Origin of the sequence: Pseudoxanthomonas sp. SGT-18 (genome assembly GCF_003931645.1) — a bacterium.
In the GTDB taxonomy this organism is placed as follows: domain Bacteria; phylum Pseudomonadota; class Gammaproteobacteria; order Xanthomonadales; family Xanthomonadaceae; genus Pseudoxanthomonas.
Genome location: NZ_RRYJ01000002.1, coordinates 1 through 109,911, shown reverse-complemented (window position 1 = coordinate 109,911; position 109,911 = coordinate 1). Strand labels below are relative to the sequence as shown.

The 109,911-nt window shown below is 71.7% G+C and carries 104 protein-coding genes, 8 tRNA genes, 1 other RNA gene and 1 pseudogene (1 of these 114 only partly in view); 55 read left to right on the top strand and 59 right to left on the bottom strand.

What is annotated here, in order from left to right; genetic code table 11:
• Positions 1–61, bottom strand: the 5' end (the start) of a protein-coding gene (locus tag EIM47_RS03560) for a YciI family protein (RefSeq protein ID WP_125076162.1). It extends 311 nt beyond the left edge of the window; 61 of the gene's 372 nt are visible here — the first part of the coding sequence; it begins with the start codon at positions 59–61; its stop codon lies off the left edge, out of view.
• A gap of 188 nt (positions 62–249) precedes the next feature.
• Between EIM47_RS03560 and EIM47_RS03555 the strand changes: the two genes are divergently transcribed.
• From EIM47_RS03555 to EIM47_RS03540, 4 genes are all read left to right on the top strand, one after another.
• Positions 250–1,215: a helix-turn-helix domain-containing protein gene (locus EIM47_RS03555; protein WP_125076161.1), complete on the top strand. Its 966-nt coding sequence runs from the start codon at positions 250–252 to the stop codon at positions 1,213–1,215.
• 185 nt (positions 1,216–1,400) lie between these two features.
• On the top strand, positions 1,401–1,598 hold the full coding sequence (locus EIM47_RS03550; RefSeq protein ID WP_125076160.1) for a hypothetical protein: 198 nt from the start codon (positions 1,401–1,403) through the stop codon (positions 1,596–1,598).
• Positions 1,595–2,134: a DMT family transporter gene (locus tag EIM47_RS03545; protein ID WP_125076159.1), complete on the top strand. Its 540-nt coding sequence runs from the start codon at positions 1,595–1,597 to the stop codon at positions 2,132–2,134. The genes EIM47_RS03550 and EIM47_RS03545 overlap by 4 nt, the downstream gene beginning before the upstream one ends.
• The gene (locus EIM47_RS03540; RefSeq protein WP_051403651.1) at positions 2,059–2,553 is read left to right on the top strand and encodes an EamA family transporter; all 495 of its coding nucleotides are present in this window, start codon (positions 2,059–2,061) and stop codon (positions 2,551–2,553) included. The genes EIM47_RS03545 and EIM47_RS03540 overlap by 76 nt, the downstream gene beginning before the upstream one ends.
• A 75-nt stretch (positions 2,554–2,628) precedes the next feature.
• On the opposite strand, the gene EIM47_RS15875 is transcribed toward EIM47_RS03540, so the two are convergent.
• Positions 2,629–3,513 (bottom strand): AraC family transcriptional regulator, encoded by an 885-nt coding sequence (locus tag EIM47_RS15875; RefSeq protein ID WP_240626147.1) that lies wholly within the window; start codon positions 3,511–3,513, stop codon positions 2,629–2,631.
• A gap of 24 nt (positions 3,514–3,537) precedes the next feature.
• Here EIM47_RS15875 and EIM47_RS03530 point away from each other — a divergent pair, with 24 nt between their 5' ends.
• From EIM47_RS03530 to EIM47_RS03520, 3 genes are all read left to right on the top strand, one after another.
• Positions 3,538–4,317 (top strand): MFS transporter, encoded by a 780-nt coding sequence (locus tag EIM47_RS03530; RefSeq protein ID WP_240626146.1) that lies wholly within the window; start codon positions 3,538–3,540, stop codon positions 4,315–4,317.
• An 11-nt stretch (positions 4,318–4,328) separates the two neighbouring features.
• Complete coding sequence (locus tag EIM47_RS03525) at positions 4,329–5,357, top strand: NADP-dependent oxidoreductase (protein ID WP_125076155.1); 1,029 nt, start codon at positions 4,329–4,331, stop codon at positions 5,355–5,357.
• Between the two features lie 116 nt (positions 5,358–5,473).
• Positions 5,474–5,953: a hypothetical protein gene (locus EIM47_RS03520; RefSeq protein WP_125076154.1), complete on the top strand. Its 480-nt coding sequence runs from the start codon at positions 5,474–5,476 to the stop codon at positions 5,951–5,953.
• A gap of 113 nt (positions 5,954–6,066) precedes the next feature.
• Here the strand turns inward: EIM47_RS03520 and ffs are convergent.
• The 8 genes from ffs to EIM47_RS03480 form a co-directional block, all read right to left on the bottom strand.
• An RNA gene (ffs, locus tag EIM47_RS03515) (signal recognition particle sRNA small type) lies at positions 6,067–6,157 on the bottom strand.
• Between the two features lie 163 nt (positions 6,158–6,320).
• The gene (locus EIM47_RS03510) at positions 6,321–7,391 is read right to left on the bottom strand and encodes a beta-propeller fold lactonase family protein (RefSeq protein WP_125076153.1); all 1,071 of its coding nucleotides are present in this window, start codon (positions 7,389–7,391) and stop codon (positions 6,321–6,323) included.
• A 21-nt stretch (positions 7,392–7,412) separates the two neighbouring features.
• Positions 7,413–7,877 carry a molybdenum cofactor biosynthesis protein MoaE gene (locus tag EIM47_RS03505; RefSeq protein WP_125076152.1) on the bottom strand — a complete coding sequence of 155 codons (465 nt, stop codon included), beginning with the start codon at positions 7,875–7,877 and terminating at the stop codon, positions 7,413–7,415.
• A 1-nt stretch (position 7,878) separates the two neighbouring features.
• Positions 7,879–8,124, bottom strand: coding sequence for a MoaD/ThiS family protein (locus EIM47_RS03500; RefSeq protein ID WP_028914816.1), 246 nt, complete (start codon positions 8,122–8,124; stop codon positions 7,879–7,881).
• Positions 8,121–8,630, bottom strand: coding sequence for a cyclic pyranopterin monophosphate synthase MoaC (moaC, locus tag EIM47_RS03495; RefSeq protein WP_026010627.1), 510 nt, complete (start codon positions 8,628–8,630; stop codon positions 8,121–8,123). Before moaC ends, EIM47_RS03500 begins: the two co-directional genes overlap by 4 nt.
• Positions 8,631–9,650, bottom strand: coding sequence for a GTP 3',8-cyclase MoaA (gene moaA, locus EIM47_RS03490; protein WP_125076151.1), 1,020 nt, complete (start codon positions 9,648–9,650; stop codon positions 8,631–8,633).
• A complete protein-coding gene (locus tag EIM47_RS03485) occupies positions 9,647–10,408 on the bottom strand; it encodes an MBL fold metallo-hydrolase (protein ID WP_019399121.1) in 762 nt (253 codons plus the stop codon). The genes moaA and EIM47_RS03485 overlap by 4 nt, the downstream gene beginning before the upstream one ends.
• A 1-nt stretch (position 10,409) precedes the next feature.
• Positions 10,410–11,159, bottom strand: a complete 750-nt coding sequence (locus EIM47_RS03480; RefSeq protein WP_028914817.1) for a 3-deoxy-D-manno-octulosonic acid kinase — start codon at positions 11,157–11,159, stop codon at positions 10,410–10,412.
• A gap of 30 nt (positions 11,160–11,189) precedes the next feature.
• On the opposite strand from EIM47_RS03480, the gene EIM47_RS03475 reads away from it, so the two are divergent.
• Positions 11,190–12,227 (top strand): glycosyltransferase family 9 protein, encoded by a 1,038-nt coding sequence (locus tag EIM47_RS03475; protein ID WP_019399119.1) that lies wholly within the window; start codon positions 11,190–11,192, stop codon positions 12,225–12,227.
• Between the two features lie 42 nt (positions 12,228–12,269).
• A complete protein-coding gene (locus tag EIM47_RS03470) occupies positions 12,270–15,317 on the top strand; it encodes a spermine synthase (protein WP_125076150.1) in 3,048 nt (1,015 codons plus the stop codon).
• Here EIM47_RS03470 and EIM47_RS03465 read toward each other — a convergent pair.
• Positions 15,293–15,700 carry a DUF6165 family protein gene (locus EIM47_RS03465; protein WP_019399117.1) on the bottom strand — a complete coding sequence of 136 codons (408 nt, stop codon included), beginning with the start codon at positions 15,698–15,700 and terminating at the stop codon, positions 15,293–15,295. The genes EIM47_RS03470 and EIM47_RS03465 overlap by 25 nt on opposite strands.
• A gap of 364 nt (positions 15,701–16,064) precedes the next feature.
• A tRNA-Ser gene (locus EIM47_RS03460) sits at positions 16,065–16,155 on the bottom strand.
• Positions 16,156–16,314: 159 nt separating this feature from the next.
• Between EIM47_RS03460 and EIM47_RS03455 the strand changes: the two genes are divergently transcribed.
• Positions 16,315–17,019 (top strand): protein phosphatase 2C domain-containing protein, encoded by a 705-nt coding sequence (locus tag EIM47_RS03455; RefSeq protein WP_125076149.1) that lies wholly within the window; start codon positions 16,315–16,317, stop codon positions 17,017–17,019.
• 9 nt (positions 17,020–17,028) lie between these two features.
• Here EIM47_RS03455 and dnaQ read toward each other — a convergent pair whose 3' ends face one another.
• Genes dnaQ through EIM47_RS03440 form a run of 3 tightly spaced genes read right to left on the bottom strand, consistent with a single transcriptional unit; the run spans position 17,029 to position 18,902 of the window.
• On the bottom strand, positions 17,029–17,772 hold the full coding sequence (gene dnaQ / locus EIM47_RS03450) for a DNA polymerase III subunit epsilon (RefSeq protein WP_125076148.1): 744 nt from the start codon (positions 17,770–17,772) through the stop codon (positions 17,029–17,031).
• Between the two features lie 10 nt (positions 17,773–17,782).
• The gene (rnhA, locus tag EIM47_RS03445) at positions 17,783–18,229 is read right to left on the bottom strand and encodes a ribonuclease HI (protein WP_125076147.1); all 447 of its coding nucleotides are present in this window, start codon (positions 18,227–18,229) and stop codon (positions 17,783–17,785) included.
• A 13-nt stretch (positions 18,230–18,242) separates the two neighbouring features.
• Positions 18,243–18,902, bottom strand: a complete 660-nt coding sequence (locus EIM47_RS03440) for a hypothetical protein (protein WP_125076146.1) — start codon at positions 18,900–18,902, stop codon at positions 18,243–18,245.
• Between the two features lie 12 nt (positions 18,903–18,914).
• On the opposite strand from EIM47_RS03440, the gene gloB reads away from it, so the two are divergent.
• Positions 18,915–19,673 carry a hydroxyacylglutathione hydrolase gene (gloB, locus tag EIM47_RS03435; RefSeq protein WP_125076145.1) on the top strand — a complete coding sequence of 253 codons (759 nt, stop codon included), beginning with the start codon at positions 18,915–18,917 and terminating at the stop codon, positions 19,671–19,673.
• Positions 19,670–20,824 (top strand): lytic transglycosylase domain-containing protein, encoded by a 1,155-nt coding sequence (locus EIM47_RS03430; RefSeq protein WP_125076144.1) that lies wholly within the window; start codon positions 19,670–19,672, stop codon positions 20,822–20,824. Before gloB ends, EIM47_RS03430 begins: the two co-directional genes overlap by 4 nt.
• 85 nt (positions 20,825–20,909) lie before the next feature.
• Here EIM47_RS03430 and EIM47_RS03425 read toward each other — a convergent pair whose 3' ends face one another.
• From EIM47_RS03425 to tig, 8 genes are all read right to left on the bottom strand, one after another.
• Complete coding sequence (locus EIM47_RS03425) at positions 20,910–22,874, bottom strand: peptidyl-prolyl cis-trans isomerase (RefSeq protein WP_125109044.1); 1,965 nt, start codon at positions 22,872–22,874, stop codon at positions 20,910–20,912.
• 271 nt (positions 22,875–23,145) lie between these two features.
• Positions 23,146–23,222, bottom strand: a tRNA-Asp gene (locus EIM47_RS03420).
• 76 nt (positions 23,223–23,298) lie between these two features.
• Positions 23,299–23,373, bottom strand: a tRNA-Val gene (locus EIM47_RS03415).
• A gap of 33 nt (positions 23,374–23,406) precedes the next feature.
• The gene (locus EIM47_RS03410) at positions 23,407–23,679 is read right to left on the bottom strand and encodes an HU family DNA-binding protein (RefSeq protein ID WP_019397794.1); all 273 of its coding nucleotides are present in this window, start codon (positions 23,677–23,679) and stop codon (positions 23,407–23,409) included.
• A 214-nt stretch (positions 23,680–23,893) separates the two neighbouring features.
• Positions 23,894–26,365, bottom strand: a complete 2,472-nt coding sequence (gene lon / locus EIM47_RS03405; RefSeq protein WP_125076142.1) for an endopeptidase La — start codon at positions 26,363–26,365, stop codon at positions 23,894–23,896.
• 177 nt (positions 26,366–26,542) lie between these two features.
• Positions 26,543–27,832 (bottom strand): ATP-dependent Clp protease ATP-binding subunit ClpX, encoded by a 1,290-nt coding sequence (gene clpX / locus EIM47_RS03400; RefSeq protein ID WP_019397796.1) that lies wholly within the window; start codon positions 27,830–27,832, stop codon positions 26,543–26,545.
• Positions 27,833–27,979: 147 nt separating this feature from the next.
• A complete protein-coding gene (gene clpP / locus EIM47_RS03395) occupies positions 27,980–28,609 on the bottom strand; it encodes an ATP-dependent Clp endopeptidase proteolytic subunit ClpP (protein ID WP_026010345.1) in 630 nt (209 codons plus the stop codon).
• Positions 28,610–28,703: 94 nt separating this feature from the next.
• Positions 28,704–29,999, bottom strand: coding sequence for a trigger factor (tig, locus tag EIM47_RS03390; RefSeq protein WP_019399632.1), 1,296 nt, complete (start codon positions 29,997–29,999; stop codon positions 28,704–28,706).
• Positions 30,000–30,244: 245 nt separating this feature from the next.
• Between tig and EIM47_RS03385 the strand changes: the two genes are divergently transcribed.
• The 6 genes from EIM47_RS03385 to EIM47_RS03360 all read left to right on the top strand — a co-directional run bounded on the left by EIM47_RS03385 (position 30,245) and on the right by EIM47_RS03360 (position 31,763).
• A tRNA-Pro gene (locus EIM47_RS03385) sits at positions 30,245–30,321 on the top strand.
• Between the two features lie 39 nt (positions 30,322–30,360).
• Positions 30,361–30,437 (top strand) — tRNA-Arg (locus tag EIM47_RS03380).
• A gap of 34 nt (positions 30,438–30,471) precedes the next feature.
• Positions 30,472–30,548 (top strand) — tRNA-His (locus EIM47_RS03375).
• A 78-nt stretch (positions 30,549–30,626) separates the two neighbouring features.
• Positions 30,627–30,702 (top strand) — tRNA-Lys (locus tag EIM47_RS03370).
• Between the two features lie 82 nt (positions 30,703–30,784).
• Positions 30,785–30,870 (top strand) — tRNA-Leu (locus EIM47_RS03365).
• Between the two features lie 137 nt (positions 30,871–31,007).
• On the top strand, positions 31,008–31,763 hold the full coding sequence (locus tag EIM47_RS03360) for a Bax inhibitor-1/YccA family protein (RefSeq protein WP_019399631.1): 756 nt from the start codon (positions 31,008–31,010) through the stop codon (positions 31,761–31,763).
• 143 nt (positions 31,764–31,906) lie between these two features.
• Here the strand turns inward: EIM47_RS03360 and EIM47_RS03355 are convergent, their stop codons facing one another.
• The 3 genes from EIM47_RS03355 to grxC form a co-directional block, all read right to left on the bottom strand.
• Positions 31,907–32,911 carry an isocitrate dehydrogenase gene (locus EIM47_RS03355; RefSeq protein WP_019399630.1) on the bottom strand — a complete coding sequence of 335 codons (1,005 nt, stop codon included), beginning with the start codon at positions 32,909–32,911 and terminating at the stop codon, positions 31,907–31,909.
• Positions 32,912–33,061: 150 nt separating this feature from the next.
• On the bottom strand, positions 33,062–33,445 hold the full coding sequence (locus tag EIM47_RS03350; protein WP_125076141.1) for a carboxymuconolactone decarboxylase family protein: 384 nt from the start codon (positions 33,443–33,445) through the stop codon (positions 33,062–33,064).
• The gene (grxC, locus tag EIM47_RS03345; protein WP_019399628.1) at positions 33,442–33,729 is read right to left on the bottom strand and encodes a glutaredoxin 3; all 288 of its coding nucleotides are present in this window, start codon (positions 33,727–33,729) and stop codon (positions 33,442–33,444) included. The genes EIM47_RS03350 and grxC overlap by 4 nt, the downstream gene beginning before the upstream one ends.
• Before the next feature lie 200 nt (positions 33,730–33,929).
• Between grxC and EIM47_RS03340 the strand changes: the two genes are divergently transcribed.
• The 6 genes from EIM47_RS03340 (at position 33,930) to EIM47_RS03315 (ending at position 43,288) form a co-directional block, all read left to right on the top strand.
• Positions 33,930–35,570: a M48 family metalloprotease gene (locus EIM47_RS03340; protein ID WP_164514544.1), complete on the top strand. Its 1,641-nt coding sequence runs from the start codon at positions 33,930–33,932 to the stop codon at positions 35,568–35,570.
• Between the two features lie 75 nt (positions 35,571–35,645).
• Positions 35,646–36,335, top strand: coding sequence for a phosphate regulon transcriptional regulator PhoB (gene phoB, locus EIM47_RS03335; protein ID WP_026010729.1), 690 nt, complete (start codon positions 35,646–35,648; stop codon positions 36,333–36,335).
• An 11-nt stretch (positions 36,336–36,346) separates the two neighbouring features.
• Positions 36,347–37,771 (top strand): phosphate regulon sensor histidine kinase PhoR, encoded by a 1,425-nt coding sequence (phoR, locus tag EIM47_RS03330; protein WP_240626144.1) that lies wholly within the window; start codon positions 36,347–36,349, stop codon positions 37,769–37,771.
• Positions 37,768–39,897 carry a polyphosphate kinase 1 gene (ppk1, locus tag EIM47_RS03325; RefSeq protein ID WP_240626142.1) on the top strand — a complete coding sequence of 710 codons (2,130 nt, stop codon included), beginning with the start codon at positions 37,768–37,770 and terminating at the stop codon, positions 39,895–39,897. Before phoR ends, ppk1 begins: the two co-directional genes overlap by 4 nt.
• Positions 39,898–39,943: 46 nt before the next feature.
• On the top strand, positions 39,944–41,470 hold the full coding sequence (ppx, locus tag EIM47_RS03320; protein WP_028914829.1) for an exopolyphosphatase: 1,527 nt from the start codon (positions 39,944–39,946) through the stop codon (positions 41,468–41,470).
• A gap of 336 nt (positions 41,471–41,806) precedes the next feature.
• Complete coding sequence (locus EIM47_RS03315; RefSeq protein WP_240626140.1) at positions 41,807–43,288, top strand: VWA domain-containing protein; 1,482 nt, start codon at positions 41,807–41,809, stop codon at positions 43,286–43,288.
• Between the two features lie 189 nt (positions 43,289–43,477).
• On the opposite strand, the gene EIM47_RS03310 is transcribed toward EIM47_RS03315, so the two are convergent.
• From EIM47_RS03310 to EIM47_RS03300, 3 genes are read right to left on the bottom strand one after another with little or no spacing between them, the layout of a single operon-like run.
• A complete protein-coding gene (locus tag EIM47_RS03310) occupies positions 43,478–44,422 on the bottom strand; it encodes an aspartate carbamoyltransferase catalytic subunit (RefSeq protein WP_019399621.1) in 945 nt (314 codons plus the stop codon).
• A 59-nt stretch (positions 44,423–44,481) separates the two neighbouring features.
• Positions 44,482–44,952, bottom strand: coding sequence for a Holliday junction resolvase RuvX (ruvX, locus tag EIM47_RS03305; protein WP_125076139.1), 471 nt, complete (start codon positions 44,950–44,952; stop codon positions 44,482–44,484).
• Positions 44,945–45,511 (bottom strand): YqgE/AlgH family protein, encoded by a 567-nt coding sequence (locus tag EIM47_RS03300; RefSeq protein ID WP_125076138.1) that lies wholly within the window; start codon positions 45,509–45,511, stop codon positions 44,945–44,947. The genes ruvX and EIM47_RS03300 overlap by 8 nt, the downstream gene beginning before the upstream one ends.
• Before the next feature lie 79 nt (positions 45,512–45,590).
• On the opposite strand from EIM47_RS03300, the gene EIM47_RS03295 reads away from it, so the two are divergent.
• Together EIM47_RS03295 and EIM47_RS03290 are read left to right on the top strand one after the other, a co-directional pair.
• Complete coding sequence (locus tag EIM47_RS03295; protein WP_125076137.1) at positions 45,591–46,136, top strand: DNA-3-methyladenine glycosylase I; 546 nt, start codon at positions 45,591–45,593, stop codon at positions 46,134–46,136.
• A 43-nt stretch (positions 46,137–46,179) separates the two neighbouring features.
• Positions 46,180–47,049: a DUF72 domain-containing protein gene (locus tag EIM47_RS03290; protein ID WP_125076136.1), complete on the top strand. Its 870-nt coding sequence runs from the start codon at positions 46,180–46,182 to the stop codon at positions 47,047–47,049.
• Between the two features lie 3 nt (positions 47,050–47,052).
• On the opposite strand, the gene EIM47_RS03285 is transcribed toward EIM47_RS03290, so the two are convergent.
• The 3 genes from EIM47_RS03285 to EIM47_RS03275 all read right to left on the bottom strand — a co-directional run bounded on the left by EIM47_RS03285 (position 47,053) and on the right by EIM47_RS03275 (position 50,255).
• Positions 47,053–47,727 (bottom strand): YitT family protein, encoded by a 675-nt coding sequence (locus EIM47_RS03285; RefSeq protein WP_026010725.1) that lies wholly within the window; start codon positions 47,725–47,727, stop codon positions 47,053–47,055.
• A gap of 214 nt (positions 47,728–47,941) precedes the next feature.
• On the bottom strand, positions 47,942–49,072 hold the full coding sequence (locus tag EIM47_RS03280) for a PilT/PilU family type 4a pilus ATPase (protein WP_026010724.1): 1,131 nt from the start codon (positions 49,070–49,072) through the stop codon (positions 47,942–47,944).
• A 145-nt stretch (positions 49,073–49,217) separates the two neighbouring features.
• A complete protein-coding gene (locus EIM47_RS03275) occupies positions 49,218–50,255 on the bottom strand; it encodes a type IV pilus twitching motility protein PilT (RefSeq protein ID WP_019399613.1) in 1,038 nt (345 codons plus the stop codon).
• Positions 50,256–50,362: 107 nt separating this feature from the next.
• On the opposite strand from EIM47_RS03275, the gene EIM47_RS03270 reads away from it, so the two are divergent.
• From EIM47_RS03270 to EIM47_RS03255, 4 genes are all read left to right on the top strand, one after another.
• A complete protein-coding gene (locus EIM47_RS03270) occupies positions 50,363–51,070 on the top strand; it encodes a YggS family pyridoxal phosphate-dependent enzyme (RefSeq protein WP_019399612.1) in 708 nt (235 codons plus the stop codon).
• A 52-nt stretch (positions 51,071–51,122) separates the two neighbouring features.
• The gene (gene proC, locus EIM47_RS03265; protein ID WP_028914836.1) at positions 51,123–51,959 is read left to right on the top strand and encodes a pyrroline-5-carboxylate reductase; all 837 of its coding nucleotides are present in this window, start codon (positions 51,123–51,125) and stop codon (positions 51,957–51,959) included.
• Position 51,960: 1 nt separating this feature from the next.
• Positions 51,961–52,431 carry a DUF4426 domain-containing protein gene (locus tag EIM47_RS03260; RefSeq protein WP_233581666.1) on the top strand — a complete coding sequence of 157 codons (471 nt, stop codon included), beginning with the start codon at positions 51,961–51,963 and terminating at the stop codon, positions 52,429–52,431.
• A 197-nt stretch (positions 52,432–52,628) separates the two neighbouring features.
• Entirely contained in the window at positions 52,629–53,048 is a 420-nt protein-coding gene (locus tag EIM47_RS03255; RefSeq protein ID WP_240626139.1) for a hypothetical protein, read from the top strand.
• 47 nt (positions 53,049–53,095) lie between these two features.
• Here EIM47_RS03255 and EIM47_RS03250 read toward each other — a convergent pair whose 3' ends face one another.
• The 9 genes from EIM47_RS03250 to EIM47_RS03210 all read right to left on the bottom strand — a co-directional run bounded on the left by EIM47_RS03250 (position 53,096) and on the right by EIM47_RS03210 (position 63,118).
• On the bottom strand, positions 53,096–53,956 hold the full coding sequence (locus tag EIM47_RS03250; RefSeq protein WP_125076133.1) for a pirin family protein: 861 nt from the start codon (positions 53,954–53,956) through the stop codon (positions 53,096–53,098).
• 120 nt (positions 53,957–54,076) lie between these two features.
• The gene (locus EIM47_RS03245; protein WP_019399607.1) at positions 54,077–54,922 is read right to left on the bottom strand and encodes an ABC transporter permease subunit; all 846 of its coding nucleotides are present in this window, start codon (positions 54,920–54,922) and stop codon (positions 54,077–54,079) included.
• The gene (locus tag EIM47_RS03240; RefSeq protein ID WP_125076327.1) at positions 54,919–55,824 is read right to left on the bottom strand and encodes an ABC transporter permease subunit; all 906 of its coding nucleotides are present in this window, start codon (positions 55,822–55,824) and stop codon (positions 54,919–54,921) included. The genes EIM47_RS03245 and EIM47_RS03240 overlap by 4 nt, the downstream gene beginning before the upstream one ends.
• A gap of 2 nt (positions 55,825–55,826) precedes the next feature.
• Positions 55,827–56,966 (bottom strand): polyamine ABC transporter ATP-binding protein, encoded by a 1,140-nt coding sequence (gene potA / locus EIM47_RS03235; RefSeq protein ID WP_026010722.1) that lies wholly within the window; start codon positions 56,964–56,966, stop codon positions 55,827–55,829.
• 66 nt (positions 56,967–57,032) lie between these two features.
• Positions 57,033–58,169: a polyamine ABC transporter substrate-binding protein gene (locus EIM47_RS03230; RefSeq protein WP_037034499.1), complete on the bottom strand. Its 1,137-nt coding sequence runs from the start codon at positions 58,167–58,169 to the stop codon at positions 57,033–57,035.
• A 154-nt stretch (positions 58,170–58,323) separates the two neighbouring features.
• The gene (locus tag EIM47_RS03225) at positions 58,324–59,448 is read right to left on the bottom strand and encodes a polyamine ABC transporter substrate-binding protein (protein WP_028914842.1); all 1,125 of its coding nucleotides are present in this window, start codon (positions 59,446–59,448) and stop codon (positions 58,324–58,326) included.
• Between the two features lie 73 nt (positions 59,449–59,521).
• Positions 59,522–60,886 carry an aspartate aminotransferase family protein gene (locus EIM47_RS03220; protein WP_019399601.1) on the bottom strand — a complete coding sequence of 455 codons (1,365 nt, stop codon included), beginning with the start codon at positions 60,884–60,886 and terminating at the stop codon, positions 59,522–59,524.
• 55 nt (positions 60,887–60,941) lie between these two features.
• A complete protein-coding gene (locus EIM47_RS03215) occupies positions 60,942–62,333 on the bottom strand; it encodes a glutamine synthetase family protein (RefSeq protein WP_125076132.1) in 1,392 nt (463 codons plus the stop codon).
• Entirely contained in the window at positions 62,330–63,118 is a 789-nt protein-coding gene (locus EIM47_RS03210; RefSeq protein ID WP_028914844.1) for a gamma-glutamyl-gamma-aminobutyrate hydrolase family protein, read from the bottom strand. Before EIM47_RS03210 ends, EIM47_RS03215 begins: the two co-directional genes overlap by 4 nt.
• A 168-nt stretch (positions 63,119–63,286) precedes the next feature.
• Between EIM47_RS03210 and EIM47_RS03205 the strand changes: the two genes are divergently transcribed.
• The 5 genes from EIM47_RS03205 to EIM47_RS03185 all read left to right on the top strand — a co-directional run bounded on the left by EIM47_RS03205 (position 63,287) and on the right by EIM47_RS03185 (position 68,469).
• Positions 63,287–64,669 (top strand): glutamine synthetase family protein, encoded by a 1,383-nt coding sequence (locus tag EIM47_RS03205; RefSeq protein ID WP_125076131.1) that lies wholly within the window; start codon positions 63,287–63,289, stop codon positions 64,667–64,669.
• A gap of 24 nt (positions 64,670–64,693) precedes the next feature.
• Positions 64,694–65,971, top strand: coding sequence for an FAD-binding oxidoreductase (locus EIM47_RS03200; RefSeq protein WP_125076130.1), 1,278 nt, complete (start codon positions 64,694–64,696; stop codon positions 65,969–65,971).
• Between the two features lie 90 nt (positions 65,972–66,061).
• A complete protein-coding gene (locus EIM47_RS03195) occupies positions 66,062–67,351 on the top strand; it encodes a diguanylate cyclase (RefSeq protein WP_125076129.1) in 1,290 nt (429 codons plus the stop codon).
• Between the two features lie 94 nt (positions 67,352–67,445).
• Positions 67,446–67,907 (top strand): bacteriohemerythrin, encoded by a 462-nt coding sequence (locus EIM47_RS03190; RefSeq protein ID WP_125076128.1) that lies wholly within the window; start codon positions 67,446–67,448, stop codon positions 67,905–67,907.
• A 70-nt stretch (positions 67,908–67,977) separates the two neighbouring features.
• Entirely contained in the window at positions 67,978–68,469 is a 492-nt protein-coding gene (locus EIM47_RS03185; protein WP_019399667.1) for a bacteriohemerythrin, read from the top strand.
• A 36-nt stretch (positions 68,470–68,505) separates the two neighbouring features.
• Here EIM47_RS03185 and EIM47_RS03180 read toward each other — a convergent pair whose 3' ends face one another.
• Positions 68,506–69,768 carry an MFS transporter gene (locus EIM47_RS03180; RefSeq protein ID WP_125076127.1) on the bottom strand — a complete coding sequence of 421 codons (1,263 nt, stop codon included), beginning with the start codon at positions 69,766–69,768 and terminating at the stop codon, positions 68,506–68,508.
• 232 nt (positions 69,769–70,000) lie between these two features.
• On the opposite strand from EIM47_RS03180, the gene EIM47_RS03175 reads away from it, so the two are divergent.
• Both EIM47_RS03175 and EIM47_RS03170 read left to right on the top strand, forming a co-directional pair.
• Complete coding sequence (locus EIM47_RS03175; RefSeq protein ID WP_125076126.1) at positions 70,001–71,197, top strand: efflux RND transporter periplasmic adaptor subunit; 1,197 nt, start codon at positions 70,001–70,003, stop codon at positions 71,195–71,197.
• Positions 71,198–71,276: 79 nt separating this feature from the next.
• Positions 71,277–74,441 (top strand): efflux RND transporter permease subunit, encoded by a 3,165-nt coding sequence (locus tag EIM47_RS03170; protein WP_125076125.1) that lies wholly within the window; start codon positions 71,277–71,279, stop codon positions 74,439–74,441.
• 48 nt (positions 74,442–74,489) lie between these two features.
• Here EIM47_RS03170 and EIM47_RS03165 read toward each other — a convergent pair whose 3' ends face one another.
• The gene (locus EIM47_RS03165) at positions 74,490–75,584 is read right to left on the bottom strand and encodes an aldo/keto reductase (RefSeq protein WP_125076124.1); all 1,095 of its coding nucleotides are present in this window, start codon (positions 75,582–75,584) and stop codon (positions 74,490–74,492) included.
• Between the two features lie 128 nt (positions 75,585–75,712).
• On the opposite strand from EIM47_RS03165, the gene EIM47_RS03160 reads away from it, so the two are divergent.
• The 3 genes from EIM47_RS03160 to EIM47_RS03150 all read left to right on the top strand — a co-directional run bounded on the left by EIM47_RS03160 (position 75,713) and on the right by EIM47_RS03150 (position 77,103).
• The gene (locus EIM47_RS03160; RefSeq protein ID WP_019397885.1) at positions 75,713–76,000 is read left to right on the top strand and encodes a DUF3247 family protein; all 288 of its coding nucleotides are present in this window, start codon (positions 75,713–75,715) and stop codon (positions 75,998–76,000) included.
• A 191-nt stretch (positions 76,001–76,191) separates the two neighbouring features.
• Entirely contained in the window at positions 76,192–76,695 is a 504-nt protein-coding gene (locus tag EIM47_RS03155; RefSeq protein WP_028914852.1) for a hypothetical protein, read from the top strand.
• Positions 76,696–76,821: 126 nt separating this feature from the next.
• Positions 76,822–77,103: a hypothetical protein gene (locus EIM47_RS03150; protein WP_019397883.1), complete on the top strand. Its 282-nt coding sequence runs from the start codon at positions 76,822–76,824 to the stop codon at positions 77,101–77,103.
• Here the strand turns inward: EIM47_RS03150 and EIM47_RS03145 are convergent.
• Positions 77,100–78,176 (bottom strand): MFS transporter, encoded by a 1,077-nt coding sequence (locus EIM47_RS03145; RefSeq protein WP_050992137.1) that lies wholly within the window; start codon positions 78,174–78,176, stop codon positions 77,100–77,102. The genes EIM47_RS03150 and EIM47_RS03145 overlap by 4 nt on opposite strands.
• A 193-nt stretch (positions 78,177–78,369) precedes the next feature.
• On the opposite strand from EIM47_RS03145, the gene EIM47_RS03140 reads away from it, so the two are divergent.
• From EIM47_RS03140 to EIM47_RS03130, 3 genes are all read left to right on the top strand, one after another.
• Positions 78,370–78,600, top strand: coding sequence for a DUF6522 family protein (locus EIM47_RS03140; protein ID WP_019397881.1), 231 nt, complete (start codon positions 78,370–78,372; stop codon positions 78,598–78,600).
• Positions 78,601–78,696: 96 nt separating this feature from the next.
• On the top strand, positions 78,697–78,963 hold the full coding sequence (locus EIM47_RS03135; protein WP_026010367.1) for a hypothetical protein: 267 nt from the start codon (positions 78,697–78,699) through the stop codon (positions 78,961–78,963).
• A gap of 66 nt (positions 78,964–79,029) precedes the next feature.
• The gene (locus EIM47_RS03130) at positions 79,030–79,695 is read left to right on the top strand and encodes an HAD hydrolase-like protein (protein WP_019397879.1); all 666 of its coding nucleotides are present in this window, start codon (positions 79,030–79,032) and stop codon (positions 79,693–79,695) included.
• Between the two features lies 1 nt (position 79,696).
• Here EIM47_RS03130 and EIM47_RS03125 read toward each other — a convergent pair whose 3' ends face one another.
• Together EIM47_RS03125 and xth are read right to left on the bottom strand one after the other, a co-directional pair.
• Positions 79,697–81,883 (bottom strand): hypothetical protein, encoded by a 2,187-nt coding sequence (locus tag EIM47_RS03125; protein ID WP_125076123.1) that lies wholly within the window; start codon positions 81,881–81,883, stop codon positions 79,697–79,699.
• Positions 81,884–81,985: 102 nt separating this feature from the next.
• Entirely contained in the window at positions 81,986–82,786 is an 801-nt protein-coding gene (xth, locus tag EIM47_RS03120) for an exodeoxyribonuclease III (protein WP_125076122.1), read from the bottom strand.
• A gap of 152 nt (positions 82,787–82,938) precedes the next feature.
• Here xth and EIM47_RS03115 point away from each other — a divergent pair, with 152 nt between their 5' ends.
• A complete protein-coding gene (locus EIM47_RS03115) occupies positions 82,939–83,553 on the top strand; it encodes a M23 family metallopeptidase (protein WP_019397876.1) in 615 nt (204 codons plus the stop codon).
• 248 nt (positions 83,554–83,801) lie between these two features.
• On the opposite strand, the gene EIM47_RS03110 is transcribed toward EIM47_RS03115, so the two are convergent.
• The 4 genes from EIM47_RS03110 to EIM47_RS03095 form a co-directional block, all read right to left on the bottom strand.
• Positions 83,802–84,563, bottom strand: a complete 762-nt coding sequence (locus tag EIM47_RS03110; RefSeq protein WP_125076121.1) for a DUF72 domain-containing protein — start codon at positions 84,561–84,563, stop codon at positions 83,802–83,804.
• A 61-nt stretch (positions 84,564–84,624) separates the two neighbouring features.
• Complete coding sequence (gene dapA / locus EIM47_RS03105; protein WP_125076120.1) at positions 84,625–85,527, bottom strand: 4-hydroxy-tetrahydrodipicolinate synthase; 903 nt, start codon at positions 85,525–85,527, stop codon at positions 84,625–84,627.
• 272 nt (positions 85,528–85,799) lie between these two features.
• Positions 85,800–86,300 (bottom strand): lipocalin family protein, encoded by a 501-nt coding sequence (locus tag EIM47_RS03100; RefSeq protein WP_125076119.1) that lies wholly within the window; start codon positions 86,298–86,300, stop codon positions 85,800–85,802.
• A 78-nt stretch (positions 86,301–86,378) separates the two neighbouring features.
• A complete protein-coding gene (locus tag EIM47_RS03095; RefSeq protein WP_240626137.1) occupies positions 86,379–86,582 on the bottom strand; it encodes a hypothetical protein in 204 nt (67 codons plus the stop codon).
• Between the two features lie 286 nt (positions 86,583–86,868).
• On the opposite strand from EIM47_RS03095, the gene EIM47_RS03090 reads away from it, so the two are divergent.
• Positions 86,869–87,663, top strand: coding sequence for an OBAP family protein (locus EIM47_RS03090; RefSeq protein WP_233581665.1), 795 nt, complete (start codon positions 86,869–86,871; stop codon positions 87,661–87,663).
• Positions 87,664–87,771: 108 nt separating this feature from the next.
• Here the strand turns inward: EIM47_RS03090 and EIM47_RS03085 are convergent, their stop codons facing one another.
• On the bottom strand, positions 87,772–87,984 hold the full coding sequence (locus tag EIM47_RS03085) for a hypothetical protein (protein WP_019397870.1): 213 nt from the start codon (positions 87,982–87,984) through the stop codon (positions 87,772–87,774).
• A 298-nt stretch (positions 87,985–88,282) separates the two neighbouring features.
• Between EIM47_RS03085 and EIM47_RS03080 the strand changes: the two genes are divergently transcribed.
• On the top strand, positions 88,283–88,711 hold the full coding sequence (locus EIM47_RS03080; RefSeq protein WP_019397869.1) for an organic hydroperoxide resistance protein: 429 nt from the start codon (positions 88,283–88,285) through the stop codon (positions 88,709–88,711).
• 218 nt (positions 88,712–88,929) lie between these two features.
• Here EIM47_RS03080 and EIM47_RS03075 read toward each other — a convergent pair whose 3' ends face one another.
• The 4 genes from EIM47_RS03075 to EIM47_RS03060 all read right to left on the bottom strand — a co-directional run bounded on the left by EIM47_RS03075 (position 88,930) and on the right by EIM47_RS03060 (position 95,448).
• On the bottom strand, positions 88,930–89,499 hold the full coding sequence (locus EIM47_RS03075) for a dihydrofolate reductase family protein (RefSeq protein ID WP_125076118.1): 570 nt from the start codon (positions 89,497–89,499) through the stop codon (positions 88,930–88,932).
• A 502-nt stretch (positions 89,500–90,001) separates the two neighbouring features.
• Entirely contained in the window at positions 90,002–92,590 is a 2,589-nt protein-coding gene (locus EIM47_RS03070; protein WP_125076117.1) for a GGDEF and EAL domain-containing protein, read from the bottom strand.
• Between the two features lie 456 nt (positions 92,591–93,046).
• Entirely contained in the window at positions 93,047–94,549 is a 1,503-nt protein-coding gene (locus EIM47_RS03065) for an aldehyde dehydrogenase (RefSeq protein WP_125076116.1), read from the bottom strand.
• A 350-nt stretch (positions 94,550–94,899) separates the two neighbouring features.
• Positions 94,900–95,448 (bottom strand): cupin domain-containing protein, encoded by a 549-nt coding sequence (locus tag EIM47_RS03060; protein ID WP_019397864.1) that lies wholly within the window; start codon positions 95,446–95,448, stop codon positions 94,900–94,902.
• 234 nt (positions 95,449–95,682) lie between these two features.
• Between EIM47_RS03060 and EIM47_RS03055 the strand changes: the two genes are divergently transcribed.
• From EIM47_RS03055 to EIM47_RS16080, 6 genes are all read left to right on the top strand, one after another.
• Complete coding sequence (locus EIM47_RS03055; protein ID WP_125076325.1) at positions 95,683–96,978, top strand: aspartate aminotransferase family protein; 1,296 nt, start codon at positions 95,683–95,685, stop codon at positions 96,976–96,978.
• Positions 96,979–97,011: 33 nt separating this feature from the next.
• Positions 97,012–98,130 (top strand): alanine dehydrogenase, encoded by a 1,119-nt coding sequence (gene ald / locus EIM47_RS03050; protein ID WP_125076115.1) that lies wholly within the window; start codon positions 97,012–97,014, stop codon positions 98,128–98,130.
• 31 nt (positions 98,131–98,161) lie between these two features.
• Positions 98,162–99,652, top strand: coding sequence for a CoA-acylating methylmalonate-semialdehyde dehydrogenase (locus tag EIM47_RS03045; protein WP_125076114.1), 1,491 nt, complete (start codon positions 98,162–98,164; stop codon positions 99,650–99,652).
• A gap of 184 nt (positions 99,653–99,836) precedes the next feature.
• Entirely contained in the window at positions 99,837–101,081 is a 1,245-nt protein-coding gene (locus tag EIM47_RS03040) for a DUF445 family protein (protein WP_125076324.1), read from the top strand.
• A gap of 191 nt (positions 101,082–101,272) precedes the next feature.
• The gene (locus EIM47_RS03035) at positions 101,273–101,644 is read left to right on the top strand and encodes a response regulator (protein ID WP_019397859.1); all 372 of its coding nucleotides are present in this window, start codon (positions 101,273–101,275) and stop codon (positions 101,642–101,644) included.
• Positions 101,645–101,673: 29 nt separating this feature from the next.
• Positions 101,674–102,519: a chemotaxis protein CheX gene (locus EIM47_RS16080; protein WP_125076113.1), complete on the top strand. Its 846-nt coding sequence runs from the start codon at positions 101,674–101,676 to the stop codon at positions 102,517–102,519.
• Between the two features lie 57 nt (positions 102,520–102,576).
• Here EIM47_RS16080 and rlmKL read toward each other — a convergent pair whose 3' ends face one another.
• The 4 genes and pseudogenes from rlmKL to EIM47_RS03010 form a co-directional block, all read right to left on the bottom strand.
• Positions 102,577–104,802, bottom strand: a complete 2,226-nt coding sequence (gene rlmKL / locus EIM47_RS03025) for a bifunctional 23S rRNA (guanine(2069)-N(7))-methyltransferase RlmK/23S rRNA (guanine(2445)-N(2))-methyltransferase RlmL (RefSeq protein WP_125076112.1) — start codon at positions 104,800–104,802, stop codon at positions 102,577–102,579.
• A gap of 118 nt (positions 104,803–104,920) precedes the next feature.
• A pseudogene (locus tag EIM47_RS03020) lies at positions 104,921–106,531 on the bottom strand (ATP-binding cassette domain-containing protein).
• Between the two features lie 194 nt (positions 106,532–106,725).
• Positions 106,726–107,256 (bottom strand): hypothetical protein, encoded by a 531-nt coding sequence (locus EIM47_RS03015; RefSeq protein ID WP_125076111.1) that lies wholly within the window; start codon positions 107,254–107,256, stop codon positions 106,726–106,728.
• The gene (locus EIM47_RS03010) at positions 107,253–107,771 is read right to left on the bottom strand and encodes an MOSC domain-containing protein (protein WP_125076110.1); all 519 of its coding nucleotides are present in this window, start codon (positions 107,769–107,771) and stop codon (positions 107,253–107,255) included. The genes EIM47_RS03015 and EIM47_RS03010 overlap by 4 nt, the downstream gene beginning before the upstream one ends.
• A gap of 24 nt (positions 107,772–107,795) precedes the next feature.
• Here EIM47_RS03010 and EIM47_RS03005 point away from each other — a divergent pair, with 24 nt between their 5' ends.
• The 3 genes from EIM47_RS03005 to EIM47_RS02995 all read left to right on the top strand — a co-directional run.
• On the top strand, positions 107,796–108,380 hold the full coding sequence (locus tag EIM47_RS03005) for an N-acetylmuramoyl-L-alanine amidase (protein WP_125076109.1): 585 nt from the start codon (positions 107,796–107,798) through the stop codon (positions 108,378–108,380).
• Between the two features lie 63 nt (positions 108,381–108,443).
• Positions 108,444–109,367, top strand: coding sequence for an acyl-CoA thioesterase II (gene tesB / locus EIM47_RS03000; protein WP_028914872.1), 924 nt, complete (start codon positions 108,444–108,446; stop codon positions 109,365–109,367).
• Positions 109,368–109,371: 4 nt separating this feature from the next.
• Positions 109,372–109,911: hypothetical protein (locus EIM47_RS02995; protein ID WP_125076108.1), on the top strand; the 540-nt coding region annotated here is incomplete at its 3' end.

The window sequence follows — 109,911 nt, the reverse complement described above, 5'->3', positions numbered from 1 at the left end:
CCTCCGGCGCCATCGCGGCGAAGGCTTCGGGGGAGTAATAGGCCAGGCCAAGGTATTTCATCGCGTTGCCTCCATGGGACTGCCCGCACGACGAGCCAGCGGACCGGATATCGACCGGCGGCGGTGCCGGCGATGATGCGGCCGGGCGGCACGGTCCTGGCCCGTTTCCAGCGCCGCGTGGCCCGGCCGGCGCTTGTTGGCCCGGATGCCCGGCCATAGCATCGATCGGGCCAACCAGGCCGCCTCCCCATGCCGCGCATCGCCGTCCTTGCCTCCGAAGGCATCAGCCTCTTCCACCTGTCCGTGCCCAGCCTGGTGTTCGGGCGCGACCGCCGCGATGCCGGCCTGCCGCGCCACGAGGTGGTGGTCTGCGCGCAACAGCCCGGTCCGGTGGCCACGGCCGATGGCCTGCCCGTCGAGGTGGCGCACGGGCTGGAGGCGCTGGAAACCGCCGACATCGTCATCGTCCCCTCCTGGGGCACGCCTGAGGTCCCGGCGCCGGAGGCGGTCACCTCGGCGCTGGCGGCCGCGCATGCGCGCGGGGCGACCATCGTCGGTTTCTGCGTGGGCGCGTTCGTGCTGGGTGATGCGGGCCTGCTGGACGGGCTGCCGGCCACCACCCACTGGGCCTGGCGCGAGCGCTTCTGCCAGCGCTTCCCCACCTCCTGCTTCCGGCCCGACGTGCTGTACGTGGATACCGGCCGCGTCGTCACCTCGGCCGGCACCGTCGCCGCGATCGACTGCTGCCTGCACCTGGTGCGCCGGCGCTACGGCGCGGAGGTAGCCAACCGGGTGGCGCGCCGGCTGGTCACGCCGCCACACCGCGACGGCGGGCAGGCGCAATACATCGAGCAGCCGGTGCCCGAGCGCGTGTCCGACGACCGCCTCGCCACGGTGGTCGAATGGGCGCGCGACCACCTGGACCAGCCACTGTCGATCGACACCCTTGCCGGCATGGCGCTGATGAGCCGGCGCAACTTCACCCGCCGCTTCCGCGAGGCGGTGGGTACTTCGGCCCAGCGCTGGATCGCGACCGAACGCCTGCGCCTGGCGCAGCGCCTGCTGGAAACCACCGACCTGGCCATCGACCAGGTCGCCGAGGCCGCCGGCTTCGGCACCTCGCTGTCGCTGCGCCAGCGCTTTGCCGAGGACGTGGGCATGTCGCCCTCGGCGTACCGGCGGGCATTCCGGCAATCGGCCGGGCGCGCGGCCTGACGCGGCACATCGCTGCCATCGTGCGCGGGCCGCGCCGGGCGCAGCCCGCCGGCACGCGCCGGCACGCCATACCGCCGGCTTGCGGAGATTGGCCCGATTCCATTGCCCGCTGTCGCAAAGGCCAATGTCGGGCTTCCCGGGCGGACAGGAAGATGCCTCCCCTGCTTCCCCCTGCGAGGTCCGCCATGCATTCCATCCGCCGCGCCCTGCCCGTGATCGACGTGCAGAACGCGTATTTCGACGGCCAGCTGCCCATCGGGTTTCCCGACCGCCGCCGCAGCCTGGCCAACATCATCGCCGCCATGGACGCCGCGCACGGCCACGTCGTCCCGGTGGTCGTGGCCCAGGACATCACCCGGGCCGCGGGAGGGAAGGCGGCATGAACGCGCTGCCCACCCCGCCGCCGGGCCGGAGCCTGGCCGGCACCTACCTGCGCATGCTGGGCGCCACCGCGATCTGGGCGGTGACCTTCCATGTCGGCCACTACACCGCCCAGCACGCCGATCCGCTGGGCGTGGCCTTCCTGCGCTTCCTGTTCGCCGGCCTGACCCTGGCCGGGATCGCGGTGCTGCGCGGGCAGTCGCTGCGGATCACCCGGGCGCAGCTGCCGCTGGTCCTGGCCCTGGCCATCCCCGGCGTGGTCGCCTACACCCTGTTCTTCCTGGCCAGCGTGCAGAGCATTTCCGGCACCCGCGCGGCGCTGATCACCGCCGGCAGCCCGGTGATGGTGGAACTGGCGTCGATCGTGCTGCTCGGCACCGCCACCAGCGCCTCGCGCTGGACCGGGATCGTGCTGCGCTGCTGGGCACGGCGGTGGTCCTCACCCGCGGCAACCTGCAGGACGTGGCCACCACCGTCGGCCGCGGCGAGCTGTTCGCGCTGGGCTGCATGCTGGCCTGGTCGGCGCATGTGTTCATGAGCCGGCGGATCGCCACGGTGGGCCTGAGCGCGCTGGTGGCCACCGCCTGGTCGGTGCTGGCGGGTGCGGCGCTGCTGGCGGTGCCACTGGCGCTGGGCGGCAATCCCCAGCGCGTGCTGCACTACCCGGCCGGGGTGTGGCTGTCGGTACTGCACATGGCCTGGCTGGCGACCGCGCTGGCCTTCATCTGGTTTGCCGACGGCGTGCGCGCGGTGGGCCCGACGCGTGCCTCGGTGTTCACCAACTTCGTGCCGGTGGTGGCGGTGCTGGTGGGCGTGCTGGCGCTGGGCGACCACCTGCACTGGTCGATGGCCGTCGGCGGCCTGCTGGCGGTGGCCGGAGTCTGGCTGGCCAACCGCCAGCCCGCGCCGGCCGTCGTCCGGGCCGAAGCCGCCGAACGTTCCTCCTGCCACGCCTAGGCTGCGTGCGGCCTGCCGCGGCGGTGCGCGCCTGCGGTTCCGGCAGGCCAGCCGCACCCGCCGGGCCTGCGGCGCTCAGGCGTTCCCGGCCCGCAGCGCGCTCGGCGGCACGCCCATGATCCGCTTGAACGCGCGGCTGAAGGACGCCTCTGAGTCGTAGCCCAGGCGCTCGGCCGCGACCGCCACGCGCATGCCTTCGCGCTGGATCCAGCGGCGGGCCTGGAACATCTTCACCTTGGCCACGTAGCGTGCCGGGGTCTCGCCGACGATGCGGGTGAAGGACCCGGCGAAACGCGAGCGCGAGGCCCCCATGATTGCCGCCAGCGAGGGCACGTCCCAGTTGCGCCCGGGATCGACGTGGATGGCGGCGATGACCTTGCCCAGCTTCGGGCGCCGTACCGCGGCGATCCAGCCGGTGGAGTCACTGCAGCCGCATTCGACCCAGGCACGGATGATGCTGGCGGCCAGCACGTCGGCCAGGCGTGCAAGGATGCCGCAGCTGCCGATGCGGTCCGCCTCGGCCTCGCGTTCCATGGCCTCCAGCAGCACCGGCACGGCCGGATCGCGGCTGACCAGGGCGCCGGCATGCATCACCTCCGGCATCATCGCCAGCAGCGGATGCAGCGGGTCGAGGTTGAAGCGCATCGCGCCGCAGAACATCACGCACTCCGGCGCGGCCTGCGCGCCGGCGCCCGACACGGCCGCCGCGGCGCTGCCGTTGCCCAGCAGGTAGAGGTTGTCGGCGACCGGCTGGCGCGCCAGCGCATGGATCTCGATGGCCGGGACGTCCGGCGCGCTGGCCAGCACGTGCATGCTTCCGCGCGGCAGCAGCACCGCGTCCCCGGCCCGCAGGTGCTTCCATTCCATGTGCGGCGTCCACAGCCAGGCCTCGCCGCGGGCGACGAAGTGGAAGCGCGCATCGCGCTGGGCGGGGAACGCCAGCGCCCACGGCTCGCGCATCTCGCAGCGTGGTTCGCGCGGGCGATGGCGCTGGTGCTGTCGGGCGTGTCGCTGGCCACCGTGTGCGCCGCGCCGGTTGGCGCGTGGATGGGCGATACCTGGGGCTGGCGCAGCGCGTTCATCGCCGCCGGCGTGCTCGGCCTGGTGACCCTGGCCACGCAGTGGCTCACCCTGCCGAAGCTGCCGGCGCGCGGTACCGCCGACCTGCACACCCTGGTCCGGCTGCTCGGGCGCCCGCCGGTGCGCGCGGTGCTGCTGGCGGTGCTGCTGGTGATCTCCGGGCACTTCGCCGGCTTCACCTACGTGCGGCCGCTGATGGAAAACGTCGCCGGCCTGCCGATCGGCGCGATCTCGGCGGTGCTGCTGGGTTACGGCATCGCGGGCTTCTTCGGCAACCTCGCCGGCGGCCACGTGGCCGGGCGCAGCGAGCGCATGGCGGTGGTCCTGGGCAGCGCCTCGATCGCGGTGCTGGCGGCGGCGATGCTGGTGGCCGGACACTGGGCCGCGCTGACTTCGGTGGCGATCGTCCTGTGGGGCTTCGCGTTCGCCGCGTTCCCGGTCGCGTTCCAGGTCTGGATCATGCGTGCCGCGCCGGACCAGGCCGAGGCCGCCAACGGCCTGGTGGTGGCCGCGTTCCAGGTCGCCATCGCCAGCGGCGCCATCGGTGGCGGCGTCCTGGTCGACAGCATCGGCGCGCTGGGCGGGCCGCTGTTCGCGCTGGTGGCGATGTCGCTGGGCGCGGCGCTCACGCTGAAGTTCGGGCCGCGCGGCGGTTCGCCGGTCGCGGTCGCGCCCGGACACTGAGGAGGCCAACCGTGGAAGCTCCCCTCCGCAATCGCCGCCTCGTCCTGGCCGCCCATCCGCGCGGCCTGCCAACCGAGGACGACTTCCGCCTGGAAACCGCGCCCGTTCCCGGACCCGGCGAGGGCCAGGTGCTGCTGCGCACGCTGTTCCTGTCGATCGATCCCTACATGCGCAACCTGATGGACCAGGCGGGCCCCGGCTATGCGCCACCGGTGCCGCTGGGCGGCACCATGCCCGGCGGCACGATCAGCCGGGTGGTGGCCTCGCGCCACCCGGGTTTCCAGTCCGGTGCGCTGGTGCAGGCCAACGCCGGCTGGCAGGACTACGCGCTGTCCGACGGCAGCGACCTGGTCCCGGTGGATGGTCTGGCGTGCCCCTCGCTGGCGCTGGGCGGCCTGGGCATGCCGGGATTCACCGCCTACGTGGGGCTGCTCGACATCGGCCAGCCGCGGGCCGGCGAAACCGTGGTCGTGGCCGCGGCCACCGGTGCGGTCGGCGCGGTGGCCGGGCAGCTGGCGCGCCTGCATGGCGCGCGCGTGGTCGGCATCGCCGGCGGCGCGGACAAGTGCCGGCATGCGGTGGAGGTGCTCGGCTTCGACGCGTGCATCGACCATCGCGCACCGGACTTCCGCACCCGCCTGGCGGCCGCCTGCGCGGACGGCATCGACGTGTACTTCGAGAACGTCGGCGGCGCCGTGCTGGATGCGGTGCTGCCGCTGCTGAACCCGCATGCGCGCATCCCGCTGTGCGGCTTCATCGCCCACTACAACCAGGATGGCCCTGCGGCCGGACGCGACCGGCGCCCCGCCCTGCTGGCCACCCTGCTATCCAAGCGCGTGCGCATGCAGGGTTTCATCATCCTCGACCACTACGCCAGCCGCTTCGCCGCGTTCCGGCGCGACATGGAGCCGTGGGTCGGCGAGGGCCGCATCGTGCTGGTGGAGGACGTGGTCGACGGCCTGGAGCAAGCCCCGGCGGCGCTGGCGGGCCTGCTGCAGGGACGCAACCTCGGCAAGCTGGTGGTGAAGGTGGCGGAGTAGCGCGTCACCCAGCGCCCCCGGTTCCAACCGGCCGCCCCGCCATTGGCTGGCCGCCCTCTTCCGCCACCGCTGCGGCCCTATGCTGTGGCCTTCCCGCGACCGCCACGGAGCCCGGAATGACCACCAGCCGCCAGGGAACGCGAGGCACCCGCGGGCGCATGGCCCGGCTTGCCCGCCAGGCCTGCCGCGCGATGGCCGCCGGCATCGCCCTGGTGCCCGCGGTGCAGGTGCCGGCAGCCACAGCGGCGCAGGTGCTCGAATGCGTGGTCGAAGGCGAGCCGCCGGAGCGCATGCGCGTCGGCGACGGGGTCTGGCAGGAGTGGGATGGCACCGCATTCTCGCCGCCGCTGTGCGGGCGTCGCGCCGGCGACCGCCGCCAGCGCGTGGCCTGGAGCTGCCGATGGCAGCCGCATGCGTGGACGCTCGAGTACGCCTCGGTCGACCGCCAGAGCCATGGCGTCTACCGCCGCGTGGAGACCCTGGATCCGCGTACCGGCGCCTACCACCGCCGCATCACCGACGACACCTTCGTGCTCGAAGGCGGCACGCGGCTGGAGTTCAACGCCTACGGGCAGTGCCGGGTGGTGGAGCACTGAGGCGCGCGCCCCGGTGCGATCCCGTGGCCGAGGCGGCCAGGACGCTCGCCACCGCGCGCGATGCCAGGGGCCGTTTCGCAGCTTTCCAGGGCCCCGGAAGGGTGGCGGCCCCGCCGGCTTGCCTCGGCGCCCGCGTCGATCGATACCGTTGCTGCCTTCCGGCCCTGGCGGGGTTTTCGACCTAGCGTCGCGAGGGGCCGACGGGGCCACCATAGACGCGGGCCGCGCAGCGCGCGGCCCGGTGAGGCGCGCATTCTAGCCCATCGCCGCGGCGCGGCGCCAATGGCGGTTCAGGAACGCGCGGGCCATGGTCCCGGCGTTCGCGGGGGACGCCGCGCGAACGCAAGGGCCTGGCGCGGGGCGCGGCTCAGGGCGCCGCGTGCGCGGGTGCGGCGGCCGGCGCCGGCGGCACGATGGCCAAGGCATCCGGCTCGTCGCCGGTGGACCAGCGCTCCACCACCTTCCAGCGCGCGGTATCGACCACCGCGACCTGGTTGCCGCCGCTGATGGCGACGTAGACGCGGCGGCCATCCGGGTCGGCGACGGCGCCAATCGGCAGGGCCGCGCGGCCAAGCATGGTCTGGCGGTACTCGGCGCCCGGCTCGGCCAGCGCCACCACCGCCAGCGGCCGGCGCTGCAACACCGAGAACACGCCCAGGGTCGCGGCGCGGGCGTTGGTCACCAGCGCATGCTGGCCGTCGGCGCTGAAGCCGACCCGGATCGGGAAGCCGGGGCTGTCCAGGGTGGCGATCACGTCCAGCGTTTCCGGATCGTGCACGGTGACGGTATCGGCCTCGCGGTTGCTCACCCACACCGAACCGTCGCGGGCCACGGCGATGCCTTCGGCGCCATCGCCGGCCGGCTTCTCCAGCACTTCGCCGGTGGCCAGCTCGACCCGGGCCACGGTCCCGGCCTCGACCTTGGCGACATAGGCGTGGCGGCCGTCCGGCGACAGCGCCAGCATGTGTCCCTTGCCGGGGCCGATGTCGAACACGCGCTCGATGCGGCCGTCCAGGCGGACCTGCAGCAGTGCGTCGCTGCCCTCGGTGGTGACCAGCAGGTGCCCGCCGTCGTGGGTGAAGCGCATCCCGTGCGGGCGGGTGTTGGCCCCCAGGTCGATCCGGCGCAGCAGCTGGCCGGCGTGGGCGTCGTACACGCCCAGGGTATGGCCAGGCTCGCGGTGGCCGTACTCGCTGACCACGGCGATGCGGCCGTCGCGGCTGACCACGATCTCGTGCGGCGCCGGCGCGGTCGGGGCCTCGCCCAGGCGCTGGCCGTCGGCCAGCGACAGCCGCCACAGGGTGTTGGCGGCCTTGTTGCCGACCAGCAGGGTGCCAAGCGGCGCCGGCAGTTCCGGGGTGCCGGCGACGGCGCTGCCGGCGACGGCGGCGATGGCGAACAGGGGGGCGGCCAGGCGCAGGGGGAATGCGATCGCCATGGGAAGGTCTCCGGTTGCCCGTCAGGACGGCTGCGGCGGGCTGCCGGGTCCGTCCGGGTGCAGCCATTGTGCCGGGCCGTCGGTATAGCGCTCGTGTTTCCAGATCGGCACCCGCGCCTTGACCTGGTCGATGACGTAGCGGCAGGCATCGAAGGCGGCGTCGCGGTGCGCGGCGCTGGCCCCCACCCACACCGCCAGCCCGCCCACCGGCAGCTCGCCGACCCGGTGCACGCAGTGCACGCCGGCGACGGCGAAGCGCGCCACGGCTTCCTCGACGATGCGCCGCCCCTCCTCCAGCGCCAGCGCGGCGTAGGCCTCGTAATACAGGCCGCCGACCGGGCGGCCGTCGTTGTGGTTGCGGATCCAGCCCTCGAAGCTGGCATAGGCGCCGGCCTCGTCGCGCAGCAGGCCCTCGCGCAGCGGGGCGATGTCGAACGGGGCATCGGCCAGTTCGAAGCGGGCCAGCGGGGTACGCGGATCGCCCATCTCAGCCTCCCGATACCGGCGGGATGAACACCACCTCGCTGCCCTCGCGCGGCGGATCGGACCAGGCGGCGAACGAGCCGTCCATCGCCACCCGCAGGCGTTCGCGCGGCCAGCGCAGGCCGTGGCGGGCCGCGACCTCGGCGTACAGCGCCGCCAGGTCCGCCGCGGCGGTCTCGACTTCCTCGCGCTCGCAGCCAGCCGCGTCGCGCAGCGAAGCGAAGTACAGCAGCGCCACCCTCGCCATCATCCCACCTGCCCGAAGTCGCGCTTGCCGCCGCGCTTGCCCAGCAGCTTCGCCGGGCCCAGCACGATGGCATGCGACAACGCCTTGGTCATGTCGTAGACCGTCAGCGCGGCCACGGTGGCGCCGGTCAGCGCCTCCATCTCCACCCCGGTGCGCGCGGTCGTGCGCGCGGTGCACTCGATCCGCAGCTCGCGTTCGCCGTGCCAGTCGATGGCGATGCGCACGCCTTCCAGCGGCAGTGCATGGCAGAACGGGATCAGCTCGTGGGTGCGCTTGGCGGCCATGGTGCCGGCGATCACCGCGGTGTCGATGATCCCGCCCTTGCTGGAGCGCATGCCGCTGGCGCGCAGCTGCGCCGCCACCGTCGCCGGGAACGCGACCCTGCACTGCGCGGTGGCGCTGCGCGCGGTCACGTCCTTGGCGGATACGTCGACCATGGCCGGTCGGCCTTCGGCATCGACATGGGTCAGCGCGGCGGGCGCGCGGCGGGAAGACGTGCGTGTGGCCACTCAACCTCCGATCAGGTACATCTCGATGGGCCGGCGCGCCGGCGCCTGGCCGCGGATTTCGCTGTAGCGGTCCTCGCGCGCCGACCACAGCCGCGCCACCGCTTCGGCCACGCCCTGCCCGCCGCCGGCCAGCGCCGGCCTGAGGTCGTGGCCGCGGTCTGCGAACAGGCAGGTGTAGAGGTGGCCATCGGCGGAAACGCGGGCGCGGTGGCAGTCGCCGCAGAACGGCGCGCTGACCGAGCTGATGAAGCCGACCTCGCCACCACCGTCGGCGAAGGCGTAGCGCCGCGCCACCTCGCCGGCGTAGCTGGCGGCCAGCGGGCGCAGCGGCCAGCGCGCGGCGATGCGCGCGCGCAGTTCCTCGGCGCGCACCACCTGGACCGGGTCCCAGCCGTTGCAGGTGCCCACGTCCATGTACTCGATGAAGCGCACCACGTGGCCGCTGCCGCGGAAGCGCTCCAGCAGCGGCAGCACCTGGTCCTCGTTGACCCCGCGCAGGACCACGCAGTTGAGCTTGATCCGGTCGAACCCGGCCGCTTCGGCGGCGGCGATGCCTTCCAGCACCGCGCCGACCTCGCCGCGTTGCCCGGACATGGCCCGGAACACGTCCGGATCCAGCGCATCCAGGCTCACCGTCAGCCGGCGCAGGCCCGCCTCGCGCAGCGCGCGCGCCTGCGCCGCCAGCAGCGCGCCATTGGTGGTCAGGGCCAGGTCCTCGATCCCGGGGATGCGCGCCAGGCGCGCGACCAGCCCGGGCAGGTTCCGGCGCAGCAGCGGCTCGCCCCCGGTCAGGCGCAACTTGCGCACGCCCACCTGGACGAAGCCGCGCACCAGGGTCTCGATCTGGTCGAAGGACAGCCGGTCGGCGGCATGGGTGCCGTGGTCGTCGGGCACGCGCTCGGCCGGCATGCAGTAGCCGCAGCGGAAGTTGCAGGCGTCGATCACCGACAGGCGCAGGTCGCGCAACGGCCGCCCGAGCCGGTCCCGGGGCAGCGGCGCGCGGGCCTGCACCGCGCTCATGAGGCCTCCGCCACCGGCGCGGTGGGCTCGGCCAGGGCCAGCACCTGGCCGGGGCGGCCCACGGCATAGCCGCGGGCGGCCAGCGCCTCGCCGTCGGCGGGGCTGGCGTAGTGGTAAAGCACCATGCGCTGGCGCAGCTCGGCCGGATACTCGCGTTCCAGGTCCTCGATCCCGGTGTGCGAGGGATTGCCGACCAGGCCGCAGTCATGGGCCACCAGCTCGCCGGCATCGGCGTAGCGCGCCAGCGTCTCCGGGATCGGACGGGTATCGCCGCTCCACACCAGGCTGCCGCGCAGGCGCAGGCCGAAGGCGGTCTCGGGCCAGTGGTGGCGCACCGGGAACACCTCCAGGCGCACGCCCTCGTGCCAGAAGGCATCGCCCACCGGCACCAGCTGGAACGCATCCCAGAAGTTGGCGCCGCCCTCGGCCAGGACGTTGGGGTAGTCGCCGATGCGCCGGTGCAGCAGCGGCACCACCGGCGCCGGCACGTACACGCGGATGCGGCCGCGCCGCGCCGGATCGAAATAGGCGGAAACGAACAGGCGCTCGAAGCCGGCCACGTGGTCCAGGTGGACGTGGGTGACGAACAACGCGTCCGGATGGCCGCCGTAGTGCTGCTCGAACGCGGTCAGGCCCTCGGCGCCACAATCGATGGTCAGCCAGGGACGGCCGTCGCGCTCGAGCGTGGCCATGGGCGAGCCCAGCGCCACCGCCGAGGCATTGCCCACGCCGTGCAGCCGCAGCGCCCAGGCGGCCATCTCAGCAGCCCCGGTTCCAGGACAGCTCGTAGGCGCGGCGCAGGCGCGAGAAGTCCTTCTCCACCTCCTCCACGCTGCGCTGGCCGCGCAGCTTCAGCAGCGAGCGCAGCAGCCGGCGCAGGTTGGCCTCGCGCCAGCCGGTGGCGGGGATGCGCATGCGCCCGCGGTCGAAGTCGATCAACCAGCCGCGGCCGTTGCCGTCGAAAAGGATGTTGTGCGCGTTGAGGTCGGCGTGCTCCAGGCCCTCGCGGTGGAAGCGCGCGATCAGGCGCCCGGTCTCCTCCCACGGCGCGCCGCTGCCGGCCACCTGGGCGCGGTCGGCCAGCGAGCGCACGCCCTCCAGCCGCTCCAGCAGGATCGCGGCGCGGTAGAACGCCCCCTGGCGCAGGTACGAGGCGGCCAGCGGGCGCGGCACCGGCAGGCCGCGCTTGAGCAGTTCGCGCATCAACCGGAACTCGGCGAAGCTGCGGGTACGGGCGGCGCCGCGCCACACGTAGCGGTCGCGGCTGACCGCGGCGGCCAGGCCGCCGCGCAGGTAGTGGCGCAGCACCGACGGGCCGAACGGCGCGTCCACGAACCAGGCGCCGCCGCGGCCGCCGGAACCCACCGGACGCGCGCGTTCGCCCCAGGCCGCGGGCGAGAACAGTTCCGGCCCGGCTTGCCGCAGCCGTTCGCGGTCGAACAGAATGGCGCCGTAACCGCTGCCGGCGCGGTAGGGCGACAAGGCTTCGTTTGCGTCGAACGCGACCATCCTCGCGAGTCTAACAACACCCCGAGACCGATGCGCCCCTCGATCTGCCTGCTGCGCCTGTCCGCCCTGGGCGACGTCACCCACGTGGTCCCGCTGGTACGGACGCTGCAGCGCGCCTGGCCGGGCCTCCACCTGCACTGGATCATCGATCCGGGCGGCCGGCGCCTGCTGGAAGGGCTGGAGGACGTCACCTTCCACGTCTACGACAAGCGCAGCGGCCTGGCCGGGATGCGCGCCTTGCGCCGGCAGCTGCCGGCGGAGCGGTTCGACGTGTTGCTGCAGCTGCAGGTGGCGGCGCGCGCCAACGTGCTGTCGGCCTTCGTGCCGGCGCGGCGCCGGGTCGGCTACGACCGTTCCCGCTCCAAGGACCTGCACGGCCTGTTCATCAACGAGCGCATCCCGGACCGCCCGGGCATCCACGTGCTGGACGCCATCGGCAGCTTCTGCGAGCCGCTGGGCCTGGTCCAGGACAAGGTCGAGTGGAACCTGCCGGTGCCGGCCGAGGCGCATGAATGGGCCGCGGCGCAATGGCCGGACGATGGCGCCCCGGTGCTGATGATCTCGCCCTGCTCCAGCCACCAGCGCCGCAACTGGTACCCGGACCGCTACGCCGCCCTGGCCGACCACGCCGCCGCGCGCGGCTGGCGGGTGGTGCTGTGCGGCGGCCGCAGCGGGCTGGAGCGCAGCACCGCCGATGCCATCGTCGCGGCCATGCGCGCCCCGGTGCTGGACCTGGTCGGCAAGGACACCCTCAAGCAGCTGCCGGCCCTGCTGGCGCGCGCCGACCTGCTGGTCACACCGGACTCCGGGCCGATGCACATCGCCAACGCCATGGGCACGAAGGTGCTGGGCCTGCATGCGGCCAGCAACCCGGCGCGCAGTGGCCCCTACTCGGACCGCCGCTACTGCGTGGACCGTTACGACGACGCGGCGCGCAAGTACCTCGGCAAGCCCGCCGCGGCCCTCAAATGGGGCACCAAGATCGAGCACGAAGGCGTGATGGAACTGGTCACCGTGCAGGATGCCATCGAGGCCTTCGAGCGCTACCGTGCCGACCATGGCCGCTGACGCCCAGATCCGGACCTGATGCGCCGGGCCGACGACGCAAGGTTGCCGGCCCCCGTCCTGCCCGCCGCCGCGGTGCTGGGCCTGTTCGTGGTTTCCGGCTTCGCCGGGCTGGTCTACCAGTCGCTGTGGTCGCATTACCTGGGCCTGGTGCTGGGACATGCGGCGTACGCGCAAAGCCTGGTGCTGGCGATCTTCATGGGCGGCATGGCCCTGGGCGCCTGGGGCGCGGCGCGGCTGGGCCTGCGCTGGCGCCGGCTGGTGCTGGCCTATGCGGCGGCCGAGGCCGCGATCGGCGTGCTGGGGCTGGCCTTCCACCCGGTGTTCGTTGGCTATACCCGGCTGTCGGAGGGCGTGCTCGCCGCCCTGGGCGACGGCCTGGCCGCACAGCTGTATCCGTGGCTTAGCGCGGCCCTGTTGATCCTGCCGGCCTGCATCCTGCTGGGGGCGACCTTCCCGCTGCTGAGCGCCGGCTGGATCCGCGCCCGCCAGGGCCAGGACGCGCGCGTGCTGGGCGGGCTGTACTTCGCCAACAGCCTGGGCGCGGCCGCCGGTGCGCTGGCCGCGACCTTCCTGCTGCTGCCACGGCTGGGCATGCCCGGGGCGCTGGCGGCGGCCGGCCTTGCCAACCTGCTGGTCGCGGCGGTGGCGGCGTGGCTGGCACGCGGCGACGGCGTGGCTGCAACGCGGGCAACAGCGGCCTCAGCGCCCGATGGCGCGTCCGCGCGGCACAGCCCGCTGCTGCGCGCGGTGCTGTGGGCCGGGCTGCTGTCGGGTGCCTGCTCGTTCGTCTACGAGATCGGCTGGATCCGCCTGCTCAACCAGGCCCTGGGCACCACCGTGCACAGCTTCGAGCTGATGCTGGCCGCGTTCCTGCTGGGCCTGGCCGGCGGTGGCGCCTGGGTCCATCGTCGCGGCGGCCGCCTGGACGATCCGCTGCGCACCGCGGCGATCGCCCAGGTCGCGATGGGCGTGGCGGCGTTGCTGTCGTTGCTGGCGTTCGCGCAGTCCTTCGACTGGGCCGCGGCGCTGGTGCAATCGCTATCGCGCACCGACGGCGGCTACCGCCTGTTCCTGCTCGGCAGCGCCGGGGTGGCGATGGCGGTGATGCTGCCGGCCGCGTTCTTCGCCGGCACCACCCTGCCGCTGTTCACCCTGGGCCTGCTGCGCGCCGGCGGTGGCGAGGCATCGATCGGACGGTTGTACGCGGCCAATACCGTCGGCGCGATTGCCGGCGTGCTGCTGATGACCCACGTGCTGGTGCCATTGCTGGGCGTGCGCCTGGGCCTGGTGCTGGCCGCGGTGGGCGACATCGCCATCGGTTTCTGGTTGCTGGCGCATGCGCGCGGCGAACTGCAGCCGGCGCGGCTGGCCGCGCTGTCGGGAAGCGCCGTGGCGGCGCTGCTGCTGGCCCTGGTGTGGGGCCGGGCGGATCCACGCACCCAGCTCTCCGGCGCGTTCCGCACCGGCCACGCGCGGCTGGACGCTTCGCTGGAGGTGCCGTTCCTGCGCGACGGCAAGACCGCCAGCATCGGCGTGGTCCGCTCCGGCACGTACGGGACCCTCTCGCTGCTGACCAATGGCAAGTCCGACGGTGCCATGGCACAGGACCTGGAGCGCCCGCCCGGCGGCGACGAGCTGACCATGGTGAGCCTGGGCGCGCTGCCGCTGGCGCTGCATCCGCAGCCGCGCCAGGTCGGGGTGATCGGCTGGGGCCTGGGCCTGTCCACGCATACCCTGCTGGGCAGCGACCGGGTGCAGCGGGTGGAGACGGTGGAGATCGAGCCACTGGTGCACCGCGCCGGCGCGCAGCTGTTCGCGCGGCGGATCGCGCGGGCGCTGCAGGATCCGCGTTCGCAGGTGCATTTCGACGACGCACGCCGGTTCTACGCCAGCGGCCGGCGCCGCTACGACGTGATCGTGTCCGAGCCCTCAAACCCCTGGGTCAGCGGCGTGGCCGGCCTTTTCACCACCGAGTTCTACCGCTTCCTGCACGGCCACCTGGCCGAGGACGGGTTGCTGGTGCAGTGGCTGCAGAGCTACGAAATCGACGATGCGCTGCTGGCTTCGATCCTGGCCGCGCTGCTGGAGAACTTCGCCGACGCGCGCCTGTACCTGGCCCAGGACAACGACCTGGTGGTGGTCGCCTGCCGCAGCACCTGCCCGGCGGCCGACGCGGCGCGCCTGCGGGTCACCGGCGAACTGGCCCGGGAGACCGCGCGGGTCGGGCTGGATGGCGATGCCGCCCTGGCCGTGCGCGAACTGGGCGGCCGCGCCCTGCTGCAAACCTACGTCCGCGCCCTGGGCGCCGCCCCGCACAGCGATTTCCATCCGCAGGTCTCGCTGCAGGGCCCGCGGACGCGCTTCCGCGCCGACCGTGCCGACACCCTGCAGCGCCTTGCCGACAACGGCCTGCCGGTGCTGGACCTGATGGAGGGACGGATCCTGCCGCCGGCCAGCGAGGCCGTCGCCGCCCTGCCCGGGCACAGCGTGCTGCAGGCGCGGCAGCGCGCGATCGCGCTGGCCGCGGCGCTGTCCGGGCAGCCGCGCGCCACGCCCCTGCCGGCACGCCAGCACGAACTGGCCGAGGCCGAACACGAGCTGCAGGCGCTGCTGGGGCTGTCGCAGGGTCCGGTCGCCGACCTGGCCACCTGGACCCGCGCCGCGGCCGCGGTGGCGGCGGCCACCCTGGGCCACCTGCCGCCGCAGGACCTGGAACGGGTCTGGATCGCGCCGGCGTGGATCCAGCGCGACGTCCAGCCGGCGGCCGTGCGCGCGGTGCTGGACCTGTACGCCGCCGCGGCCGCGCGCGATGCCGAAGCCATGCTGCACACCGGCGAGGCGCTGCTGCAGCGGCCGGAGGCCTATCCGCTGGAACTGCAGGAACAAGCGCTGGTGCTGGCCCAACTGGGCGCGCTGGGTTCAGGCCGCGCGGAGGAGGTCGAGCGCCTGCACCGGGGCTACGGCGTGGCCCTGCCCCATGGCGAGCGCCTGCGCATGGTCCGGCACCTGGTCCGGGTACGCGGCCTGGAACTGGCCGCGGCCGGGACAGCGGCCGGCGACGCGGCTCAGGGCGTAGCGCCGGTGCGGTAGTCCTGGTAGGACTTCTCCTCGACGTAGGCGGAGCCCAGCGCGAGGTTGATCTCCTTCTTCACCCGTGCGCGCTCGTCGTTCTCGAAGTACACGCTGCGGGCCAGGCGCACGAACTCCTCGTCGAACTCCTGCGCGCGTTCCTTGAGCCGGATCTCGTCCTCGATGTCCCACAGCCGCTCGTTGACCGCCTTCAGGCGGGCACGCAGCTGGGCAATGTCGCGGTTGGCCGCCGGATGCGCCATCCAGGTCTGCTCCAGCGCCGACAGCTCCTTGCGCACGTTGGCCAGCTTGGCCTCGTCGGTCATGCGCTCGGACTTGATCTGCAGGATCGCGATCTTGTCCAGCAGTTCGCCAAAGGACACGGGGACGAGGATTTCGGACATGGGGAACAGCCAGGGGATTGGAAAGGCGCAAGTCTAGCGCCTGCGGCGAGACCGAGGCTGAAAGGCATTCCCCCGCAGCCTTCTCCGGCGGGCCGGCAGCGCCCCTCCCGGGCGTGGAGCGGAGTCCGTCGGGGGCCTGCGGGGGCTTCGCCGGGCATGCCACGCTGAGCCCGGGGATTCACTCGGCCTGCGGGCCCGCCCTTCGGGCGGCTTCGCCGTGCAAACCGCTGCGCGGTTTGTGACGAGGCGCTGCGCGCCTCGCGCCACCCGCTTCGCGGGTGGTCGAACCAAGGGGTTCGAACCAGGCCACCCCTCACCGGATGCAAATAAAAAGGCCCCGCGAGGGGGCCTTTTTATTTGCATCTGGCGGAGAGGGGGGGATTCGAACCCCCGAGGCGCTATAAACGCCTGCCTGATTTCGAGTCAGGTACATTCAACCACTCTGCCACCTCTCCGGTGGCCCGGCCGCAGCCGGGGCGGGAATGATACGTGGCGCGGCGCGCGCGGACAAGCCAAGCGTGCCGGCGGGCCGCCCCCGCAAGCAAACCTTGCCCGCGGCACGGCCGGCCCGGATGATTGCACGCTACTCCAGCGCAGCCTCGCCCCGGGCCTTCATGATCGAATTCGGACACCTCACCCACCCCGGCCTGCGCCGGGCGCTGAACGAGGACACGTACTACGGCGACAGCGAGCTGGGGCTGTGGCTGGTGGCCGATGGCATGGGCGGGCACGCCTGCGGCGAGGTCGCCAGCGCGCTGGCGCGCGAGGCGATCGTGCGCGAGGTGCGCCAGGGCACGCCGCTGGCACAGGCGCTGCGGGTGGCCGACGAGGAGATCATCCGTGCCTCGCGCCGCCGCAACGACGCCCTGCCCATGGGCACCACGGCCGTGGTCCTGCGGGTCCAGGGCGAGCGCTTCGAGGTGGCCTGGATCGGCGACAGCCGCGCCTACCTGTGGCGCGACGGCCGCCTGGCCCAGCTCAGCCAGGACCACAGCTACGTGCAGGAACTGATCGCCCAAGGCGGCCTCACGCCCGAGGAGGCGCGCACCCACCCGCAGCGCAGCGCGGTCACCCAGGCCCTGGGCGTGACCGATCCGGCGCACCTGAAGGTGGCGACCATGTCCGGCGAACTGCGCCCGGGCATGCAGCTGCTGCTGTGCAGCGACGGGCTGACCGAGGAAGTGGACGACGCGCGTATCGCCGAGGTGCTGTCCTGGCAGGACTGCAGCGCGCAGGAATGCGTGGACATCCTGGTCGCGGCGGCGCTGGACGGCGGCGGTTCGGACAACGTCACCGCGGTGCTGGTGCGCTGCCACTGAGGCACCGGCTCAGGCCGGTTGCAGCTCGGCTTCCGGTTCCGGCAGCGGCTCGTACTGGTCCCAAAGCGCGCGCCCGGCCTTCTTGCGCAGGTGTGCCAGGCGGCGCGCATGCACTTCCAGCTCCTCCGGCGCGGCCGCGATGCGCGGGCGCTCGCCGGCCACCGGGGCGAAGCTGACCGTGGCCACCGCCGGGCCGGTGGACGGCGCCTCGACCTCGGCGAAGCCGATCTCCTCCTGGCCGGAGGTCAGGGCGATGTAGACGTCGGCCAGGATCTGCGCGTCCAGCAGCGCGCCGTGCAGCTGGCGGTGCGAGTTGTCCACGCCCAGGCGCTTGCACAGCGCGTCCAGCGAATTGCGCTGGCCGGGGAAGCGCTCGCGCGCCAGCAGCAGGGTGTCGACCACGGTGCAGCGGTCGGCGATGCGGCCGTAGTGCTCGCCGCAACGCGACAGCTCGTAGTCGAGGAAGCCGAGGTCGAACGCGGCGTTGTGGATGATCAGCTCAGCGCCGTCGATGTATTCGAGGAATTCGTCGACGATCTCCTCGAACGACGGCTTGTCGGCCAGGAACTCCAGGGTCAGGCCGGTGACTTCCTGGGCGCCGGCCTCGAACTCGCAGTCGGGCTTGAGGTAGCGGTGGAAGTTGCGCCCGCTCGGGCGCCGCTCCAGCAGCTCCACGCAGCCGATCTCGACCACGCGGTTGCCCTTCTTCCACTCCAGGCCGGTGGTTTCGGTATCGAGGATGATCTGGCGCATCGGCGCAAGTTTACCGCGCCGCGGCCCGGGCCTGCTGGGACGCGGCGCGGGCGATCGCGTCCACGCGCTCGTTGTCCGGGTCGCCGTTGTGGCCCTTGACCCAGCGCCACTCGATGCTGTGGCGCTGGCAGGCCGCGTGCAGGCGCTCCCACAGGTCGCGGTTCTTGACCGGGTCGCCGCCGGCGGTCTTCCAGCCGCGGCGCACCCAGCCGGGCATCCATTCGGTGATGCCCTGGCGCACGTACTGCGAGTCGGTGAACAGCACCACCTCGCAGGACTCGGTCAGCGCCTCCAGGGCGCTGATGGCGGCCATCAGTTCCATGCGGTTGTTGGTGGTGACCGGCTCGCCGCCGGACAGCTCGCGTTCGTGGGCCTTGTAGCGCAGCAGCGCGCCCCAGCCGCCCGGCCCGGGGTTGCCGGAGCAGGCGCCATCGGTGTGGATCTCGATCTTCTTCATCAGGTTTCCGTGTTCAGGCCGCCGGCGCGGCCCCGGGTCGCCGCCAGCCTGCCGGCACCGGTCCCACCGGCGCGAGCGCGCGCTTTTCGAACTCCAGCACGCACCCGGCGCGCAACGATGCCGCGCCCCCGCCGGGATTGCCAGCACTTTCGCGCGGACGCCAGCGCGGCCCGACGCAGCGCGGCGGCGCCACCGCCACCAGGCCGAGGGCGTGCAGGCGCTGGATCCAGGCGCCCAGCGGGCGCGCCGCGACCCCGGCCAGGCCGGCACGCAGGCGGTACGGGCTGTACGGGTTGAAGGTGCAAAGCCACAGCCGGCCGCCGTCCAGCAGCACCCGCTCGCACTCATCCAGCAGGGTCTGCAGTCCCCGCGACGGGGCGTGCTGCACCACCACGTGGGCGATGCAGCCGCTGGCCACCGGCAGGGGCAGGTCGCAGCGCACGCTGCCCTGGTAGCCGCCGGCGCCGCCGCCATGGTGCAGCAGCAGGCCCCGTGCGGGCGGCGGGACCCAGTCCTCCGGGGCCTCCGGGCACAGCCACAGCCACGGCTGCACCGGCCGTTCAGCCAGGCGCCGCAGCACCCATTGGCGCTCCGCCGCCAGCAGGATCCGGCCCTGCGGGGCGCTGAACCAGGCCGGGGCACCGGGTTGACGGCGGGTGGCGGGCGCAGGCATGGTCCCGATTCTATGCGACCGACCCCGCTGCCGGCATTGCAGGACAACTATGTCTGGGCCATGGGTGCAGGCAGGGCGCTGGTGGTGGACCCCGGGTCCGCCGAGCCGGTGCTGGCCGCCACCGGGCGCGGGATGGTGCCCGCCGCGATCCTGCTGACCCACCACCACGCCGACCACTGCGCCGGGGTGCCGGAGCTGCTCGAGCGCTGGCCGGGATTGCCGGTGGTCGCGCCGGAGGACCCGCGCATCCCGCACGCCACCGAGCGCGCCACCGACGGCGCACGGCTGCAGCTGGCCGGGCGCGAGATCCGGGTGATCGCCGTGCCGGGGCATACCCGCAGCCATGTGGCCTATCTGGTCGAAGGCGTGCTGTTCTGCGGCGACACCCTGTTCAGCCTGGGCTGTGGGCGCCTGTTCGAGGGCGATGCCGAGCAGATGCATGACTCCCTGCAGCGCCTGGCCGCCCTGCCCGACCAGACCCTGGTGTGCTGCGGGCATGAATACACCCTGGCCAATGCCGCCTTCGCCCTGGCGGTGGAGCCGGGCAATCCGGCCCTGGTCCGGCGCCACGCCGAGGCCCGCGCCCAGCGCGAGGCCGGCCAGCCCACCGTGCCGGTCACCCTGGCCACCGAGCGCGACACCAACCCGTTCCTGCGCTGCGCCGAACGGGCCGTGCGCGAGGCGGCGGCGCACCGCCTGGGCCATGCCCCGCGCAGCGACGCGGAGTGTTTCGGCGCCCTGCGCGCCTGGAAGGACGGATTCGGCGCATGAGGCGCGCCTGGCCCGCCGTGCTGGTGGTGTGCTCCTGTGCGGCCTTCGCCCAGGAGCCCCGCCCCGACCCGGCGGCCACCGAGCCACCCGCGCCGGCCAGCGAGCCGGCGGCGCCGGATGCGGACGCGCCGGCCGCTGACGCCTCCCCCGAGCTGCCGGAGGGCATGCGCAGCGGGCGCGAGATCTACCAGGCGTTCCTGGATGGCCTGGCCGAGCCTGGCTGCGACGCGGGCGCGACCCGCTACGAGCAACACTTCCGCCATGCGCCGGCGCGCCTGGCCGATCCGGACAGCGACGCCCTGCCCCTGTTCGGCCACGTGGTCGACGCCCTGCGCGCGGCGCACCTGCCGACCGAATACGCCCTGATTCCGTTCGTGGAAAGCGGTTACGCCCCCGGCGCGCGCAACGGCGGCGGCCCGGCGGGGCTGTGGCAGTTCGTCACCCATACCGCGCGCCACCACGGGGTGCCGGTCACCAAGCATTACGACGGCCGCCTGTCGCCGGCCGAGTCCACCCGCGCAGCGGTGCAGTACCTGCGCAAGCTCAACGGCATGCTCGGCGGCAACTGGCGCCTGACCGCGATGGCCTACAACGCCGGCGAGTCGCGCGTGCTGCGGGCGCTGCGCCATAGCGGCGAGCAGGCGCTGGAGGCCACGCCAGGCTCGCTGCAGGGCCTGTCCGGCGTCACCTATGCCTATGTCGACAAGCTCCACGCCCTGGCCTGCGTGCTGACCCGCGCCGGCGAGGAAGCGGAATGGATGGCGCGGCTGGACCGTCCGGTGCTGCACCTGGAGGCGCGCCCGCTGGAAGGCGCCGGCGGACTGGAGGCCTGGGCCCTGGGCAACGGCCAGGATCCAACGGTGCTGCGCCGCCTCAACCCTGCCCTGGGCCAGCGCTGGACCAGCCCGCCGCTGGCCCTGGTGCAGGCCATCGCACCGCCGGCGCCGGTGGCGCTGGCGCCGGTGCGTGCCACCGCGGAGGTGGAGGAAGCACCCGCGGTGGCGACCACCCGGGTGCACACCGTGCGCCGCGGCGAGTCGGCCTGGGTGATCGCCAGGCGCTATGGCGTGGCCGTGCGCCAGCTGCTGGAACTCAACAACCTCAACGCCAACAGCGTGCTGCGGCCGGGGATGCAGTTGCGCGTGGAGTGAGTGGGCCGGGCCACCCATCAAACAAACAGAAAAAAGGGGGCGCCAGGAGGCGCCCCCGTTCTTTTGGCCCCAATCGCCGCTCCCGTCAAAGCTGGGTTTCGTCGATGCGGACCTTGAACTGGCTGCGGATGCGGCGGATGTAGTCCTCGGCCGCGGCGGCGCCGTCGATCTGGGCGAACTGCTGGCGCAGCAGGGCGCGCTGCTCCTGCGGCAGTTCCTCCGGCTTGCCCGGATGCACGGCATTGACCGCGAACACCGCCTGGCGGCCATCCGGCAGGGCGAAGCGGCCGAACGCGGCCTTGCCCTCTTCCGGCGCGGCCACGGCGAAGATGGCGCGGTTGGCCTCGCGCGAAGGCACCGGCGCGCCACGCGGCAGGCCCGGCAGCGGCATGACGCCGTCCTCGGCAGTGGCCAGCGCGGCCAGCGCCTCGCCCTTGCGCAGGCGCTCCAGCGCGGCCTCGGCGGCGGCCACCGCGGCCTTGTTGCGGCGGTCGGCACGCACCGCGGCCTCGACCTGCCCACGCACCTCGGCCAGCGGCATGGCCTCGGCCGGCTCGTGCTCCACCACCCGGATCAGGACGCTGTGCTGCGGACCGATCTGGATCGGGTCGCTGGCGGTGCCGTCCTCGATCAGGGCCTCGGAGAACGCGGCACGCTTGACCTCGGGCGCCGCGGCGATGCCGACCGTGTCGTCGCGGCTGAACGGACCGAGCTTGCGCACTTCCAGCTTCAGCTCGCGCGCGGCCGGTTCCAGCGAGGACGGGTTCTCGTAGGCCAGGTCGGTCAGGCGGCCAACCAGTTCGCTGAAGGCGCGCTCGCGCTCGGCCTGCGCCAGCTCGCGCGCCAGCTCGTCGCGCACTTCCTCGAACGGGCGCGCGGCGCCTTCCTTGACCTCGCGCAGCTGCAGCACGTGCCAGCCGAAGTCGGTCTTCACCGGGCCGCGCACCTCGCCAGCCTGCATCGCGAACAGCGCTTCCTCGAACGGCGCCACCATGGTGCCGCGCTCGACCCAGCCCAGGTCGCCGCCGGCATCGCGCGAACCCGGGTCCTCGGAATGCTCGCGCGCCAGCGCGGCGAAATCGGCACCCGGCGCGGCGGCCTGCCTGGCCAGCTCGGCGGCCTTGCGCTCGGCCGCGGCGGCGTCGCCACCCTCCGGCACGCGCACCAGGATGTGCGAGGCCAGGCGGCGCTCCGGCTCGCCGAAGCGCAGCTTCTCTTCCTCGTAGCGCTGGCGCAGGGTGGCCTCGTCGGCCGGCGCCGGCTCCGGCACCTGCTGCGCGGTCACTTCCACGTACTCGATGCCCACCCGTTCCGGGCGCATGAAGTCGGCGGTGTGCGCCTCGTACCAGGCCTTGGCGTCGTCGTCGGTCACCGCCGCGGTGTCCTCCGGCGCCGGCGGCAGCACCACCAGTTCGACGTCGCGGGTCTCGCCGGACAGGCGCAGCAGGCGGTCCAGCTCGGCGTCGGTGACGAAGGCCGAGTTGCCCACCGCCATCGGCACCAGCGACTGCCGCAGCGACTGCCGTACCAGCTCGTCGAACTGGCTCGGGGTGCGCGGCGGGTACTGCGAGGACAGCGCCATGCGGTAGGCGTCCATGTTGAACTTGCCGTCCACCTGGAATGCCGGGATCGAGGCGATGTATTCGCGCACCGCGGCGTCGGAGACGACCACGCCCTCGCGGCTGGCGGCCAGCAGCAGCGCCTTCTCGTCGATCAGCTCGTCCAGCACGCGGCGCTTGTTCTCGATGCTCTCGAACTGGCGCGGGTCGAACGCCTCGCCCTGTTGCTGGCGGGCCAGCATCCGGGCCTGCTCGAAGCGCTGGCGGAACTCCTCGCCGCTGACCTCCTGGTGCTCCCACAGCAGCGAGACCGGCCAGAAGCCAGGCGCGCCCTTCCACCACGACGGCGGCGCCTTGACCTGGGCCACGTTGTTGGCGCCCATGCCACCGAGGTAGCTCTGGTCGACGACGAAGAGGAACGGAATCATCAGCAGGGCGATGATGACCGTGGCAACCCAGCCCGATGACCGATCGCGGAGTTTCTGCAGCATTGTTAGCCCGGTGTAGGTAAGCGGCGAATGTAAGCCGCGCAGTGTAACCCGGGCCGGCGCCGCGCGGACTGCCCGCCGGCTCCCCCGCAACCAGGCTTTTTGCGCTCCCCGGCCGGCGCGTTTCCGGGCATGGCCGTGTGGCGCACGCCCGGTCCGGCGCCTGCGCGGGAAGCCTGCCGTGGAGCAGGCAAGGCCGCTACGCATGCGCATTTGCCGCGCGAGGCGCGGACAAAAAGAAAGCCCCCGGTTTCCCGGGGGCTTTCCAGATAAGTGGCGGAGTGGACGGGACTCGAACCCGCGACCTCCGGCGTGACAGGCCAGCATTCTAACCGACTGAACTACCACTCCGCGCTGAGACAGCCATTGTAAGACAAGTTTTCAGGTTTGAGAAGACCGTCTTACAAATTTTTTTGCATTCCGAAGCTGGTGGGTGCTGAGGGTTTCGAACCCCCGACCCTCGCCTTGTAAGGGCGACGCTCTACCGCTGAGCTAAGCACCCGGGTCAGGCAAGCCCGCTTCGGAAGCGGGCCGGTTAGTTTACAGCGTCCTTCAGCGCCTTGCCAGCCTTGAACGCCGGATTCTTCGAGGCCTTGATCTTGATGGTCTCGCCGGTCTTCGGGTTGCGACCGGTGCGGGCAGCGCGCTTGCGCACCTGGAAGGTGCCGAAGCCGACCAGGGTGACGGCGTCGCCCTTCTTCAGCGCCTTGGTGACCGAGTTGATCACCGCGTCGACCGCGCGCGCGGCCTCGGCCTTGGTGATTTCGGCTTCGCTGGCGACGGCGTCGATCAGATCGGTTTTGTTCATTCGTATTTACTCCCTGTGCGGTCTTGCCGCGAGATGTGTGACCGGGTCGCGTCCGTGGAGCGTGCCGGCAGGTCTGGTTCCGCGGACTGGGCGTGGCCAGTGCGGGTGCGCCCGTTATACAGGGCGCCCCCAAGGGCCGCAAGCCGGAAATGCAGCACTGGCGGGCTTTTCATGCCCGCCTGTCGGATTCGCGCGGCGCGCGGCCGCGGACTTTTCAGTGCTTTACGTCGGTCCGGTCGGCCACCGGGCGCTGCCGGCGGCCACCGCTGCGGCCGCCGCCGCGCACGGCCACCTTCGCGCCGGCCGGGGCCAGCGGCCGCTCCAGGGCCAGGTCCAGGACCTCGTCGATCCACTTCACCGGCACGATCTTCAGCCCCTCGGTGACGTTGGCCGGGATGTCGGCCAGGTCCTTGCGGTTCTCCTCGGGGATGATCACCGTGCGGATGCCGCCGCGCAGCGCAGCCAGCAGCTTCTCCTTCAGGCCGCCGATCGCAGTGACCTTGCCGCGCAGGGTGATCTCGCCGGTCATGGCGATGTCCGCGCGCACCGGCACCTTGGTCAGGGTCGACACCAGCGCGGTGACCATGGCGATGCCGGCGCTGGGGCCGTCCTTCGGGGTGGCGCCGTCGGGCACGTGCAGGTGCACGTCGTGCTTCTGCAGGAAGTCGACCTCGATGCCCAGCCGCTCGGCGCGCGCGCGCACCACCGACAGGGCCGCCGAGGCGGATTCCTTCATGACGTCGCCCAGCTGGCCGGTGAGGATCAGCTGGCCCTTGCCCGGGACCAGGGTGGCCTCGATCTGCAGCAGGTCGCCGCCCACCTCGGTCCAGGCCAGGCCGGTGACCAGGCCGATCTCGTTCTGCTCCTCGGCGCGGCCGAAGTCGAAGCGGCGCACGCCCAGGTACTTGTCCAGGTTGGCCGCGGTGACCTGCACCAGCGCGCCCTTGCGCTTGCCGGCGGCCTTGCGCGCGGGCTTCTTCTTCGCCGGCTCCGGGCCCTTGAGCGCGATCTCCTTGACCACCTTGCGGCAGATCTTGGCGATCTCGCGCTCCAGGTTGCGCACGCCGGACTCGCGCGTGTAGTAGCGCACGATGTCGCGGATCGCGTCCTCGGCGATCGACAGCTCCTCGGGCTTGAGGCCGTTGGCCTTCTGCTGCTTCGGCACCAGGTAGCGGGTGGCGATGCTCAGCTTCTCGTCCTCGGTGTAGCCCGGGATGCGGATGACCTCCATGCGGTCGAGCAGCGGGCCGGGGATGTTCAGCGAATTGGAGGTCGCCACGAACATCACCTCGGACAGGTCCAGGTCGACCTCCAGGTAGTGGTCGTTGAAGCTGTGGTTCTGCTCCGGGTCCAGCACCTCCAGCAGCGCCGACGACGGGTCGCCGCGGAAGTCCATCGACATCTTGTCGATCTCGTCGAGCACGAACAGCGGATTCTTGGTGCCGACCTTGTTGAGGTTCTGCACGATGCGGCCCGGCATCGAACCGACGTAGGTGCGGCGGTGGCCGCGGATCTCGGCCTCGTCGCGCACGCCGCCCAGGCTCATGCGCACGAACTTGCGGTTGGTGGCCTTGGCGATGGACTGGCCCAGCGAGGTCTTGCCCACGCCCGGCGGGCCGACCAGGCACAGGATCGGGCCCTTCATCTGCTTGACCCGCGACTGCACCGCCAGGTACTCCAGGATCCGCTCCTTGACCTTCTCCAGGCCGTAGTGGTCGGCGTCCAGGGTGTCCTGCGCGGCCTTGAGGTCCTTGCGCACCTTGCTGCGCTTCTTCCACGGCACGCCCAGCAGCCAGTCGAGGTAGTTGCGCACCACCGCGGCCTCGGCCGACATCGGCGACATCTGCTTGAGCTTGTTCAGCTCGCTCTTGGCCTTGGCCTCGATGGCCTTGGGCATGCCGGCCTCGGCGATCTTGCGCGCCAGCTCCTCCATCTCCCCCGGCGAGTCGTCCAGGTCGCCCAGCTCCTTCTGGATCGCCTTCATCTGCTCGTTGAGGTAGTACTCGCGCTGGCTGCGCTCCATCTGCGACTTCACCCGGCCGCGGATGCGCTTCTCCATCTGCTGCACGTCGATCTCGCCCTCGACCAGGCCGACCAGCAGCTCCAGGCGGTCGCCGGTGTCAAAGGTCTCCAGCAGGCGCTGCTTGTCGGCCAGGCGCACGCCGATGTGGGCCGAGATGGTGTCGGCCAGGCGGCCGGGCTCCTCGATCCCGGACAGGGTCTGCAGCAGCTCCGGCGGCAGCTTGCGGTTGGTCTTGACGTACTGCTCGAACAGGCTGGTCAGGGTGCGCGCCACCGCCTCGATCTCGCGCGGGTCGCGGCTGGTGCCCGGCTCGACCACGGTGCCGCGCCCGTGCAGGGCGCCGTCGCGCTCGGCGATGTCGCCCACCTGCACGCGCGCGGTGCCCTCGACCAGGACCTTGATGGTGCCGTCGGGAAGCTTCAGCAGCTGCAGCACGGTGGCCAGGGTGCCGACGGTGTAGAGGTCGGCCGCCTGCGGGTCGTCGGTCTCGGCCGACTTCTGCGCGACCAGCAGGATCTGCTTGTCGCCTTCCATCGCCTGCTCAAGGGCGCGCATGGACTTGTCCCGGCCCACGAACAGCGGGATGACCATGTGCGGGAACACCACCACGTCGCGCAGCGGCAGGACGGGCAGTTCGAGGGCGTCGGATCGGGTGCGGGACATGGAAGCTCCGGGAAACATTGGCGGCGGCCGGCGGGCCGCCTGCCCCCGTTATGGGGGCAGGCCGGAAGCGATGCAAGATGCACGCAAGATCACCTTCCGGATCAAGCACTTGGGAAAACAAAGCCCCCGCCACGGGGTGGCGGGGGCCGGGTTGCCGCGGGCGCTGGAGGCCGGCCGTCAGTCGGCCGAGGCCACCTTCGGCGAGGCCGCCGGCGGGGTCTGGTAGATCAGGTACGGCTCGGTCTTGTGCTCGATCACCGACTCGTCCACCACCACCTTGCTGACGTTCTCCATGGACGGCAGCTCGTACATGGTGTCCAGCAGCACCGACTCGACGATGGTGCGCAGGCCACGGGCGCCGGTCTTGCGCTTGAGCGCCTTGCGCGCGATCGCGGTCAGGGCGTCCGGGCGGAACTCCAGCTCCACGCCTTCCATCTCGAACAGCTTCTTGAACTGCTTGGTGATGGCGTTCTTCGGCTCGGTCAGGATCTTGACCAGGGCGGCCTCGTCCAGCTCCTCCAGGGTCGCCACCACCGGCAGGCGGCCGACGAACTCGGGGATCAGGCCGAATTTGATCAGGTCCTCCGGCTCGACCTCGGCCAGCAGCTTGCCGGTGTCGGCCTTGACCTTGGTGCTCTTGACCTTGGCGCCGAAGCCGATGCCGCCAGCCTCGCTGCTGCGCTGCTGGATGATCTTGTCCAGGCCGGCGAACGCGCCGCCGACGATGAACAGGATGTTCTTGGTATCGACCTGCAGGAATTCCTGCTGCGGGTGCTTGCGCCCGCCCTGCGGCGGGACCGAGGCCACGGTGCCCTCGATCAGCTTCAGCAGCGCCTGCTGCACGCCTTCGCCGGACACGTCGCGGGTGATCGACGGGTTCTCGCTCTTGCGCGAGATCTTGTCGATCTCGTCGATGTAGACGATGCCCTGCTGCGCCTTCTCGACGTCGTAGTCGCACTTCTGCAGCAGCTTCTGGATGATGTTCTCCACGTCCTCGCCGACGTAGCCGGCCTCGGTGAGCGTGGTCGCGTCGGCGATCGTGAACGGCACGTTGAGCAGCCGCGCCAGGGTCTCGGCCAGCAGGGTCTTGCCCGAACCGGTCGGGCCGACCAGCAGGATGTTCGACTTGGCCAGCTCGACGTCCTCGTTGCGCTGGCGGCTCTCGATGCGCTTGTAGTGGTTGTAGACGGCCACCGCGAGGGTCTTCTTCGCCCGATGCTGGCCGATCACGTACTGGTCCAGCACCTCGAGGATCTCGCGCGGCTTGGGCAGCGAGCTGCGCGCCGACTGCGCCTTCTCCTCGAGTTCCTCGCGGATGATGTCGTTGCAGAGCTCCACGCATTCATCGCAGATGAACACGCTGGGGCCGGCGATCAGCTTGCGCACCTCGTGCTGGCTCTTCCCGCAGAAAGAGCAGTAGAGGATCTTGTTGCCATCGCCGGTACGGCCTTGCCGGTCTTCGCTCATGCTTGTGCTTTTCCAGTATTGCGTCCCGCCGGGGCGGGTTGGGGGCGAGAATAGCACAGGGCCGGAACCGCGCCAGAAGCGCGCCGGACCTGGGGTCTCGGGGGGAGCCCGGGGGCGTCGGGGGACGCGCCCGGGGCCCGGGGCCGGTCAGCCGGCCTGGATGGAGTCCTCGGGGCGGCGCTCCAGGACCTCGTCGACCAGGCCGTAGGCCTTGGCCTCGGCGGCGCCCTTGAAGTTGTCGCGCTCGGTGTCGCGGGCGATGGTCTCGATGCTCTGGCCGGTGTGGTGGGCGAGGATCTCGTTCAGCCTGGCGCGCATGCTCAGGATCTCGCGCGCGTGGATGTCGATGTCCGTGGCCTGGCCCTGGAAGCCGCCCAGGGGCTGGTGGATCATCACCCGCGAGTTGGGCAGCGCGTAGCGCTTGCCCGGGGCGCCGGCCGCCAGCAGCACCGCGCCCATGGAGGCGGCCTGGCCGACGCAGATGGTGCTCACGTCCGGCTTGATGTACTGCATGGTGTCGTAGATCGCCATGCCCGCGGTCACCAGGCCGCCGGGCGAGTTGATGTACAGGCTGATGTCCTTCTCGGGGTTCTCGGCCTCCAGGAACAGCATCTGGGCGATGATCACGTTGGCCACGTGGTCCTCGACCGGGCCGACCAGGAAGATCACCCGTTCCTTCAGCAGGCGCGAGTAGATATCGTAGGCGCGCTCACCGCGGCTGGTCTGCTCGACCACCATCGGGACCAGGTTCAGGGCTTTGGTCGGAATCATGCTCATGCTGCGGGCGCCTCTTGCGGGTAGTCGGGGGTGCTTGGCCGGACGGACCGGCCGGCTGCGGCGGCGGGCGGTTCGGCCCGCCGCCACGGCGCCATCATGCCCGGATCGCTTCCTGGAACGACAGCGCCTGCTCGGTGTGCTGGGCGCGCTCGGCGATCCAGTCGATCACCTGCTCTTCCATCACCCGGGCCTGCAGTCCCTGCATCAGCTGGGGGTCGTTGCGGTACATCTCAATGACCTGCTCCGGCTCCTCGTAGGTCGAGGCGATGAGACGCAGGGTTTCGTTCAGGCGCTTGGGATCCAGGCGCAGGTCGTTGCGGCGGGCGATCTCGCCCACCAGCAGGCCGGCCAGGACGCGCTTGCGCGCCGGCTCCAGGAACTGCTGCCAGGCGTCGGCCGGGACCTGGCCCGGGTCGCGGCCACTGCGGCGGACCTGCTCCAGCTGCTGGAACAGCATGCCGCGGGCTTCGTTCTCGACCGTGCGCGGCGGCAGCTCGACGTGGGCGTAGGCGGCGACCAGCTGCTCGCCGACCTCGCGGCGCAGGCGGTTCATCAGCGCGCCCTTGAGCTCGCGCTCCAGGTTGGTGCGGATGTCCTCGCGGAACTTGTCCATCTGTCCGCTCTTGACGCCGAAGCTCTTGATGAACGCGGCATCGACCTCCGGCAGCACCGGCTCGGAGACCTGCTGCAGGACCACGTGGACCTGGGCGGTCTTGCCGGCCAGTTCGGCCTGGCGCCAGGCCTCCGGGAAGGCCACGTCGAGCACGTGCTCGGTGCCCTGCTCCAGGCCGGCCAGGGCGTCTTCCAGCGCCGGCAGCAGCTGGGCCGAGCCGATGATGGTGGAGAAGCGCTCCTCGCCCTCGGCCGGCTGGCGGAAGTCGCCGGCCTCGGTCCACAGGGTGCCGACCACCAGGTCGCCCTTGGCCGCGGCGCGCTCGACCTTGCTCCAGGTGCGGCGCTGCAGGCGCAGGTTCTCGATCATCTGGTCGATGTCGGCCTCGGTGACCTCGGCGGTGTGGCGGATCACCTGGAGCTTGGTCACGTCGATCTCGCCGAAGTCCGGCACCACCTCGAAGGTGGCGACGAAGTCCAGGCTGTCCTCGGCGGCGCGGTCGATGCGCGGGGCGCCGGCCAGGCGCAGCTCGTGCTCGCGCACCGCGGCGTCGAAGGTCTGGCGCACCAGCGCGCCCAGGACCTCGGCGCGGACCTGGTCGCCGAAGCGCTGCTCGATCACCTTGGCCGGAACCTTGCCCGGGCGGAAGCCCTTGATGCGGGCGGTGCGGGCGATCTCGCGCAGGCGGCCGCTGACGCCGGCTTCCAGCTGCTCCGCCGGCAGGCTGAAGTTCAGGCGGCGCTCGAGGTTGCCCGTGGATTCGACGGAAACTTGCATGTGGTCTTGGCTCCTGCGCCGCGGCGGCTGGCCGCGGGTCGATCGGTTTGGGTGGACGGACAGCGCCGACATCCTGCCGGCGTGCGCGGGAAACGCGCTAGTTTGGCCGATCCCCGGCGGCCGCGCCAGTATTCGTCACGATGCCATTGACAGGCGCTCGGCGCATTCACGACAATAGCCGGCCTTACGGAGCGCGGACGCTCCGGGAGCCGGTTTCCGGCCTGCCGGAGCCGGAGCCAGAACGCCGGGGTATAGCGCAGTCTGGTAGCGCGCCTGCTTTGGGAGCAGGATGTCGGGGGTTCGAATCCCTCTACCCCGACCATCCTGCTGTCGGCAGCAGGGCGATGCGAAACCGTGTTGTGCGCCTGTAGCTCAACCGGATAGAGCACCGGCCTTCTAAGCCGGCGGTTGCAGGTTCGATTCCTGCCAGGCGCGCCATTACGGGCACTGGCCGGAAGTTGCTTCAAATGTGGTGGCTGTAGCTCAGTTGGTTAGAGTACTGGATTGTGATTCCAGTGGTCGTGGGTTCGAATCCCATCAGCCACCCCACCCTTCGGTGCAAATTTCCTGCAAAGGGGGCTTGCACAAGTCGCGAGGTGTCATTACACTGAGCGGCTCAGGTTTCAGGGGCCGTTAGCTCAGTTGGTAGAGCAGCTGACTCTTAATCAGTAGGTCCAAGGTTCGAATCCTTGACGGCCCACCACCCTGTAGGAAGCGCCCGGCAATGCCGGGCGTTTTTCGTTGGGCAACCCGGATTTGCGGCGCGCTAGAATGCGCCGGCACGCGCGAAAGTGGCGGAACTGGTAGACGCACTGGATTTAGGTTCCAGCGGGTAACCCCCGTGCGGGTTCGAGTCCCGCCTTTCGCACCATTCCCGGCGGAACCGCCGGCAAACGCGCATCGTCCCTGCAGTCGTCCGCAGGCCGCCGCCGGTCGGCCGGTCATGCCCCGCTCCGGTGGCTGCCTGTATGCTTCCGGCCAGTCCATCCTGATTCGACGGAGCGAACCATGCGCAGCGGAAATCCCGCCCTCAGGGAATCCACCTTCCTCGACCTCGGCAGCGGCACCGTCGTGTCGCGCGATGCCGGGGCAATGACCCTCAACGGCACCGTCAACAAGACCGGCCTGCTGTTGCTGCTGGCCGTGCTGACCGGCGCCTTCGCCTGGTCGCAGGTGCAGGTCACCGAATACGGCGTGACCGGCATGGGCTATGTCTGGGGCGGCATGATCGCGGGCTTCGTCCTGGCCCTGGCCACCATCTTCAAGAAGGAGTGGTCGCCGGTCACCGCGCCGCTGTACGCGCTGGCCGAAGGCCTGTTCCTGGGCGCCATCTCCTCGGTGTTCGAGGCCCGCTTCCCGGGCATCGTGATGCAGGCGGTGATGCTGACCTTCGGCACCCTGTTCGCCCTGCTGTTCGCCTACCGCAGCGGCCTGATCCGGGCCACCGAGAACTTCAAGCTGGGCGTGGTCGCGGCCACCGGCGGCATCGCCCTGGTGTACCTGGCCTCGATCGTGCTGGGCTTCTTCGACATCCGGATCCCCTTCATCCACGAGTCCGGGATCATCGGCATCGGCTTCAGCCTGTTCGTGGTGGTGATCGCGGCGCTGAACCTGGTGCTGGACTTCGACTTCATCGAGACCGGCGTCGAGCAGGGTGCGCCCAGGTACATGGAGTGGTACGGCGCCTTCGGCCTGATGGTCACCCTGGTGTGGCTGTACCTGGAAATCCTGCGCCTGCTGTCCAAGCTGCAGTCGCGCGACTGACCTCCCGCCCCGGCGGGACCCGCGGACGGGCGCCTTCGGGCGCCCGTTTGCGTTTGCGCGCTCCCCGCCGCTGCCACCGGCGCAAAAAAGAACGGGGCGCCGAAGCGCCCCGTCCAGGTACTGCGTGGCTGCCGCGCGGCCGCTCAGAGGCGGCTGGCGATGGCCTTGGCGAAGCCCATGGTGGTGCCGGTGCCGCCCAGGTCGCCGGTCAGCGCGTCCTTGGCCTCCAGGGTGGCGACGATCGCCTTGCGCAGGCGCTCGGCGTTGGCGCCCTGGCCGATGTGGTCCAGCATCTGCGCCGCCGCCAGCAGCAGCGCGCAGGGGTTGGCGATGCCCTTGCCGGCGATGTCCGGGGCGGTGCCGTGGACGGCCTCGAAGATCGCCGCCTTCTCGCCGATGTTGGCGCCCGGGGCCAGGCCCAGGCCGCCGACCAGGCCGGCGCACAGGTCGGAGATGATGTCGCCGAACAAATTGGTGGTGACCAGGATGTCGAACTGCTCGGGGCGCATCACCAGCTGCATGCAGGCGTTGTCCACGATCATTTCCTGGAACTCGATGTCCGGGTACTGCGCGGCCACCTCGCGGGCGACGTTCAGGAACAGGCCCGAGGTCGACTTGATGATGTTGGCCTTGTGCACCGCGGTGACCTTCTTGCGGCCGGTGCTGCGGGCCAGCTCGAAGGCGTAGCGGACGATGCGCTCGGAGCCCTTGCGGGTGACGCGGGTGCTGGAGACGGCGACCTCGCCGTCCGGGGAGACTTCCTGGCCCTCGGACAAGTAGGCGCCCTCGGTGTTCTCGCGCACCGTGATCATGTCGATGTTCTCGTACCGCGACTTGGTGTTCGGGAACGAGATCGCCGGGCGCACGTTGGCGTACAGGTCGAAGTGGCGGCGCAGGCTGACGTTGATCGAGGTGAAGCCGCCGCCCACCGGGGTGGTCAGCGGGCTCTTCAGGGCGACCTTGTTGCGCTCGATCGAGGCCAGGGTCTCCTTCGGCATCAGGTCGCCGTGCTTCTCCAGCGCCACGACGCCGGCGTCGGCGAACTCGTACTCCAGGCCCGCGCCAAGCTGGTCGAGGACGTGCAGGGTTGCATCCATGATCTCCGGGCCGATGCCGTCGCCGCGGATGACCGTGATCTTCTGGGTCATGAGGAATAGTTCCGGACAGGCGCGGCAGGTCCCGGGAGCGGGTCCGGCTGCGCAGGGAGGGGAAAGTTGGTGCTGAAATTATGCCCCATCCCGGCTGAATACAGGTTCCGACCTTGGGAGCATGCCCGGCCGCCCTCGCCGGGCCCGGGCTCAACCGTGCTCGTGGACCGGGGGCTGGCCGGCCTCCCCCGCCTCCAGGCTGTCGAGGAAGTCCACGGCCCGGCGCAGGTGGGGGATGACGATCGAGCCGCCCACCACCAGGCCGACCGAGAACGCCTCGAAGAACTCCTCGCGGCTGACCCCGGCCTGCCGGCACTGGGCCACGTGGTAGCTGATGCAGTCGTCGCAGCGCAGCACCAGCGAGGCCACCAGGCCCAGCAGCTCCTTGGTCTTCACGTCCAGGGCGCCGGCCTGGTAGGCCTGGGTGTCCAGGGCGAAGAACCGGCGCACGACCTGGTTGGGCTCGGCCAGGATCCGCTGGTTCATGCGCTGGCGGAACTCGGTGAACTCGCGGACGCGGTCGCCGCCGCTCATGCCGAACCCTCCGGCGCCTGGCCTTCCAGCAGCGGCAGCAGCTTGCCGGCCCGATGCAGGGCCATCATGTCGTCGTAGCCACCGACGTGGACCTCGCCGATGAAGATCTGCGGGACGCTGGTGCGGCGGGTCAGGTTGACCATCTTCTCGCGCTCGGCCGGGTCCAGATCGACCCGGATTTCGGTCCACTCCCGGCCCTGGCTCTTGAGGAAGTTCTTGGCCGCCACGCAGTACGGGCAGATGGCGGTGGAATAGATGCGGATGGCGGGGGTCGCTTCGGACACGGGAAACTCCAGCGGTATTACGGGGTCGAAGCGGCTATGGTATCGGGCTGCGGAGATCGCGCGCGTAACGCTCCGTCCCGCCACCGGATTAACTTTGGATTCACCCGTCGGCCCGGCGCGCGCGCAATGCTGGGCCGAACCACGGAGTAACGCGCTTGCCCGCTCCCCGCCCCCTCGCCGCCGCCCTGCTGCTGACGCTGATGCTGGCCCCGGCCGGGCCGGCTCCGGCGCAGGACAGCCTGCGCCTGCCGGACATCGGGTCCTCGGCCGGCGAACTGCTCACCCCCGCCAGGCAGGAGGAGTACGGCGGGATGATGCTGCGCGAGCTGCGCAACTACGGCTACCTGCTGGACGACCCGCTGATCGACGACTGGCTGCAGGCGCTGGGCGACCGCCTGGGCGCCTACAGCGACCGGCCCGAACAGCGCTACACGCTGTTCATGCTGCGCGACCGCCAGATCAACGCCTTCGCTACCCTCGGCGGCTACATCGGTGTCAATGCCGGCCTGGTACTGACCGCCGAGCGCGAGGACGAGGTGGCGGCGGTGCTGGCGCACGAGATGGCCCACGTCACCCAGCAGCACGTGCTGCGCGGGGTCGAGCGCGCCCAGCGCGACCAGATCCCGATCCTGCTGGGCATGCTGGCGGCGGTGGTCGCGGCCCAGGCCGCCGGCGGCTCGTCCTCCGGCGACGCCTCGCAGGCGGCCATCATCAGCGCCATGGGCCTGATGCAGCAGAACCAGATCAACTACACCCGCGCCAACGAGCACGAGGCCGACCGCCTCGGCATCCGCGCCCTGGCCCGCAGCGGCTACGACGTGGACGCGATGGCCGACTTCTTCGCGCGCATGTCGTTCGCCACCCGCGGCAACTCCGGCGGCTACAGCGTGCCCGAGTACCTGCGCACCCACCCGGTCAACACCACCCGCATCGCCGAGGCCAAGCAGCGCGCCGACCAGATGCGCGGGCGCAGCGTCACCGCCACCACCACCGTGGGCGAGGTGGACGGGGAAACCGTCTCGCGGGTGGAGCGGGTGGTCGCCGAGCCCCCGGCGCAGCCGCAGTTGCCGCCGCTGCTGGCCGGGCGCGGCAATCCCCTGCTCCCGGCCGGGCTGGAACTGGCCTCGCTGGGCGGCAGCGCGCGGCCCTCCGGGGCCACCGGCGACTTCGAGTGGGCGCGCGAGCGCCTGCGCGCGCTCAGCGCCACCACCACCGACGCGGCGGTGCGCGAGTACGAGGCCCTGCGCCGTGCCAGCCCCTCCGGGCTGAGCCCGGCGCAGCGCTATGGCCTGGCCGTGGTGCGCCTGTCCAGCGAACCGGCGGCGGTGGCGGGCGAGCTGCGCCAGCTGCTGGAGGAGGACCCGCAGAACCTGTGGGTGGCCCTGGCCCTGGCCGAGGCCGAGGCGCAGGCCGGGCGCACGGCCGAAGCCAATGCCCGCCTGGACCAGCTGCTGCAGCGCCACCCTGGCCACCGCGCGGTGGTGCTGACCTATGCCAGGGTGCTGGTCGCCCAGGGCAACGAAGCCGCCGGCAAGCGTGCCCAGGAAGTGCTGCGGCCACTGCTGGCGCGCTCCGGCAACGACCCGGTGTTCCAGCGCACCTTCGCCCGTGCCTGCGAGCTGGCCGGCGACAGCGCGCGCGCCGGCGAGGCTTATGCCGAGGCCGCCTTCCTCAACGGGCGGCCGGAGCAGGCGCTGATCCAGCTGGAGACGCTGAAGAAGCGCGGCGACCTGGACTACGTGGCGCGCGCGCGGATCGACGCGCGGATCGCCGCGATCACCCCCACGGTGCTGGAACTGCGCCGCCAGGGCGTGCGCGATCCGGACATGCAGCGGCGTTGAACGCCGCCGCCGGCCGTTGTCATGGAACTGTCATGCAACGGTAGTCTAATGACTGGCGATACCGGAGGAGCCGGCGTGCAGAAGCAGATCCTCATCGTCGACGACGAGCCCGCGATCCGCGACATGGTCGCCTTTGCCCTGCGCAAGGGCGAATACGTGCCGGTGCATGCGGGCGACGCGCGCGAGGCCCAGGCCGCCATCGCCGACCGCGTCCCGGACATGATCCTGCTGGACTGGATGCTGCCCGGCACCAGCGGCCTGGAGCTGGCCCGGCGCTGGCGCCGCGAGGCGCTGACCCGCGACATCCCGATCATCATGCTCACCGCCCGCGGCGAGGAGAACGACCGGGTCGGCGGCCTGGAGGCCGGGGTGGACGACTACGTGGTCAAGCCGTTCTCCTCGCGCGAGCTGCTGGCGCGGGTGCGGGCGGTGCTGCGGCGCGCGCGCGAGGACGACGAGGACGGCAGCGTCTCGGCCGGCGTCCTGCGCATCGACGGCGCGGCCCACCGCGTGTTCGCCGGCGAAGCCCCGGTGCCGATCGGCCCCACCGAGTACCGCCTGCTGCACTTCTTCATGACCCACCCGGACCGGGTGTACAGCCGTGCCCAGCTGCTGGACCACGTCTGGGGCGGCAGCGTGTACGTGGAGGAGCGCACGATCGACGTGCACATCCGCCGCCTGCGGCGGACCCTGGAGCCGTTCGGCGCCGAGGGCATGGTGCAGACGGTGCGCGGCGCCGGCTACCGTTTCTCGGCCTCGGCCTGATCCCCGCGCGGATGGACAGCCGGACCGGCCCCTTCCCGCCCGCGGGCGCACCACGCTTCCCCGACCCGGAGTCCGCCCTGCCCGCCGACGCCGGCGCGCGCGAGGACGCGGCCCGGCTACGCCAGGCCTGGCGCCGTACCCTGGCCGGCACGGTGCTGGTGCTGGCCGGCGCCGCCGTTGGCGGCTTCGCCAGCGGCCATCCCGGCGCGGTGCTGGCGGCGGTGGCACTGGCTCTGCTGGCCTGGCACGGCTGGCGCCTGCACCGGGTGCTGGCCGCGCTGGACCGGCGCCAGCACCGCGAACCGCCATCCGGCGGCGGCGCCTGGAACGCGCTGGACCGGCTCCTGCACCGCAACCAGGCCGGCATGCGCGCACGCAACCGCCGCCTGCTGGACATGCTGCAGGCCTACCGCGCCGCGGCCGCCGCGCTGCCGGACGCGGTGCTGGTGGTGGACCGCAACACCCAGCGCATCCTGTGGTTCAACCGCGCCGCCACCGCGCTGCTGGGCTTGCAGCACCCGCGCGACCTGGGCGCGCCGGTAGCCGCGCGCCTGCGGCCGCTGCCGATGGCACGCTGGATGGCGGCCGGGCGCAACGCCGAACCGATCCTCGACGCGCCCTCCCCGGTGGACCCGGGCCTGCGCCTGAACCTGCGCCTGATCCCCTATTCGGAGGACTACTGGCTGCTGCTGGCACGCGACGTCAGCAAGCTGCTGCACCTGGAGCAGATGCGCCGCGACTTCGTCGCCAACGTCTCCCACGAGTTGCGCACCCCGCTGACCGTGGTCCACGGCTACCTGGACATGCTCGACCCGGAGGACTTCCCCGGGTGGGGCCCGATGCTGGCGGAGATGCAGAAGCAGTCGCAGCGCATGACCCAGCTGGTCGAGGACCTGCTGGCACTGTCGCGGCTGGAGGCGCGCGACAGCCTGCCTGAGGAGGAAGTAGCCATGGGCCCGGTGCTGGCGAGCCTGCGACGCGAGGCCGAGGCCTGCAGCCAGGGCCGCCACGCCATCGAGGTGCGCGACACCGCCGGTTGCGACCTGCTCGGCTCGGCGCGCGAACTGCACAGCGCCTTCTCCAACCTGGTCGGCAACGCGGTGCGCTACACCCCCGCCGGCGGCACCATCGCGATCGAATTCCGCCGCGGCGAAGATGGCGGCGCGGTGCTGGCCGTGCGCGACACCGGGGTCGGCATCCCGCCCGAACACATCCCCCGCCTGACCGAACGCTTCTATCGGGTCTCCGGCAGCCGCTCGCGCGAGAGCGGCGGCACCGGGCTGGGCCTTTCCATCGTCAAGCACGTGCTGGGCCTGCACCAGGCCCGGCTGTCGATCGACAGCAACGTGGGCCAGGGCAGCACCTTCGCCTGCCACTTCGGCCCCGAACGCGTCCGTCCGAGGCATGATCAGCAGCTGCATGGGGTGCTGCCATGAACCGTCCGACCACCGACACGCGCACAGGCACCGAGGCACCGCAGCTGGTGCCCCTGCCCACCGGCCACGAGCCGGCCGACCCGCTGCGCGACCCTGCCCTGTACCTCAACCGCGAGCTTTCCCAGCTGGACTTCAACTTCCGGGTGCTGGCCCAGGCCCTGGACCCGCAGGTGCCGCTGCTGGAACGGCTGCGCTTCCTCTGCATCTCCTGCACCAACCTCGACGAGTTCTTCGAGATCCGCACCGCCACCGTGCGCCACGCCGCACAGCTCGGCCTGCCGCCGGCGTCCGACGGGATGGCCCCGGCGCAGCTGCTGGAATCGATCTACGCGCGTGCGACGGAGCTGGTGCAGGCCCAGTACGACTGCTGGAACCAGGTGCTGCGCCCGGCGCTGGCCGAGGCCGGCGTGCGCATCCTGCCGCGCCAGGCCTGGAGCCCGCGCCAGCGCCGCTGGCTGCGCGCCTACTTCCGCAACAAGGTCATGCCGGTGCTGTCGCCGCTGGGGCTGGATCCGTCGCACCCGTTCCCGCGCATCCTCAACAAGTCGCTCAACGTCGTCGTGATGCTCGAGGGCATGGATGCGTTCGGGCGACCGGGACACCTGGCGATCGTGCGCGCGCCGCGCTCGCTCAACCGCATCGTCGAGCTGCCGCGCCAGCTGCGCGGCAGCGACGAGCAGGCCTTCGTGCTGCTGTCCTCGATGCTCGCCGCCTTCGTCGACGAGCTGTTCCCCGGCATGACGGTCAAGGGCGCATACCAGTTCCGCGTCACCCGCAACTCGGAGCTGGTGGTCGACGAGGACGAGGTGGAGAACCTGGCCTCGGCCCTGCGCAGCGAGCTGGCCGGGCGCGGCTACCGCCCCGCGGTGCGCCTGGAGATCGCCCACGACTGCCCCCGCCCGATCGTGCGCACCTTGTTGCAGAACTTCGAGCTGGGCGAGAACGCGGTCTACTACATCGACGGCCCGGTCAACCTCAACCGCGTCATCCGGGTCCACGAGCTGGTGCAGCGCCCGGAGCTGAAGTACCCGGCCTTCACCCCGCGCACCCGGGTGGAGGAAGGCAGCGTGTTCGAGACCGTCTCGCGCGGCGACGTGCTGCTGCACCACCCGTTCGACTCGTTCGGCACGGTGCTGGAGCTGCTCAAGGAGGCGGCCACCGACCCGGACGTGCTGGCGATCAAGCAGACCCTGTACCGCACCGGCAAGGAATCGGCGATCGTCGACGCCCTGGTGCAGGCCGCGCGCAACGGCAAGGACGTGACCGTGGTGGTGGAGCTGCGCGCGCGCTTCGACGAGGACGCCAACCTCGGCGTGGCCGACCGCCTGCAGGAAGCCGGCGTGCAGGTGGTGTACGGCGTGGTCGGCTACAAGACCCACGCCAAGATGCTGCTGATCGTGCGCCGCGAGGGCCGGCGCCTGCGCCGCTACGTGCACCTGGGCACCGGCAACTACCACAGCGGCACCGCGCGCAGCTACACCGACCTGGGCCTGATCACCGCCGACCCGGAGATCGGCAACGACGTGCACCTGCTGTTCCAGCAGCTGTCCGGGCTGGCGCCGTCGATCCGCCTGCGGCGCCTGTTGCAATCGCCGTTCACCCTGCACCAGGGGCTGCTGAGCCGGATCGCGCGCGAGGCGCAGCTGGCCGCCTCCGGGCGCCCCGGGCGGATCGTGGCCAAGATGAACGCGCTCAACGAGCCGCAGGTGGTGCGCGCGCTGTACCAGGCCTCGCAGGCCGGGGTGCAGATCGACCTGATCGTGCGCGGCGCCTGCACCCTGCGCCCGGGCGTGCCGGGGGTCTCGGACAACATCCGCGTGCGCTCGATCGTCGGCCGCTTCCTCGAGCACAGCCGGGTGTACTGGTTCGGCAACGACGGCCGCCCGGAGATGTACTGCGCCAGCGCCGACTGGCTGGAGCGCAACCTGCTGCGGCGGGTGGAGATCTGCTTCCCGATCCTGGACCCGGCGCTGGCCGAGCGGATCGAGCGCGAGGTGCTGCAGAACTGCCTGGCCGACAACCTCAATGCTTGGGAGCTGGGCCCGGACGGCACGTACCGCAAATGCGTGCCCGCCGAGGGCGAGGCGCCGCACTCGGCGCAGCAGGCGCTGCTGGACGCGCTCTAGCCTCCCCGGTTACGGGCCGCGGGACGGCATCCGCTAAGATTCGCCGATGCCCCATTCCTCCCAATCCCGCCCGCAGGTCCAGGATGGCGATGCGCTGGCCGCGATCGATCTTGGTTCCAACAGTTTCCACATGGTGCTCGCCCGCTATTCGCTGGGCGAGCTGCGGGTGATCGACCGCCTGCGCGAGACCGTGCGCATGGCCGACGGCCTGGACGCCGACGGCGGCCTGGCACCGCAGTCGCGCGCGCGCGCGCTGGACTGCCTGGCCCGCTTCGGCCAGCGCCTGCGCGGGGTGGAGCGGCTGCACGTGCGCGCGCTGGCCACCAACACCGTGCGCCGGCTGCGCGATCCGCAGCCGTTCCTGGCCGAGGCAGAGGCCACCCTGGGCTTCCCGGTGGAAGTGGTGTCCGGCCGCGAGGAGGCGCGCCTGATCTACCTGGGCGTGGCCCACGCCCAGCCGCCCAAGCCCGGCCAGCAGCGGCTGGTGATCGACATCGGCGGCGGCTCGACCGAGTTCATCATCGGCCGCGGCTTCGAGCCGATCGAGCGCGAAAGCCGGCAGGCAGGCTGCATCGCATCGACCCGCCGTTTCTTCCCCGGCGGCAAGCTGTCGAAGAAGCGCTGGAAGGAAGCACTGGCGGTCATCACCGGCGAGTTCCGCCAGTTCGCCAGCCTTTACCGCGCGCGCGGCTGGGACGAGGTCCTCGGCTCCTCCGGCACGCACAAGTCGATCAGCGAGATCTGCGTGGCGATGGGCCTGACCAAGGGCGCAATTACCGCGCAGGCCTTGCCCCAGGTGCGCGAACGCCTGCTGCAGGCGCGCAGCATCGACGAGATCGACCTGCCCGGCCTGTCGTCCGAGCGCCGGCCGATCATCGCCGGCGGCATCCTGGTGCTGGAGGCGGCCTTCCAGTCGCTGGGCCTGGAAAAGCTGCTGGTCAGCAAGGCCGCCATGCGCGAGGGCATCCTCTACGACATGCTCGGCCGCGGCGGCGAGAACGATCCGCGCGACATCTCGGTGCAGGCGCTGATCCATCGCTACGGCATCGACCAGGAACAGGCCGGGCGCGTGCGGGACACGGCCCTGCAGCTGTTCGGCCTGGTGGCCGAGGCCTGGGCCCTGGACGAGGACGACGCGCGCATGCTCGGCTGGGCCGCCAGCGTGCACGAACTGGGCATGGCGATCGCACACACCCAGTACCACCTGCACGGCGCGTACGTCCTTGAGCATTCGGACATCTCCGGCTTCTCCCGCCAGGAGCAGCAGGTGCTGGCGGCGCTGGTGCGTACCCACCGCCGCGGCGTCCCGAAGTCGGCGTTCGACGCCCTGCCCGACCGCCTGCTGCTGTCTGCGCGGCGCAAGGCGGCACTGCTGCGCCTGGCGGTGCTGCTGCACCGCTCCCATGAGAGCGACGAACTGCCACCGCTGCAGCTGGAGGCGGGCCCGGCGTCGCTGCGCCTCGTCCTGCCCCAGGCCTGGGTCGAGGACCGGGCGCTGCTGCGTGCCGACCTGGCCGACGAGAAGAAGGGCATGGCGGGCCTGGGCATCGAGTTCGAGCACGCGCTGGCCTGAACGCCGGCACGGCGGCCCGGCACCCGCCGGGAACCCGTACAACCCCATCGGGGCGCGCCGTCCGTTTGCATGTCCGGACCCACCCGAGATCCGCCCATGCCCGCACCATCCGCGATCCGCAAGACCTCCGCCTGCGCAGCCCTCCTGGCCGTCCTGCTCGCAGCCTGCACCACTCCGTCCAAATCCCCGCCTGCGGCCGCCGAGGCGGAGGCACGCACCCAGGCCATGCAGGCCGCGCGGGCCGCGGCCGAACGGTCGCGCGCCAGGGAGGCCGCGACCAGGCACCCGGCCCCGCCCTTCGCCCCTGCACCGGTAGCGTCGCTGGCCCATGCGCCCATGCCCATGCCGATGCCGCAGCGCCCGCTGCCGCGGCCGGCGGAAAACACCGAGCATTACGACACCCGCGAGGACAACCCGGTGCGCCGCACCCGCGAAGCCCCGGTGTCCACCTTCTCGATCGACGTGGACACCGGCAGCTATGCCAACGTCCGCCGCATGCTGCGCGATGGCTACCGCCCGCCGGCCGACGCGGTGCGGGTGGAGGAAATGCTCAACTACTTCGACTACGGCCACCCCGCCCCGGCCTCGCGCGAGGTGCCGTTCAAGGTGACCACCGAGCTGGCGCCGGCGCCGTGGAACCCGCGGCGGCAGCTGCTGATGGTCGGGATCAAGGGCTACGACGTGGACAAGCGCGAGCTGCCGCCGGCCAACCTGGTGCTGCTGGTCGACACCTCCGGCTCGATGGACTACCCGGACAGGCTGCCGCTGCTCAAGCGCGCCTTCGCCCAGCTGGTGCCGCAGCTGCGCGCGCAGGACCGGGTCTCGATCGTGGCCTACGCCGGCACCGCCGGCCTGGTCCTGCCGCCCACGCCCGGCGACCGCCACGGCGAGATCCTGGCCGCGCTGGAAGGGCTGCGCGCCTACGGCAGCACCAACGGCGACGAAGGCCTGCGCATGGCCTACGCGATGGCGCGCCAGGCCTACATCGAGGGCGGGGTGAACCGGATCCTGCTGGCCACCGACGGCGACTTCAACGCCGGCATCACCGACCGCGGCGCGCTGCTGACCATGGTCGCCGACCAGCGCCGCGCCGGCATCGCCCTATCCACGCTCGGCTTCGGCATGGGCAACTACAACGACGCCATGGCCGAGCGCCTGGCCGATGCAGGCGACGGCCAGCACGCCTACATCGACACCCTGGAGGAAGCCCGGCGGGTGCTGGTGCAGCAGATGCAGGCCACCCTGCTGACCATCGCCAGGGACGTGAAGGTGCAGGTCGAGTTCAACCCGGCGGTGGTCGCCGAGTACCGCCTGGTGGGCTACGAGAACCGGCTGTTGCGCGAGGAGGACTTCGCCAACGACCGGGTGGACGCCGGCGACATCGGCGCCGGCCACGAGGTGACCGCGATGTACGAGCTGACCCTGGTCGGTTCCGGCGCCGAGCGGCTGCCGCCGCTGCGCTACGCCGATCCGGTCCCGGCCGCGGCCGCCGCCTCCGCCGAACTGGCCCACCTGCGCCTGCGCTACAAGCTGCCCGGGCAGGACGAGAGCCGGCTGCTCGAGACCCCAGTGCTGCGCTCGGCGCTGCGGGCGCAGGCGAGCGAGTCCCTGCGCTTCGCCGCCGCGGTGGCCGGCTATGCCGACCTGCTGCGCGGCGGCCGCTACGTGGACCAGTGGACCTGGGACGACGTCGCCGCCACCGCGCGCGGCGCGCTGGGCGAGGACCGCTTCGGCCTGCGCCACGAGTTCCTGCGCCTGGTCGATGTGGCGCGCGACGTCACCACGCCGCAAACCGGCAACGGCGGCTCCGCGGAATAAAGCGCCGGCACGCCCCTCTCCCGCCGGAGAGGGGCCCGACGCGCCGCCCGGGCAAGGCCCGCAGGCCGCGTCCGGGAAGCCGCCGGCCATGCAAGCACGCAGGATCCAGCGGCACGGTGTCCCGTTCCGGATGCGCTTGGCTATCCGGCGAACGCGGGCCCGTCACCCTCCCATCGGGAGGAATACCCGTCAGCCCAGCAGGTGCTCCAGTACCGCCATGCGCACGGCCACGCCGTTGCCGACCTGGCGCAGCACCCAGGACTGCGGGCCGTCGGCCACCTCGTCGGTGATCTCCACGCCGCGGTTGATCGGGCCCGGGTGCAGCACCGCCGCGTCCGGCGCGGCGCGGCGCAGGCGCTGCGCGGTCAGGCCGTACCGGGCGTGGTACTGGTCCAGCGAGGGCACCAGGCCTTCCTCCATGCGCTCGCGCTGCAGGCGCAACATCATCACCGCGTCGACACCCTCGAGCATCGCGTCGAAGTCCTCGCCCACGATGCAGCCGGAGGTGACCTCGGCTTCCGGCAGCAGCGCCGCCGGGCCGCAGACGCGGATCTCGCCCGCGCCCAGGGTGCGCAGCGCGTGCAGGTCCGAGCGGGCCACGCGCGAATGCTTCACGTCGCCGACGATCAGCACCTTCAGCCTGGAGAAGTCGCTGCCCTTGGCCTGGCGCAGGGTCAGCATGTCCAGCAGGCCCTGGGTCGGGTGGGCGTTGCGGCCGTCGCCGGCGTTGACCACCGCGGTGCCCTCGCCGGCGGCGTCGGCCAGGGCCTGCACCGCGCCGTCGTCGGGGTGGCGCACGACGAAGCCGCGCACGCCCATCGCCTCCAGGTTGCGCAGGGTGTCGCGCGCGGTCTCGCCCTTGCGGGTGGACGAGGTGGATGCGTCGAAGTTGAGCACGTCCGCGCCCAGCCGCTGCGCCGCCAGCTGGAACGAGCTGCGGGTGCGGGTCGAGGGCTCGAAGAACAGGGTGCACACCGCGGTGCCGGCCAGCACCGCGCGCTTGCCGACCCGGCCCACGGCCGCGTCGCGGATCTGGCCGGCGCGGTCCAGCAGCTGCAGCAGGGTCGAGCGCGGCAGTCCTTCCAGGGTCAGCAGGTGGCGCAGGCGTCCTTCGGAATCGAGTTGGGGCGTCATCGGTCGTGGTCCTGTGGGGCCGGCTGCGCCGGCGGCGTGCGACATGGGAAAGGGTGCGGCTACGGCGGGGAGGCTTCCCCGGGGGCGGCCAGCCAGCGTTCGACGATCACCGCGGCGGCCTCGGCGTCCAGGGCCTCGGCGTCGCGCCGGCGGCGGGCGCCGGCGGCGCGGGCCCGGGCGAAGCGGTGCGCAGCCTCGACCGAACTGGAGCGCTCGTCGACCATCGCCACCGGCAGCCCCCAACGCTGGCGCAGGGCATGGGCAAAGGCACGGGCGCGGCGCCGCGCCGGCTGGTCCTGGCCGTCCAGGGTCAGCGGATCGCCGACGACCAGGCCGCCCGGTCCCCACTGGCGGCGCAGCCGGTCCAGCGCGGCCCAGTCCGGGCCGGAGGCGTGCACGTCGACCACCGCCACCGCGCGCGCGCCGCCGACGGCGCTGCCCACGGCCACGCCGATCCGGCGCGAACCGACGTCGAACCCGAGCACGATGGCGTCGGGCGGTGGCAACGCGGGCACGCTCGCCTCAGGCATGCCCGCTGTAGCCGGCCAGCCGGAACAGGTCCACGCCGATGCGGTGGGCGGCGGTCTGCCAGCGGCTGTCCAGTGGGAGGCCGAACAGCAGTTCCTTGTCCGCCGGCACGGTCAGCCAGGTGTTCTCGGCCAGCTCGTGCTCCAGCTGGCCGGCGCCCCAGCCGGCGCAGCCGAGGGCGAGCACGGCGTTGGCCGGGCCTTCGCCGGCGGCCATCGCCTCCAGCACGTCGCGCGAGGTGGTCAGGTACAGGCCTTCGCCGACCTTGAGGCTGGAGTCCCAGCCGCGGTCGCCGTCGTGGATCACGAACCCGCGCTCCTGGTGCACCGGCCCGCCGTGCAGCACCGGGCGGGCACACAGCGCGGCGTCGGTGCTGTCGATGCCCATCTGCGCCAGGACCTGGCCCAGGGTGTACTCGGAGGGCCGGTTGACCACCACGCCCATGGCCCCGTCGTCGTCGTGCTGGCAGACCAGCGCGACGGTGCGGGAGAAGTTCGGGTCGGCCAGCGCGGGCAGCGCGACCAGCAGGTGGTTGGCCAGGTTGTCTTGGGGGGCGGACATGCGCCCATTCTAGCCGCCGGCGCGCATCCGCCGGCGCTTCCCTGCCACAATCGGCGGCATCGACAGCAGGTTCCCGCCCATGTCCGGATACTGCGACTTCGCCCGCGGCCATCCCCTGCACGGCCCCTACCACGACCACGAGTACGGCGTGCCGCAACGCGCGGAGGCGGTGCTGTTCGAGCGCCTGCTGCTGGAGATCAACCAGGCCGGACTGAGCTGGGAGACCATGCTGCGCAAGCGCGAGGGCTTCCGCCGCGCCTACGACGGCTTCGACGTGGAAAAGGTCGCCGCCTACGGCGCGGCCGACCGGGCCCGCCGGCTGGCCGATCCGGGCATCGTGCGCAACCGGCTCAAGATCGGGGCGGCGATCCACAACGCCGGGGTGATCCTGCGCATGCGCGACAGCCACGGTGGCTTCGCCGCCTGGCTGGACGCCCACCATCCGCTGGACAAGGCCGGCTGGGTGAAGCTGTTCAAGCGCACCTTCCGCTTCACCGGCGGCGAGATCACCGGTTCGTTCCTGGTCTCGCTGGGCTACCTGCCCGGCGCCCACCGCCCGGACTGCCCCGCACACCAGCGCCTGCTGGCGACCCAGGTCCCGCCCTGGATGGCGGCCGCCGGCTGAGCCTTCACCCGGCCGTGCCGACGGCGCGGGCGATGATCGGCCCATGGCCATCCGCATCGGCATTTCCGGCTGGCGCTACAAGCCCTGGCGTGGCGTGTTCTACCCGGCCGGACTGCCGCAGCGGCGGGAACTGGAATACGCCGCGCGCAGCTTCGCCAGCGTCGAGCTCAACGGCTCGTTCTATTCGCTGCAATCGCCGGAAAGCTGGGCGGCGTGGGCCGAGCAGGTACCGCGCGACTTCGTGTTCGCGGTGAAGGGCCCGCGCTACGTGACCCACATGCTGCGCCTGCGCGGGGCGGAGACGGCATTGGCGAACTTCTTCGCCTCCGGGGTGCTGCAGCTGGGCCGCCACCTCGGGCCATTGCTGTGGCAGCTGCCGCCGTCCATGGCCTACGACCGCCAGGTGCTGGATGCCTTCCTCGGCCTGCTGCCACGCGATACCAGGGCCGCTTTGGCCCTGGCCCGCCGCCACGAACCGGCGCGTATGCGCGGCCGCACTGCCCTCCCGGCCGGCCCGAACCGGCGCCTGCGCCATGCCCTGGAGATCCGCCACGACAGCTTCGACGACCCGGGCTTCGTGCACCTGCTGCGGCGCCACCGGGTCGCGCTGGTGGTCTCGGACACGCCCGGCCGCTTTCCCTACGCGGAGGACGTCACCGCCGGCTTCATGTACCTGCGCCTGCACGGCGACACCGAGCTGTACCGCAGCGGCTACGGCGACGCGGCGCTGGATCGCTGGGCCGCGCGCATCCGGCGCTGGGCCGACGGCGGCGAGCCACGGGACGCGCGCCGCTTCCTGGACGCGCCCGCGCCGGCGGCGAAGCGGCGCGACGTGTACTGCTACTTCGACAACGATGCCAAGGTCCATGCCCCGTTCGACGCCCAGGCGCTGTACGCGCGCCTGGCGCGCTGAGGCCTACACGCCCATGTAGCGGTTGGGCCGGTGGTTGAACGTCAGCACCAGGCTCAGCACCACCGCACCCAGCGCCGAGTACGCGACCTTGGCCGGAGACAGTACCGCCAGCGCCACCGCCATCAGCACCGCGTCGAACGCCAGCTGCACCTTGCCCGCGCTCCAGCCGCGCTCGCGCTGCAGGTACACGGCCAGGATGCCGAGGCCGCCGAGGCTGGCGCGGTGGCGGATGAAGAACAGGATGCCGAGCCCGCACAGCGCCCCGCCAACCAGCGCCGAGAACCAGGTATCCACGTGGGCGTAGCGGATCCAGCGCGGCAGCAGGTCGGTCAGCAGGCCGGTGGCGCCGACCGCGACGAAGGTCTTGAGGGTGAACTCCCAGCCCATGCGCCGCACCGCGATCCAGTAGAACGGCAGGTTGGAGAGCACGAACACCAGGCCGAAGTTCCAGCCCAGCGCGTAGTGCAGCAGCAGGGAGACCCCGGCCATGCCGCCGATCATCACCCCGCCCTGCGCGAACAATGACATGCCCAGCGCCGCCACCAGGCTGGCCAGGACCATGCCCTGCACGTCCTCGGCCACGCTGTGGTGGAAGGCCTTGTCGTCGGCAGGGGTGCCCGCCGAGTCGGGCGGCGGGGTCAGCGGGCCGGCGGTGACCACCGCCCCGTCGTCGGGCAGCGCGTCCTGGCCGGGCCGGAGGTCGGAATCGGGGAAGCTCACGGGAAGAGCGCCGCGTGGGGGCGCGTATTAGACACCAGGGCCACGCAGGTTTCATCTGAAACCTGATGCCCGGCCGGGCGTGGGGCCGGGCCGGGGGGCTGGCTTCACTACAGCAGCAGCCCGCGCCGGGCCCATGCCGGCCGGCCGCCCGCGGCCGCCGGAAGCGCCCGCCTCAGCGCACCTCGGCGATCTCCACGCCGTCCAGGCCCTGGGACAGGGTGCGGGCGTCGCCGCCCTGGGAGAGCTTGATGCGCAGGCGCACCTCGTTCTGCGAGTCGGCGTAGCGCAGCGCGTCCTCGTAGGAGATCTCGCCGGCCTGGTACAGCTCGAACAGGCTCTGGTCGAAGGTCTTCATGCCCAGGTTGGTCGATTCCTTCATGACCTCCTTGAGCTTGTGGATCTCGCCTTCGCGGATGTAGTCCTGGACCAGCGGCGTGCCCAGGAGGATCTCCATCGCCACCCGGCGGCCCTTGCCGTCCGGGGTCGGGATCAGCTGCTGCGCGACCACCGCCTTGAGGTTCAGCGACAGGTCCATCAGCAGCTGGTTGCGCCGGTCCTCGGGGAAGAAGTTGATGATGCGGTCCATCGCCTGGTTGGCGTTGTTCGCGTGCAGCGTGCACAGCACCAGGTGGCCGGTCTCGGCGAAGGCGATGGCGTGGTCCATGCCCTCGCGGGTGCGCACCTCGCCGATCATGATCACGTCCGGCGCCTGGCGCAGGGTGTTCTTCAGCGCGGCCTCCCAGCTGTCGGTGTCGATGCCGACCTCGCGCTGGGTGACGATGCAGCCCTCGTGCTTGTGCACGAACTCGATCGGGTCCTCGATGGTGATGATGTGCCCGGTCGAGTTCTGGTTGCGGTAGCCGATCATCGCCGCCAGCGAGGTCGACTTGCCGGTGCCGGTGGCGCCGACGAAGATGATGATGCCGCGCTTGGTCATCGCCAGGGTCTTGATGATCGGCGGCAGGTTCAGCTCCTCCACCGTCGGGATCCGGGTCTCGATCCGGCGCAGCACCATGCCCACCTGGTTGCGCTGGTAGAAGCAGGAGACGCGGAAGCGGCCGACGCCGGCCACGCCGATGGCGAAGTTGCACTCGTGGGTCTTCTCGAACTCCTCGCGCTGCGCCGGGGTCATCACGTTGAGGACCATGTCGCGGCTCTGCTGCGGGGTCAGCGGCGTCTGCGTGATCGGCGTGATCTTGCCGTGCACCTTCATCGCCGGCGGCATGCCCGCGGTGATGAACAGGTCCGACGCCTTCTGGTGCGCCATCAGCTTGAGGAACGAGGTGAAATCCATGGTGCTCATCGATGGCTCCTGCGGAGCCGGGATTCGTGATTGGTGATTGGTGGTTCGAAAAAGCGCGGCTGCGCCCCAACTCACCGATCCCGCGTCACGACCCCCGGCCTTGTCGAATCACGAATTACAAATCGCCAATCGCGCGCCTTTCCGGTCACTCGAACAGCCGCTTGTCCTTGGCGTACTCGCGCGCCTGCTGGCGGGTGACCAGGCCCCGCTTGACCAGGTCCTGCAGGTGCTGGTCGAGGGTCATCATTCCGTACTGCTGGCCGGTCTGGATCGCCGAGTACATCTGCGCGACCTTGTCCTCGCGGATCAGGTTGCGGATGGCCGGGGTACCGACCATGATCTCCCAGGCCGCGGTGCGGCCGCCGCCGACCTTCTTCAGCAGCGCCTGCGAGATCACCGCGCGCAGCGACTCGGACAGCATCGAACGCACCATCGGCTTCTCGCCGGCGGGGAACACGTCGATGATGCGGTCGATGGTCTTGGCCGCCGAGCTGGTGTGCAGGGTGCCGAACACCAGGTGGCCGGTCTCCGCGGCGGTCAGCGCCAGGCGGATGGTCTCCAGGTCGCGCATTTCGCCGACCAGGATGTAGTCCGGGTCCTCGCGCAGCGCCGAGCGCAGGGCCTCGTTGAAGCCGTGGGTGTCGCGGTGCACCTCGCGCTGGTTGATCAGGCACTTCTGCGAGGTGTGGACGAACTCGATCGGGTCCTCGACGGTGAGGATGTGCCCGTACTCGTTCTTGTTGATGTGGTCGATCATCGCCGCCAGCGTGGTCGACTTGCCCGAGCCGGTCGGGCCGGTGACCAGGATCAGGCCCTGCGGCTGGTTGATCAGCTGGCGGAACACCGGCGGGCAGCCCAGGTCCTCCAGGGTCAGGACCTCGGAGGGAATGGTGCGGAACACCGCGCCGGCGCCGCGGTTCTGGTTGAACGCGTTGACGCGGAAGCGGGCCAGCGAGGGGATCTCGAACGAGAAGTCGACCTCGAGGAACTCCTCGTAGTCCCGGCGCTGCTTGTCCGACATGATGTCGTACACCAGCGCGTGGACCTGCTTGTGGTCCAGGGCGGGAATGTTGATCCGGCGGACGTCGCCATCCACGCGGATCATCGGCGGCAGGCCGGCGGACAGGTGCAGGTCCGAAGCCTTGTTCTTGACCGAGAAGGCCAGCAGTTCGGCGATATCCATTGCGTGAGTTTTCCCCAGAATTCCCCGGCCGCCCGGCCCCTTGGCGGGCTGGCGTGCGATGTCCCCTTGGCGGCAGTATAGCGCCCCATTCCCCCCTGCCAATCCCGTTGCCGACCGTGTCCCAGCCCGCCCCTTCCGAACGCCTGCAGCAGGTCCTCGCGCGCATCGACGCCGCGGCCCGGGCCGCCGGCCGCCCGCGGCCGCGCCTGCTGGCGGTGTCCAAGCTGCAACCGGCCGAGGCGGTCGCCGCCCTGGCCGCTGCCGGGCAGCTGGCGTTCGGCGAGAACTACGTGCAGGAGGGCGCGGCCAAGCGCCAGGCCCTGGATCCGGCGCTGGACGCCCCCCTGGAGTGGCACCTGATCGGGCACCTGCAGTCGAACAAGGCGGCGCTGGCCGCGCGCACCTTCCACTGGGTGCACAGCATCGACCGCCGCAGCGTGGTCGACGCCCTGGCCGCCAGGCGCGACCCGGACGCGCCGCCGCTGAACGTGCTGCTGCAGGTCAACGTCGAAGGCGAGGCCGGCAAGGCCGGCTGCCGCCCGGACGAGGTGGCGGCGCTGGCCGCGGCGGTGGCCGCGCAGCCGCGCCTGGCACTGCGCGGACTGATGGCGATCCCGGTGCCGCACCCGGACCCTGAGGACCGCCGCCCCGCCTTCCGCGCGATGAAGCAGCTGTTCGACGAGCTGGCCGCGCGCCACCCGGCCGTGGACACGCTGTCGATGGGCATGAGCGACGACTTCGCCGTGGCCATCGCCGAGGGCGCCACCCTGGTGCGCATCGGCACCGCCCTGTTCGGGCCGCGCCCGCCGCGCTGAGGCGCCGCGCGCTGGCGCTAGACTGCGGCTTTTCCCATCGCAGGTGGCGTCGATGTCCTCCATCCCCGATCCGACCGAGCTTCCCACCATCGCCTTCATCGGCGGCGGCAACATGGCCCGCAGCCTGATCGGCGGCCTGGTCGCGCGCGGCGCCGATCCGGCGCGGATCCGCGTGGCCGAGCCGGTGCCGGCCCTGCGCGAGGCGCTGGCCGCGGACTTCGGGGTGCAGGCGTTCGCCGAGGCGTCCGCGGCGGTGCAAGGCGCCGGGCTGTGGCTGCTGGCGGTCAAGCCGCAGGTCATGCGCGCGGCATGCGCACCACTGGCCGCGACCGCGGCCGCGGCCAGCCCGCTGGTGGTCTCCATCGCCGCGGGCATCACCGTGGACCGGCTGCGCGAATGGCTCGGCGGCGATGCCGCGGTCGTGCGCTGCATGCCCAACACCCCTGCCCTGCTTGGCGCCGGTGTCACCGGCCTGTACGCCGGCCCCGGCGTGGACGCGCGCCGGCGCGCACAGGCCGAGGCGGTGCTGGCCGCCGCCGGCGCCACGGTGTGGATCGGCGAGGAAACGCTGATGGACGCGGTGACCGCGGTGTCCGGCAGCGGCCCGGCCTACGTGTTCCTGCTGGCCGAGGCGATGCAGGCGGCGGCGCGCGGCGAGGGCCTGGACCCGGAGCAGGCGCGCACCCTGGTCGTGCACACCCTGCTCGGCGCGGCGCGCATGCTGGCCGAGACCGGCGAGCCTGCCGATGAACTGCGCCGGCGCGTGACCTCGCCCGGCGGCACCACCCAGGCGGCGATCGAACGTTTCCAGGCCGACGGCTTCGAGGCCCTGGTCGCGCGCGCGATCCATGCGGCGCGGGTGCGCGGCGCGGAACTGGCGGGAGGCTGAGATGCACGCACGCGCGAGGAAGAGCTGGCTGCTCGCCGCCCTGCTGCCGCTGCTGGCCGGCTGCGGCGGCGAGGCGCCGCAGCCGGCGCAGTTCGTGCCGCCGGCGCCGGCGGTGGCGGAGCTGGATGGACCGCTGCTGGCCCGCTACACCCTGCTGCCAACCCTGGCGCTGGACCCGGCCATGGCGCGCGGCTACGGCATCGAACGCACGCCGGGCAAGGCGCTGCTGCTGGTGGCCCTGCGCCACGACGATGGCGACGGCGACGAACGCCCGGCCGCCGGCCAGGTGCGCGCGCAGGCGCGCGACCTGTCCGGCCGCGTACAGCAGGTGGCGATGCGCGAACTGCGCAGCGGCGGCTACGTCGACCACATCGGCCTGGTCGACATCGCCGCACACGACGTGGTCCGCGTCGACGTCGAGGTACTGGCTGGCGGGCGGCGCCACCGTTTCGATTTCCAGCGCAACTTCTAGTGCGTTTGCATCGTCTCGCTGCTGCACGTTAAGGTCGGCAGCGGGAGCGTCGGCGCGGCATCCGCCCGCGGCGACAAGGGGGGGAACAAGTTGCTGGCCGCATGGCGCCTTCGCGCCAGCGGGCCGCCGTCCGGCGTGCCCGTGCGGCCGGTTGGGGATCATGGGCCGCGCCTGCGGCCACCTTGGGGACGCTTTCAATGCAAAAGACGTTGATTCTGCCCGGCCTGCTGCTGGGCCTGGCCTTCGCCTCCAACGCCGTCGCAGCCGATTGCCCGACGCTGCCGCAAGGCGCCGGCGTGCAGTGGGAGGAAACCGAGGGGAAGAGCTACAAGGTCTGCCGCGCCATCGACCAGGACGGCACCCAGCTGCTGGGGGTGATGTTCACCGACAGCGAGCCGCTGAAGCTGCGCCGCCGCAACCGGGTCGAGGAAGGCTGGGTCGGCCAGCACGTGGTGGTGTGGTACCGCCCCGAGATCGCCGAGGCCGGCGCGGCCGAGAAGCGGATCACCGTGGTCGAGCTGGATAAGGACCGCTACGCCCAGATCTGGCTGGACGCCAACGACCCGAACCAGCTGCGGCGGGCGATGAACCTGGCGCAGCAGCTTTACCTGCACTGAGCCGTCCCTGGCGCCGGCCGCGGCCGGCGCCAGGCCTGCACCCGCGGCTAGAAGCGCCCTTCCTGGAAGTCGACGAAGGCCTGCATCAGCTCCTGGCGGGTGTTCATCACGAACGGGCCGTAGCGGGCCACCGGTTCGCGCAGCGGGCGGCCGGCGACCAGGATCAGCCGCGCCGGCGTCGCGCCGGCGCGCAGCACCAGGCGGGTGCCGCCGCCGAGCACGCCCAGCTCGCTGGTTTCCAGCAGGCGTGCGTCCCCGCCCTCGCCCACCGTGGCCTGTCCTTCGAACACGTAGGCGAAGGCGTTATGGCCCGCGGCCAGTTCGCATTCCCACGCGCTGCCGGCAGCCAGGATGATGTCCAGGTACAGGGGATCGGTGGCCGGCTGCCGGATCGGGCCTTCGACGCCGCCGGCCCGGCCGGCGATCACCCTGACCTCCACGCCCGCGGCCGGATGCGCCACCGGAATGCGCTCGGCGCCGAATTCCTGGTAGCGCGGATCGGTCATCTTCTCGCGCGCCGGCAGGTTCACCCACAGCTGGAAGCCGCGCATGCGCCCGGACTCCTGCTCGGGCATCTCCGAATGCACCAGGCCGCGGCCGGCGGTCATCCACTGCACGCCGCCGGAGGTCAGCAGGCCTTCGTTGCCGTGGTTGTCACGGTGGCGCATGCGCCCGTCGAGCATGTAGGTGACGGTCTCGAAGCCGCGGTGCGGATGGTCCGGGAAGCCGGCGATGTAGTCCTCGGCGCGGTCGGTGCCGAACTCGTCCAGCAGCAGGAACGGGTCCAGGTCCGGCAGCTCCGGGCCGCCGATGACGCGGGTCAGGCGCACGCCGGCGCCGTCGGAGGTGGGCAGGCCGCGGACCTTGCGCAGCACGCGGACGGATTCGACCTGCGGATGGATGCTCATGGTGTTCTCCGGGTTGGATTGCACGGGAGCATGGGGCCCGCGGCCGCGGCCCGAAACCGGGCCTGCGGCGAAGAACCGTTGCGAAAGTGGAACGATTACAGAAAAAGACCCGCCGTCGTTTCAGCTATTGTCCTGCAGCGCCAGCTGCATGTCGCGCTGGCGCCGCTTGTCCTCGCGGTACATCAGCCACCAGCCGACCACCGCCGCCAGCGACACGGCCATCATCAGCAGGGTGGCCAGGGCGTTGATCTTGGGACTCACGCCCAGCCGCACCGAGGAGAAGATCTTGATCGGCAGGGTGGTCGATTCCGGGCCGGAGACGAAGCTGGCGATCACCACGTCGTCCAGCGACAGGGTGAAGGCCAGCAGCCAGCCGGAGACCAAGGCCGGGGCGATGATCGGCAGGGTGATCAGGAAGAACACCTTCAGCCGGTTGGCGCCCAGGTCCATGGCCGCCTCCTCCAGCGAGCGGTCCAGCTCCTGCAGGCGCGAGGACACCACCACGGTCACGAAGGACACGGTGAGGGTCACGTGCGCGATCCAGATCGCGACCATGCCCTTGGACGGCAGGCCCAGCGCACCGCCCACCGAGACCAGCATCAGCAGGATCGACAGGCCGATGATCACCTCCGGCATCACCAGCGGCGCGGTGACCAGGGCGCCGAACAGGGTCTTGCCGGGGAAGCGGCGGAACCGGGTCATCACCATCGCGCCGAGGGTGCCGATCACGGTGGCCGCGGTCGCGGTCCAGAACGCGATGCGCAGGCTGACCCAGGCCGCGTCCAGCATCTGCCGGTCGCGCATCAGCTCGCCGTACCACTTCACCGAGAACCCGGCCCAGACCGTGGCCAGGCGCGAGGAATTGAAGGAGTACACCACCAGCAGCACGATCGGCAGGTACAGGAAGGCGAAGCCCAGCACGAGCACCGCCCAGCGCAGCATGCGCATGCCCAGGGAGTCGTTCATGCCAGCCGGCCCTCCAGGGTGCGCTGCTGGGAGCGGTTGAAGACCAGGATCGGCACCAGCAGCAGGAGCAGCATCACGATCGCCACCGCCGAGGCCGCCGGCCAGTCGCGGTTGTTGAAGAACTCGCCCCACAGCACCCGGCCGATCATCAGCGTGTCCGGGCCGCCGAGCATCTCCGGGATCACGAACTCGCCCACGGTCGGGATCATCACCAGCATGCAGCCGGCGATGATGCCCGAGCGCGACAGCGGCAGGGTGATGCGCACGAACGCCTTCCACGGCCGCGCACCGAGGTCGTAGGCGGCCTCCAGCAGGCGGTGGTCGAGCTTCACCAGGTTGGCGTACAGCGGCAGGATCATGAACGGCAGGTAGCAGTAGACGATGCCGATGTAGGCCGCCAGCGGGGTGTAGAGGATGCGCAGCGGCGCGTCGACCAGCCCGGTCCACAGCAGGAAGCGGTTGAGGATGCCGTTGGCGTCGAGGATGCCGATCCAGGCGTAGACCCGGATCAGGAACGAGGTCCACGACGGCAGCACCACCGCCATCAGCGCGATGTTGCGGGTGGCCGGCTTCATCCGCGCGATGAAGTAGGCCATCGGGTAGCCGATCAGCAGGCACAGCACGGTGGAGACCACCGCAATCCTGATCGAGCTGAGGTAGGCCAGGCCGTACTGCGGGTCGGTGAACAGCGCCGCGTAGTTGCCCAGGTTCAGGCGCAGGTGCAGCGCCTTGTCCACCACCTCCACGATGGGCGTGTACGGCGGCATGGCGATGGCCAGCCGCGAGAAGGAGATCTTCAGCACGATCAGGAACGGGATCGCGAAGAAGAACAGCAGCCACAGGAAGGGGATGGCGATCACCGCCCACCGCCCCGAGGGCAGGTACCTGGCCAGCGCGCGCATGTTCATGACAGCAGCACCACGCCGTCGCTGTCGCGCCACCACACCCAGACCTCGTCGTTCCAGGTCAGGTCGTCGCTGGCCCAGCGCTGCTGGTTGGCGAAGTTGACCAGCAGCTTGGAGCCGCTGGGCAGGCGCACGTGGAACACCGAGTGGCTGCCGAAGTAGGCGATGTCCTCGATGATGCCGCGGGCCTTGTTGTACTGCTGGTCCGGCTCGGACTTGCCGATGCCCAGCTTCTCCGGGCGCAGCGCGAACGACACCGGCTGGCCCTCGAAGCCGGTGATGCCGTGGCCGATGTAGATCGGGGCATCGAACGCCGGGGTGCGCAGGGTGACGTAGTCCGGCTGGTCGTCGTCGATCACCGCGTCCACCAGGTTGACCGAGCCGATGAATTCGGCGGCGAAGCGGTTGGCCGGCTGCTCGTAGATCTCGTCCGGCTTGCCGACCTGCTGGATCCAGCCCTGGTCCATCAGCGCGATGCGGCTGGCCATGGTCATCGCCTCCTCCTGGTCGTGGGTGACCATCACGCAGGTCACCCCGGAGGACTCGATGATGTTGACCAGCTCCAGCTGCATGCGCGAGCGCAGCTTCTTGTCCAGCGCGCCCATCGGCTCGTCCAGCAGCAGCAGCTTCGGCCCCTTGGCCAGCGAGCGGGCCAGGGCCACGCGCTGCTGCTGGCCGCCGGACAGCTGGTGCGGCTTGCGCTTGGCCAGCTTGCCCAGCTGCACCAGCTCCAGCATCTCCCCCACCCGCTTGCGGATGGCGTCGCGCGACAGGCCGTCCTGCTTGAGGCCGAAGGCGATGTTCTGCTCCACGGTCATGTGGGGGAACAGGGCGTAGGACTGGAACATCATGTTGATCGGCCGCTCGTACGGCGGCAGGTCGTTCATGACCTCCCCGTCCAGCACGATGCGGCCGCGGGTCGGGCGCTCGAACCCGGCCAGGCAGCGCAGCAGGGTGGACTTGCCGCTGCCCGAGCCGCCCAGCAGGGCGAAGATCTCGCCCTTGCGGATCTCCAGGCTGACGTCGTCCACGGCGACGAAGCCGTCGAATTCCTTGCGCACGTTCTCGATGCGCAGGTACCCGGCCGGGTCGCCACCGGGGGCGGGAGTCGGGTTAGCGCGTTCGGGGCTTGACGCCATGTTTACTCCATTGGCAGGCATGGGGGCGGGCCGCCGCGGCGGCCCGCACCTGCGGTTGCGTGCAGCCTAGCGGCCGCTCTTCAGTTCGGTCCAGATCCGGGTGTACAGGCGGTCCACTTCCGGCGGCACCACCGCCAGCATGAACAGCTTCCCGGCCACTTCCGGCGGCGGGTAGATGGTCGGGTCGTTGCGGATTTCCTCGTCCACCTGCTCCAGCGAGGCCGGCACCGGGTTGGGAAAGCTGACGTAGTTGGTGTTGCTGGCGGCCACGTCCGGGCGCAGCAGGTAGTCGATGAAGGCGTAGGCCTGGTCGATGTTCTTCGCGTCCCTGGGGATGGCCAGCATGTCGAAGAACAGCGGCGCGCCCTCCTTCGGGATCGCGTAGGCCACCTTGACCCCGTTGCCGGCCTCCTCGGCGCGGTCGCGGGCCTGCAGCACGTCGCCGGACCAGCCCATCACCAGGCAGGCGCTGCCGTTGGCCAGGGCGTCGATGTACTGGCTGGAGTGGAAGGTGCGGATGTAGGGCCGGATCTTCGCCAGCAGCGCCGCGCCCTTGCGGATCACCTCCGGGTCGTGGCTGTTCGGGTCCTCGCCCAGGTAGGCCAGCGCCGCCGGGATCGCCTCGCTCGGCGTGTCCAGCAGCATCACCCCGCAGTGCGCCAGCTTCGAGACCTTGTCCGGGTCGAACAGCAGGCTCCAGCTGTCGGCCACCTCGGCGCTGCCGAAGGCCTCCACCACCTTGTCGACGTTGTAGCCGATGCCGGTGGTGCCCCACAGGTAGGGCACGGCGTACTGGTTGCCGGGGTCCTGGATCGCGATGCGCTCCATCAGCGCCGGGTCCAGCCCGGAGTAGTTCTCCAGCCGCGACTTGTCCAGCGGCTGGAACACCCCGGCCTGGATCTGCCGGCCGAGGAACTGCAGCGAGGGCACGACCACGTCGAAGCCCGAGCCGCCGGCCAGCAGCTTGGCCTCCAGCAGCTCGTTGCTGTCGAACATCCCGTAGGTGACCTTGATCCCGGTCTCGCGCTCGAAGCCGGGGATGGTGTCCTCGGCGATGTAGTCGGACCAGTTGTAGACGTGCACCACCCCGGCCGCGGCGGGCCTGGCCCCGTCCCCGCCGGCTTCCTCCCCGGACCCGCCGCATCCGGCCAGCCCGAGCACCACTACCAGACAGCCCAGCAATCCAGACTTGCACGTACCCATCGCATCCCCTTTGCCCCGCAGGGCCTGTGGTGATCCCCGACTCCATGGCGGCGGACGGCGGCCGGATTGCTCCGGCTGCCGCCCGGCCAGGGCCGCGGCCTCCGACGGATGCGCGGGCCGGGCGCCACCCCGCGGGCGGCGCCGGCCGCAGGGCTTACTTGCCCTGCTTGATCTCCGTCCAGAGCCGCGTGTACAGCCTGTCCGTCTCCGGCGAGTTGATCGCGTAGGTGAACATCTTCGCGGCCACCTCCTCCGGCGGGTAGATCGTGGGATCGTTGCGGATCTCCTCGTCCACCAGCGGGGTCGCGGCGCTCACCGGGTTGGCGTAATGGATGTAATTGGTGTTGTTGGCGGCCACCTGCGGGTCGAGCAGGTAGTTGATGAACGCGTGCGCGTTCTGCGGGTGCTTCGCATCGGCCGGGATGGCCAGCATGTCGAACCACTGCGGGGCGCCTTCCTTCGGGATCGAGTAGGCGACGTTGACGCCGTTCTCGGCCTCCTCGGCGCGGTCGCGGGCCTGGATGATGTCGCCCGACCAGCCCACCGCCAGGCAGATGCTGCCGTTGGCCAGGGCGCTGACGTACTGGCTGGAATGGAAGTTCTGCACGTACGGGCGGATCGACTTGATCAGGTCGGCCGCCTTCTGCAGCTTCTCCGGGTCGCCGCTGTGCGGGTCCTCGCCCAGGTAGTGCAGCGCGATCGGGAGCATGTCCGCCGGGGTATCCAGCAGGGTCACGCCGCAGTCCTTCAGCTTGCTGATGTTCTCCGGCTTGAACACGATGTCCCAGCTGTTGGCGACCTCGGTGGAACCGAAGATCTCGGTGATCTTGTCCACGTTGTAGCCGATGCCGGTGGTGCCCATCATGTAGGGCACGCCGTACTCGTTGCCCGGATCCTGGCCGGCGATGCGCTCCAGGATCTTCGGGTCGATGTTGGCCAGGTTCGGGATCTTGCCCTTGTCGAGCTTCATGAACACGCCGGCCTGGATCTGGCGGCCGAAGAAGTTCAGGGTCGGGACCACCACGTCGTAGCCGCTGGAACCGGCCAGCAGCTTGGTCTCCAGCACCTCGTCGCTGTCGTAGACGTCGTAGGTGACGCGGATGCCGGTCTGCTCCTGGAAGCCGGGGATGGTCTCCTCGGCGATGTAGTCGGAGTAGTTGTAGACGTTGAGGACCTTCTCCTCGCCGCCATCGCCCGGCCCCTGCGCGGCATCGTCCTTGCCGCCACAGGCGGCAAGCAGGGTGGCGGCAATGCCCAGGGAGAGCAGGCGGAGCTTCATCGCAGGTTCCTCGGAGGAAGGGGAGTTCAGGTGGTTCAGGTTAGCGCTGGCGGGGGGCTTTGCCCATCCCTTTTCAGCGGCCGATCGCCTCGGCGGTCTCGTCCAGGGCCTTCCAGGCCTTGTCGAACAGTTCGTCGACCTGCCCGCGGTCCAGGACCAGGGGCGGCGACAGCAGCATGGAGTCGTAGGTGGCGCGCAGGATCAGGCCGTGGCGCAGGGCGATGTCCCGGCACAGGCCGCCGACCTTGCCGCGCTCCGGGAAGAACGCCCGCCGGCGCTTGTCCGGGACCAGCTCCAGGGCGCCCATGAAGCCCACGATCCGGGCCTCGCCCACCAGCCGGTGCTGGCCCAGCTCGGCCCAGCGCTGGGCCAGGTAGGGGGCGACCTCCTCGCGGGCGCGCTCGACGATTTGCTCGTCGCGCATGATCCGCAGGTTCTCCAGGGCCACCGCGGCGCACACCGGGTGGCCGGAATAGGTCGCGCCATGGGCCAGCTCGCCGCCGGCCTCCTTGAGCACCCCCGCCACCCGGTCGTTGAACAGGGCCGCGCCCAGCGGGATGTAGCCGGAGGTGATGCCCTTGGCGATGGTCATCACGTCCGGCTGGAAGCCGAAATGCTGGCAGCCGAACCACTGCCCGGTGCGGCCGAAGCCGCAGATCACCTCGTCGGCCACCAGCAGCACGTCGTACTGGCGGCAGATCCGCTCGACCTCCTTCCAGTAGCTCATCGGCGGGATGTAGACGCCGATGGCGCCCATGACCGGCTCGCCGATGAAGGCGGCCACCCGCTCCGGCCCCAGCTCCAGGATCTTCTGTTCCAGGCGGCGGGCGGCGGCGATGCCGTACTCCTCCTCCGACAGGTCGCCGCCATCGGCGAACCAGAACGGCGGGTCGATGTGGTGGATGTCCGGGATCGGCAGCCCGCCCTGCTCGTGCATGCCCTTCATCCCGCCCAGGCTGGCGCCGGCCACGGTGGTGCCGTGGTAGCCGTTGTGGCGGCCGATGAAGATGTTCTTCTGCGGCTGGTCCTGCACCGCCCAGAAGTGGCGCACCAGGCGCAGGATGGTGTCGTTGGCCTCCGAGCCGGAGTTGACGAAGAAGGCGTGGTTGACGTCCCCGGGGGCCAGCTCGGCCAGCTGCGCGGCCAGGCGGATGGTCGGCTCGGTGGTGCACTGGAAGAAGCTGTTGTAGTAGGCCAGCTGCTCCATCTGCCGGGCCGCGGCCTGGCCCAGCTCCTTGCGGCCGTAGCCGATGTTCACGCACCACAGGCCGGCGAAGGCGTCCAGCAGCCTGTTGCCCTCCGCGTCCCAGACGTAGCAGCCCTCGCCGCGCACCAGCACCCGGGTTCCGCGCTTGGCCAGGGCAGCGTTGTCGTTGAACGGGTGCAGGTGGTGGGCGGCGTCCAGGCGCTGCAGTTCGGGCAGGTCGATCGGGGCCATGCGGCGGGGTTCCTCGGGTTGTCGGGCCACGCGCCAGCCGGCGGCGCGCGGCGGGTCAGACGTTCAGCAGCAGGAACTCGCGTTCCCAGGAGCTGATCACGCGGAAGAAGGTCTCGTATTCCTTGCGCTTGACCGAGACGTAGGCGCGCACGAAGCGCGGCCCCAGCAGGGTCGCCAGCGGGGTACAGGTCTCCAGCTCGTCCAGCGCCTCGCCCAGCGAGCGCGGCAGGTCGTAGCCCAGCTCCTTGGCGCTGACCTCGGTCGGCCCGGTCGGGGTGAGCTTTTCGCGGATGCCCAGCAGGCCGCAGGCCAGGGTCGCGGCCATGGCCAGGTACGGATTGGCGTCGGAGCCGGCGAAGCGGCTCTCCACCCGCTGGTTTTCCGGGGTGTCCATCGGCACGCGCAGGCCGCAGGTGCGGTTGTCGTAGCCCCAGCGCACGTTGCTGGGCGAGACCTCGCCGAACATCAGCCGGCGGTAGGAGTTCACGTTCGGGGCGAAGAACGCCATCGCCATCGGCACGTACTTCTGCAGGCCGGCCAGGTAGTGGCCGAACACCTCGCTGAACTCGCCGGGTTTCTTCCCGGTGAACACGTTGCGGCCCCTGCGGTCCACCAGGCTCTGGTGGATGTGCATGGCGCTGCCCGGCTCGGTCTCCATCGGCTTGGCCAGGAAGGTGGCGTACACGCCGTGGCGCATCGCCGCCTCGCGCATGGTGCGCTTGAACAGGAACACCTGGTCGGCCAGCGACAGCGCGCCGGCGTGGGTGAAGTTGACCTCCAGCTGCGCCGCGCCGGACTCGTGGATCAGGGTGTCCACGTCCAGCTCCATCGCGTCGCAGTAGTCGTACATCAGGTCCAGGATCGGGTCGAACTCGTTGACCGCGTCGATCGAGTACGACTGCCGCGCCGTCTCCGGGCGGCCGGAACGGCCGGCCGGCGGCAGCAGCGGGAAGTCCGGGTCGGTGTTCTTCTGCACCAGGAAGAACTCCAGCTCCGGCGCGACCACCGGCTGCAGCCCTTCCTTCTCGTACTCGGCCAGCACCCGGCGCAACACGTTGCGCGGGGCCAGCTCGTGCGGATGGCCGTCCTTGGTGTAGCAGTCGTGGATGATCTGGGCGGTCGGGTCGGTGGCCCAGGGCACCATCCGCACCGTGTCCGGATCCGGCCGCAGCAGCATGTCCGAATCCGAGGGCGAGGTCAGTTCGTAGTAGTCGTCCGGGTAGTCGCCGGTGACGGTGGTGGCGAAGATGCCTTCCGGCAGGCGGGTGCCGTAGTCGTGGCTGAACTTGTCGGCCGGGATGATCTTGCCGCGCGCGTTGCCGGTGATGTCCGGCACCAGGCACTCCACCTCGGTGATGTGCCGCTCCTTGAGCCAGCGCCGCAGCGAGTTCTCCTGCTGCTGCTCGGCGGTGGCCTCGGGTTTTCGGGTGCGTCTGCGTGTACTCATGCGGTTGTCCGGATGCGTTCGGGAGCCGGCGGGGCGGCGCGGCGTCCGGCCCAGGCCCGGCAGGCATCGCCGAACGCGCGGAAGATCGCCAGGTAGAAGGGATTGGACGCGACCTGCCACTCGGGATGCCACTGCACGCCCAGCAGGAAGCCGGGACCGGTGCCGCGGAAGGCCTCGACCAGGCCGTCCGGGGCGGTGGCTTCCACCACCAGGCCGTCGGCGAGCCGGGCGATGCCCTGCCCATGCAGCGAGTTCACCCGCACCCGCCCGGCGCCGGCCAGCGAGGCCAGCAGCCCGCCCGGGGCGAGGCTGATCTCGTGCGCGGGGCCGTACTGGACGTCCAGCGGGTCCTCCAGGTTCTCGCGGTGGTCCATCATGCCGGGCACCTCGTGCACCTTCTGGTGCAGGCGGCCGCCCAGGGCCACGTTGACCTCCTGCAGGCCGCGGCAGATCGCCAGCACCGGCAGGCCCATGGCAATCGCGCGCGGGGCCAGGGCCAGGGTGCTGGCGTCGCGGGCCGGGTCGTGCAGGTTGCCTTCCCAGCTGGGCTCGTCGCTGTAGTGGTGCGGCTCGATGTTGCTGACCGCGCCGGTCAGCAGCAGGCCGTCCAGGCGCGACAGCCAGGCATCCGGATCCAGCGGCGGATCCAGCGAGGGCATCAGGACCGGGGTCGCGCCGGCGCCTTCGACCACCGCGCGCACGTACTTCTCGCCGGCGGCGAGGAACGGGTGCGCTCCGATCAGTTTGCGGTCGGTGGGCAGTCCGACCAGCGGCGTCAGGGCCATGCGAGCAGCGTCCGATGGCGTTCCGGCAACTTACCCCGGGCGTTTTATTTTTACAACACGGCCCGGCCCGCATCCCGCACCACGGCGGTGCATGGACCCGGTGCGGCGTTGAGTATTCTTGACGACCGGACCGCTGTTACCCTCGTCCCGTCCCGCCGAGGTCCCGTCATGACCCCTCCGTCCGCCCCTGCCCTCCCCGCCGCCGACCTGGCCACCCTGCAGGCCAAGGAGGGCGCGGCCGACGCCCATGTCGACCTGCTGCTGCCGGACGCCAACGGCGTGCTGCGCGGCAAGCGGGTCCCGGCCTCGGCGCTTGGCAAGGTGTACGCCAATGGCGTGTGCCTGCCGATGTCGCTGGTGGCCGCCGACATCCGCGGCAACACCGTGGAGGAAACCGGGCTGGGCTACGACATCGGCGACGAGGACCGGATCTGCCGCCCGATCCCCGGCAGCCTGCGCCCGGTGCCGTGGTCGCCACGGCCGGCGCTGCAGCTGCTGCTGCAGATGGAGGACGGCAACGGCGGCTGGTTCGAGGCGCATCCGCGGCGGGTCCTGCAGCGGGTGCTGGAGCGCTTTGCCGCGGCCGGACTGACCCCGGTGCTGGCGGTGGAACTGGAGTTCTACCTGTTCGACCGCCTGCCCGATGCCAACGGCCGCCCGCAGCCCACGTCCAACCCCGCCAGCGGGCGCCGCAACGACAGCACCCAGGTCTACTCGATCGACGACCTGGACGAGAACGCCGACTTCATCCACGCCGTGGCCAGCGCCTGCCGCGCCCAGGGCATCCCCGCCGACACCGCGGTGGCCGAGTACGCGCCGGGCCAGTTCGAGATCAACCTCGGCCACCGCGCCGACGCCCTGGCCGCCTGCGACGACGCGGTGCTGCTCAAGCGCGTGATCAAGGCCATCGCCCAGCAGCACGGCGCGCTGGCCAGCTTCATGGCCAAGCCGCTGGCCGGGCAGGCCGGCAGCGGCATGCACCTGCACGTGAGCCTGCTGGACCGCGAGGGCCGCAACGTGTTCGCCTGCACCCCGGATGCGCCGGCCGATGCGCTGCGCCACGCCGTGGCCGGACTGCAGGCCAGCGCGCGCGACAACCTGCTGCTGTTCGCGCCGCACGCCAACAGCTACCGCCGCTTCGTCGCCAACGCCTTCGTCCCGCTCAACGACAGCTGGGGCTTCAACAACCGCACCGTGGCCCTGCGCATCCCGCACAGCGACCCGGCCAACACCCGCATCGAGCACCGCATCGCCGGCGCCGACGCCAATCCCTACCTGGTCGCCGCGGCGGTGCTGGCCGGGATCCTGCACGGGCTGGAAACCCGCCAGGATCCGGGCCCGCCGGTGGTCGGCAACGCCTACGAGCAGTTCGAGGCCGGTCAGCCGCACTGGCGCCAGGCGATCGAGGACTTCCTCGCCAGCGGCTTCGCCGCCGACTGGTACGGCGAATCCTTCCGGCACGTCTACGGCCAGCAGAAGCGGCGCGAGATGCTGGATTTCAACACCCTGGTCAGCGACGTCGACTATGCCTGGTACCTGCGCACGGTCTGAGCCCATGCGCGCCCGGAGCCGCCGGTGAACGCGCCCTACCCGCCCAGCTGGTACGCCGCCAGCGCCGCACCCCTGCCGGAACAGCCGGCGCTGGAAGGCGTGGTCGAGGCCGACGTGTGCATCCTTGGCGCCGGCTACACCGGCCTGACCGCGGCGCTGGAGCTGGCCGAGGCCGGTTACAAGGTGGTGGTGGTCGAAGCGCAGCGGGTCGGCTGGGGCGCCTCCGGGCGCAACGGCGGCCAGGCCATCGTTGGCTACGGCTGCGAGCAGTCCACCCTGGAGCGGTTGCTGGGCCCGGAGGAGGCGCGGCTGCTGTTCGACCTGTCGCGCGAGGCCATGGAGCGCCTGCGCGGGCGCATCGCCCGCCACCGCATCGCCTGCGACTGGCGCGACGGCCACGCCCACGTGCCGATCAAGCCGCGCCAGGAACGCGACCTGCGCGCCGGCCTGGTGGAGATGGCCGAGCGCTACGACTACCCGCTGGAGTGGTGGGACCGCGCCCGCCTGCGCCAGGAGCTGGCCAGCGACCGTTACCTCGGCGCGGTGTACGACCGCGCCTCCGGGCACCTGCACCCGCTGGAGTACTGCCTGGGCCTGGCCCGCGCCGCGCTGGCCGCCGGCGTGCGCATCTACGAGCGCTCGCCGGTGGTGCAGCTGGTGCAGGGCCCGAAGCCGGTGCTGCGCACCGCCCGCGGCGAGGCCCGCGGCGACTTCGCCGTGCTGTGCGGCAACGCCTGGCTGCGGGGCATCGCCCCGCAGCTGGAATCCCGGGTGATGCCGGTGGGCACCTACATCGCCGCCACCGCACCGCTGGGCGAGGACGGCGCGCGCGCCCTGATCCGCAACGACATGGCGGTGGCCGACGTGAACTGGGCGCTGGACTACTTCCGCCTGTCCCGCGACCACCGCCTGCTGTTCGGCGGGCGCGCCAGCTATTCCAGCTATCCGCCGCCGAACCTGCGCGGGGTGATGCGGCGGCGCATCCGCAAGGTGTTCCCGCAGCTGGCCGGGGTGCCGATCGAGTACCTGTGGGGCGGCTACGTGGACATCTCGCTCAACCGCGCCCCGCACTGGGGCCGGCTGGGCAGCAACGTGTACTTCGCCCAGGGCTTCTCCGGCCACGGCGTGGCCACCACCGGCCTGGCCGGGCGGCTGATCGCCGAGGCCATCGCCGGGCAGTCGCGGCGGCTGGACGCATTCGCGAAGATCCCGCACGCGCCCTTCCCCGGCGGCCGCCTGCTGCGCATGCCGCTGCTGGTGGCGGCCATGGCCTGGTACCGACTGCGCGACGCGCTGTGGTGAGACCCGGGCCCGGGAAAAACGTGACGCACCTCTAAAGTCCGCCCCGGCCTGGCCGCTAAGCACTGGGACGAACCGTGCAATGGCCGGGGCATGCCCGCGATAGCGCCCAATCCGCCTTCGCCTTCGCTTCCACAGCGTGTCCTGCTGGTGGAGAACTCGCGTGCGTTCGTGCAGGCCGTGGCCCAGGCGATCGAACAGCAGCTGGAACTGCCGGTGACGGTGGCCTCGACCCTGGCCGAGGCCCGCGCCGCGCTGGCCGCCCACGACGACTGGTTCCTGGTGCTGACCGGCCTGGTCCTGGCCGATGGCGACCACGAGGCCGTGGTCGACTGCTTCCTCGGCCGCGAGCTGCCCACCGTCGTGGTCAGCGGCGTGTACGACGAGGAGCTGCGCGAGCGCCTGCTGCGCCGGCAGATCATCGACTTCGTGCTCAAGAACACCCCCGGCAGCCTGGACTACATCGTCTGGCTGGTGCAGCGGCTGGAGCGCAACCGCCGCATCTCGGCCCTGGTGGTGGACGACTCGCCCAGCGCCCGCGCCCATGCCGGCCTGCTGCTGGAACTGTTTGGCTACCGCGTGGTGCAGGCGCCGGACGGCGACCGCGCCCTGGCCGCGGTGGAGGCCGACCCGACCATCCGCCTGGCGATCGTCGACCAGGAGATGCCGGGCATGCAGGGCATCGAGCTGACCCGCCGCCTGCGCGCCCTGCGTGCGCGCGACCGCATGGCGGTGATCGGCGTGTCCGGGCGCGACGACCCCGGCCTGGTCGCGCGCTTCCTCAAGAACGGCGCCAACGACTTCCTGCGCAAGCCGTACTCGCGCGAGGAGTTCTTCTGCCGGGTCTCGCAGAACGTGGACCAGCTGGAGCTGATCGGCAGCCTGCAGGACCTGGCCGCCCGCGACTTCCTCACCGGCCTGCCCAACCGCCGCCACTTCCTCGACCAGGCCGAGCGCCTGGTGCCGCGCATGCGCGACGTGCGCCAGCCGCTGGCGATGGTCATGCTCGACCTGGACCACTTCAAGCACGTCAACGACACCTGGGGCCACGAGACCGGAGACCGCGCCCTGCGCGCGGTGGCCTCGGCGATCTCCGCCCATGCCCGGCCGCAGGACCACATCGCCCGCTTCGGCGGCGAGGAGTTCTGCATGCTGCTGCCGGGCCTGGAAGGCCAGGCCCTGCACGACCACCTCGAGGACCTGCGGCTGCGGGTGGAGGACCTGCGCCTGCCGGTGGAGCACGGCGAGCTGCGCCTGTCGGTGAGCATCGGCGCCTGCAACGCGCGCATCGGCGACACCCTGCACAGCCTGCTGGCCGAGGCCGACCGCCGCCTGTACCTGGCCAAGGCCGGCGGCCGCAACCGGGTGGTCGACGCCGGCTGAGCCATCCGCGGCGGTTGATCAGGATCAAGGTCCGCCGCGCGCCCCTGCCCCTAGCCTTCGCCGGTCCATTCGGTCGCCTCAGGGGGGAGGCAGCATGGCCCGGACCATTACCTGGCAGGACGAACTCGACACCGGCATCGATGTCATCGACCAGCAGCACCGGCGCATCCTGGCGATGATCAACCAGCTGTCCGAACGCACGCCGCAGCGCGCCGGCGAGGTGCTCGCCGACCTGGTCGACTACGCGCAATCGCACTTCGCCTTCGAGGAAGAACTGATGGAGGCGGCCGGCTACCCGCTCGCCGACGCCCACCGCCGGGTGCACGAGCTGTTCGCGCGCAGGGTGGCGCGCTACCAGGAGCGCCACCAGGCCGGCGAGGACGTGATCGCCGAGCTGCGCGACATGCTCTCGGTGTGGCTGTTCAACCACATCCGCAACGACGACAAGGCCTACGCCGGGCAGGTGCGGCGCTACCTGGACGAGTTCGCGCGCAGCCAGGCCGGTGGCGGCTGGATCGCCGCGGCGCTCAAGCGCCTGTTCGGCGGGGGCGCTTGATCGCGATCAAGGCCGGCCGCCGGCCGCGCCCATAGCCTGCGCCCACCATCCACAGAGAGTGCATGACCGCATGTCCCTGATGATCTGGCAGGACGACCTCGATACCGGCATCGAGGTGATCGACGATCAGCATCGCCGCATCGTGTCGATGATCAACCAGCTGCACCAGGCGCAGACCGGGGCCTCGTCCCTGGCCGTGGGCGAGGTGCTGGACGAACTGGTGGACTACACCCTCTCCCACTTCGCCTTCGAGGAGGAGCTGATGGAGGAAGCCGGCTACCCGTTCTGCGCCGCGCACAAGCGGGTGCACGAGGTGTTCACCAAGCGGGTGGCCGAGTACCGCATGCGCTTCCAGGCCGGCGAGGACGTGGTCGACGAGCTGAAGGGGATGCTCTCGCGCTGGCTGTTCAACCACATCCGCAACGACGACAAGGCCTACTCCGAGCAGGTGCGCCGGCACCTGAACCGCTTCGCCCGCGAGCACCAGGAAGGCGGCTGGCTGGCGCGGACCATGGGCCGGCTGTTCCACCGCCACGGCCACAGCAGCCACGCCCGCCACTGAGCCGGGCGCGCCGGCGCGCGGGCAGCGCCGGCGCGCTCAGTCCACCGGCTGGCGCGGCACCAGCAGCAGCGCCAGCAGGGTCAGCGCGGCCATGCCGGCCAGGTAGGCGCCGACCGCGCCGATGCCGTGGCTGGCAGCCAGCCGCGTGGCGATGTACGGGGCCGGCGACGCACCCAGGATCCCGGCCAGGTTGAACGCCAGCGAAGCGCCGGTGTAGCGCACCGGGGTCGGGAACATCTCGGCCAGGATGGTGCCGCAGGGACCGTAGGTCAGTCCCATCAGCCCCAGGCCCACGCACAGGAACAGCAACACCTGCCAGGCGCTGCCGGCCTCGAACAGCGGCTTGAACAGCAGGCCGAACAGGATGATGCCGACGGTGGCCAGGATCATCGCCCGGCGCCGGCCGAAGCGGTCGGCGTACACCGCCGACAGCGGGATGGTCGCGGCGAAGCACAGCACGCCGGCCATCTGCAGCAGCAGGAACTGCTCGCGCCCGTAGCCCAGGCCGGAGGTGCCCCAGCTCAGCGCGAACACCGTCATCAGGTAGAACAGGACGAAGGTCGCCATCAGGGCCAGGGTGCCCACCACCAGGGTGCCGGGGTGGCGCAGCAGCACCGTGGCCATCGGCAGGCGCTCGCGCTCCTCGCGCTCCAGGGTCTTCCGGAACGCCGGGGTTTCGGTGATGCGCAGCCGTACCCACAGGCCCACCAGCACCAGCGCGGCGCTGGCCAGGAACGGCACGCGCCAGCCCCAGGCCATGAACTGGCCCTCGTCCAGGAAGTGCGCCAGCCCCAGGAACACCCCGGTCGAGCACAGGAAGCCCAGCGGCGCGCCCAGCTGCGGGAACATGCCGTACCAGGCACGCTTGCCCGGTGGCGCGTTCTCGGTGGCCAGCAGCACCGCCCCGCCCCATTCGCCGCCCAGGCCCAGGCCCTGGCCGAAGCGGCACAGCGCCAGCAACGCCGGCGCCAGCACCCCGACCTGGGCATAGGTCGGCAGCAGGCCGATCACCACGGTGGAGATGCCCATGGTCAGCAGCGCCGCCACCAGGGTCGCCTTGCGCCCGATGCGGTCGCCGTAGTGGCCGAACACCGCCGAGCCCAGCGGCCGCGCCAGGAAGGCCAGGGCGAAGGTCGCCAGCGACTGCAGGGTGGCCGCGGTCGGCTCCGAGGCCGGGAAGAACAGCTTCGGGAACACCAGCACCGCGGCGGTGGCGTAGATGTAGAAATCGAAGAACTCGATCGTCGTACCGATGAGGCTTGCGAACAGGATGCGGCGTGGCGAGGCGGGTGCACTCATCGGCAGTCTGCAAGGCATTGGAACGGGCGGCCGATTATGGCCCAGGATCCGGCCGGGCCCGGCAGCCGTTGCGCCGGCAACCGGCCTGCGGCCAGAATCGCGCTTTCCCTGCCGCCGCCGTCCCCCGCCGTGGCGCCGGCAATGCCGCATCTCATCGCAAGGACCGGGGCCGCCCGCGCGGCCGCCCCGTCGCGACCCGTCCCCCGTACGACCTGAAGCAATGGAACCCCACATGAGTGCCAGCAAGCCGCAACGCGCCGGGCGCCCGCCATCCACCGGCCGCCGCATGACCCTGATGCTGATCCTGTTCGTCGTCGTGTTCGGCGGCGTGTTCGGGCTGTGGTTCGCGTCGCAGCGCGCGCTCAACAGCTTCTTCGACAACATGCCGCAGCCGCCGGTGGAGGTCAGCACCTTCGAGGCGCGCGCCGAGACCTGGAGCGACACCGCCGAGGCGGTGGGCACCCTGGTCGCCGACAACGGCACCCAGGTCACCACCGAGGCCGGCGGCGTGGTCCAGCGCATCGCCTTCGAGTCCGGCCAGCGGGTGCGCAAGGGCGACCTGCTGGTGCAGCTGAACACCGCCAACGAGCTGGCCCAGCTCAACGCACTGGAGGCGGCCGCCGAGCTGGCCGCCACCCAGCGCGACCGCTGGCGCGAGCTGGGGGCGCAGAAGCTGGTGTCGCAGGCCGAGGTCGACGAGCGCGTCTCCGACGCCGCCCAGACCCGCGCCCAGGCCGAGGCGCAGCGCGCCCTGATCGCGCAGAAGACCATCCGCGCGCCGTTCGACGGGGTGCTGGGCATCCGCCGGATCAACCTGGGCCAGTACCTGAACCCGGGCGACCCGATCGTGGCCCTGCAGGCGCTGGACCCGATCCACGTCGACTTCACCCTGCCCGAGCAGCGCCTGAACCAGGTGGTGGTCGGCAGCAAGGTGCAGGTGAGCGTGGATGCCCTGCCCGAGCAGGCGTTCGAGGCCGAGATCACCGCGGTGGAGCCGGCTGTGGAGACCAACACCCGCAACTTCGGCGTGCGCGCCACCCTGGCCAACCCGGACGGGGTGCTGCGCCCGGGTACCTTCGCCCGGGTGCGCTTCGACCTCGGCCAGCCGCGCCAGGTCGTGGTGGTGCCGCAGACCGCGGTCAGCTTCAACCCGTACGGCAACTCGGTCTACGTGCTGGTCGATGCCCCGGACGAGGTGAAGAACGCCGAGGTCCAGGAAGGCCAGCAGGCACCGCAGCACGTGGTCAGGCAGCGCTTCGTGACCACCGGCCCGACCCGCGGCGACCTGGTCGGCATCACCGACGGCCTCGAGCCCGGCGAGGTGGTGGTCAGCAGCGGCCTGCTGCGCCTGCGCAACGACGCCCCGGTGCTCATCAACAACACGGTGACCCCGCAGGCCGACCCCGACCCGCGTCCCGAGAACCGCTGACCGGCGGCAACGCCGCCGCTCCCGGCCGCCCGCGCGGCGCCCACCACCCCGGCCGCCCCCGCGGCCGGAGGAGGACACGATGAAATTCACCGACATCTTCATCAACAAGCCGGTCCTGGCCCTGGTCGTCAGCCTGTTCATCCTGCTGCTGGGCCTGCGCTCGTTCTCCGAGCTCAACGTGCGCCAGTACCCGGAACTGCAGAACGCGGTGGTCACCGTCAGCACCGCCTACTACGGCGCCGACGCGGACCTGATGCAGGGCTTCATCACCACCCCGCTGGAACGCGAGGTGGCCTCGGCCGAGGGCATCGACTACCTGACCTCGACCAGCGCCGCCGGCATCTCCACCATCCAGGCCTACATCCGCCTGGACCACGACGCCAACGAGGCGCTCACCCAGATCGCGGCCAAGGTCAACAAGCTGCGCAGCCAGCTGCCGGCCGAGTCCGAGGATCCGGTGATCGACCTGCAACAGGGCCAGCAGATCGCGGCGATGTACGTCTCCTTCGCCAGCGACCGGCTCGACAACAACCAGATCACCGACTACCTGGTGCGCGCGGTGGAGCCGCGCATCGCCACCATCCCCGGCGTGCAGCGCGCCGAGATCCTCGGCGCGGGCACCTTCGCCATGCGCGTGTGGCTCAAGCCCGACCGCATGACCGCGCTGCGGGTCACCGCCAGCGACGTGCACCAGGCGCTGCAGGCCAATAACGTGCTCTCGGCGCTGGGCTCGACCAAGGGCCAGATGGTCGCCGTGGACCTGACCGCGCGCACCGACCTGCGCAGCCCGGAGGAGTTCCGCCGGCTGATCGTGCGGGAGGAGAACGGCGCGATCGTGCGCCTGGGCGACGTGGCCGACGTGGAACTGGGCTCGGAGAGCTACGGCACCTCGGTGCAGATCAACGGCGACGCCGCCACCTTCATGGGCATCTTCGTCTCCCCGGACGCCAACTCCCTGGACGTGATCGAGGAGGTGCGCCGGGTGTGGGACGAGGAGATCGTGCCGCAGCTGCCGGAGGGCATCGAGGCGTCCATCCCGTACGACAGCACCGAGGCGATCGAGGACGCGATCAACGAGGTGGTGCGCACGATCATCGAGGCGGTGGTCATCGTGATCGTGGTGATCTTCCTGTTCCTCGGCTCGCTGCGCAGCGTGCTGGTGCCGGCGGTGACCGTGCCGCTGTCGCTGGTCGGCGTGATGTTCCTGATGCTGCTGCTCGGCTACACCATCAACCTGCTGACCCTGCTGGCGATGGTGCTGGCGATCGGCATCGTGGTGGACGACGCGATCATCGTGCTGGAGAACATCCACCGCCACATCGAGGAGGGCATGAGCCCGCACGACGCGGCGATCAAGGGCGCGCGCGAGCTGGCCTGGCCGGTGGTGGCGATGACCACCACCCTGGTGGCGGTGTACCTGCCGATCGGCTTCCAGGGTGGCCTGACCGGCGTGCTGTTCACCGAGTTCGCCTTCACCCTGGCCGGCTCGGTCCTGCTTTCGGGCGTGATCGCCCTGACCCTGTCGCCGATGATGTGCGCGCGCATCCTCAAGCCGCACGCGAACGGCGCCGGCAAGGGCCGCCTGGAGGGCTGGCTGGACGCGCGCTTCGAGAAGCTGCGCAGCGGCTACCAGCGGCGCCTGCACGGCGCGCTGGAGACGCGCAGCGTGATCGCGGTGTTCGGCCTGCTGGTGCTGGTGTCCTGCGGGCTGCTGTACTGGACCGCGCCCAAGGAGCCGGCGCCGCTGGAGGACGAGGGCTTCATCTTCGCCATCGGCAGCGCCGACGCCTACACCACCCTGGACTACGTCGAGCGCTACACCGCGCAGATCAACGCGATGGCCGCGGAGATCCCCGAGGTCAACGACTTCTTCCTGTTCAACGGCGGCTTCGGCGGGGGCGGCGGCGCCAGCAACAGCGCCATGGCCGGCTTCGTGCTCAAGCCATGGAGCGAGCGCGAGCGCTCGACCAACCAGGTGCTGCAGCAGGAGCTGCAGCCGAAGCTGGCCCAGGTCACCGGCCTGAACACCTTCGCCCTGGTCCCGCCCTCGCTGCCCACCGCCGGCGGCGACGGCGGCGGCGAGTTCCTGGTGCTGGGCATCGGCTCGCTGCAGCAGCTCAACGAGCTGTCGGACGCGATCCTGCAGAAGGCGATGGAAAGCCGCCGCTTCATCTTCCTGGACAAGGACCTGAAGATCGACAAGCCACGGGTCGAGGTGCAGATCGACCGCGAGAAGGCGGCCTCGCTGGGCATCGACATGCGCACCCTGGCCGCGGACATGGCCGCCATGCTGTCCGGTGGCTACACCAACCGCTTCGCCATGGAGAACCGCTCGTACCGCGTCATCCCGCAGGTGCGCCGCAGCGACCGCCTCAACGCCGACCAGCTGCGCAACTACTACACCCGCACCCGCGACGGCGAGCTGGTGCCGCTGTCGACCCTGGTCACGCTGAAGGAGACCGCGCAGCCGCAGACGCTCAAGCGCTTCCAGCAGCTCAACGCGGTGGCGATCACCTTCGCCCCGCGCCCGGGCGTGTCCAAGGGCGAGGCGCTGCGGGTGCTGGAGGAGGCGGCGGCCGAGGTGCTGCCGCAGGGCTACAGCGTCGACTACGCCGGCGAGTCGCGCCAGTACAAGCAGGAGGGCGCGACCATGCTGGTCACCCTCGGCTTCGCCCTGGTGGCGATCTTCCTGGTGCTGGCCGCGCAGTTCGAGAGCTTCCGCGACGCGCTGATCATGCTGGTGACCGTGCCGATGGCGATCTCCGGCGCGCTGCTGGTGCTCAACTTCCTGGCCCTGGTGGCCGGCGCGCTGCAGATCGCCGGGATCGAGGCATTCCCGGGCATGAGCATCAACATCTACACCCAGGTTGGCCTGGTCACCCTGGTCGGCGTGATCTCCAAGCACGGCATCCTGATCGTGGAGTTCGCCAACAAGCTGCAGCTGCAAGGCCTGTCCAGGCGCGAGGCGATCGAGCAGGCCGCCGGCATCCGCCTGCGCCCGGTGCTGATGACCACCGCGGCGCTGGTGTTCGCGATGATCCCGCTGCTGCTCGCCAAGGGTCCCGGCGCCGCCGCGCGTTTCTCGCTGGGCATGGTGATCGCCTCGGGCATGACCATCGGCACCGCGTTCACCCTGTTCGTGCTGCCGGCGTTCTACCTGTACCTGGCGCGCGACCACAGCCATGACCGCGTGGCCGCGCGCGAGGCCGGCGCCACCGGCGAGCCGGAGCCGCAGGCCGGCTGAGCCGGCAGGGCCGCGGCGCCCCCGCTGGCGTCGCGGCCTCCCGGCGGCTCAGGCCGCCGGCACCGGGGCCTCGCGTTCGACCAGGCCCTCGTCCTTCAGTTCCGCCCACAGCGTCGGCGGCACGTCCACCGCCATCGAAGCCACGTTCGCCCGCACCTGCTCCGGCGTGCGCGCGCCCGGGATCACCGCCGCCACCACGTCCGGCGCCGCGGCGAACTGCAGGGCCACGGTGCGCAGGTCCACCCCGTGGCGATCGCAGGCCGCCTGCACCCGCGCGCGCTTGCCGGGTGCCCAGTCCGGCACCTCGCCTTCGTAGAGATAGCGGTCGCGCCCGGCCAGGTAGCCGGCCAGCAGGGGTGCACCCACCACCACCGAAGCGCCGCGCGCGGCGATCCTCGGGAAGGTCTCGTGCAGCGCCCGGGCGTGGTCCAGCAGCGAGTACTGGCAGGCCAGCAGGAAGATGTCCGGATCGGCTTCCTCCAGCGCAGCCAGCGCCGGCTCGGGGCGGTTGACCCCGAAACCCCAGGCCTTGATCAGGCCTTCCGCCCGCATCCGGGTCAGTTCGGGCATGGCACCCTTGGCCGCCTCGGTGAAGCGCCGCTCCCAGGGCATGCCCAGGTCCTGCTCGTTGTCCGGCGACAGGTCGTGGATGAACACCACGTCCAGCTGCGATACGCCCATCCGGTTGAGGCTGTCCTCCACCGAGCGCCTTGTCCCGGCGGCCGAATAGTCGTAGCGGTAGCGGAACGGCGCCGGCTCCACCCACATGGTCTCCTGCAGCGGGCCGCTGGTGCCGGTCAGCAGCCGGCCCACCTTGGAGGACAGCACGTATTCCTCCGCCGGATGCCGGTGCAGGACATGGCCGAAGCGCCGTTCCGACAGGCCCAGGCCATACCAGGGCGAGGTGTCGAAGTAGCGCACGCCGGCCTCCCAGGCCGCGGCCAGGGTCGCCTCGCACTGCGCGTCGCTGGCTGCGGCGAAGCCATTGCCGAACGCCACCCCGCCCAGGCCCAGCTTGGCCGGCGGGCGATAACGCTGCGAGGGCGGGTTGCGCGGCAGGGAACGGGTGGAAACATGGCCGCGTGTGGGCAGGACGCTGCCGGGCTCCGGCAGCGGGGGCGCGGTCCGGGTCGGATCGGTCATGGCCGCGTGCTCCGCAGGATGGCGCTCCAGACTGCGGCCGGCGCGGTCCACGCCACGTGCAGGCGCGGCCATGATCCGGCGGTCACTTGCCTCCGGCTAGCGTGTGCAGTCCCCGATGGAGGACGGCCATGAACAGCATAGCCATCGCACCGCGCGTGCATTCCGACCCGCAGGCGATCGAACGCCTCAAGGCCCTGCAGCTGGAGCTGGACGGCGAGCTGGAGGTGGAGGTGCACATGCGCGACGGCAGCATCCTGCGCGGCACCCTGCCCGAGCGCCCGGCGATCCAGCAGTTCCTCGATCCGGACGGCAACGAGGGCACCAACGGCCTGTTCCGGGTCGACGACGGCGACGGCGGCATGCACCTGTACTGGTTGGACGAGGTGGAACGCGTGGTGCGGGTCGGCTCCTCCTGAACCCGATCCGCGACCGCGGTCGCCATTGCACGCTTTGCATCGCGGCCACCGCGGCGATTCACGCGCAGGCCCCCCGCGACCGGACAGCGTGGCCGCGCGCCCCACCCCAACGACGGATCAATGCAAAGCCATCGCCACGCCTGTCGACCACGTTGCCTGCCCCCGGCATGCACCATCGCCGGGGGCAGGCCGTGAACGGACCCGCGCCCCACGCGGGCAAGCCCCGCCTCCGCATCCGTCGCAGCCTGACCTTCCAGGCCGGCGCCACGCGCATCCTCGATGCCTGGTGCGATCCGGCCGTGCAGGCACGGATCCTCGACGGCGCGGCCGAGCCCGTGGCCGGCGGGGATGCCGGATTGTGGCGGGTCAGGACGCCGCTGGGACCGTCGCCGCGGGTGCACCTGCGCCTGGATGCGCGCGACGCGGCGCGTGCCTGCCACCACGCCGAAGGCGAAGGCGGATTCCTGCTGTCCAGCGAACTCACCGCCCTGCCCGCCCGCGGTCGCCCGGGCACCGAAGTGGCACTGGAAGTCGCGTTCCACGCCGAAGGCTTCCCCACCGGACTGCTGGGCCGCCAGGCCGACCCGGCACCCCTGCTGCTGGCCGGCCAGGCCCTGCGCCGGCTGCGCGAATGGGTGGAAACCGGCCGCATCTCCCCGGCCTTGCCGGGTCCGCGCGCCGCCGATGATGCCTGAGGGCGGGAGCCTCACCCCGGTTTGACCCTCCGCGCGCGAAGCTGGGCCGCCTCCGGCCATTCCCGTGCAGACGATGACGCGCCCATCTTGCAGCCAGTCCAGCCACCGACGCCGCCGGAGCCGGCCATGAACCCGGACCTGATCGGCTGGGCCGCATCGGCGGTGCTGCTGGCCACCCTCGCGCGGCAGATCCTCAAGCAGGCCCGTAGCGGCGGCGAAGGCGTGTCGACCTGGCTGTTCGTCGGCCAGGCCACCGCCTCGGCCCTGTTCATCGTCTACTCGGTGCTGCTGGACAACACCGTGTTCATCGTCACCAACAGTTGCCTGCTGGCCACCGCCATCGTCGGCCAGGTCATGGCCTGGCGCACGAAGCGGCGCGGCGGCGATGCCAACGCCGCCGCCGGCTAGGCGCGCAACCAGCGCGTGGCCACCGCCACTCCCAGCACCGCCGCACCCAGGCACCAGAACGCGAACTGCAGCGAGGTGCCGTGGGCGACGAAGCCGACCAGCGCCGGCCCGGCCAGCACGCCGGCATAGCCGAGGGTACTGATCGCCGGCACCGCCAGGCTTTCCGGCATCGCGGCCTGGCGCCCGGCGGCGGAGAACATCACCGGCACGATGTTGGCGCAGCCGATCCCCACCAGCACGAACCCGCCCAGCGCCGGCCACGCCCCCGGCGCCAGCACGATCAGCGCGAAACCCGCGAACGCCACCAGTGCGCCGGCCACCACCGCGCGCAGCGGACCGATCGCCTGGACCACGCGGTCGCCGCTCAGGCGCGCCACGGTCATCGCCAGCGAGAAGGCCACGTAGCCCACGCCCGCGCGCGCCGGATCCATGTCCTTGGCCTGGTCGAGGAACACCGCACCCCAGTCGAGCATCGCGCCCTCGGCCAGGAACATCACGAAGCACACCGTGCCGATCAGCAGCACGCTGCCGCGCGGCCAGGCGAAGGCCGGCACGTCCGAATCCACCCGTTCAGCGCGCCAGTGGCGGCAGGCGGCGGCCACCAGCACCAGCACCACCGCCACCGCCGCCACGCACGCCGGCAAGGGCGCGGCGCCGGCACTCAGCAACGCGGTCATGGCGGCCGCGCCGGCGAACCCGCCAATGCTGTAGAACGCGTGGAAACCCGACATCAGCGCGCGCCCGCTCTCGCGCTCCACCGCCACCGCCTGCAGGTTCATGGTGCAGTCCATCGCGCCGATGGCCGCGCCGAACACGAACAGCGCCAGGCCGAGACCGACCGCGCCCGGGGCCACCGCCAGGGCCGGCAGCGCCAGGCTGGCGGCCAGCATCGCCGCGACCATCACCCGGCGGCACCCCTGGCGCGCGGCCAGGGCGCCGGCCAGCGGCATCGCCACCAGCGAGCCCGCGCCCAGGCACAGCAGGACGATGCCCAGCATCGCCTCGTCCAGCCCCGCGCGCGCCTTGGCGAACGGCACCAGCGGCGCCCAGGCGGCGATGGCGAAGCCGGGCATGAAGAAGGCCGCGCGGGTGGCGTGCTGCTCGAGGCGGGGCGTGGTTGGCACTCGGGGAACTCCTGGGTGGGCCGGGCGGCCATTATCCCCGCCGCCAGTGGGGGCCACCGCTTGTCCGCGCGTGGCGGCATGACCTGGATCAAGGACGCCATCCCGCCGCCCTGTGATGCTGGGAGGGCACAGGAGGCATGCGATGGCCAGCGGCAACCTTCCCGCCCTCGAGATCGACGGTGCCCGCGTGGCGGCGCGGGTCGGCCTGGAAGTGCCCGAGTTCCGCCGGCTGATGGACCAGGGCAGGATCGCCGTGCTGTGCGAGCGCGGCACCGGCGAGGACGCCGGCACCTGGCGCGCCACCTTCTACCACGGCCGCCGGCGCGCGCGGTTCCTGATCGACCGCTGCGGCCGGGTGGTGGACGTGGACTGAAGCGCTCGCCCGGAAGATCGTGCAGGCGCGTTGACCTCCCGGGCACGCGCCCGGGAGGAACCTGCAGCCATCCCCACAGCAGCGAGGTGCACCATGATCCGGGGCCTGTTCGTCGGCGGCGTGGTCGACAACACCGAGATCGACCTGGACCCGGGCAAGCCGCCCATGCACTACCCGCCCGACGGCGGCGGTGGCCAGTCCCGCTACCGCCTGCGCCAGGTGGGCACCGGGCAGGACGGCGAGGTCGCCTGCGCGGTCTACGGCGCCCCCGACACGCCCTACGCGGAGGTGGCGCGGGTCAGCGGGGAACGGGGCTACGCGCGCCGCTTCGAGGTGGCGCTGCAGGAAATCGAGGGTGAATGACGGCACGGGCACGGGCCGGGCGGGACCGGGCAGAATCGCGTCCTTCCCGCCACCCGCGCCCGCCGCATGCCTTCCATCACCGCCGCAACCACCGGTACCTGCCGCCGCTACGACCTGGCGGTGTTCGACCTCGACGGCACCCTGGCCGACTCCTTCGGTTTCTTCGTGGCCAACCACAACCGGCTGGCGCAGCGGCACCGCTTCGCCCCGATCGCCGCGCACGAGGTCGAGCACCTGCGCGGCATGAGCCCGCGCCAGGTCATGCGCCACACCCGCCTGCCGGCATGGCGGCTGCCGCTGGTGGCGCGGGATTTCCGCCGGCTGATGCAGGCCGAGGGCCATGCCATCGCCTGCTTCGACGGCGCACGCGAGGCCCTGCACGCCCTGCATGCGCGTGGCATGCGCCTGGCCCTGGTCACCAGCAACTCGGCGCAGAACAGCCGCCGCATCCTGGGCGAGGACTGCTGGGACCTGCTGGCCCACGTCGAATGCGGCGCCTCGCTGTTCGGCAAGGCGCGGCGCCTGCGGCGGGTGCTGGCCCGCACCGGCGTGCCCGCCGCGCGTGCCATCTACATCGGCGACCAGGCCTCCGATGCCGAGGCCGCGCGCCAGGCCGGGCTGGCCTTCGGCGCGGTGGCCTGGGGCTATGCCACGGCCGAGGCGCTGCAGGCCTGCAACCCGGAGGTATGGCTGCAGCAGGTGTCCGAGCTGCAGGCGCTCGGCGGCGCCTGAGCTACTCCGGCAGCAGCGCCGGCCTGGATTCGTACCACTCGCGCGCCCCGGCCAGGTGCAGCCTGCGCTGCCCCGGCTGCAGTTCCACGCCCATGCCCAGCACGCCCCAGCGCGCGTAGAGGTCGCCGTCGGGCTGGCCGCCGGCGATGCGCAGCCGCGCCTGCAGGCCGATGCGGTCGTTGCTGGCGTGGACATGGTCGAACACCAGTTCCTGGTCGCGGATGCGCAACCGCCCGCTGGCCTGGGCCCGTCCGGAATCGACCAGGTTGCCGATCCAGCGCGGGAACGCCTTGCGCTCGGCGAACAGGCCCACCAGCACGCTGGCGTCGCGCATTTCCACCGTGCCGCGGCCGTTGACCTCGAACGGCTCGCGCCAGTGCAGTTCGCCCTGTTCCAGGCGCATGCGCGCCCACCAGGGCGCCTGGCCGCCACGCTCCCGCTCCAGGCGCACGCCGTCCAGGCCCACGCTCAGCGCTTGGACCGCGTAGCGGCGTTCGCCCACCTGCAAGCGGCGCAGGCGGCTGTCCAGCTCCACGTTGCCCGACAGCCGCGAAGGCCCGAGCGCCAAACGCACGTCGCGCCCGCGCAGGCGCATGTGGCCGTCGACCATGCCGCCCTCGCGGTCCAGGTGCAGGTCGCCGCTGGCCAGGCCGCTGCCGCCCAGCAAGCGCGCACTGGCACCGGGCAGGTAGCGGTTGTAGCTGCGCAGGTCCGGCACCTCCGCGTCCTCGAAGCGCAGCCGCGCCCGTAGGTGCTGCTGGAATTCCGCCAACGGGCCGGCCGACACCAGCTCCAGGCGCAGGTCGCGCCCGCGCAGGTCCACCTGGCCCGGACGTGCCTCGGGTCCAAGCGCGAAGTGCCGCAGCCGGATGTCGGCTTCGGTGCGCGGGGCGCCGGCCTGCTCCAGCACGCGGACACGCGCCTGCGCCTGTCCCGCGAAGCGGTTGTCCAGGACGCGCGCGGCCAGCCCCAGGCGGTCCAGGTCCATGCGGCTGCCGGGCCGTGGCTGGCCGTCGGCCAGCACGATATCGGCGTCCAGGTCGCCGCGCCCGTCCACTTCCAGCCAGGCCAGGTCGTCCAGCAGGGTGTCGATCCAGCGCAGCGGCAGCTGCGGCCAGTGCGTGCGCAGGCGGCCGTTGAGCGCACGCACCGGGCGCAGCCAGTCGTCGGGCCCCAGGCGGCGGTCGTCCAGCCGCAGGTCGGCCTGCAGCCAGGGTGCACCGGGCCTGGTGCGCGGCATGCGGAGCGCCAGCTCGATCGCCTCGCGGCGCGTGCGCAGCGCCGCACCCAGCGGGTACCGCACCGGCCGCCCTTCCGCATCCAGCGCGTGCACCGGCGCCGACCAGTCCAGGCGGCTGCCGGGTCGCAACACGCCGCGGCTGAGCGCCAGGTCCGCGCGCAGGTGACCGGCCTGCCCGGGCGCGTCCAGCGGCAGCGCCTCGCCATGGCGCGCGGACAGGTCGATCGCCGGCGCGGCACCCTCGGCGCGCAGGTACGCGTCCAGGATCCCGAACTTCTCCCGGCCCTGCGCCCGTTCCCTGATATGCGCCGGGATCGCCAGGCCGAACTCCAGCCTGCCCCCGCGCAGCAGTTCCACCCCGGCCACCGACAGGGTGGCTTCGGGCATGCGCAGGGTGGATGCGCCCACCGCCATCGGTCCGCCCTGCAGCTGCTTGGTGAACACGAAGCGGGCGTCACCGCGGCCGCTGACCCGCGCCTGGTAGAAATCCAGGCGCAGCAGGCTGGGCGTGGTGATGGCCGGGAAATCCAGGGTCCAGCCACGGCCCTCGCGCTTCGATGGCAGCTTGTCCTCGGCGACCCTGGACACATGCACGGAAACGTCGTGCGCGCGGATGGTGCCGAAGGACACCGTGCGCCACAGCAGCGGCAGCACCCGGATGCGGCCGTCGGCGCGGGTCGCGGCGACCGCCCAGCGGTTGGTGCGCGCATGCCCGCCCATCACCACCCCGCTGGCGTGGATATGCCCCGGGTAGGCGCTCAGCGCCCAGTCCCAGCGCGCGTGGTAGCGGTCGGGCTTGCGGTTGGCCACGCGCTCGCCAATGGCGCTGTTGAGGAACAGGTTGGCGGCGAACAGGTACAGCAGGTACAGGCCCAGCAAGGTCCAGCCGGCCCGGCGCAGGCCGGTGCGATGGGCCTGCAGCCAGGCGCGGGGGGAAGGAATTGGCATGCGCACAGCATCGCCGGCGGCGGGTGATGGCGGCCTCCACGCGCCCGGGGTCCCGTTGCCCGGAGCTTGGCGATGCAGCGGCGCGTGGCGCTTCGCCTGCCCCTACCGCGGCAGCTTCACCGTTACCCAGGTCGGGGCATGGTCGCTGGGCTTCTCCAGCGCCCGCACCCAGCGGTCCACCCCGGCATCCTCCAGCCCGGCCGCCAGCACCGGATTGAGCAGCAGGTGGTCGATGCGCAGGCCGCGGTCGCGTTCGAAGTGCTGGCGGAAGTAGTCCCAGAACGTGTAGATCCGCGCCTGGCCGTGCACCTGGCGCAGGGCGTCGGTCCAGCCCTGGGCCAGCAGCTTCGCGTAGGCCTGGCGTACCTCCGGCTGGATCAGCGCGTCGCGCTTCCACGACTTCGGGTCGTACACGTCCTCGTCGCTGGGGATCACGTTGAAGTCGCCGAGCAGCGCCACCGGATGCGGCAGTTCGACCAGGGTCGCGGCGTGCCGCGCCAAGCGTGCCATCCACTTGAGCTTGTAGTCGAACTTCGGGCCCGGCTGCGGGTTGCCGTTGGGCAGGTACAGCGCGCCCACCACCATGCCATGCACCGCCGCCTCGATGTAGCGGCTCTGGTGGTCGTCGCGGTCGCCCGGCAGCCCGCGGCTTTCCACCGGCCTGGCCCCGCGCCCGAGCAGCGCCACGCCGTTCCAGCGGTGCTCGCCATGCCAGATGGCGCAGTAGCCAGCCGCTTCCAGCTCCGCCGCCGGGAACGCCTCGTCGCGCGCCTTCAACTCCTGCAACGCCACCACGTCCGGCTGCTCGCGCTCCAGCCAGGCCAGCAGGTGCGGCAGGCGCGGGCCGATGCCGTTGACGTTGTAGGTGGCCAGCTTGAGCACGCGTGGCTTGCGGCGGGGCATCATCGCTCCGTGGTCGTGGCGGGATCCTCCTCCGCGCGAAGCTAGGGCCAGTGGGGTCGGCAGGCAGTGAAAGCCCATGCGAACCCGGTCACGTTCGGCGCGCCTTGCGGCTTGCTAAGCTCGCCCGGCATCGACGCGCACGGGGAGGGTGCATGGAGTTCCGGAACATCCTGCAGTCGAAGTGGGCGCTGGCCCTGCTGGGCCTGGTGGTCGTGCCGGCCGCGTCGGCCCGGTCCTCGCGGACCGATCCCGAGCCGCCGCCGCAGTTCCTCGCCCACCCCCTGTACGCCACGCGCTACACCTGCACCGAGCACGCCGCGGGCGACCTCGGCTACCTGGGCGACGACCTTGGCCAGGACTGCCTGGTCCAGGAGTTCGTCGAGAGCGATGGCCGCGCCTTCACCCGCCTGTACCGCAACGACGGCTACAGCAACGCCGACTGGTACGGCTGGAACCAGCCGGTGCTCTCGCCCTGCGATTGCACGGTGCGCAGGATCTCGCTCAACCCGGTCACCAACGAGCCGGGCATCGCCGGCAAGCCGCCGGCTTCGATGATCCTGCTGGATGCCGCGGACGGCACCCAGGTGGTGCTGGGCCATATCCAGGACCCGGTGGTGCGCGAGGGCGAAGCCGTGCGCGCCGGGCAACAGTTGGCCCGGGTCGGCAACAATGGCTATTCGCGCAGCCCGCACATCCATATCGGCGCCTGGCGCGACGAGCAGCCGCTGCAGATCCGCTGGGACCAGCGCCGGATCGCGAGCCCCTGACGCCACCCGCACTGCCAGCCCGCCCTTGCCCGGACAGCGCCTGCAGGTCCCGGGCAGGCAGGCGCCTGGCCCTGCCCCCTGCCCACGCTCCGGGCCAGCGTCCGAGCTGCCGATGATGACCGCCTGCGAACCCACCGGCATGGCGCGTCCGCCATGGAGCGCCGTCGCACTTCGGCCAGCAAGCCGAACCAGGGATTGGGACCGGAAGCGATGCCGCCGGCGAGTCCGGGGTGGCCTCCCTGTGCAGGTCAACCGCGGGCCTGCTTCGGCACGTCCCCATGCAGCAACTCCTGCAGCCGCGCCGCGTCGGGGATCGCGAAGCCGTGGGCGGTGTTGTCGAACACCACCCAGCGCTGCCCCCTGCCCGTCGCCGCGCGCACCTGCGCGGCCAGTTCGCGCAAGGCCGGCTCTGCGTAGTCGCTGTAGTAGATCCGGGGCGAGCCATGCCAGCGCCAGTAGCGCCAGCGCGGCGCGGCCGCAGGCGCGTCGCCGCCGGGCACCCGCGGCGGATCGGCCGCCACCCGGGCCACGTCGTACCGCCGCAGCAGGTCCTCCGCGCGTGGCGTGAACCAGCCGGGATGGCGGGGCTCGCACGCCAGCGGCACGTCGCTGCGGCGGCGGAACATGGCGAAGAACGCCGATGCGCTGCGCGCGTCCAGTTCCAGTCCGGGCGGCAACTGCAACAGGAAGCCGCCAAGCTTCCGGCCCAGGCCATCGACCTGCTCCAGGAAGCGGTCCAGCGCCGGGCCGGCGCCGCGCAGCCCCAGTTCGTGCGAGATCTCCTGCGGCAGTTTCACCGAGAAGCGGAAGCCGCGCGGCACCGCGGCGGCCCAGCGCTGCCAGGTGGCGTGCTGGTGCGGGCGGTAGAACGAGGAATTGACCTCGACCACGTCGAAGCGCGTGGCATAACGCGCCAGTGCGCTGTCGCCCGCGCCGAACAGCGCTGCGTGGCGGCCCGGGATGGACCAGCCGGCGCAGCCGATGCGTACCCCGCCGGTTCCCGCGCCCATGGTCCCTCCCGCCAGACCGGGGGAGTGTCCGGCACGCGGCGTGAGTGTGCGGCGAAGCCCGTCAGCCTTCGAGCAGGCCGGCCTCGCGCAACGCGGCCTCGACCTTTGCCTGGTTGGCGGGCTCCAGCTCGGTCAGCGGCAGGCGCAAGTGGCCACCGATGCGGCCCAGGCGCTTGAGCGCCCACTTCACCGGGATCGGATTGGCCTCGCAGAACAACTGGCGGTGCAGCGGCAGCAGGCGCAGCTGGATGCGCATGGCTGCCTCCACGTCCTTCGCCAGCGCCGCGGCGCACAGTTCGCGCATCAGCCGCGGGGCGACGTTGGCGGTCACGCTGACATTGCCATGGCCGCCGCACAGCATCAGTGCCACCGCGGTGGCGTCGTCGCCGGAGAACACTGCGAACCCGTGGGGCGCCTCGCGCACCAGCCACTGGGCGCGCTCGATGTTGCCGGTGGCTTCCTTGATGCCGGCGATCCCCGGTACCTGGGCCAGGCGCAGTACGGTGTCGTGCTGCAGGTCGGCGCCGGTGCGGCCGGGCACGTTGTACAGCACCACCGGCAGGTCGCCGGTGGCCTCGGCAATGGCGCGGAAGTGGCGGTACTGCCCTTCCTGGCCGGGCTTGTTGTAGTACGGCACCACCTGCAACTGGCTGTGCGCCCCGACCTTGCGCGCGTATTCGGCGAGGGCGATCGCTTCGGCGGTGGAATTGCCGCCGCAGCCGGCCATTACCGACACCCGCCCGGCCGCCTGCTCGACCGCGACGCGGATGATCTCGCAATGCTCCTCGACGCTGACCGTGGGCGACTCGCCGGTGGTGCCGACCACGCCGATGCAGTCGGTGCCTTCGGCCACGTGCCAGTCCACGAGTTTGCGCAGCGCGTCGTAGTCGACGCTGCCGTCGTCGTGCATGGGCGTGACGAGCGCGACGATGCTGCCGCGCAGGAAGACATCCGGACCGGTCATGGCGTGGGGTGTTGTTGGCGTGGAAGCGCCGATTCTATCGGCCCCGGCGCGGCATGCACGGGTAGTCACCGCTGCAACAAAACCCGCCACCGCCACCGTGGCCGGGTAAGCCAAGCGCACCGGGGAGGCGGCGACAGGCCATCCAGGTTCCCGGCGGGAGCAGGGTGCTTCCTTTGCACGAGGCGCACACCGGGACGACGGCATGCGCCTTCCAGGCCCGGGACGGGCCGGCCCCCTGCCCTCGCCCAGGACAGGGTGGCCGGCCGGACTGCTCAACGCACCGGATTGCCCGTGTGCGGGGTGAGGATCAGGTCCTGCAGTTCGTAGCCCTGCGCCCGCGCCGTGTCCAGGAAATCCTGCTGCACCGGCGCCGGCAACACTGGCTCGCGCGCCAGCAGCCACAGGTACTTGTGGTCCGGCGAACCGACCAGGGCGGTGCGGTAGTCCGGGTCCAGGCGCAGGATCCAGTAGTCGCCCTTGGTGAACGGAATCCACTTCAGCCCGTCGGGCATGAAGCTCACTTCCAGCTTTGCGTTTCCGCTGCCCTCGACCACGGTGGCCTCGCCCTCGGACTCCTGCGGCTCGCCCTCGCCGTCGCGCGCGCGGTTGAGCACCCGCACGCTGCCGCCCGGGTTGAGCGAATAGGTCGCGGTGATGTCGGTGTAGTCCGCCGGCTCGTGGCGCATCGGCAGGCGCGCGATCTCGTACCAGGTGCCGAGGTAACGCTGCAGGTCGACGGCGGCGACGGTCACGGGCATGGAAGCATCGTTCATGGGCATGTCCGCTTGGGAAGGAGCCCGCATTGCAGACGCAGCAGCGTGAATCCGCCGTCGTCCGCGCCCGCCTGCGGTTCAGTCTTCGCCACTGTCGCGGATGCCATGCGGCGCGTCGCTGCGCACGTCGTCGGCGAACGAGCGGCCATAGGCATCGCGGTCGCCGGGCTCCTCGTCCAGCGCCACGTCGAGCAGGTCGGCCTGGTCGTCCACGCCGATGTTGTCGATCGCCGCGACCGAACGCGGGTCCTTCAGTTCAGGCCCCTGCTGTTGCAGCGGCACGCGTCCTCGCCCAGGCAGACCTCGTCCTCGGGCGCGTCGGGGGTGGTGGGATTGGACCTGGCCATGGCGGCCTCCTGCGATAAGGAAGCCCGACCGTAGCCCCGCGCGGGGAAGCATGGCGTCAATGCCTCGTGCCTGTCCGTTGACGTCGACGTTGCTTCCCGACCGCACGGCGGGAGTGCGTGCTTCCCGCGATCCGGTGCCTGCGCGGCGTGCCAGGCCGGCGCTTCACCGCATGACGATCACCTGCGTGCTATCCCGGCCTCCCCGATGGAGGCCCCCCGCCATGCACCGGACCCGCGCCGCATTGCCCCTGCTGGCCCTCGCCCTTGCCGCCTGCACCGGCGGCGACCGCGTCGATCCGGCGGTAACGCCGCCCGGCGCGGACGAATCCGCCCGTACCAGTGCCCTGGAGGCCGGCGCCGCCCTGCTGCAGGGCAATGGGCCGCTGGGAAAGATGGACATGTACGTGGTCGGCTTCCATCCGATGAAGGACCATCCGTTGCAGCAGATGGAGGCGCACCACTTCTGCCGCCAGGTCAACGAGGACTTCGCCCAGTGCACGCTGTTCGACGGCAACGGGGCCGAGGCCAACCTCACCGGCATCGAGTACATCATCTCCGAGACGCTTTACGAGTCGCTGCCGGAGGACGAACGCGGCTACTGGCATCCGCACAACGGCGAGATCCTGTCCGGCCAGCTGGTCGCGCCCAACCTGCCCGAGGCAGCGGAGAAGGAGCTGATGCGCTCCAAGATGAACAGCTATGGCAAGACCTGGCATACCTGGCACACGCGAGACGGCGTGCAGCCCGGCGACAGGATGCCGCTGGGCCCGGCGATGCTGGCCTGGTCGTTCAGCCGCGATGGCGAAGTGCGGCCGGAACTGGTCGACGAGCGCGACAAGCGCATGGACATCTCCACCGACGAACGCCGCCGCGACCGCGCCGACCTGGTCGAGCTGGCGCGGCCGCAGGACGGCGTGAACACCTTGCGCCGCCAGTTCCCACAGTCCCAGCCAATCCCGGGCGTGGTCGACAAGGCCGAGGCCGCTACGCCGGCTCCGGTGGCGATGTTCTATTGAGGCCGGGATCCGGGGATTGGTGATTGGTGGGGGTGGCGTGGCAGGGCCACGGAAGTGGGGCGACCGCAGGCGAAGCGCAGCACGTCGCTGCAAAGGCCGTACGCGGACTCAACGCTGGGCGCGGGGGCGCTGCTCGTCGGCTTCCGGGTCCTCGCCTACCCGGGTTTCCTGCGCGCCGGTGGCGTAGCGTGCATCGGCCTCCGGCTGGTGCGCTTCGGCGGTGGGCGCGGGATTGTCCCGCGCCGGGTCGGCCGGGTGTTCCTGGCGGCATGCCGGCAGGCAAAGCGCGGCGACCAGCGCCGGCAGTAGCAGTGTCCTCATCGATGCGTCCTCTTTCCTGGATGGCCAGGCGATGGTCGACGCCGGCAGGTGAACGCGGCGCATCCCCGGGGCGCACGAGCGCCTGAACACCGGCGTCACGAGCACGGAAACACCGTCCAGCCCTAATCACAGGCGCCATGCCCGTGCGGTGGACGCAACCTCGCACGCAAACCGGCACGCAGCCCTGCCCGGACGCCCGGCCAAGTTTTCCGGACGCCACGGCCGCCCGCGCCCGCGGGACGGCGGCACAGTAGGCCTCGCCGGATGCGCCGCTCCGGCCCCATCCAAGGAGCCCACCATGCCCCCCGAGAAGATCCTCTACACCGGCACCGCCACCTCCACCGGCGGCCGCGAAGGCCGTGCTTCCACTTCCGACGGCAGGCTCGACCTGGCCCTGTCCACCCCGCGCGAACTGGGCGGCCCGGGTGGCGACGGCACCAACCCGGAGCAGCTGTTCGCCGCAGGCTATTCGGCCTGTTTCCTCAGTGCGCTGAAGTTCGTCGCCGGCAAGCAGAAGATCGCCCTGCCGGCCTCGACCTCGGTGACCGCCGGTATCGGCATCGGCCCGCTGGGTGGTGGCTTCGGCCTGCAGGCCACGCTCACCATCTCCGCTCCGGAGATCGATCGCGACACCCTGCAGTCGCTGGTCGGGCAGGCCCACCAGGTCTGCCCGTACTCCAACGCCACCCGCGGCAACATCGAGGTGGAGCTGCGCCTCGCCAGCTGACTGAAGCCCCGATACATCGCGCCCCTCGCCGCTGCCCCCGCAGCGGCCGGCGCCCACCCAAGGACATCGCCATGAACACCCTGCTTCGCGCCCTACTGGCCACCGCCATCACCGCAGCCGCGCGCGAGGCCGGAAAGGCAAGGAAGTAGGCCATCTGCCGATGCCGGCACCGCGCAACCGGTGCCGGCATTCCCTTCGCCGGACATCCGGAAACGGAACTAACCTGCAGCTGCGGCGCCCCTGCGGATCTGGTAACGCAGCTCGACCATCTCGCCCCCCAGCTTCCGCACGGATGCCAGGTGCAGCGCCGGACTCAGGACCTGGCGCGGGAACAATGGCTTGCCGGCGCCAAGGGTCGCCGAACCGATCTGGACGATCAGCTCGTCAAGCAGCCCGGCATCGTGGAACTGCCCAGCGAGGTCTCCCCCGCCAACGACCCAGATGTTCTTGCCATCCGCCACCCTGCTCATCTCGCGGTGGACGGCGACGACGTCGCCCTGCACAAACCTGATGTCCGCATTTGGAACAGTTGGCAGGTTGCGCCGGGTGAATACCCAGGCGGGCTGCGTGTACGGCCAGGGAGACCCGGTTTCCCTGGCGACCGTTTCCGCGTTGTGCAGCATCCACTCGTACGTCGCCGCCCCCATGGCCAACGCACCGACATCGCGGATGAACTCTGGATAGCTGGACTCCTCCAGGCTGCCCAAGGGGAACAGCCAATCCAGCGAGTCGCCCTCCGTAGCAATGAATCCATCGAGGGTGGAAGCCACGTAATACTGCGTCTTCATCGAGCGAGCGTCCTCCGTGGGTGGTTCCCGGTTTCAGGCAACCGACGAACCGTAACCGGCTGCTGCCACGCCGGACAACCCGCGGACAGGGGCGGGTTCACGTGCAGGCAGGCCTGCCCGCCACGGCAGGAACGCCCGGGGCATGACGCTCACCCGTTCATGGCCCGCTTGCGCGAAAACCCCTCGCCCGGACACCCGGCCCGCAAGCTCCTCGAAACGGTGCCCGCGAACGCCACGGGACGGCAATGCCCGGGCAGGCTCCAGCTTTGGGGATATCGAACGCCAGCGTGCTCCCGTTGCATGCAGGTGGCCTCCCGGAGATTGCCGCGGCAGGTGGAGCCATGCAGGAACCCATTCCCCTGGCGATCGACATCCGCCAACGGTTCGCACGATTGCCTGCGCCGGGATTGGCCGCACTGGCCGCCCCTCCATCCTGCCGCTGCGCCGCGCGCGTTCGGCCGGGCGCTGCTCCACCAGGCCTGGCTGGCCAGCGCAGGCGGTATCAGGCGCCCGGAGCAGCGATGCCCTGCCCCGCGATCCAGCCCGGCAGGTCCTGCGGCGCCATCGGCCTGGCGAAGCGGTAGCCCTGCGCCAGCCGGTAGCCCTGGGCCTGCAGGATGTCCTTCTGCGCGGCGGTTTCCACGCCCTCGGCGACCACGGTCAGCCCCAGGCTGGTGCCGATGCCCAGGATCGCGGCGCTCAGCGCGCGCGCGGTGGGTTCGTGCTCCAGGTCGGCCACGAAACTGCGGTCCAGCTTGAGCTCGGTGATCGGCAGGCGGCGCAGGTAGCTCAGGCTGGAGTAGCCGGTGCCGAAGTCGTCCATGGACAGGCGCACCCCCTGGGCGTGCAGGCGACCGATGGTCTGCAAGGTGGAGCCGTCGCTGTCGAGCAGGGTGCTTTCGGTGAGTTCCACGATCAGGTCCCTGGGCTGCAGGCCATGGCGCTGCAGGGTCCGGGCCACGAGGGCGGGCAGTTCCAGGTCGCGGAAGTTGGAGGCCGAGAGATTGACCGCGACCACCGGAACGTCCAGCCCGTCGCGGCGCCACAGCGCCAGTTGCCGGCAGGCCTGGTCCAGCGCCCAGCGCCCCAGGGCGCCCACCAGGCCGCATTCTTCGGCCAGGGGGATGAAGCGGGCAGGCGAAACGGAACCCAGCTGCGGATGCTCCCAGCGCGCGAGCGCCTCCAAGCCATGCAGGCGCCCGGTGGCCAGGTCCACCTGCGGCTGGTAATGCAGCTGCAAGCCCCCTGCCTGCAGGGCCTCGCGCAGGGCCCTCTCCAGCGCAAGACGCTCTTCGGCAGCAAGGCTCAGCTCCGGGCTGAAGAAGCCGACGCGCCCCGTCCCGCCGCCCTTGGCCTGGTGCAGGGCCATCTCGGCCCGGTGCAGGAGGCTGGCCACGGCCGTACCGTCCTGCGGATACATGGCCACGCCCACGCTGACGCACAGGTCCACCCGGGCATCGGGCAGCTGCAGCATGCGCACCAGGTGCGCCTGCCAGCGCTCGACCAGGGCATTGACCTCCTCCCCGGCACGCAGGGACAGGGCCAGGACGAACTCATCGCCCGGCAGGCGCCCCGCCACGCCGCCCTGGTGCACCAGTTCCCTGGCGCGCACGGCCACTTCCCGCAGCAGTGCATCGCCGCTGGCATGCCCGAGGGAGTCGTTGATGCTCTTGAAGCGGTCCAGGTCCACGTGCAGGACGGCCACGCGCTGGTCGCTCTCCTGGGCCGCGTCCAGCAGCAGCGCCACCTGGGTTTCCAGCAGGCTGCGGTTGGGCAGGCCGGTGAGCGCGTCATGGAACGCCAGCTGCCGGATCCGCTGGCGCGCCGTCTCCCGTTCCATGGCCAGGGCGCAAAGGTCCGTACAGGCTTCCACCAGCTGCTGGTGGAAACTGGACGCCACCACCGGACTGTTCTGGCGGTAATAGAAGGCGAACGTCCCCCGCACCCTGCCATCCTTGCGCAGGATGGGCGTGGACCAGCAGACATTGAAGCCCAGCGGCAGGACCAGGTGGCGGAAATCCGCCCATAGCGGATCGGTGGCGATGTCGGTGACCAGCACCGGGCTCTTGCGCCACGCGGCGGCACCGCAGGAACCCACCTGCGGCCCGATCGGCACGCCGTCCAGCTGCGAGGAATAGCTGAACGGCAGGCTGGGACTGGCCAGCGGATGCAACAGGCCCTGCTCGTCCACCTGCAGGATCGACGCGCACACCTCCGGGGCCAGGCGCTCGACCTCCTCGCACACCACCTCCAGCACCTGCATCAGCGGCAGGTCGCTGGACATGGCCTGCAGGGCGCGGTGGTGCAGCACCTCGTGGATCTTGGTCTTGGTGATGTCCAGCAGCACCGAAACGGTGTAGGCCCACTGGCCCTGGGCATCCGTGACGGGGTTGCAGATGATCTTGCCCCAGTAGCGCCGCCCGCCCTTGCCGGTCACCACCTCTTCCATTTCCGCCGGATGCCCCTGGCGCAGGTCGCCGCGGATGCGCTCGAACAACTCGACCGGCGATTGCCGCGCCAGCAGTTCCAGCATCTTCTGGTCCTGCAGCTCGCGCAGGGTCCAGCCGAACATGCGGTGGAAGCCGTCGTTGCTGTAGACCACCCGCGAATTCGCATCGGTGATCACGATCGCCGCATCGGTGGTGTCGGCCACCAGCGACAGGCGCCACAGGTGGTCCCGCCTTGCCAGCTCCGTGCGCTTGCTCTGGGTGACATCGGTGGCGACCATCATGATGTGGTTGACCACGCCCTGCCTGTCGCGCATCGGGGCGTAGAGCGCTTCCAGCCAGCAGGAACTGCCGTCGCTGCACAGCCGCTCGACCACGCCCGAGAACTCGTGGCCGGCACACAGGGACTGCCACATCGCCTCGTAGGCCTGGCTTTGCGCCTGGCCCGCCGGGCACAGCTGGGCATGGTGCAACGTGCCCACGTGCTCCGGCGCCAGCCGCAGCAGGTCCAGGAACCTGGGATTGGCGGAGATGAGCCGGCCGTCGAGCGAGAACTCCGCCAGCGCCATGGCCTTGTCAAGCGCTTCCCACCGGTCTTCCAGCTGTGCGGCAGCTTTGGATTGGCTGGCGGCGGGTGACTGCATGCAGGGGACTCCAAACAGGCGGCAAGCGGAGGAATCGGTGGCGACGGGCCTGGGGCGGTCCAGCATGCATCGTGGAAGGGAACCTGGATATAAGCCCTAAGTCGCCCCGTCCCCTACATACGCCTGCGGCACAGGAGGCGGCGTGAACCGCCGGTGGCGCCGTCCCCCGCGGGGCCGGCGGCGGAAACGCTGGACCGCGGCGACGGCCACCACGGCATGGCGCGGGCAGACGTAGCCGAAGACCACCTGCGCGGCGAGCACGCAATCGCCCGGATGGCATGGGCCCGCGCGCCCTGGGCCTGCCTCCATCCGTTGCGCACGCTGCGCCTTGCGTACCCGGTGCATCGGCAGGACCGTCGCCACCAGCAGCACGATGGCCACGGCGAACGCGACCGGCACGCAGCAATGGCACGCAGGCGTGCCGCGCGGTGCCTCCGCGGGCGGTGGCACCGCGGCTCAATCCGCCAGGTTGATCCAGGTGGCCTTGATCTCGGTGTACTTGTCGAAGGCGTGCAGCGACTTGTCGCGGCCATTGCCGGACTGCTTGTAGCCGCCGAAGGGCGCGGTCATGTCACCGCCGTCCCAGTAGTTGACCCAGACGCTGCCGGCGCGCAGGCCGCGGGCGACGCGGTGGGCGCGGGCGAGGTTGGCGGTCCACACGCCGGCAGCCAGGCCGTATTCGGTGTCGTTGGCGATCTCCAGTGCCTGGGCCTCGTCGTCGAACGGGATCACCGCCAGCACCGGGCCGAAGATCTCCTCGCGGGAGATGGTGTGCTCCGGGCGCACCTCGTCGAACACGGTCGGCTCGACATAGCAGCCACCTTCCACTGGGGCGATGCGCTTGCCGCCCAGGGCCAGCTTCGCGCCCTCGGCCTGGCCCCTGGCGATGTAGTCCAGCACGCGCCTGGTCTGGGTCTCGTCGACCAGGGCGCCCATCGGCGCGCCCGGCTCCAGCGGGTGGCGCGGCTGCATCTTGCGGCCGGCCTCGACCACGCGGGCGACGAACTCGTCCTTGATGCTGCGCTCCACCAGCAGGCGCGAGGCCGCGGTGCAGACCTCGCCCTGGTTGTAGAAGATGCCCACCGCCGCGGCCTCGGCCGCCTTGTCCAGGTCGGGGGCATCGGCAAACACGATGTTCGGGCTCTTGCCGCCGCACTCCATGTACGCGCGCTTCATGTTGGACAGGCCGGCGCACTGCAGCAGGCGCTTGCCCACCGCGGTGGAACCGGTGAACACCAGCCCGTCCACGTCCATGTGCAGGGCCAGGGCCTCGCCCGCTTCCTGGCCGTAGCCGGGCAGGACGTTGAACACGCCTTCGGGGATGCCGGCCTCGGCCACCAGCTCGGCCAGGCGCAGCGCGCTCAACGGCGACTTCTCCGAGGGCTTGAGCACCACCGAGTTGCCCATGGCCAGCGCCGGGGCCAGCTTCCAGGCCGCCATCAGCAGCGGGAAGTTCCACGGCACGATCGCGGCGACCACGCCCAGCGGTTCGCGGGTGACCAGGCCCAGTTCGTCCTCGCCGGTGGGCGCGACCTCGCCGTAGACCTTGTCCAGCGCCTCGGCGGTCCAGCCGAAGCAGCGGATGGTGGCGGCCAGGTCGACGTTGCGCGCGTCGTCGATCGGCTTGCCCATGTCCAGGGTTTCCAGCAGGGCCAGCTCGTCGGCGTGCTGCTCGATCAGCGCGGTCAGCCTCTGCAGTACCTTCTTGCGCTTGACCGGCTTGGCCCGCGACCAGTGCTCGGCCTCGAAGCTGCGCCGCGCCGCGCGCACCGCGCGCTCGACGTCGGCCTGGCCGCAGCGCGCCACCTGGCCCAGCACGCGGCCGTCGATCGGACTGGTGCAGGCGAAGGTACGGCCGTCGGCCGCATCGACGTACTGGCCGTCGATGAAGGCGCGGGTGCGCAGTTGCAGCCCGTCGGCCATGGCCTGCCAGTCGGCGCGGGTACGTGGGGTGGACATGGATCGCCTCCGGATTCTCTAAAGGGAATGACCGGCGGGCCGGTCAGAGTGCTTCGATATGTGCCGGCCTGGGCGGCGGCCGGAACCACCACAGCCCGACCAGCCACGCAGGCAGGCCGACCCAGGCCGGCAGGCGCTTGCGGATCGCGGGCGCCGCCAGTGCCCCGGTGGAAGGCACGCCGCTGGCGCGGGCCGGCGCAGCGCGGCCCGGGATGGCGGACGCCGCCAGCAGCACGGACCGCGGCTTGCGGTGGCGGGGCTGCGCGCCGCTCCACGCGCGCGGCAGGCGCGCGCCGGCTCCAGCGGGGTGCCGGCGGTGCGTTCGGCCTGCTCGCGGTCCATGCTGCGCCTCAGAACGTCGCCGGCGTGTTGGCGCTGACGATCACCGCCTCGCCCTCGCCCACGTTGCGGAAACGGTGCGGGATCCGGCTCTCGAAGTAGTACGCGTCGCCGGGCCCGAGCACGCGCACCTGGCTGCCGACGGTCACCTCGACCTGGCCGGAGACGATGACGCCGCCCTCCTCGCCCTCGTGCACCAGCATGGCCTCGCCGGTGTCGCTGCCCGGCGGCATCACCTCGCGCAGGATGCACATCTGCCGCTGCGGCCGGCGCTGGCCCACCAGGAAATAGTGGATGTCGTTGTTGCCCACGTCCGGCAGTTCGGCCGCCGCGTAGAACGGCTGCTCCGGCTCGCCGGGATCCAGGTCCTGGGTGAAGAAGTCGGCCAGAGAGATCGGGATGCCGTCCAGCACCTTCTTCAGCGAGCTGACCGAGGGACTGACCTTGTTCTGCTCGATCAGCGAGATCGTGCTGTTGGTGACGCCCACGCGACGGGCCAGCTCGCGCTGGCTGAGGCCGCGGGCCGTGCGTACCCGCTGCAGGCGTGCGCCGATGTCCATCCGCGTAGGTCTGCTCCGCTGCCGGACGCGCCGGCGTGTTGCCGGATACTTTACATGGCACCCCGCCACGGTCAATTTTTTTGGCTTAGACTCGCCCCAGCGTTGAATTTATCGAACGGCCCCCGCCCAGGCGGGTGCCGGCCCCGCCCTCCCGAACGGAGCCTGCGCATGAGTCGTGACGACGCCTTCCCCGCTCCCGGAGCGACCGCACCGGGACTGACCGCCCCGGCGTCGATGGACGCCTTCTGGATGCCGTTCACCGCCAACCGCCAGTTCAGGCGCAGCCCGCGCCTGCTGGCCGCGGCCGAGGGCATGTACTACCGCGACGTCGAGGGCCGCCCGATCCTGGACGGCACCGCCGGGCTGTGGTGCTGCAACGCCGGCCATGCGCGCCCGCGCATCGTCCAGGCGATCGCGCGCCAGGCCGCGACCATGGACTTCGCCCCGCACTTCCAGATGGGCTCGCCGCTGCCGTTCGAGCTGGCCGGGCGGCTGAAGGAACTGGCGCCGCGGCCGCTGGACCATGTGTTCTTCACCAACTCCGGCTCCGAGTCGGTGGATACCGCGCTGAAGATCGCCATCGCCTGGCACCGCGCCCGCGGCGAGGGCCAGCGCGCGAAGCTGATCGGCCGCGAGAAGGCCTACCACGGCGTCGGCTTCGGCGGCATCTCGGTCGGCGGCCTGCCCAACAACCGCAAGTGGTTCGGCCCCGGCCTGCCAGGGGTGGACCATATGCGCCACACCCTGGACATCGCCCGCAATGCGTTCTCGCGTGGCCTGCCGCCGCACGGCGTGGAGCTGGCCGAGGACCTGGAGCGGCTGGTGCAGCTGCACGACCCGTCCACCATCGCCGCGGTGATCGTGGAGCCGATCTCCGGCTCGGCCGGGGTGATCCTGCCGCCGCCGGGCTACCTGCAGCGCCTGCGCGAGATCTGCGACAAGTACGGCATCCTGCTGGTCTTCGACGAGGTGATCACCGGCTTCGGCCGCGTCGGCGCGCCGTTCGCGGCGCAGCGCTTCGGGGTCACCCCGGACATGATGACCGTGGCCAAGGGCCTGACCTCCGGCTGCGTGCCGATGGGCGCGGTGTTCGTGTCCGATCGCGTGCATGAGGCCTTCATGCAGGGCCCGGAAGGGGCGATCGACCTGTTCCATGGCTACACCTACAGCGGCCATCCGCTGGCCTGCGCCGCGGCCCTGGCCACGCTCGATACCTATGCCAAGGAAGGCCTGCTCACCCGCGCGCTGGAACTGGAGGACTACTGGGCCGACGGCCTGCATGCGCTGCGCGGCAGCAGCCCGCACATCATCGACATCCGCAACTACGGCCTGATCGGCGCGATCGAGCTGGCGCCGCAGGACGGTGCACCCGGCGCGCGCGGCTACCAGGTGCTGGAACAGGCCTTCCGCAAGGGCCTGCTGGTGCGCACCACCGGCGACACCATCGCCTTGTCGCCACCGCTGATCGTGGAACGACGGCACATCGACGACATGTTCTCGATGCTGGGCGAGGTGCTGGCGACGCTGTGACGCCGGCAAGGCTTCCGCAACGGAGAACCGCCCATGCTCGTCGGCGTCCCCACCGAAACCAAGGTCCATGAATACCGCGTCGGCCTCACCCCGGCCGGCGCGCGCGAACTGTCCGCCCGCGGCCACCAGGTGCTGGTGCAGCGTGGCGCCGGGCTGGGCGCAGGCCTGGCCGACGAGGCCTACGAGGCCGCCGGCGCGCAGCTGGTGGACGGCGCCGCCGAGGTCTACGCCCGCGCCGAGCTGGTGGTGAAGGTCAAGGAGCCGCAGCCGGACGAGTGCGCGATGCTGCGCCCCGGCCAGGTGCTGTTCGCCTACCTGCACCTGGCCCCCGACCGTGCCCAGGCCGAGGCATTGCTGGCCTCCGGCGCGACCGCCATCGCCTACGAGACCGTGACCGACGCCGGCGGCGGGCTTCCGCTGCTGGCGCCGATGAGCGAGGTCGCCGGGCGCATGGCCATCCAGGCCGGCGCGCATGCGCTGGAAAAGGCGCAGGGCGGCTCCGGCGTGCTGCTGGGCGGCGTGCCCGGCGTGGCCCCGGCCGAGGTGTTGGTGCTCGGCGGCGGCACGGTCGGGCTCAACGCCGCGCGCATGGCCATGGGCCTGGGCGCGCGGGTGACCGTCGTGGACCGTTCGCTGGAGCGGCTGCGCCAGATCGACGAACTGTACGGCGACCGCATCGCCACGCTTTATTCCACCCGCGATTCGATCGACGACCGCCTGCCGCGCAGCGACCTGGTGGTCGGCGCGGTGCTGGTGCCCGGCGCCGCCGCGCCGCGGCTGGTCACCCGCGCACAGCTGGCGCTGATGCGCCCGGGCTCGGTGCTGGTGGACGTGGCCATCGACCAGGGCGGCTGTTTCGGGACCAGCCGCCCGACCACCCACGACGCACCGACCTACGAGGTCGACGGGATCATCCACTACTGCGTGGCCAACATGCCCGGCGCGGTGGCGCGCACCTCGACCTTCGCGCTCACCAACGCCACCCTGCCGCGGGTGCTGGAGCTGGCCGACAAGGGCCTGGTGCAGGCGCTGGCCGACGACGTGCACCTGCGCAACGGGCTGAACGTGCATGCCGGGCGCATCACCCACCGCGCGGTGGCCGACGCGCTTTCGCTTCCCCATACCCAGGCCACCGAGGCACTGGCCCCCTGAGGCCGCGCCGGCCACATCCGAAGGAGCTGCCATGACCCGACAGCTGCACCACTACATCGGCGGCCAGGCCCGGCCCGGCACCGGCGGCCGCCACGGCGACGTGTTCGACCCGGCCACCGGCCAGGTGGCCGCGCAGGTGCCGCTGGCCTCCGGCGCCGAGGTGCGCGCGGCGGTGGATGCGGCCCAGGCCGCGTTCCCGGCGTGGGCGGCCACGCCGCCGCTGCAACGGGCGCGGGTGATGTTCCGGCTGCGGGCGCTGCTCGAGCGCGATGCCGACGTGCTGGCGCGGCTGATCACCGCCGAGCACGGCAAGACCCTGTCCGATGCACGCGGCGAGGTCACCCGCGGCATGGAGGTGGTGGAGTTTTCCTCCGGCATCCCGCACCTGCTCCAGGGCGAGTACTCGGCCGCGGTGGGCCGCGACGTGGACAGCTGGAGCGAGCGCATGCCGCTGGGCGTGGTCGCCGGCATCACCCCGTTCAACTTCCCGGCCATGGTCCCGCTGTGGATGGCGCCGGTGGCGCTGGCCTGCGGCAACAGCTTCGTGCTCAAGCCTTCGGAGAAGGTGCCCTCGGCGGCCCTGCACCTGGCCGGCCTGTTCGCCGAGGCGGGGCTGCCGGAGGGCGTGTTCAACGTGGTCAACGGCGACCGCGGCGCGGTCGAGGCGCTGCTGGACGAGCCGCGGGTGCAGGCCCTGTCCTTCGTCGGCTCCACCCCGGTGGCCGCGGCGCTGTACGCGCGCGGCAGCGAGCGCGGCAAGCGCGTGCAGGCCCTGGGCGGGGCCAAGAACCACGCCGTGGTGCTGCCGGACGCGGACGTGGCGCTGGCGGCCGACGCCCTGCTGGGCGCGGCCTACGGCTCGGCCGGCGAGCGCTGCATGGCGATCTCGGTGGCGGTGTGCGTGGGCGACCAGGTCGCCGATGCCCTGGTCGCGGCGCTGGCCGAACGCGTGCGCAACCTGCGCATCGGCCCGGGCATCGAGGATCCGGACATGGGCCCGCTGGTCGACGCCGCGCACCGCGCGCGGGTGCGCGCTGCGATCGACGCCGGCGTGGCCGACGGCGCCACCCTGGTGGTCGATGGTCGCCGCCATCCCTGCGCTTCCGGTCCCGGGTTCTTCCTGGGCGGCAGCCTGTTCGACCATGTGCAGCCAGGCATGCGCCTGTGGCGCGAGGAAATCTTCGGCCCGGTGCTGTGCGTGGTGCGCGTGCCCGACTTCGAGGCCGCGCTGGCACTGGTCGACAGCCACGAGTATGGCAACGGCACCGCGGTGTTCACCCGCAGCGGCGGCGCCGCGCGCGAGTATGCGCGGCGGGTGCAGGCGGGCATGGTCGGGATCAACGTGCCGATCCCGGTACCGATGGCGTTCCACTGCTTCGGCGGCTGGAAGCGCTCGCTGTTCGGCCCGCTGCACATGCACGGCCCCGATGGCGTGCGCTTCTTCACCCGCCTGCGCACCATCACCGCGCGCTGGCCCGAAGGTGCATCCGGCGCCGAGTTCGTGATGCCGACGATGCGCTAGCACGTCTTCCGCCTCACGGCGGGCGGCTTGCGTGCGCCACGGATGCAGCCTCCGGCCTTGTCCGGGCTACACCCCGGTGCCGCTACACTGCCTTGCCATGTGCCACCGCGCCGGGCGCGGCGGGAGGCATGCCCACGGGAACCGCATGAGCACACAGGATCCACGCCCCGCGCAGCTGCGCCGCATGAAGGCCATCGCCCTGGCGATGCTGCTGGCGATGGTCGCCGGCTTCGCCACCAGCCACGTGATGGGCAACCAGGGCGCGTGGGCCTGGGTTTCGGCGTTCTGCGAGGCGGCCACGGTCGGCGCGCTGGCCGACTGGTTCGCGGTGGTGGCCCTGTTCCGCCGCCCGCTGGGCCTGCCGATCCCGCATACCGCCATCGTCCCGCGCAGCAAGGCGCGCATCGCCGACAGCCTGGCCGCGTTCGTGCGCGACCACTTCCTCGAGCCGCAGACCCTGCTGGCGCGGCTGGAGGTGTTCGATCCGGCCGAGCGCCTGGGCCAGTGGCTGTCGCGCCCGGAGCAGTCGCGCAAGCTGGCCGGCATGGCCCGCGGCTGGGCGCTGCAGGCGCTGGACCTGCTGGACGAGCGCGCGGTGCGCGAGCGCATCCGCGAGTTCGTGATCGCGCGCCTGCACGCCTGGGACGCCTCGGCCACCGCCGGCGACGTGCTCGGCCTGCTGACCGCCGACGGCCGCCACCAGGAGGTGCTGGACGAGGCCCTGCGCCGGCTTGGCCGCTACCTGGACAGCGAGGACATCAAGCAGCGCGCCTCCGCCATGCTGGTCAGGCACGCCCGCCGCGAGTGGCCGCGGCTGGTGGGCACGGTGGACTGGGTCAAGCCGGTGGAAGGCATCGCCGACCGCATGGCCGAGCGCATCGCCCGCGCCCTGCTGGACGAGCTCAACGAGATCCTGGTGCAGCCGGAGCATCCGCTGCGCCGCGACTACGAACAGTGGCTGCAGGGCTACGTGCAACGCCTGCGCGGGGACCCGGCGCTGGCGCAGCGGGTGGAGCAGATCAAGCAGCAGCTGATCGCCCATCCCAGCGTGCAGGAATACGTCAGCGGGCTGTGGGACCAGGTCCACGCCGCGCTGCGCCAGGACCTGGAGCAGGAGGACGGGGTGCTGGCCTCGCACCTGGACAGTTCGCTGGCCGGGCTGGGCGCGGCGCTGGGCCGCGATCCGGAACTGCGCGAGGCGATCAACCAGCATGTGATGGGCGGGGCCGAGAAGCTGGCGCTGCGCCTGCGCGGCGGCGTCACCGACTACATCGCCCAGACGGTCAAGGGCTGGGACGAGCGCCACCTGGTGCGCGAGCTGGAACTGGGCGTGGGCCGCGACCTGCAGTACATCCGCTACAACGGCACCCTGGTCGGCGGGCTGATCGGCCTGCTGCTGCACGCGGCCATCGTCCTGCTGGAGGGCTGAGCGCCGGAGCGATGCCCGGCCGCCCGGCCGCCCCCTCCCCGTCCGCATCCTCGGCGAGTTCCGGCGGCAACGCCGCGCAGGTCACGGCAGCCCTCCCACCGCGGCCACGAACCGACCCCTCAAGTATCCGGCACGCCGGCCGATAGGCCGATCGGGGCCCCATGCGGCCCATCAACGGGGGGAAAAATCTGATGACGACCGCACGACCGACCGTGCTGCTTTGCGACGACTCGCGCGCCCTGCGCATGCTGGCCGCCAGCCAGCTGGAGGAGGCCGGGTTCCAGGTCGTGGGCGAGGCCGGCAATGGCAACGAAGCGCTGGCGCAGTACCGCACCCTGAAGCCGGACCTGGTGCTGCTGGACCTGGTGATGCCCGAATGCGACGGCCGCCAGGCGCTGGCCGCCATCCTCGCCGAGGACCCGCAGGCCAGGGTGGTGATCCTCAGCTCGCTGGGAGCCCAGGCCGACATCGAGCAGTGCCTGCGCAACGGCGCCCGCTCCTACCTGCAGAAGCCGATCGACCCGGAAGTCATGGAGCGCGTGCTCCGTGAAGTCCTGGCCTGAGCGGCCGGCCCACACCACCGGAGCACCACATGGCAGTCAAGTTCCTGGGCCAGTTCCTGCTGGAACGCGGCCTGATCACGCCGCAGCAGCTGCTGGCGGCCACCGAGGCGCAGCGCGCCTCCAATCCCCTGCTGGGCGAACTGGCCGTGCGCCAGGGCCTGCTGACCGAGGCGCAGGCGCGCCGCATCAACGAGCGCCAGCGCGCCGAGGACCGGCGCTTCGGCGACATCGCCATCGAGCTGGGCCTGCTCGACGCGCAGGAGGTCGAGGCGCTGCTGTCGGCGCAGAAGGCCGGGTGCAAGCTGTTCGGCCAGGTCCTGGTCGAACAGGGCGTGCTCGACGCCGAGACCCTGGAGCAGGCGCTGGCCGAACACCGCGCCGAGCAGCAGGCCGGCAACGAGGAGCTGGCCGGCGCCCTGGCCGGCCACCGCCTGGGCGCGCTGGCCCAGGAGGCGACCGAACTGTGCGTGCGCCTGTTCCCGCGCATGCTCGGCACCCAGTGCCAGCCGGCCGGCCTGGTCGACGACGCCCTGCCCACCGCGACCTGGCCGTACACCGCGCACGTGCGCATCAGCGGCGAGCGCAGCCTGCGCGTGGGCCTGTCCTGCGACCGCGCCACCCTGCAGGCACTGGCCTGCGCCTTCCTGCGCATGCCCAGCGAACAGTGCGACAGCGAGCTGGCGGTGGACGCGCTGGGCGAGATCGTCAACGTGCTGATGGGCTACGTGGTGCGCAACACCCTGCCCGACGACGCCGACTACCGCGCCACGCCGCCGGACTTCAGCCGCACCGCCGCCTCGCTGGTGGACGAGGGCGCGCTTGCGCTGCAGCTCAACAGCCCGCTGGGGCAGTTGCTGCTGCTGGTCGGCGACTGAGCCGCGCGCACGCTGGCGCCAATGGCGGCCCGGGAGCGATCCCGGGCCGCTTCCGCATCAGGCGTGGGTCAGGCGCCAGGCGCGGTGGATGCGCCGGTTGCGCTCGAAGTCCGCCGGGATGGTCGAGGCGCTGATCTCCTCGCATTCGGCGAACTGCGCCACCGCCTCCGCGTCCAGGCGGAAGCGGCGGAAGTTGTTGGAGAAGTACAGCACCCCGCCCTGCGCCAGCCGCGCCGTCGCCGCTCGCAGCAGGCGCACGTGCTCGCGCTGCACGTCGAAGTCCTCGGCGCGCGCGGAATTGGAGAAGGTCGGCGGGTCGCAGAAGATCACGTCGTACCAGCCGCGGTCGGCCTCCAGCCAGGACAGCGCGTCGCCCTGCACCAGGCGGTGCGCGGTGCCGCCGAGGCCATTGAGCGCCAGGTTGTCCGCGCACCACTGCAGGTAGGTGGCCGACAGGTCCACGCTGGTCGTCTGCGCCGCGCCGGCCACCGCGGCCTGCACGCTGGCCACGCCGGTGTAGCAGAACAGGTTGAGGAAGCGCCTGCCCTTGGCCTCCTTGGCCATGCGCCGGCGCAGCGGGCGGTGGTCGAGGAACAGGCCGGTGTCCAGGTATTCGAACAGGTTCACCCACAGCCGCGCGCCGTTCTCGCGCACCACGAAGCGCTCGCCGTGCTGCTGGAAACGGCCATACTTGGAACCGCCCTTGCCGCGCTCGCGGGTCTTCAGCGCCACCCGCTCCGGGGGCACATCGAAGCTGGCGCGCGCGGCGGCCAGCAGCTCGCCGCGGCGGCGGCGCACGTCGGCCTCGGGGATCTCCTTCGGCGGTGCGTATTCCTGCACGTGCAGGAAGGTGCGTTCGTCGCCGCCGTCCTCGGCGTAGACGTCGATCGCGGCGGCGTACTCGGGGATGTCGGCGTCGTAGGCGCGGAAGCAGGTCACGCCCTCGCCGTTGCGCCAGCCCTTGAGCTTGCGCAGGTTGCGCTGGATGCGGTTGGCGACCATCCGTGCGCCCTCGGACAGCTCGCGCGGCGCGGCATCGCGCGGCGCCACCTGCACCGGGTCGCACACGACCAGCGCGCATTCCAGCGCGCCGTTGAACAGCTGGTACTTCTTCGCCGCGCGCAGGCCGGTGGCATGCGCCAGCTCGGCATCGCCGCACAGCAGGCTGGCGCGCCATTGCGGCACCGCCCGCTGCAGGGCCTGGCCCAGGCGCCGGTACAGCGCGCCGTCGGCGGCCAGGCGGCGGTCGTAGGGCGGATTGCATGCGACCAGGCCGCGTTCGGCGGCCTGCGGCGGCAGCGCATCGATGTCGCCCACCTGCAAGTCGATCGCCGCCGCCACGCCGGCGCGGGCGGCATTGGCGCGCGCGGCCTCGATCGCGCGCGGGTCCAGGTCGCTGCCATGGAACACCGGGCGCAGCGCCGCCAGGCCGGCTTGCGCGCGCTCGCGCGCCTCGGCCACCAGCGCGTTCCATTGCGCAAGGTCGAAGCCGCGCCAGCGCGAGGGTGGCGGCACTGCGTCGCCGGCACCATCCGGCATGGCGGCCTTTCCGCGCGCGGCGGCCCAGCGATCATCGGCCACCCCCGCCTCATCCACCTCCGGCACGGCCTGCACGCGGCCCAGGCCAGGGGCGACGTCGGCGGCCATCAACGCGCCCTCGATGAGCAGCGTGCCGCTGCCGCACATCGGATCCAGCAGTGCACCGCCCTCGGCGTACAGCCGCGGCCAGCCGCCGCGCAGCAACACCGCCGCGGCCAGGTTCTCCTTCAGCGGCGCCTCGTGCTGCGCGCTGCGCCAGCCACGCCGGTGCAGGGCGCCGCCGCCCAGGTCCACCGACAGGGTGGCCTTGCCCTTGCGCAGCGACAGGTTCAGGCGCAGGTCCGGCGCGTCCACGTCCACCGACGGGCGCTCCAGCCCCCGGGCGCGGAACACGTCGACCACCGCGTCCTTGACCCGCTGCGCGGCAAAGCGCGCATGGGTGATGGCTTCGCCCGACACGTGGGCATCGACCGCCAGGGTCTGGCCCTCGGCCAGGTGCTCGGTCCACGGCAGCGCGGCCGCGCCGGCGTACAGCGCCTGCTCGTCCGGGCAGTCGAACGTGGCCAGCGGCCACAGCACGCGGCTGGCCAGGCGCGACCACAGCACGGCGCGCTGCGCATCGGCCAGGCTGCCCTCGGCATTGGCACCGGCGACCGCGGCGGTGGCGCGGCTGGCGCCCAGCGCGACCAGTTCGTCGGCAAGCAGGTATTCCAGGCCCTTGGCGCAGGAAACGAAGAACTTCATCGGGAAGCGGACTCGCGGTCAGGGCCGCCCGGCCGCGGGGGCGGCGACGGGCATCGGCATGGGATGCGAATGGTCGGGCATCGGGCGCGGCGGCGCCAGCCCGACGGCCCCGCGCGGCTCACCATGGCCTGGCCTCCCAGGCGCCGGCACCGGCTTCCAGCCGCGTGTCCAGGCCCAGGCGGCCGAGGAAATCCTCGTCGTGGGAGACCACCGCCAGCGCGCCCGGATACTCGCGCAGCACCTGCTCCAGCGCCTCCTTCGATGCCAGGTCGAGGTGGTTGTCCGGCTCGTCGAGCAGGAGCAGCTGCGGCGGGTGGGCGGCGTAAAGCACGCAGGCCAGCGCCGCCTTGAGGCGCTCGCCGCCGCTGAGTGCCGCCGCCGGCGTGGCGATGCGCGCGGCATCCAGGCCGAGCAGCGCCAGGCGCGTGCGCAGGACGCCCTCGCCCACGCCCGGCGCCGCCTGGCGCAGTGCCTGCAGCGCGGTGGCACGGGCCGGCAATGCGGCCAGGTCCTGGTCCAGCAGGGCGACGCTGCCGTGCACGCGGCACTGGCCCTGCGCCGGCGCCACCTTGCCGGCCAGGATCCGCAACAGGGTCGACTTGCCGCTGCCGTTGTCGCCGACGACGCCGATCCGCTACGTGCCCAGGATCACCAGGGACAGCGGCGCCATGCCGGGCGGGTATGGCGGCAGCACCGCGTCCAGCACCGCGACCCGCCGCTGCGCCGCGGCCGCCGGCAGCGGGGCGGACATCGCCACTGGCGCCGCGTCCGTGATCCTGGCCGCGGCCTCGCGCACGCGCTGGTCGGCCTGCGCCGCCAGCTGCCCGCGCACCAGCGCGCGGCGCGCGGCCGAGCGCTCGCTGCGCTGCTGCTGGCGGTCGAGCAGGATCGCCGCCTGGTTGGCCTCGCTGCGCCGGCGTTCGCCGCGCGCCTGCCGCCGCTGCTCGCGCTCCAGCTGCAGCGCGGCCTCGCGCCGCTGGCGCGCGCGTGCGGCCCGCGCGTGCTCCAGCTCGCGCCGGGCGGCATCGTCCGCGAGCTTCCGCTGCTCCAGGTACTCGGCGAAGCCACCGCCATGGCTGCGCAGGCCAGTGGGGACCAGTTCGACCACCCGCGCCATCTCCCGCAGCAGGGCGCGGTCGTGGCTGACCACCAGCAGGCCGCGCGGCCATTGCCGCAGCTGTTGCAGCAGGCGCAGGCGCGCGCCACGGTCGAGGTGGTTGCCGGGCTCGTCGAGGACCAGGAAATCGGCGTCGGACAGCCATGCGCCGGCCAGGGCCACGCGCATCGCCTCGCCCCCGCTCAGCCGCGTGGCGGGGGTGTCCGGGTCGAGGCCTTGCAGCCCCTGGGCATGCAGCGCCGCCTCGAGCCTGGCTCGCAGGTCCCAGCGCTCGCCGACCAGCGCGAAATCCTCCGGATCACTGCTGCCGACCTCGATCCGGCGCAATGCCGCCAGCGGTTCATGCACGCCGGCCAGGCCGGCAACGGTGGCGCCCGGCGCCGGGCTGGCCTGCTGCGGCAGGAAGTGCACGCGCCCGCTGCGCAGGCAACGTCCGCGGGTCGGCGCGATGGTGCCGGCGAGGATTCCGGCCAGCACGCTCTTGCCCACGCCGTTGCGTCCGACCAGCGCGGTGGGGCGCGCATCGAACCGCTCATGCAGGTCTTCGAACAGGATCCGGCCGTCGGCCAGCTGATGGCTGACGCCTTCCAGCGCCAGGAATGGATGCGACATATGCGCTCCGGATTGATGCCATGGACCTCCGGCCGGCCACGCGGGCGGCGGAGACTCGGGCCGTCGGTGACGGCGGCATCAGTGGCGCATCGGACGCATCCTCCAGCAGGGTCTGCAGGCCGCGCATGCTAGCGCGGCGCGGGCGCGCCGGGCTGAACCGGACACGACCCGCGATCCGTGCGGGACCAGCGGGCCTAGAGGGTTTCCAGCAGTTCGGCGAAGGCGCGCGCGGTGGTTTCCACGTGCGCCGAAAGGCGGTGGCTGTCGTCCAGCAGCAGCAGCCGCGCCGAACGCGCGCGCGCCCACTCGACGACACCCATCGCCGGGATGATCTCGTCGTGCCAGGCGTGGACCACCGACAGCGGCACCGGCGCGGCATCGAGCCGCGGCATCGGCCCCATCTCCAGCGGCGGCACCATCAGGAACAGCGCGCGGGTCGGCACCTGCAGCGAGGCGAGCGCGGAGATGTAGGCGCCCAGGCTGGAACCGCCCAGCACCACCGGCCCGCCGCGCTCGACCGCGCGGGTCGCCAGGTCCACCAGGCGTTGCAGGCGTGCGGGCACGTCGCCGACGCGGCTGATGTCGCTGCGTGCGTCCAGGTCGGTGTAGTCAGGGCGCTCGGTGGTGAAGCCCAGGGTCTCGGCCGCGGCGGCCAGGGCGGTGACCTTGGTCGCGTCCGGACCGCTTTCGAAGCCGTGCGAGAGGATGCAGTGGCCGCGGCTCATGCACCCTCCTCCGCCAGCGGCACGACCGCGTCGCCCACGCGCAGGGTGCCGCCGGAGACGATCCGCGCGCACAGGCCGCCATGGCCGCGCATGGCATTGAATCCGCCCGGGCCCAGCGCGTCCTCCATGCGCGAGCACGGATCGCAGGGCACGGTGCCTTCCAGCACCACCTCGCCGATGCGGAAGCGGCGGCCCTTGAGCGCCACCAGCGGGATCCCGGAAACCATCAGGTTGCGGCGCAGGGTCGCCGGGGCGACCGCGTCATGCCCGGCAAGGGCCGCGATCACCGGCAGGTGCTCGGCCTGGAGCAGGGTCACGTCGCGCTTGCCGCTGCCGCCCTTGTAGCGGTCGCCGGCCAGGCCGGCACCGACCACGGCCTCGGCGCTGTCCACCTCGCGCATGGGCACGCCGCGCGCCGGGCGCAGGCCGATCCACTCGACCCGGCCGGCGCGCGGCAGGGTCGACATCAGTTGTCCCAGCGGGCTGTCCGCGGGAGGTCGGGAAAGTGCAGGCATGCGCGGATGCTAGCATCCCGCCCCATGCCGCCCCTGCCCGCACCGACCGTCATCGACCAGCCGCTGCCCTACGTGGAACGGCTGGCGCGCCGGGCGCCGGGGCAGGTCGACCTGGTGGTGATCCACTGCACCGAACTGCCGGACCTGGCCACCGCGCGCGAGTACGGCGAGCGCGTTCTGCATGCCAGCGGCACCGGCAACAGCGGGCACTACTACGTCGACCGCGACGGCACCGTGCTGCGCTACGTGCCCGAGGAACGCGTCGCCCACCACGTGCGCGGCTGGAACGAGCGCGCGGTCGGGATCGAGCTGGTCAACCGCGGCCGCTGGCCGCACTGGCTGGACTCGCGCCACCAGGCCATGGACGAGCCCTACACCGAACCGCAGCTGGAGGCGCTGGTCGCGCTGCTGCGGCGGCTGGCGCAAACCCTGCCGGCGCTGCGCTACATCGCCGGGCACGAGGACCTGGACCGCGAGCGGGTGCCGGCCAGCGACGATCCCTCGCTGCAGGTGCCGCGCAAGCGCGACCCGGGCCCGCGCTTTCCCTGGGAGCGGGTACTGGCCGCGGTGCCGCTGCAGCGCCTGCCCGATCCGCTGCCGCCGGCCTGAGCGCGGGCCGCGCCCACCGGGGCGTGCGCGCCTGGCCGGTATAATCGCCCGTTCCTTCCCGAGCTGGCCCGCCCCGTGTCCGCCGTCCTTGGTCCCGTGGTATCCGAACTGATCGACCTGCTTGCCCTGGAACGGCTGGAGGACAACCTCTTCCGCGGGCAGAGCCGCGACATCGGCACCCGCTACGTGTTCGGCGGGCAGGTCCTGGGCCAGGCCCTGGCCGCTGCCCAGGCCACGATCGACAACGGCCGCCAGGTGCACTCGCTGCACGCCTACTTCCTGCGCGCCGGCGACATCGACCACCCGATCGTGTACGACGTGGACCGCACCCGCGACGGCGGCAGCTTCTCCGTGCGCCGGGTCACCGCGATCCAGCACGGCAAGGTGATCTTCTTCTGCGCCGCGTCGTTCCAGGACGGCGAGAGCGGCGCCGAGCACCAGCTGAAGATGCCGGAGGTTCCGCAGCCGGAGGACATCGCCCCGGCCGAGCCGGTGCCGGCCGACGTGATGGCCACCCTGCCGACCAAGGTCCAGCGCTGGCTGTCGCGCGGCGGGCCGTTCGAGTTCCGCCACGTGTACCCGCGCGACGAGCTCAACCCGCCCAAGCGCCCGCCCTACCAGCAGGTCTGGTTCCGCCTGCGCGAGAACGTCGGCGACATCCCGGCCGAGCTGCACCAGGCGCTGCTGGCCTACGCCTCCGATTTCCACCTGCTGGGCACGGCCACCTTCCCGCACGGGATCAGCTACTACACGCCCAACGTGCAGATGGCCTCGCTGGACCACGCGCTGTGGTTCCACCGCCCGTTCCGCGCCGACGAATGGCTGCTGTATTCGCTGGACAGCCCCAGTTCGCAGTCCTCGCGTGGCCTGGCACGCGGGCAGATCTTCGACCGCCAGGGCCGCCTGGTGGCCAGCACCGCCCAGGAAGGCCTGATCCGGGTGGTGTCCGACGGCAAGGCCGCACGCGCCGTGCCGGCGCCGGAGTAGACCCATGCGCCAGATCTTCACCAGCCAGCGGCTGGAAACCGTCGAAGGCGTGGCCAGGCTGCTGGAGGAAGCCGGCATCCCGGTGCACATCAGCCAGCCGCGCTCCTACCACAGCCGCCGCAGCGGCCAGTTCAGCTACGCCGAACCGGTGGCGCCGAACAAGCAGCCGGCGGTGTGGGTGCGCATCCCCGAGGACCAGCCGCGCGCGCGCGAACTGCTGCGCCAGCACGGCCTGCTGGCCACCACCCGCACCTACGCGGACCTGCCACCGAGCGCGTTCGCGCCGCTGGAACTGGCCGGCGACAAGCCGGCGGGCAACCGCTGGGCCTGGCGCCTGCGCATCGGCCTGCTGGCGGTGATCGCCGCGGCGGCGGTGTTCATCTGGCTGCGCCGCCCGGCGCCGGCGCCCGTGCCGGCCGCGCCCGCGCCGGTGGAAGCAGCCGCGCAGACGCAGGACGGCGGGGAAGAGGAGATCCGCATCCGCATCTCCCCCGCCCCGCCGGCCACCGACGGCTCCGCGGAGCCGTCGCCGCAGGCGCCGCGC

Excerpts from the sequence above, each read along its gene's own strand:
- EIM47_RS03555 (WP_125076161.1), top strand. The coding sequence starts at position 250 with ATGCCGCGCATCGCCGTCCTTGCCTCCGAAGGCATCAGCCTCTTCCAC.
- EIM47_RS03550 (WP_125076160.1), top strand. The coding sequence starts at position 1,401 with ATGCATTCCATCCGCCGCGCCCTGCCCGTGATCGACGTGCAGAACGCG.
- EIM47_RS03545 (WP_125076159.1), top strand. The coding sequence starts at position 1,595 with ATGAACGCGCTGCCCACCCCGCCGCCGGGCCGGAGCCTGGCCGGCACC.
- EIM47_RS15875 (WP_240626147.1), bottom strand. The coding sequence starts at position 3,513 with ATGCGCGAGCCGTGGGCGCTGGCGTTCCCCGCCCAGCGCGATGCGCGC.
- EIM47_RS03530 (WP_240626146.1), top strand. The coding sequence starts at position 3,538 with ATGGCGCTGGTGCTGTCGGGCGTGTCGCTGGCCACCGTGTGCGCCGCG.
- EIM47_RS03520 (WP_125076154.1), top strand. The coding sequence starts at position 5,474 with ATGACCACCAGCCGCCAGGGAACGCGAGGCACCCGCGGGCGCATGGCC.
- EIM47_RS03510 (WP_125076153.1), bottom strand. The coding sequence starts at position 7,391 with ATGGCGATCGCATTCCCCCTGCGCCTGGCCGCCCCCCTGTTCGCCATC.
- EIM47_RS03505 (WP_125076152.1), bottom strand. The coding sequence starts at position 7,877 with ATGGGCGATCCGCGTACCCCGCTGGCCCGCTTCGAACTGGCCGATGCC.
- EIM47_RS03500 (WP_028914816.1), bottom strand. The coding sequence starts at position 8,124 with ATGATGGCGAGGGTGGCGCTGCTGTACTTCGCTTCGCTGCGCGACGCG.
- moaA (WP_125076151.1), bottom strand. The coding sequence starts at position 9,650 with ATGAGCGCGGTGCAGGCCCGCGCGCCGCTGCCCCGGGACCGGCTCGGG.
- EIM47_RS03485 (WP_019399121.1), bottom strand. The coding sequence starts at position 10,408 with ATGGCCGCCTGGGCGCTGCGGCTGCACGGCGTGGGCAATGCCTCGGCG.
- EIM47_RS03480 (WP_028914817.1), bottom strand. The coding sequence starts at position 11,159 with ATGGTCGCGTTCGACGCAAACGAAGCCTTGTCGCCCTACCGCGCCGGC.
- EIM47_RS03475 (WP_019399119.1), top strand. The coding sequence starts at position 11,190 with ATGCGCCCCTCGATCTGCCTGCTGCGCCTGTCCGCCCTGGGCGACGTC.
- EIM47_RS03465 (WP_019399117.1), bottom strand. The coding sequence starts at position 15,700 with ATGTCCGAAATCCTCGTCCCCGTGTCCTTTGGCGAACTGCTGGACAAG.
- EIM47_RS03455 (WP_125076149.1), top strand. The coding sequence starts at position 16,315 with ATGATCGAATTCGGACACCTCACCCACCCCGGCCTGCGCCGGGCGCTG.
- dnaQ (WP_125076148.1), bottom strand. The coding sequence starts at position 17,772 with ATGCGCCAGATCATCCTCGATACCGAAACCACCGGCCTGGAGTGGAAG.
- rnhA (WP_125076147.1), bottom strand. The coding sequence starts at position 18,229 with ATGAAGAAGATCGAGATCCACACCGATGGCGCCTGCTCCGGCAACCCC.
- EIM47_RS03440 (WP_125076146.1), bottom strand. The coding sequence starts at position 18,902 with ATGCCTGCGCCCGCCACCCGCCGTCAACCCGGTGCCCCGGCCTGGTTC.
- gloB (WP_125076145.1), top strand. The coding sequence starts at position 18,915 with ATGCGACCGACCCCGCTGCCGGCATTGCAGGACAACTATGTCTGGGCC.
- EIM47_RS03430 (WP_125076144.1), top strand. The coding sequence starts at position 19,670 with ATGAGGCGCGCCTGGCCCGCCGTGCTGGTGGTGTGCTCCTGTGCGGCC.
- EIM47_RS03425 (WP_125109044.1), bottom strand. The coding sequence starts at position 22,874 with ATGCTGCAGAAACTCCGCGATCGGTCATCGGGCTGGGTTGCCACGGTC.
- EIM47_RS03410 (WP_019397794.1), bottom strand. The coding sequence starts at position 23,679 with ATGAACAAAACCGATCTGATCGACGCCGTCGCCAGCGAAGCCGAAATC.
- lon (WP_125076142.1), bottom strand. The coding sequence starts at position 26,365 with ATGTCCCGCACCCGATCCGACGCCCTCGAACTGCCCGTCCTGCCGCTG.
- clpX (WP_019397796.1), bottom strand. The coding sequence starts at position 27,832 with ATGAGCGAAGACCGGCAAGGCCGTACCGGCGATGGCAACAAGATCCTC.
- clpP (WP_026010345.1), bottom strand. The coding sequence starts at position 28,609 with ATGAGCATGATTCCGACCAAAGCCCTGAACCTGGTCCCGATGGTGGTC.
- tig (WP_019399632.1), bottom strand. The coding sequence starts at position 29,999 with ATGCAAGTTTCCGTCGAATCCACGGGCAACCTCGAGCGCCGCCTGAAC.
- EIM47_RS03360 (WP_019399631.1), top strand. The coding sequence starts at position 31,008 with ATGCGCAGCGGAAATCCCGCCCTCAGGGAATCCACCTTCCTCGACCTC.
- EIM47_RS03355 (WP_019399630.1), bottom strand. The coding sequence starts at position 32,911 with ATGACCCAGAAGATCACGGTCATCCGCGGCGACGGCATCGGCCCGGAG.
- EIM47_RS03350 (WP_125076141.1), bottom strand. The coding sequence starts at position 33,445 with ATGAGCGGCGGCGACCGCGTCCGCGAGTTCACCGAGTTCCGCCAGCGC.
- EIM47_RS03340 (WP_164514544.1), top strand. The coding sequence starts at position 33,930 with ATGCTGGCCCCGGCCGGGCCGGCTCCGGCGCAGGACAGCCTGCGCCTG.
- phoR (WP_240626144.1), top strand. The coding sequence starts at position 36,347 with ATGGACAGCCGGACCGGCCCCTTCCCGCCCGCGGGCGCACCACGCTTC.
- ppk1 (WP_240626142.1), top strand. The coding sequence starts at position 37,768 with ATGAACCGTCCGACCACCGACACGCGCACAGGCACCGAGGCACCGCAG.
- ppx (WP_028914829.1), top strand. The coding sequence starts at position 39,944 with ATGCCCCATTCCTCCCAATCCCGCCCGCAGGTCCAGGATGGCGATGCG.
- EIM47_RS03315 (WP_240626140.1), top strand. The coding sequence starts at position 41,807 with ATGCCCATGCCGATGCCGCAGCGCCCGCTGCCGCGGCCGGCGGAAAAC.
- EIM47_RS03310 (WP_019399621.1), bottom strand. The coding sequence starts at position 44,422 with ATGACGCCCCAACTCGATTCCGAAGGACGCCTGCGCCACCTGCTGACC.
- ruvX (WP_125076139.1), bottom strand. The coding sequence starts at position 44,952 with ATGCCTGAGGCGAGCGTGCCCGCGTTGCCACCGCCCGACGCCATCGTG.
- EIM47_RS03300 (WP_125076138.1), bottom strand. The coding sequence starts at position 45,511 with ATGTCCGCCCCCCAAGACAACCTGGCCAACCACCTGCTGGTCGCGCTG.
- EIM47_RS03295 (WP_125076137.1), top strand. The coding sequence starts at position 45,591 with ATGTCCGGATACTGCGACTTCGCCCGCGGCCATCCCCTGCACGGCCCC.
- EIM47_RS03290 (WP_125076136.1), top strand. The coding sequence starts at position 46,180 with ATGGCCATCCGCATCGGCATTTCCGGCTGGCGCTACAAGCCCTGGCGT.
- EIM47_RS03280 (WP_026010724.1), bottom strand. The coding sequence starts at position 49,072 with ATGAGCACCATGGATTTCACCTCGTTCCTCAAGCTGATGGCGCACCAG.
- EIM47_RS03275 (WP_019399613.1), bottom strand. The coding sequence starts at position 50,255 with ATGGATATCGCCGAACTGCTGGCCTTCTCGGTCAAGAACAAGGCTTCG.
- proC (WP_028914836.1), top strand. The coding sequence starts at position 51,123 with ATGTCCTCCATCCCCGATCCGACCGAGCTTCCCACCATCGCCTTCATC.
- EIM47_RS03260 (WP_233581666.1), top strand. The coding sequence starts at position 51,961 with ATGCACGCACGCGCGAGGAAGAGCTGGCTGCTCGCCGCCCTGCTGCCG.
- EIM47_RS03255 (WP_240626139.1), top strand. The coding sequence starts at position 52,629 with ATGCAAAAGACGTTGATTCTGCCCGGCCTGCTGCTGGGCCTGGCCTTC.
- EIM47_RS03250 (WP_125076133.1), bottom strand. The coding sequence starts at position 53,956 with ATGAGCATCCATCCGCAGGTCGAATCCGTCCGCGTGCTGCGCAAGGTC.
- EIM47_RS03245 (WP_019399607.1), bottom strand. The coding sequence starts at position 54,922 with ATGAACGACTCCCTGGGCATGCGCATGCTGCGCTGGGCGGTGCTCGTG.
- EIM47_RS03240 (WP_125076327.1), bottom strand. The coding sequence starts at position 55,824 with ATGCGCGCGCTGGCCAGGTACCTGCCCTCGGGGCGGTGGGCGGTGATC.
- potA (WP_026010722.1), bottom strand. The coding sequence starts at position 56,966 with ATGGCGTCAAGCCCCGAACGCGCTAACCCGACTCCCGCCCCCGGTGGC.
- EIM47_RS03230 (WP_037034499.1), bottom strand. The coding sequence starts at position 58,169 with ATGGGTACGTGCAAGTCTGGATTGCTGGGCTGTCTGGTAGTGGTGCTC.
- EIM47_RS03225 (WP_028914842.1), bottom strand. The coding sequence starts at position 59,448 with ATGAAGCTCCGCCTGCTCTCCCTGGGCATTGCCGCCACCCTGCTTGCC.
- EIM47_RS03220 (WP_019399601.1), bottom strand. The coding sequence starts at position 60,886 with ATGGCCCCGATCGACCTGCCCGAACTGCAGCGCCTGGACGCCGCCCAC.
- EIM47_RS03215 (WP_125076132.1), bottom strand. The coding sequence starts at position 62,333 with ATGAGTACACGCAGACGCACCCGAAAACCCGAGGCCACCGCCGAGCAG.
- EIM47_RS03210 (WP_028914844.1), bottom strand. The coding sequence starts at position 63,118 with ATGGCCCTGACGCCGCTGGTCGGACTGCCCACCGACCGCAAACTGATC.
- EIM47_RS03205 (WP_125076131.1), top strand. The coding sequence starts at position 63,287 with ATGACCCCTCCGTCCGCCCCTGCCCTCCCCGCCGCCGACCTGGCCACC.
- EIM47_RS03195 (WP_125076129.1), top strand. The coding sequence starts at position 66,062 with ATGCCCGCGATAGCGCCCAATCCGCCTTCGCCTTCGCTTCCACAGCGT.
- EIM47_RS03190 (WP_125076128.1), top strand. The coding sequence starts at position 67,446 with ATGGCCCGGACCATTACCTGGCAGGACGAACTCGACACCGGCATCGAT.
- EIM47_RS03185 (WP_019399667.1), top strand. The coding sequence starts at position 67,978 with ATGTCCCTGATGATCTGGCAGGACGACCTCGATACCGGCATCGAGGTG.
- EIM47_RS03180 (WP_125076127.1), bottom strand. The coding sequence starts at position 69,768 with ATGAGTGCACCCGCCTCGCCACGCCGCATCCTGTTCGCAAGCCTCATC.
- EIM47_RS03175 (WP_125076126.1), top strand. The coding sequence starts at position 70,001 with ATGAGTGCCAGCAAGCCGCAACGCGCCGGGCGCCCGCCATCCACCGGC.
- EIM47_RS03170 (WP_125076125.1), top strand. The coding sequence starts at position 71,277 with ATGAAATTCACCGACATCTTCATCAACAAGCCGGTCCTGGCCCTGGTC.
- EIM47_RS03165 (WP_125076124.1), bottom strand. The coding sequence starts at position 75,584 with ATGACCGATCCGACCCGGACCGCGCCCCCGCTGCCGGAGCCCGGCAGC.
- EIM47_RS03160 (WP_019397885.1), top strand. The coding sequence starts at position 75,713 with ATGAACAGCATAGCCATCGCACCGCGCGTGCATTCCGACCCGCAGGCG.
- EIM47_RS03150 (WP_019397883.1), top strand. The coding sequence starts at position 76,822 with ATGAACCCGGACCTGATCGGCTGGGCCGCATCGGCGGTGCTGCTGGCC.
- EIM47_RS03145 (WP_050992137.1), bottom strand. The coding sequence starts at position 78,176 with ATGCCCGGCTTCGCCATCGCCGCCTGGGCGCCGCTGGTGCCGTTCGCC.
- EIM47_RS03140 (WP_019397881.1), top strand. The coding sequence starts at position 78,370 with ATGGCCAGCGGCAACCTTCCCGCCCTCGAGATCGACGGTGCCCGCGTG.
- EIM47_RS03130 (WP_019397879.1), top strand. The coding sequence starts at position 79,030 with ATGCCTTCCATCACCGCCGCAACCACCGGTACCTGCCGCCGCTACGAC.
- EIM47_RS03125 (WP_125076123.1), bottom strand. The coding sequence starts at position 81,883 with ATGCCAATTCCTTCCCCCCGCGCCTGGCTGCAGGCCCATCGCACCGGC.
- xth (WP_125076122.1), bottom strand. The coding sequence starts at position 82,786 with ATGCCCCGCCGCAAGCCACGCGTGCTCAAGCTGGCCACCTACAACGTC.
- EIM47_RS03115 (WP_019397876.1), top strand. The coding sequence starts at position 82,939 with ATGGAGTTCCGGAACATCCTGCAGTCGAAGTGGGCGCTGGCCCTGCTG.
- EIM47_RS03110 (WP_125076121.1), bottom strand. The coding sequence starts at position 84,563 with ATGGGCGCGGGAACCGGCGGGGTACGCATCGGCTGCGCCGGCTGGTCC.
- dapA (WP_125076120.1), bottom strand. The coding sequence starts at position 85,527 with ATGACCGGTCCGGATGTCTTCCTGCGCGGCAGCATCGTCGCGCTCGTC.
- EIM47_RS03100 (WP_125076119.1), bottom strand. The coding sequence starts at position 86,300 with ATGAACGATGCTTCCATGCCCGTGACCGTCGCCGCCGTCGACCTGCAG.
- EIM47_RS03090 (WP_233581665.1), top strand. The coding sequence starts at position 86,869 with ATGCACCGGACCCGCGCCGCATTGCCCCTGCTGGCCCTCGCCCTTGCC.
- EIM47_RS03085 (WP_019397870.1), bottom strand. The coding sequence starts at position 87,984 with ATGAGGACACTGCTACTGCCGGCGCTGGTCGCCGCGCTTTGCCTGCCG.
- EIM47_RS03080 (WP_019397869.1), top strand. The coding sequence starts at position 88,283 with ATGCCCCCCGAGAAGATCCTCTACACCGGCACCGCCACCTCCACCGGC.
- EIM47_RS03075 (WP_125076118.1), bottom strand. The coding sequence starts at position 89,499 with ATGAAGACGCAGTATTACGTGGCTTCCACCCTCGATGGATTCATTGCT.
- EIM47_RS03070 (WP_125076117.1), bottom strand. The coding sequence starts at position 92,590 with ATGCAGTCACCCGCCGCCAGCCAATCCAAAGCTGCCGCACAGCTGGAA.
- EIM47_RS03065 (WP_125076116.1), bottom strand. The coding sequence starts at position 94,549 with ATGTCCACCCCACGTACCCGCGCCGACTGGCAGGCCATGGCCGACGGG.
- EIM47_RS03060 (WP_019397864.1), bottom strand. The coding sequence starts at position 95,448 with ATGGACATCGGCGCACGCCTGCAGCGGGTACGCACGGCCCGCGGCCTC.
- EIM47_RS03055 (WP_125076325.1), top strand. The coding sequence starts at position 95,683 with ATGGACGCCTTCTGGATGCCGTTCACCGCCAACCGCCAGTTCAGGCGC.
- ald (WP_125076115.1), top strand. The coding sequence starts at position 97,012 with ATGCTCGTCGGCGTCCCCACCGAAACCAAGGTCCATGAATACCGCGTC.
- EIM47_RS03045 (WP_125076114.1), top strand. The coding sequence starts at position 98,162 with ATGACCCGACAGCTGCACCACTACATCGGCGGCCAGGCCCGGCCCGGC.
- EIM47_RS03040 (WP_125076324.1), top strand. The coding sequence starts at position 99,837 with ATGAAGGCCATCGCCCTGGCGATGCTGCTGGCGATGGTCGCCGGCTTC.
- EIM47_RS03035 (WP_019397859.1), top strand. The coding sequence starts at position 101,273 with ATGACGACCGCACGACCGACCGTGCTGCTTTGCGACGACTCGCGCGCC.
- EIM47_RS16080 (WP_125076113.1), top strand. The coding sequence starts at position 101,674 with ATGGCAGTCAAGTTCCTGGGCCAGTTCCTGCTGGAACGCGGCCTGATC.
- rlmKL (WP_125076112.1), bottom strand. The coding sequence starts at position 104,802 with ATGAAGTTCTTCGTTTCCTGCGCCAAGGGCCTGGAATACCTGCTTGCC.
- EIM47_RS03015 (WP_125076111.1), bottom strand. The coding sequence starts at position 107,256 with ATGAGCCGCGGCCACTGCATCCTCTCGCACGGCTTCGAAAGCGGTCCG.
- EIM47_RS03010 (WP_125076110.1), bottom strand. The coding sequence starts at position 107,771 with ATGCCTGCACTTTCCCGACCTCCCGCGGACAGCCCGCTGGGACAACTG.
- EIM47_RS03005 (WP_125076109.1), top strand. The coding sequence starts at position 107,796 with ATGCCGCCCCTGCCCGCACCGACCGTCATCGACCAGCCGCTGCCCTAC.